Source organism: Deinococcus fonticola, assembly GCF_004634215.1.
GTDB lineage: Bacteria > Deinococcota > Deinococci > Deinococcales > Deinococcaceae > Deinococcus > Deinococcus fonticola.
This window is the reverse complement of record NZ_SMMH01000001.1, coordinates 53,187-165,274: the sequence shown is the minus strand read 5'-3', so window position 1 is coordinate 165,274 and position 112,088 is coordinate 53,187. Positions and strand designations below refer to the sequence as shown.

The window sequence follows — 112,088 nt, the reverse complement described above, 5'->3', positions numbered from 1 at the left end:
ACCGGGTTCAGGTCCGGCGAGGTGCCGGTCACCAGGATGCGCTTCATGTCCGGGCGCGAGTAGGTCGAACCGCTGGTGGCGACCAGGGTACCTATATACGTGCCGCGGTCTTCGTTGGCTCCCCCCGTCACCGAGAGGTCGGTGCCGGCCACGTACACGTCGTAGGTGCCGGGCTTGATCTCGGCGAAGCGCGCGACGCCCTGGGCATTGGTCTCGGTGAAATACCAGGGGGTCGAGTCGGTGTTGTCGCCGGGGCGCATGCCTTTGCCGCGCAGCATCACGTCCGCGAAGATGCCGGGGCTGGTGCCCTTCAGGTCGACGTAGCCCACCTCCACCGCTACGTTGGCGCCCTTCTCGGGCAGCGCCGCGCAGTTCAGGTTGGCGGCGATCTTGCCGGCGTCCAGTCGGCCCCAGCCCGTGTCACGGTCAAAGCCGTTCGGGTTGGTGCCGATGCTGCCGTCCGCATTCATTTCCATCACGCGGCGCACCTGGTAAGGCGTGGCCTCGGGGCACTTCTGGATCACCAGGGCCGCCACGCCCGCCGTGTACGGGCCGGAGAACGACGTACCGGAAATCAGTTCAAAGCCGCCGCCCGCCCAGGTGGGGTTGGCCAGAATCACGTCCTGACCGGGTGCCCCGGTGGAGATGTGGCGCCCCGCCGTGCTGAAGGTCACGCGGCGGTTGCTGCCGTCCAGGGCAGCCGAAGCGATCACGCCCGGCATGCCGGCCGGAAACTGGAACTGATCCTGGTAGGTGTTGCCGGCCGAGGCGACCACCACGATGCCCTGATCCATGGCGTAATCGAAGGCGTCCTTGGTGGCGCCCACGCCCAGGCCGCCGCCCCAGGAGTTGTTGATGACCCGCGCACCGTTGGCCGCTGCCCAGATGGCCGCGCGGGCAATGGCGAAGTCCGAGTAGAACTCGTTGGTGGCCTCGCGCGCGGGGTTGATCATGATGGGGTACCACTTCGCTTCGGGCGCGACCCCCACGATGCCCTTGCCGTTCTTCACGGCCACGATGCTGGAGGCCACGAAGGTGCCGTGTGAAGCGTAGTCGCTGGCGACCAGTTTCTTCCAGGCTTCGCCGCTGGTGTAGGTCTTGTTGGCGTAGGCGTCGTACGCCTTGCCGGCCCAGTTGGCGGCCAGATCCGGGTGGGTCACGTCGCCGGGGTCGTCCATGACCGCCACGATGACGCCCTTGCCGGTCAGGCCCTTGTCCCAGGCGGCCTTGGCGTTCAGGTGCCGGGGGTCGAGGGCGTACTGCGGCAGCTCGTCGAAGATCTGGTCGGACGGCACACCCTGCGCGGCCAGCGGGGCGCCGCCGTGGGTCACCACGTCGGTTTTCGCCACGGCGGAGTTGACGATGGCGTACCGCAGGCCCGAGACGCCGCGCGCCTTGGCGGAGACCTTCAGGGCGTCGCCACTGACGCGCACCAGGGCGGTCTGAATTTCCGGCAGGCGGTCGAGCACCGTACCGTTCATGGCTTTGGCCGCCGCTTGCAGCGAGGCTTCGTCGGTGTAGCCGACCAGCACCTCGTTCTGTACGTAGCGCAGTGAGCCGGCGCTGGTCAGGCCGGTGGGCGAGGCCGAGACGGGCTGGCTGGCGGTGGGGGCGCTGGGTTGACCGCAGCCCGCGAGGAGGGCCGTGAGGGTCAGGCCCGCAAGAAAGGGAAGGGAGTGTTTACGCATCATGGTTCGTCCTCTGGGGGCGGGACTCATTTGTCCCCGGTCACGAAGTCGAAGTTCTGGTTGACGCCGCGGGTCGTGGCGATGGGCAGCACGGGTGTGGACGTGGACGGCCAGGTGTACACCGAGTAGGCCGAGACGCGGTGATCCTCGTTGGGGGCGTACTTGTAGGCGATGGCCGAGTACAGTGCCCACTGGTAGGGACGCAGCGGCTGAAGGCTGAACTCGGCGGTGTCCGAATCCAGCAGCAGCGAGAAGGGCAGGCTGACCTCGTGCTTGGTGGTGTCCACCGGGAAGAAGTTACGCGGCTTTTCCAGGAACACGCTGGCGGTGTCGGTCAGGATCAGGTTGTCCTCGGTCGGCGGCGTCAGGCGGCTGCCGGACTGGATGTAGACCACGGACTGACCGGCGGGAATGCCGTTGCCACTGGCGCCGGTGCCTTCCTCGACCCGGAACAGGGCGTTGGGGGAAGAGCCGGGCAGGTTGTAGCCGGTGAGGTTGTAGAGGTCGCGCAGCCTGATGTTGTAGCCCGCGCCGTCCGCACCGATGGCCAGCTGGTTTTGCCGGATCACGAAGGTGGGGCGCAGGGAAACCCCGGTCGCCTCGTCGCCGGGAGAGACCAGCGTGGGCTGGAACTGCCCGATGGGCGTGGTCTGGGTGGTGTTGCTGGCCACGGTATTCGCGGCGCGCGCCACCACGCGGTAGGTGTAGGTCTTCCCGACGCTCAGGTCGGCGCTGTTGTCGCGGTAGTTGAAGGGGCGCTGCAGGGCGTCGGCCGAGCAGTTCTTGTTGTTGCCGCCCGAAACCGTGCCGATCTTGCGGAAGGTCGTGCCGTCGGTGGCGCGTTCCACGTCGAAGGCGTAGGGCTTGGCGGCGTCGGTCAGGTCGGTGTAGCACCAGCGCACATCCACGTAGATGCCCGAACCGCTGGGGGCGGCCTGGTTTTCCGGCGTGGCGGCGTTACCAGCAGCGTCGTTAGCGGGGGCGACGTAGGGGGTCGTCCAGGAACCTTCCTGTTTCAGGGTGAAGGCGGTGGCGGCAGCTTTGGTAGGCGCCAGCACGGTGTTCTTGGTCAGCGTGGAAGTCGTTTTCAGGATGATGGGAATGCTGTAGGTGGAGTAGTTGTAGTTGAAGTCCACCGCCATGATGTTCAGGAAGACTTTTTCCCCGGCGGCGGTGCCGTACCCGGACAGGAAGTTGGGCTGGTTCTTGCCGGGCAGCGTGACGCCCCCGGTGTCGAACATGCCGTCCACCAGATCCTGCGCGGGGTTGTAGATCCAGTTGTTGGTGGTGGTCGAGGAAGTCACCGCCGCACTGCCGGGAATACGCCCGAGCTGCGCGTACACGATGCGAACAGGCGGCACGTGGTCGGAGTCCGCCGCGGTCTTGACCTTGAAGTCCAGGGTGTCGGTGAAGGTGGTGCCCGAGATGGAGCTGCCGTCGGCGCGCGTGATGACCAGTTTGGCGGGCGTAGTGGTCGCCGAGGTATCGAAGGCGGGGCGCTGCACGATTCTCAGGCTGGTGGTGTCGGCGGTGGCGTCCACGCCGTAGAGGTCACTGCCGGCCATTCCCGCCTTGCGGGCCTTGAAGTCGTAGGTGCCCGAGGCGATCTTGGTGACCGTGAACATGCCGTTGGCGTCGGTGGTAAAGGTGCCGGCCAGCTGGCCGTTGTGGTAAAGCGTCACGGTGCTGCCGGCCACCGCGGCCCCGATGTTCTGGTCGACCACGGTGCCCGTGATGGTGCCGTTGCCCACCGGGTAGCTGTTGGCCGGCGGTTGCGTGCCGGGGTTGCCGGTGCCGGGGTTGCCGGTGCCGGGGTTGCCGGTGCCGGGGTTGCCGGTGCCGGGGTTGCCGGTGCCGGGGTCGGGCGTGGTGGCAGGGTTACAGCCCACCAGCAGGCCACTGAGAACCAGGGCTGCCCCGAGGGCAACGCTCTTGCGCTTGCGTGTCTTCAGAATCATGACTTCACTCCACTCCTGTCGGTAGGCGCCCGGACTTCACACTGGAAGCCACAAGGCAGGAAACAGCGTCCACCTCACCTGACGTGAGGCCGAATTAAGGGAACCTGAGAAGATTCTTGAGTCGAATACTAGTCGCTGCGGCGGGGCGACGTCAAGAAAATTTGGCGTGCATATGGTCAATATTACATTTAGGGTGGAAGGTGCGGGGCAGCGACTCGTGCGCCCTCCCTCATCCGAATCTTCGGGGGTCATCATGAATAAATTTCTGCTCAGTTCTCTGCTGCTCACCAGCTTCAGCGTCAGTGCCGCCCAGACCGCCACGCCCCCCGCACCCGCGTCGATCCTGGCCCCGGTCAGCGACGAAGCCATTTACATCGCGTATCCCGGCGATAAGTACGCCGTGGCTTTCGATCATGTGCTGATAGAAGGCAGCGTGAAACCCGGCGCGACCCTCAGCATCAGCGGCATGCCCACCCTGGTCGGCGCGGACGGCCTGTTTATCGAGTGGGTGCCGCTCAAGGAAGGCGAGAACACCCTGACCCTCTCCTCCACCCTGAACGGGCAGACCAGCACGCGGGAACTGAGAATCACCAGCACGCCCCCGAAAACCCTGACGGGCGCGGCGCAGATCGTGGAGGACAGTGCGCTGCCGGCCGTCGACCGGGTCGCGTATCTGCAACCCACGAACCTGGAGATGCGCGGCGTTCCCGTGAGTTTCACCGGCACGGCGGGCGGTAAAGCGACCTTCAAGGTGGGGGATCTGGGGCCGTTCCCGATGGTCGAGGGCAAGGCGGGCCAGTACGCGGGGACATTCATGCTGCCGGCGCAGCTGGCCGCCACGCCCGTGACGTTCAGCCTGACCGCCCCGGACGGCACCACGACCAGCGCCGGCACCAAAGGCAAACTGAGCGTCACGAACACCGGGCCGAGGGTCGCGGAGGTGACCGCCGCCATTCCGGGGCGCGGCATTCAGGCGGGGACGTTCGTGTGGCGCAACGGCGCCGGGCGCAACTACGTGGTGTACCCGCGCCCCGGCGCCCAGACCGTGATCGTGGGCGAGGAAGGCAGCACGTACACTGTGCAGGCGAGCAGCACCCTGACCCTCAATGCACCGAAATCCACACTGACCCTGAAGCCGGAAGGTACGCCCCTGCCGCGCGCCATCTTCACCAACATCAACGTGAAACGCGGGGCAGACTTCAGCGCCGTGCAACTGCTGCTGCCGGCAAAAGTGCCCTTCACGGTGGAACAGCAGGTCGGTGAGCAGACCTCGAGCTTCGACCTGCGCCTGTACCACACTATTGCGGACGTGGATTACATCGTGTCGGACTTCCCGGACGGCACCGTGAGGGACGTGCGCTGGTGGCAGGACGCCGACGGCGTGGCCCGCGTGCATGTGGATCTGAAAGGCCAGCCCTGGGGCTACGACGCCACCTACGACGACCAGAACGTGCTGACCCTGCGCGTGAAAGACGCCCCGAAACTGGACGTCCGCAGCCCGCTACAGGGCCGCACCATCGTCATCGACCCCGGACACGGCGGCACCGAGAACGGCGGGGCCGGCCCCCTGCGCGTCCCCGAGAAAGGCATCGACTTGGCCGTGGGCCTACGCGTCGCGGCCCTCCTGAAAGAGAAAGGCGCGAACGTGATCCTGACCCGCGACAGCGACGCGACGGTGCCCATCTACAACCGCCCGCTGCTGGCCGAGGAGAAAAACGCCGACCTGCTGGTCAGCATTCATGCTAATGCCCTGCCGGACGGCGTCGACCCGAAAACCCGGCGCGGCGCGGGCGTGTACTACTACCACCCGCAGGCCCGCGAACTGGCCGACAGTGTCCTCGGCAGCTTCCTGAAAACCATGCCGGACGTGGGAAACGACGGCATCCATTACCAGAACCTGGCGCTGACCCGCCCCACCACGCAATTGAGCATCCTGATCGAGATGGCTTTCCTGACCGACAAGGCCAACCTGCGCCTGATGATGAGCCCCACCGGACAGGAACGCTTCGCGCAGACCATTGCGCTGGGCATCGAGAAGTTCTACCGGGACGCGGCACTGAAACGGAAGTAACGGGGAGCATGCGAAAGGGGAAGAGCGGAAACAACGTTCTCTCTTCCCCTTTTCCCTACCTCCTCTGCTAGGCCTCTGCGGCCCGCAGGATCATCACTTCCCGCGCCATCGTGCGCCCGGCGTTCACGCAGTCGGGAATGCCGACGCCGGTGAAACTGGCGCCGCCAATTTTCACGTTGGGGGGCAGGCTCTGGCGGATGCGGGCCAGTTGTTCCAGGTGACCGACCTGATAGGCGGGGTTTTTGCCGCGCCAATCACCGTACCAGTGGTCGAGGGGGGCTTCTTTCGCCCCCAGCAGGCGCCCGACTTCCTTGACCGCTTCACGGTAGGCGGCCATAGGTTCCAGCCCGACGAAAAAGCAGCGCACCAGAACGTGGCCTTCGGGGGCGCGGCCGTGCAACTTGGCGCTGTGAACGGTCATGGCCTTCAGCGGGATGCCCTCACTGGCGTCCACCAGCAGGCCGTGCATGTTCATGTCGAACTCGATGTCCTCCCGGCGATACGCCAGGGTCACCGCGACGGAACTGTTGGCCCTGAGTTCGCCGACCAGCTGCGCGGTTTCTGGGAACCCCTGCGACAGCATGGGCGCGGCGTACCACGCCGGCAGGGCCAGGATCACACCACTCCCGGCCACCTTCTCGCCGCCCGCCAGCGTGACGCCGTCCGGGTGAACGCGCAAAACCGGCGTGTTCAGCCGCACTTCACCCGTGAGTTTCGCCGCGATGGCTGCCGGGAGGGCCCCCATGCCCTCCCGGAACGACATGAAAATAGGCCCGCTGGCCCGTGGGGTCGCCCGACTCCCGGTGATCAGCGAGCCGTAGTCCTGCTCCATTTTCAGGAACTGCGGGAAGGCGGCCTGCATGCTCAGTTCGTAAGGATTCGCCACGTAGATGCCCGCCGCGATGGGCACGATGAAATTCAGGGCTTCCTCCCCGAATCGCCGGATCACGAACGACGCCAGGGACTCGTCCTCGGCGGTCGGAGGCTTAGGGGGAACATTTACCTCATTCAGAAACCGCTCGGTGCCCCCTGGCGACAGCACCCCGCTGGCCCGGAACGCCTCGTCGTCCAGCGGAACGAACATCTTCAGGTGGCCGGGAAAATCCAGCAGGCGCCCGCCGCGCAGGAAATACAACTTCTTCGTGTCCTCACGCGGGTGAATGGCCTCGGCTTCCAGCCCCACCTCGCGCGCCAGTTGCGCCGCGTAAGGCTTGCCGAGAATGAACGCGTCCGCCGCCTTCTCGATCAGGAACCCCTCGTCCGTGAGGGTGGTTTCCACCTTGCCCCCCAGCAGGCCACTCGCCTCGAAAAGCACGTAGGGCACGTTCTGCTGCTGCAATTCCCACGCGGCGGCCAGGCCGGTCATGCCGCCGCCCACGATAAGAACGGGGGCCGGGGCAGTGCTTTCATTCACAGGGCGGCCACCTTGCGCTCGATCACGCTGGCCAGCGTGCCGATAAACAGCGGATCCGTGTTGAGCGCGGGCGGGCGCACCAGCGTCATGCCGAGTTCCTGCGCGACTTCCTGCGCGGCGATGTCGATGTCGAACAGAATTTCCACGTGATCCGAGACGAAGCCGACGGGAACACTCACGACTTTTTTCACGCCTTTTGCGGCGAGGTCGTGCATGTGCTCGTCGAGTTGCGGCCCGAGCCACGGTTCCGGGCTGCGTCCGGCGGACTGGTAACTCCAGGACCACTGGTCGCCCCGCAGGCCCGCGTGAGTGGCGATCAGGTGGGCGCTTTCCAGCAGTTGTTTGGAGTACGGGTCGCCTTCCTTCTCGATGCGAACGGGCAGGCTGTGCGCCGAGAGGATCACGTGAACGTCGCCCCGTTCGGCTTCGGGGAAGCTCTGAATGCCTGCGCGCACGCGGTCGGCCAGGGCGGTGATGTAACCGGGTTCGGTGTGGTAATCGTCGATAAAAGCAAAGTCGATGTGACCGTGGTACATCTCCAGCGCGGCCTTGATCTTCTTCTGGTACTTCGCCACGCTGAGGGACGAGTAGTGCGGCGCGAGCACGATGGCGACCGCCTGCGTGATGCCGTCGTCGAGCATGTCGCGCACAGCGTCCTCGATCCACGGTGACCAGTGCCGCATGCCGATGTAGGCCCTCAGGGGTCGGCGGGTGCTTTCCAGTTGCCGCATGGTGGCGTCCACCTGAGCGCGCGTGAACTCCGGCAGCGGCGACTTGCCGCCGATCTGGCGGTAATTGTTGGTAATTTCGTCCAGCACGGCGGAAGACGTGACGCGTCCGGCGCGAATATCGGACAGGTAACCGGGCATGTCGTCCAGCGACTCGGGGCCGCCGTAAGCCATGAAAAGAATGCCGATGGGCGCGGTCTGGTCAGCTTGTGTCGTCATGGTTTCTCCTGAGAACGCCGGGCAAGCGGCGACAAAATCGTTTCGGGCGGGGCGCGTGGTGCCTTATGGTGCAGGAAAGTGGTGCAGAAAAGGGCGTCACGCGGCTTCTGGAGGTTCACTATGCAATTTCACCTGAAAACTTTTGCCCTGGCCGCCTTCCTGCTGGGTTCATCCGCGCAGGCGAGGCCCACGGTGCTGGACTACTGGATGAAAGTGAGGGCTCAGTTTCCAGGCGTGACCTTTGTGAATGCGGACCTGGCGAACGATTACCTTGAATTTGGTGGCGCGTGGGAGGGCGGCGGGCAGATGGCCGTGTGGCGTTACCAGGGCCGTGACCTGATTGGCCTGATGACCACCGGCTGCGGCCCGGTGTGCGTCACGACGGTGTTCAAATTCCTTGATCCTCAGCAGGGGTTCAGGGACGTGACCCGGCAGGTCATGCCGAAACTGGATGAGGCCGCCCTCCTGAAAGCAAACCGCGTCAAGGTCAAGGATATCGGTGGGGAGCCGGGCTTCTACACCTTTGAACTGCCGCAGCATGGAACGACCATCCATATCGTGAGTGGGTACGACCGGGAGGCGGTGCTGGCCAAGCTGGTGTTCGACCAGAAAACGGGACGCTTCCGTTTCCAGGTGGTGAAACCGTAAGCGCCCTGGCACTGAAGGCTCTAAATGTTCCGGACAGCGCCTTTGGCGGCACTGGTGGTCATGCTCGCGTAAGCGCGTAACGCCGCGGTGATTTTGCGGGGACGGGCTTCGGCGGGTTTCCAGCCCAGCTCCTCGCGTCGGGCGCGGCGGGCGGCCAGTTCCGCGTCGTCCACCGCGAGGTGAATGGTGCGGTTCGGAATGTCGATTTCAATGGTGTCCCCGGTTTCGACCAGGCCAATCGTGCCGCCTTCCGCCGCTTCAGGCGAAACGTGACCGATGGACAGGCCGCTGCTTCCCCCGCTGAAACGCCCGTCGGTGACCAGCGCGCAGGCTTTTCCCAGCCCCCTGGATTTCAGGTAACTGGTGGGGTATAGCATTTCCTGCATGCCGGGGCCACCGCGTGGGCCTTCGTAGCGGATCAGCACGACCTCGCCTTCGACCACGTCACCGCCGAGAATGCCGTCCACAGCGGCGTCCTGCGACTCGAAGACGCGGGCGGTGCCGGTGAATTTCAGGATGCTCTCGTCCACGCCGGCGGTCTTGACGATGCAGCCGTCCTCCGCGAGATTACCGTAAAGCACGGCCAGCCCGCCATCCTGCGAGAAGGCGTGCCCGGCCGCGCGAATCACGCCGCTTTCGCGATCCGTGTCCAGTTCGCGGTAACGGCGCGACTGCGAGAAGGCGAACACCGTGGGAATCCCGCCCGGCGCGGCGCGGTAGAACTCGTGGGTTGCCTCGTTCTGCGTGCGGGTCACGTCCCAGGTGTTCAGGGCGTCCTGCAGGGTGCCCGAGTGGACGGTGGTCACGCTGGTGTTCAGCAGCCCGGCGTTCTCCAGTTGTCCCAGGATCGCCATGATGCCCCCAGCGCGGTGAACGTCTTCCATGTGAACGTCGGCCTTGGCAGGCGCGACCTTGCACAGCACCGGAACGCGGCGCGACAGGCGGTCGATGTCCTGCATGGTGAAGTCCACGCCCGCCTCGTGGGCGGCGGCCAGCAGGTGCAGCACGGTATTCGTGGAACCGCCCATGGCGATGTCCAGGGTCATGGCGTTCTCGAACGCTTCAAACGTGGCGATGTTGCGCGGCAGAACGCCCTCGTCGTCGCCCTCGTAATAGCGTTTGGCCAGGTCGACGATCAGGTGCCCAGCGCGTTTGAACAGGTTCTGACGGTCACTGTGCGTCGCCAGCACCGAACCGTTTCCCGGTAGCGACAGGCCCAGCGCCTCGGTGAGGCAGTTCATCGAGTTCGCCGTGAACATGCCCGAGCAGGAACCGCAGGTGGGACAGGCGCTGCGCTCGACCAGGTCGAGGTCTTCCTGACTCACGCTGTCGTCGGCGGCCATGACCATCGCGTCCACCAGGTCAAGGGCTTTCTCGCCCTCCCCGAGGCGCACCTTGCCGGCTTCCATGGGGCCACCGGACACGAACACGACGGGAATATTCAGGCGCAGCGCGGCCATCAGCATGCCGGGGGTGATCTTGTCGCAATTGCTGATGCACACCATCGCGTCGGCGCAGTGGGCGTTCACCATGTACTCCACGCTGTCAGCAATGATTTCGCGGCTGGGCAGCGAGTACAGCATGCCGTCGTGACCCATGGCGATACCGTCGTCCACGGCAATGGTGTTGAACTCCTTGGCCACGCCGCCCGCCGCCTCGATTTCACGGGCGACCAGCTGGCCCAGGTCTTTCAGATGCACGTGACCCGGCACGAACTGCGTGAAGGAATTGACCACCGCGATGATCGGCTTCTGAAAATCCCCTTCCTGCATCCCCGTCGCCCGCCACAGTGCGCGGGCGCCCGCCATGTTGCGGCCTTCGGTGGTGGTTCTGGAACGGTAAGTAGGCATGGTTGATTTTCCGTCCTTTTGAAGCTCGTGGCGGAGTGGTGTCTAAAAGTGGGCTTCAGACTGCGCCGGGATGCCCGGTGTTCTCCTCTCCCCTCTCCGGACGCGTAGCGGAGCAGAGAAGGCAGCTGTCAGCCCAGCCTCACTTCACTGACTGGTTTTCTCGTGTACGTAGTCTGTGACGCGCCGCACGGCGTCCATGGGCGTTTCCGGCAGCAGCCCGTGGCCGACGTTGAAGATGTGGCCGGGGCGTCCATTCGCTTCGGCCAGCACGCGGTCGGTCTGGTGCTTCAGTTCGCGCCAGGGGGCCTGCATCAGCAGCGGGTCGATGTTTCCCTGAATGCTCTGGCCGGGTTGCAGGAGTTTCCAGGCGTCATCCAGCGGCAGGCGCCAGTCGGCGCCGACCACACGGGTGCCCATGCTGGCCATGTCGGGCATCAGGTGGGTGGCACCGGTGCCAAAGTAGATGACGGGAACGCCCAGGGCCTTCACGCGCTCGATCAGGCGGGCGGTGGCGGGCTTCACGAAGGTGCGGTAGTCGTAGACCGACAGGGCGCCGACCCAAGAGTCGAAGATCTGCACGGCACTCGCGCCGGCCTTCACCTGTTCGGTGAGGTAATCGGCCAGCAGCGCCTCGAATTTGCCCATCAGGCGTTCCCAGGCGGCCGGCTCGGCGTACATGAAGCGCTTGGTCTTCTCGTAGTTGCGGCTGCCTTTGCCCTCGATGGCGTAACTGGCGAGCGTGAACGGCGCCCCCACAAAGCCGATCAACGGCAGGCCGCGCGAATTGAGTTCGGGCACGATCAGTTTGATGCTTTCTGCGGTGTAAGGCATGCTTTCTGCGGTCGCGGGAACGCCCAGCATGTCCACGTCCTTCGGGCTGGAAATGGGGTTGTGGATCACCGGGCCGACGCCGCCCACGAAGTCCAGGTCGAGGCCCATGGTGGGCAGCGGCGTCAGGATGTCGTTGAACAGAATGGCGGCGTCCAGCGGAAAGGCCTTGATGGGTTGCAAGGTGATTTCGGCGGCCAGATCCGGCGTGCGGATGCAGTCCAGCATGCTTTTGCCAGCGCGGAGGGCGCGGTATTCGGGCATGTAGCGCCCGGCCTGCCGCATGAACCATACCGGCGTGTGCGGGGCCTGTTCACCGCGCGCCGTTTTCAGGAAGGCGGAATCGAGGACTTTCGGGTCGGTGGCGGGCTTGCTGACGGCTGGCCGGCCAGGAACGCGCCCGATGGACGGGTCTTGCGCGGCGGGATGGGCGGTGTCGGGCCTGGTGGCCGTGGGCTGGGGTTCCGGCACCTGTTCGCTTTGAGGTCGAGTCACGCCCGGCAGCTTAGCGCCGCGCCCAGACCTGAAAAGTCCCGTACCGTCCGGTCAGTCAGGAACAGAAGGTTCGTCGAGGTGTTCAGAACCCCGTCAACGAAAACAGGGACAGTGAGCCATGCGCCGTCTGCTCGCCTGCCTGTTGCCCTTCCTGCTGTCACCTGCCGCTTCGGCCCAGGTCAAAGTGCGGCTGGGAGCCGATCCGAGCGTTTACCGCCCATTCACGCTGGACGCGCTGGCGGGGCAACCTGTGCGCCTGCCCGTGGTAGTGGCGAACTATACGAGAATCCCCCTGACAGTCGGCAACGTCCTGCTGGATGGGAGCATTCCCTGCCCCATGTTCAAGGTGTTCGACAAGGCGGGCGGCGCACCGCAGGTGTTCAATCCAGCCCTGGCAAATTGCATTGTCGGCAAGTCCGTTACCCTCGCACCCGGACAGAAGAAAACATTTCAGGTGGATGTTCCGTTCCGTCTCACTCCGGGCGAGTACACCGCCATCGTGACCGTGCCCACTTTCCCGAACCCCACGCCGGCCAGCACCACCCTTCGCATTGGGCCGGGGCCCCTAATTCCGCAGTTGCGAATTCCGAAGGATTTGCAAGCGGGACAACCCATTCCCGTCAGCGTGGCTTTCACGAATATATGGCGCAGTAAGACCAGCATTGACCTTCGGCTGTGCATTACGGGGCTAATTATCCGCAACCAGCACGGGAAAGTCGTCTTCGACAACCGCCGGGAACGTCTGGCCTGCCCCGACATTCTGAATGAAACGACCTTTCAGCCGGGCCAAACCATCACCAAGCCGCTTTTTTACACCGGACAGCAGCCCTTAAAACTTCCCGCCGGACAGTACACTGCAATTTTGTGGGGCCACTGGAATACGTCAAAGACCTTTGCGGTGAAACCATGAAATGGCTTGCAGCGCTGATTATCTCCTGTCTCCTGCCTGCGGCTTCCGCTGAGGGTTTGAAATTCGCGGTGTACCCGCCTAAAGATGCCATCCTCGGTGAGCCGATCACTTTCACGGTGCTGCTGGAGAACACCGGGAAGAAGGCAGAGAAATTCAACATTTACACCTGTCCAGTCACGTCAATAACGAGTCAGTGGACGCGGAAAGTGGTGGGGGAAATTAAGGCTTGCATTGAACCGTTGACGGACATCACGATTCCGCCGGGTGGACGGCACATTCAGAAGGTCAACTACTCCAAGCTTCTGGCTTTCGGGCCTTATAAAGCGGTCATTTCATTGAATGACACGTTAAATGGACACAAGACTACTCTGACGACATTTTTTACGGTTCATCAGGCTCCGCAAGTGGTTCAGCAGGTCGTCATGCCGCCTGTGGTGCTGGCCGAGAAGCCAGTCACGGTTCAAGTGAGGACGCGTAACATTTCCAGCAAGGTTTTCTCGCAGGATTTACGCCTGTGCGGCACGAAATTTCTGATTCGTGACCGGCGAGGCAAAACGATGTTTGAAACGCCTTCTACACAACCTTGCACGGGAGATCTGAGACCAACCACCTTGAAACCGGGTGAAAGCCACCTGGAAAGCTGGCCTTTGCGGATCAAGTTGAAGCCGGGAGTTTACGAGATACAACACTGGGGGTTGTTTGGCACGCCCATGACAAAATTCGAGATCCGCTAGACCGCTTCAGTCATCTGCCCTTAGCCGCTTTGCCCGTTTGCCCTTTAGACTGCCGTAATGGATTTGAAGGTGCAGTTGAAAGCAGCAGTGGAAGCGGCGGCGCAGCAGATGGGCATTCCGGTGGAGGCGGCCATTCAGGAAACGCCGTCCACCAAGCCCGGCGATTACGGCACGCCCGCCGCGTTCCAGATGGCGAAGGCTGGCGGAGGGAACCCGGCGCAGATCGCGGCGAAACTGGCGGAGACGGTGGTGCTGCCGGCGGGAATCAAGCGCGTGGAAGCGGCGGGGCCGTTCCTGAATTTCTTTCTGGACGTGCCGGCGTTCGTGCGTGGCGTGGTGGAGCAGCCGTTCCAGATGCCGGAGCGCCACGGCAAGGTGATCATCGAGCACACCAGCGTGAACCCCAACAAAGAGCTGCACGTGGGGCACCTGCGCAACGTGATTCTGGGTGATAGCATGGCGCGGATTTTCCGGGCAGCCGGTCACACCGTGGAAGTGCAGAATTACATCGACGACACCGGGCGTCAGGCGGCCGAGTCGCTGTTCGCGGTGGAACATTACAACCGCGAGTGGGACGGCGTGCAGAAGTACGACCACTGGCTGGGCGAGGGGTACGTGCAGCTCAACGCCGACCCGGCGAAGGAAACGCTGGAACCCGGCATCCGCGAGCTCATGCACAAGCTGGAAGCCGGGGTGCTGCGCCCTTTCGTGGAGCAGACCGTGAAGGCGCAGCTGGAGACGTGCTTCAAGATGGGCGCGCGCTACGACCTGCTGAACTGGGAGTCGGACGTGGTGGGCAGCGGCTTTCTGAAGCAGGCCATGGACATTCTGGAAGCCAGCCCGTACACGACCCACCCGCAGGAAGGCAAGTACCAGGGCGCGTTCGTGATGAACGTGTCCGAGTTCATGCCAGGCCTGGAGGAACCCAACGTGGTGTTGGTGCGTTCGGACGGCACGGCCACCTATACGGCCAAGGACATCGGCTACCAGTTCTGGAAGTTCGGGCTGTTCGAGGGCATGAAGTTTAAGCCCTTTATGACTGACCCCGACGGGAACGAGATCTGGACGAGCGCCCCCGACGGCCAGCCCGACGCGGCCAGGCGCTTCGGCCACGCAGTGGAGGTCATCAACGTGATCGATTCACGCCAGGAGCACCCGCAGACGGTGGTCAGGTCGTCGCTGGGCGTGGCGGGCGAGACTGGCAAGAAAGAACACAGCGTTCACCTCTCCTACGCGTTCGTGACGCTGGAAGGCAAGACCATCAGCGGGCGCAAAGGGCACGCGCTGGCCGCCGACACTGCGCTGGAGGAGGCCGGCAAACGGGGGTTCGCAGAGTTGACGAGCAAGAACCCGGAACTGGCCGGGCGCGGGGACGCGCAGGAGATCGCGCGGCGCATCGGCGTGGGGGCTCTGCGTTTCGCCATGCTGCGGAACGAACCCACGCGGGCCTTCGACTTCAACCTCGATCAGGTCATCTCGCTGAACGGCGACACCGCGCCTTACGTGCAGTACGCGGCGGTGCGGGCGGCGAACATTCTGCGCCGGGCCCAGGAAGCCGGGTACGCCACCGACGGCACAGGCGCCGACTGGGACGCCCTGCCGGACGTGGATCTGGTGCTGGCCAAGCAGGTGGCGAAACTGCCGGAAGTGGTGGCGCAGAGCGTGCGTATTCACTCGCCGCACGTGGTGGCCCAGTACGCGCTCGACCTGGCGACCAGTTTCAACGCCTGGTACAACGCCAAAGACAGGAAGGGGAAACCGGCCACCAACGTCCTGCAATCCGACGAGGGGCTGCGTGAGGCCCGCCTGGCCCTGGTGGCCCGCCTGCGTCAGGCCTTCGAGGAGACGCTTGACCTGATCGGCATCGAGATTCCTGCCGCGATGTAAAAGACAGGGCTGTGGGCTCTGGGGCAACCCCTCAAAGTCCATGGCCCGGTTCAGGCGTGGGCCGGGCTCGGCGGCGCACCTTCACCGTGTGGCGCGTCCCAGTCGAGCTGGACGCCCTGACTTGTGGCCCAGGTGTGCAGGTTGAACTGGGCCGCACTGAGGGCACTCAGGGTGCGGTGCGCGACTTCCAGGGCCAGGTGCAGTTCAGCATGGGTGATGAACCCGGCGGCGTGCCCGGCGATCAGTTCGTCGGTGTCCACGATGACGGCGCTGTGCCCCTCGCGCAGCACCACGTCCAGGTACAGGTCCCGCACCGTCCAGAGGTCGTCCTGAACGCTGATCAGGGCCACGTCCAGGTAGTAATCGTGTTCGCGCTGGTGGTGGAAGTCGTAGTGGCACACCACCAGGTTGTGGGCCGGCAGCAGGTGCGCCTGCCAGTGGCGGATGCGCGGGTGACGCTGGAAGGGGCGCGAGACGAACAGGCCGTGCGGTTCCGGGCGGTAGGTGTGAACGGAACGCACACCGGTGTTGGTGTGGTGCGTCCTGTTTCTGGTGTCGTGGCGTTCGGTTTTAACGGGGTGAGGGGTGACTGGGGGGGCCTTCGGGGGGAACGCGACAGTCATGCTCAAGCTTACGGGTTCCGAACCGCCCTGGCTACGTTTTGAGTGCTTTGCTGCGCTTACTCAGGGGTAGGCAGGGCCGCCTCAAGGTCTCGCGGCAGGGCCTCGGCCACGCGCATAAGCGTGCGCTGGGCAGCGGCACTCACCATCTTCTCGAAGGCCGCGCTGCCCCAGCCGGGCACGTCAGGCAGGGTCACATGCGCCGTGAAATGAAAGCGGAAGGTCATGTCCGCCGTCGGGATAACACTGGCCCGCCCATCGACGGCCACCCAGTTCCGATCCGGCAGGGTCAGGGCTTGCAGGCTGGCCCCGTCCGGCTCCTGCTGCAACTGCGAGGCGAAGGGCAGGTAAATGTCCCCCAGGCCGGGCGTTTTTACGGTCAGGTGGCCGCCCACTTGCCCGTCCCGGTTGGTCAAGTCGGAGAGAAAGCGCACGCGGGCCAGGGACACCTCGGGCGAACGCACGAAGCGCAGGGCCTCATCAAAGCCGCGCGGGTGCTTCAGGGTAAACGTCTGAGCAGATTCCAGAATCACTGACTTCGCCTCAATCCACCCACTCGATCACGACCTGCCCGGCCTCCACGGCCTCCTGCAACTCGGCGTCGTTGGCACTGCGGAGTTTCGGCAGGAACGAGAAGCGCGGCGTGGCGGACGCGAACCCCAGCCGTACCACGACCTGCTCACTCACCTCGTCCTTGCCGATACGCCACACCAGCTGCCCGCCCAGGGCTTCGAGCTGGCGGGTCAGGTCAGGCGCAGACGAAAGGGAAGGGTCGGTCATGCCAGCCATACTAGAGCATCCGACAGAAGAACGGAGTGCTTTTCGACCGAGCAGCGCGAGTGAATTGAGTGACTAGAACGGAGAATGAAGTCAGGCGCGATCCATCCCCTTCCTCAGTCTCAGGCGTCAGGTAGAAGTGGGCTTACGCTCAGCTCCGGAGTACCCGAATTAAGAGCTTTGTCAAGGCCAGTTCATAAAGTAGGAAGCTGGCAGTTAACCGGGTCACAGCCGACTGTGCCTAACCTGCCGCCTTTTCTCCTTTCACTTCCTTCACTTTCAACATCATCAGGAGCAAAAGCATGAAACGATTTGCACTCCTCAGCTTCAGTTCCGTTCTGTTCTTCACGCACGTTTCTACCTCAGAGGCCAGGACTATGGCCCAGGTTCAACAGGCCGGGTTCCTGCGCGTCGGCATGCCCGGCGACCTGTACCCTTTCAATCTGGAAGCCGTCGGTCACTGATCCGGTTTCGAGCCGGAGTTCATCGCGGCGCTGGCCAAAAACATGGTGCTGGGTCTGCGGCTGGTCAAAATGCCATGCCCTCCGATGAGCTGTTCGCGGCGCTCAACGACGACAAGATCGACATTGCCATGAACAACTATGCCATGACCAGCACACGCGAGAAGAACATCGACTTTACCAGCGCCTACGCCTGCTCCGGTGTCTCCATCGTTTCCAGGGTGCCGAATTTCAACAAGAACGCGGACCTGGCTGGCAAAACCATCGGGGCCTCGAAGGGGTCGATCATGTTGACCTATATCGAGAAACTGCGCTTCGAGAAAACCGTGAAGGTGTACGACACGAACATGGCCCTGATTCAGGCGGTCGCCGCCGGGCAGGTCGATGCCACCTACGCCTGGACATCGATGCAGAGCGGGCTGAAAAAGGTGCTGCCCATTCCGCTGTACTGGAGCCCGGAACTCTGGAGCTCCCCGGCCGGTATGGCGGTCGCAGGGGGCAACAATTCCCTGAAACAGTCGCTGAATATTTACCTGGCGCGTTACCTGCGCACCAACGACGCTGTGCAGCTCATGAAAAAGTATTACGGCAAGGACGTGCGCTGCGGCAATTGAGCAGGTCGGCAATAAGAAAGAACCCCCTCCACGGCTGGAGGGGGTTCTTTTGGAAAAGAGAAGTGAGGTGATCGGGTTCTAGCTTTTATGCTACGCCTTGCAGCACCCCGCTTTCTCTTCAGAAGCGGATTACTTCTGTTCGACTTCCACCATCTCGCTGGCTTCGATGATGTCGCCTTCCATCACGTCGTTCCAGTCGAGGTTGATGCCGCACTCGTAGCCCTGCTGGACTTCGCGCACGTCGTCCTTGAAGCGTTTCAGGCCGACCACGGTGCCCTCGTACACGACTTCCTTGCCACGCCGCACGATGGCCTTGGCGTTGCGTTTGAAGCTGCCGTCGGTGATGTACGACCCGGCGATGTTGCCGGTTTTGGGGTGACGGATGACCATGCGGACTTCGGCGCGACCCAGGTACTGCTCCTCGAAAACGGGTTCGATGTTGCCCTTGATCAGGCGGTCGACCTCGTCGATGAGTTCGTAGATGATGCGGTAGGACTTGACCTCGACGCCCTTGGTCTCGGCGATTTTGGTCACCGCGCCGCTGGGGGTGACGCTGAAGCACAGGATTTCCGCCTCGGCGGTGCTGGCGAGCAGCACGTCGCCTTCGGTGGGCGCACCGATACCGGCGAACATGACGTTCAGTTTCACGTCGTCGGTTTCCTTGCGGGCCAGGATGCCCTGAATGGCTTCCACGCTGCCCTGCGTGTCGGCGCGCAGAATCAGGTTGACGGTGCGCACCTGACCGAGCGGCCCCAGGATGTCCTCCAGGCTGCGCTGGGCTTTGCGGCGCTGGCGGGCGTCTTCCTCGTCACGGCGGTCGGAGGCCCGCTGGGCGATCACTTCACGGGCGGCGTGCTCGTTCTTGGCGCTTTGCACCTTGTCGCCGCTGGTGGGCACGTCACTGAAGCCCAGGATCTGCACGGGCGTGCTGGGCCCGGCTTCCTTGATGCGGGCGCCGCCACTGTCGGTCATGGCCTTGATCTTGCCGTAGTTCTCGCCCACGACCAGGAAATCCCCGACGTGCAGCGTACCTTCCTGCACCATGACGGTGGCGAGGACGCCCGCCTGCTTGTCGACCTTGCCTTCGATCACCACGCCGCTGAACTGGCCTTTGGGGTCGGCCCGCAGGTCTTCGAGTTCGGCGGTCAGGCTGATGTACTCCAGCAGGTCTTCCACGCCTTCACCACTGCGCGCACTGACCGGCACCACGATCAGGTCACCGCCGTACTCTTCGGGCACCAGATTCAGTTGCGTGAGGTCAGTCTTGACCTTCTCCGGGTCGGCCTGCGCCAGGTCGATCTTGTTGATGGCGATGATCATGGGCACTTTGGCGGCCTGCGCGTGCGCGATGGCCTCGCGGGTCTGGGGCATCAGGCTGTCGTCGGCGGCGATCACGATGATCGCGATGTCCGCGACGTTCGCCCCGCGCGCGCGGATGGTGGTAAAGGCCTCGTGGCCGGGCGTGTCGATGAACACGATCCTGCCCTTGCTGGTCTTGGCCTCGAAGGCCCCGACGTGCTGGGTAATCCCGCCGGCTTCCTTCGCGGCGACCTTCGTCTTGCGGATGTAGTCGAGCAGGCTGGTTTTCCCGTGGTCGACGTGGCCCATGATGGTCACGACCGGCGCGCGGTGCGGAATTTCCTGCGCCGCAGCGGCACTTACTTCCTGCACTGCCACCTCACTGGGGCGCGGCTGCGCTTCAGTGGCACGGCCCTCGACCGGGAGCTGACCGGGAGCGGGCTCCAAAGTGCCGGACAGCACTGTGCCGGACTGTACTGCGGCCTGCACTTCGACGGGAGCCTGTTCGGGCTCAGTGCGGGCAGACTGATCGGGCTCGCTGCCCCCACCCGTGACGGCCGCGCCTTCTTCCTCGACGATCTGCTTGATGAGTTCGACGGTGTCTTCCTCGATGGTGCTGCTGACACTCTTGTAGCTGACGCCCAGCCCGTCGAGGATTTCCAGCATCTTGTGATTGTCGACGCCAAGTTCCTTGGCGAGCGTGTAAATTCGGACTTTCGACATGCGTCCCTCCGTGGTTCGCCCGCACTGAGCGGGCATTAATTCAAGTTCTCATGGGTTCATCCAGTGACGCCCGTGGGGGCGGTTCCTGATTCGAGTTCCTGATTGAGTTGATGAAAAGCCGCGACCGACAGGGCCATTTTTTCCGCCTGAGCGCCGAAGGTGCGCCGGAGTTTCTTTTCCTGCCCGCAGGCGGGATTGTCCGCGCACAGGTAGGTGCCCCGTCCTGCCCGCGCCGGTTTTCCCCTGCGCGAGTCCATCTGCCAGAGGCCCTGGGTGTCCTTCGTGAAACGCAGGAATTCCCCTTGTGGGCGCTTCTTGCGGCAGGCCACGCAGGTGCGTTCCGGAACGTGTTTCTGGCAAACTTCACTCACGACGAATCCTTCATGACGAAACCCTGACCCCGGCGTGACCGGGCTTACTCTTCCTGTTGAACGTCGTCGGGGCTGGCGGTCGCCACGCTCTTGCTGTCGGCGAACAGGGCGTCGAAGGCGGATTTCGCCGCGCCTTGCGGTTCGCCTCCGCTCTGTTCATCCTGCATGGCCTGCTGCATGGCGGCGTCCAGGTCGCTGACGGCGGCGGTTTCCCGCAGGTCGATCTTGAACCCGGTCAGTTTCGCGGCCAGGCGCACGTTCTGCCCGCCTTTGCCGATGGCGAGGCTGAGCTGATCCGGCGTGACCGTCACGCCGGCCTCGCGGCTTTCGCTGTCGGCTTCGATCAGGCCGACTTTTGCCGGGGAGAGGGCGTTGCGAATGAATTCACGGGTGTTGGCGTCCCACAGGATCACGTCCACGCGCTCGCGCCCGAGTTCACCGGTTACCGCCTGAATGCGGTTGCCACGGTGCCCGATGCACGCGCCGATGGGGTCGACGTTGCTGTTGTGGCTGAACACCGCCACCTTGCTGCGCTGCCCGGCCTCGCGGGCGATGGCCTTGATTTCCACGATGCCGTTCGCCACTTCGGGAATTTCCTGGCGCAGCAGGTAATCCAGCAGCCGCTCGTCGGCACGAGAAGCCAGGATAGTGGGGCCTTTGGGCGTCTTGCGGACTTCCTTCAGGTAGATCTTGACGCGGTTGCCGGGGGTCAGCTTCTCGCCGGGAATCTGCTCGCGCGGCGGCAGAATCGCCTCACCCGCGCCCAGTTCCACGAACCAGTTACCTTTGTTGTCGCTGCGCACGATCTGCGCCGTGAGGACCTGACCTTCACGGTCTTTGTACTCGTTGAACACCACGTTACGCTCGGTTTCGCGCATTTTCTGCGTCAGGGTCTGCTTGGCGGCCTGCAACGCAATGCGGCTAAATTTCTCGCGGTCGACCGGGAATTCCATCTCCATGCCCAGTTCCACGCCGGAATCGAGTTCCAGCGCGTCGGCCAGCGAGATCTGAAGGTTCTCGTCCTCCACCTTCTCCACGACTTCACGCACGACCAGCACTTCCAGTTCACCCGACTGCGGGTCGAGGTGAACTTCGATGCGTTTGTCCGGCTCCACGTTGCGGGTGTAGGCCTGCGCGAGGGACTGCTCGAACGCCTCGATCAGCTGCATCTCGTTGATGTTGCGGGCCTGCGCGACTTCACGCAGGGCATCCGCGAAATTAATTTCCGGTTGGCTCATCTCACTCTTCCTTTGTTGACACGGTGTATTGGCATTGCGCGGCGCGCCGCCTGTCGAGGTTGTGGGCTTTTTTCCACCAGCCACTCGCTGCGGGCAATAGACCTATCTGTGCCGATCTGGAAATTCGGCCAGGTTGGCCTGCATTTCGCTGGCTTTCACCGTAACGTCTTCTCCGCCGACGCTGAAGGTCACGTCGTCGCCGCTGACCGCTTTGATGGGGGCGGTGAAGTTGTGCGCCCCACTTTTCACCCTGGCTTTCAGGCCCAGCATGCGCTCGAAGTGGCGGGCGCGGGTGAGGGGGCGTTTGGAACCGGGGGACTCGAATTCCAGGCGGTACTCGCCGGGGATGGGGTCGGCCTCGTCGAACAGCGCGTCGGCGGCGCGGCTGGCTTTCGTGAGGTCGTCCATGGTGACGGGCTGCTCGTCCAGGCGGTCGATGCGAATCAGGACGATGTGCTCGCCGCCCTGTTTCTGCTGCTGGACTTCCAGCACCTCGAACCCCAGGGGCTGCACGGCTTCCTGGGCGAGGGTGATGAGTTTCTGGTTGTTCTCTGTGTTGTTCTGGGCTGGGTTGTTATTCATATTGTAGTGGCCTGCCTGAGTGGGCGCGGGCCGTTTCACCACCTCCTCCACGAAAAAAGGTGGAGGACTACCCCACCCTTCGTTCGAGGAACGGCCTCCAGTATAGCGCGGCCGGCGCAAGCGGCCCGGCGGCGCGTCACATTGCCGGCAAGGACACGCCTCAGGAGTTCTGTACATAAAGCTCGTGCCCGCGATAACGATAAACAGCCTTCACCCCGGCCTTCAGACACCCTTTAGAATCAGGCACATTCCTAATGCACTTCTGAAGGACGTTCATGCTGAAAAAAGCCGTGTTCGCCGCCTTGTCCCTCTCGCTCGTCGCCGGTCTGGCCCAGGCCGCGACCCTGGTTTACGGTGCGGGGGGTGAACCCGTGTCGCTGGATTCCGGCACCATTACGGACGGAAATTCCAGCATGCCGCAGCTGCTGGTCTACGACCCGCTGGTGAAGTTCAAAAAGGGCACGTCGCAGCTGGCGCCGGGCCTGGCCCTGCAATGGAAACCGAACAAAGACGCCACCGAGTGGACGTTCTTCCTGCGTCCTGGCGTGAAGTTCACCGATGGCACGCCTTTCAACGCCGACGCCGTGGTGTTCAACGTGAACCGCTGGTGGGACAGAGACGCCCCCGGCGGCGCGAAGGAGACCGGCAAGAGTTTCACGTCCTGGCAGTTTATTTTCGGGGGCTTTAAGGGCGAGAGCAACAGCCTGCTGAAAAGCGTACGGGCAGACGGGGCGAACAAGGTGGTGTTTACCCTGACGCGCCCCTTCGCGCCGCTGCCGGAAACGCTGGCCACATCGTTCTTCGGCATTGCCAGCCCGGCGGCGGTCAAGAAAGCTGGGGCGAAGTACGGCACGCCCGCCGCGCTGCCGGTGGGAACGGGGCCGTTCGTGATGCAAAGCTGGCAGACCGGCGACCGCATCGTCCTGACGCCCAACAAGGCGCACTGGGGCAAAAAGGCCAGTTACGACCAGCTGGTGCTGCGCTTCATCAAAGACCCGGCGGCCCGCCTGAACGAGTTGAAGGCCGGAACCATCGACTTCACGACCGACCTGAACCCGGAACAACTGAATGCCGTCAAGAGCGACAAGAACCTGACGCCCGTGCTGGTGCCGTCGTTCAACGTGGGTTTCCTGAGCCTGAACATGAACAACACGTACCTGAAAAACGACAAGGTGCGCCGGGCCATCAGCATGGCGGTGAACAAAAAAGCCATCGTGGAGGCGTTCTGGAATGGCCTGGGCGTCACGGACGCCAGCTTCCTGCCGCCGGCCCTGGGCTGGGCCAACAGCAAGAACGTTCCGGACGATTACAGGTTCGATCCGGCCGCTGCGAAGAAACTGCTGGCGGAAGCGGGCTACCCGAACGGATTTTCGATTGACCTGTGGTACATGCCGGTCAGCCGCCCATATTTTCCCACGCCCAAACCCATCGCCGAGGCGATGGCCGCCGACCTCTCGGCCATCGGGGTCAAGGTCAACCTCAAGACCGAGGACTGGGCCAAGTACCTCGACGACCGCAACAAGGCCCCTGGCTTCGACATGTACATGATCGGCTGGACCGGCCCTTACGCCAGCCCGTACAACTTCTATTACACGTATTACGGCGATGAGTCCTCGCTGGACAGCAACTACCGCAGCCCCAAGATCTTCGAGCTGTTGCGGCAGGCGTCGGCGTCCAGCAGCCAGGCGGCGCAGGCCAGGGCCTACTCGCAGATTCACCAGATCACGTATGACGCGAACGTTCGCCTTCCCATCGTGCATAGCCGCCCGCTGGGCGCTACGCGCACCTACGTGAAAGGCTGGATGCCCGGCCCCAGCACCCTGCTGCCGTTCGAGGACATCACCATCGACGGGAAGAAGTAAAGGAAAGGACTGCCCCCACCAGTCGCCTGCCACCAGGAATGTGGCGGGCGGCTCGTTTCTAGAGCACCCGCCGGGACTTCCTCCGGACACCGAACTACACTGAAGCACCAAACCACAGGAGGTCGACCTATGACGCAGACACCCGAGACGCGGATACCCGGGACGCAGGTGCCCGCCGAACTTTCGCAGCAGGTCATTCAGTGGCGGCGTCACCTGCACCGCCATCCCGAACTGTCTTTTCAGGAGCACCACACCGCGCAGTTTGTCGAGGAGGAGCTGCGTCGACTTCCCCACCTGAGCGTCTCGCGGCCCACGCCCACCAGCGTGCTGGCGGTGCTCAGGGGCCAGGCCGGGCCGGGCAAGACGGTGCTGCTGCGGGCCGACATGGACGCGCTGCCCATCCAGGAGGAAACCGGGCTGGAGTTCACCTCGCAGAACCAGGGCGTCATGCACGCCTGCGGTCACGACGGGCACACCGCCATGCTGCTGGGGGCCGCCAGGATGCTCTCGGCGCACCCGGAAACGCTCAGCGGTGAAGTGCGTTTTATCTTTCAGCACGCCGAGGAATTGCCGCCCGGCGGAGCGCAGCAACTGGTGGATGCCGGCCTGATGGACGGGGTGGATACCGTGATGGGCATTCACCTGATGAGTCCGGTGCCGACCGGTGTGGTGGTGGTGAAAGGCGGGCCGCTGATGGCCGCCGCCGACCGCTTCAGCCTGAAAATTCAGGGGAAAGGCGGTCACGGGGCCATGCCGAACCAGACCATCGACCCGGTGGTGATTGCCGCGCAGATTATCCTGGCGTTCCAGACCATCGTGTCGCGCACCCTCGACCCGATGGATACGGCCGTGGTGACGGTGGCGACACTGGAAGGCGGGCAGGCCATGAACGTTATTCCGGACACCGTAACGCTGGGCGGCACCGTCCGCACCTTCAATCCGGAGGTTCGCACCCTCATTCCAGAGCGGATGGAAGCCATTGCGAAAGGCATCACGCAGGCGCACGGGGCCACCTACCAGTTCGATTACATCCAGGGCTACCGCGCCACCACGAACGACCCAGAGGTGGCGGCAAAACTTCAGGAGATGGTGCGCCAGGTGCTGCCTGAGGCCCAGTTGCTCACGAACCCCAACCCCCTGATGGGCAGCGAGGACTTCAGCGCGTACATGACCAAGGCCCCCGGCACCTTCGTGCTGATCGGCGCGGGTGGCCCGGACGCTGCCCCGCACCACCACCCGAAGTTCGACCTGGACGAACAGGCGCTGGAGCAGGGCGTGAAACTGTACATCGGCGCCGCCCACACCCTGACGCGCTGAACAGCCGAAAAGTTCACCGCGCCCGATCCGCCGCGCTTCCCCGGCGTACCCTGAGGCGTGAGCCTGCAGTCTGTCTTGCGTGAACCGGTGAATGCCCTGACCCACTGGGCCGGCGTGCTGGCGGCCCTGCTGCTGCTATTGCCCATGCTGTGGTGGGCTGACCGGGCGGGGCTGGCGCGCTGGCCGTTCACGGTGTTTCTGGTCAGCATGGCCGCCCTGTACGCGGCCTCGGCGGCCTACCACTCCTTCCGGGGCAGCGAACGCGGGCTGCTGTGGCTGCGGAAACTGGATCATGCCGGCATCTTCCTGCTGATCGCCGGGAGCTACACGCCCGTGGCCTACTCCGGGCTGCACGGGTTCTGGCGCGGCGGCGTGCTGTACGGCATCTGGGGTATTGCGTTGGCCGGCATTGCCCTGAAGCTCCTCACGATGAATCTGCCGCGCTGGATCAGCACCCTGCTTTACCTGGGCATGGGCTGGCTGGCACTGGCGCTGCTGCCGCAGCTGATCCGGAACCTGCCCGCCCAGGCCATCTTCTGGCTGGCGGCAGGCGGGCTGCTGTATACGGCCGGGGCCATCGTTTACGCCACCAAACGCTGGAACCCGCGCCCCGGCGTGTTCGGTTTCCACGAGATCTGGCACCTGTTCGTGCTGGGCGGCACCGGCGCCCACGTGGTGATGATGTTCAACCTGCGGTAAGAGGATCGTGGTCAGTCGGAAGCGGGCAAAGCCCTTTTGCTTACGTTGATTTTTCCATCCCCTCCCGAACCCCTGCCCTAATTCAGGTTCAGGTCTGCGGGTTCAAGGCCCTGATACATCCGGTTGATTTCGCGCAGGAGCTGCCGGGCCACCACCGCCACGCTGTCGGTGTCCAGGTCGGTGACGCGAAACACGCCGCTGGTGCCGAATTCCCCGTGAAATTCCTCGCCGTGCAGGCGGACGCGCACCAGCACCTCGCACAGGCCCAGGCGAAACCAGGCGGCGTGAAACTCACCCAGCGGCACCGGCACCAGCCTCCGCAAGGGGTCAGGCACGATGTCCATGGACACGTTGTTCAGCGGCTGACCGCGCCCACCCGCCGTGCGCAGGGCATGGTACAGGCCGTTGAGCAGCCGCTCGCACAGTTCCTGCTCGGTGCGGCGCTGCTCGGCGGTGCGGTGCAGGGTGAGTTGCAGGTCGTCGAAATCACTCATTCGGCATCCAGCAGTCTAGAGCATCTGCCAAAGAACCGAGCGCTTTTGTCCGAGCAGCGCGAGTGAATTGAGATGAGCAGGACGAAGAACGGAGTTAGGCGAAGTGCCTTTCCGACTTCAGAGACCTGCTCTAGAGGTTCCAGTGCCAGGCCCTCACGTCCAGGCCCCCAGCATCCTGCGCCGACACGACCGTGATGACCTGCACCTGCCCGGCGCGGCGCAACCAGTACGCCGTGTGGCCCGGCGCGCGGGTGAGGAGTTGCCCGGAAGTGTGCCGGAGTGTGGTTTCCGGGCTGGTGGATACCTGGCCGTACAGGTGATCGGCCAGACTACCAAATTCCGGGTCGGTCAGACCGGGCAGCAGGGCTTGCAGGTGGCGGCGCAGGCGCGAGGGGTTGGGCAACGGTGCGGTGACGGTGTGTTCCGGAAGTGAGCGCAGCGCGCGGGCAGCGTTTCCCACCTGCACACCTGGCGGGCGGGGCAGGTCGCCGTGCAGCAGGGACAGGGTGGCCCACAGGGTGGTGGCCGCCAGGATGGACGGGTCGTTCAGCAGCTCGGGCTGGGTGGTCACGGCGCTGAGAATCTGCCGGGCCGCGTGCTGACGCCACTCGTGGTGCAGGCCCACGTAGGCCGACAGCACCCCCCAGCCGTGCAGCATGGCGTGCTGGGCCTGCACGGTCAGCACCGTGGCGCTCACCCCGGCCCAGGTGCCCTGCTGTTCGGCGGGCAGGCTGCGGCGCAGCGGCTCGTAGCCGTCCCTGGCGTGCGTGTCGGCGGCCCACTGGTGGCAGCGGGCGGCGTCCATCGCCAGGTGGGCGGTGGCGAGGTGCCGGACAACGTGGGGCGTACTGTCGGCGGCAATGACAGGCGGGTGGCCGAGCGCCATCAGGGGCCAGGCGGGGTGTTCGCGCTCGGTCAGCACCGTCCAGGGGTGGGGCTTGCGGCGCGGCAAGTCTGGCCGGGTGCCGGTGAGGCGGTGAAGGTGCTCGCCCACGTCGTCGTGCAGGCGGGCCAGTTGCGTCGCCAGTGAACCGGCCGCTGGGCACAGTTGAGCCTCGGCGCCGGCGTCCAGCAGCGTGCCGCGCCCCAGGGGAAGGGCCAGGGCGGCAGGCAGCAGCAGAGGGGGAACGGGATCAGGATGGGCGGGTTCCCTCATCAGCGTCCGTAACTCCGGCGCAGGCGTTTCAGGCCCGCCCGCCAGGTCAGGCGCTGCGGACGCAGTTCATGCAGGGTGACCGCCCTTAAACCCCTGGCGTGCAGGCCGCTCAGGACGAGCCTCAGGAGTTCAGGGGTCACCTGGGGGCCGTCGTGCAACAGCACGACACTGCCGGGCCGCATCTGCGCCAGCGTCTGCGCCGCGAGAATCTCGGCGGACTGATTCAACCAGTCGCGGCCCTCCACGTCCCACAGGGCAATCTGCCGGCGGTGGAGGCGGGCCAGCAGCCGTGTGAAGGGGCTGTGCCCGCCGTAAGGAGGCCGGTACAGCAGCGGCCCTGTGACCAAGAACCCCGGCTCCTGAGCACGGAGTTCCTGGATACGGGGATGCCAGCGAACCTGCGCCCATTCGCGCCACGGTTGCAGCAGCAGCGCGTGGGTGTGCCAGCGCCCGTGCGCTTCCACCTGATGGCCGGCCTGCACGGTGGCCTGCAACTCTGCGGGAAAGGCCCGGCAGGCGGGCTGCGTCACGAAAAACGTGGCCTGCACCCCAAATTCCCTCAGGACGTCCAGCAACTCGTGGGTGCGCTCCGACGGGCCATCGTCGAACGTGACGGCCACGTTCGGCTCGCTGCCTGGGCCGCCCCCCAGGGCGCCCCAGCCCATGGCGCGGCCCAGCACCTCGCCGAGCACCGCGCTCAGCACGGTGACCCCCAGCAGGCCCGCCGTGACGGCCCTCCAGCGCCCGGCACTCACGGCGACCCGCCAGTCGCGCTGCCGCTGCCCGGAAGTCCTGCTAGGCTGTGCGGATGCCGGAATTCACCGTGATCATCCCGGCGTGGAACGAAGCGAAGTACCTGCCCGCCACCCTCCGCGCACTTGAACGTCAGACGTACGCCCCCCATGAGGTCATCGTCGTGGATAACCTCAGCCGGGACGACACGCCCGGCATTGCGCAGGCCTGGGGGGCCACCCTGCTGACCTGCGAGAAACGTGGTGTGGCGCACGCCCGCCAGATGGGCCTGGAGCACGCCCGCACGCCCTGGGTCGCCACCACCGACGCGGATTCCCACCCCATTCCGGAGTGGCTGGGGTACTACAACGCCGCCACGCCGGGCCGCGCGGCCCTGTACGGCCCCATGCGTTTTTTTGGCCTGCGCGAACCGTATCCGCTGCTGACCCACGTGTCGTACAGCGCCTTTTTGCACGTGGCGCGCCTGATGGGCAAACCCAACCTGGCCGGGGCCAACATGGCCTACTCGCGCAAGGCCGCGCTGCTGGTGGGCGGCTACGCCAGGGTCGAAGCCTACGAGGACGTCATTCTGGGTCAGGCCCTGGGCGAGGTGGGCGAGGTGGCCTACGTGCCCGGGGCGCTGGTGGAAACGAGCGCCAGACGCCTGGACAAGGGCGTCCTTCAGTTCGCCTGGCGGCACGTCCGCAACGTCACCGGTCATACGCGGGGTTACTTCGACGAGTTACGGGAATGAACTTTCCCTTCTCGCCCCCCGAATCTGCCTGAGCGGTGTGGCGGCTCAGGGCGCTGTCGTACACGCGCAGCACCTGCTCGGCCACACCACCGGGCGTGGTGCGGCCCCCGAACTCGCGGGCGTTGCGCGACAACTCGGCCCAGCGCTGCGGGGTTTGCAGAATGGCCTGGGCATGCTGCACCAGCCCGCTGACGTCCCCCGGCGCCACCAGGTAACCGCTGTAACCGCTCTCCACGCTGCTCAGCGTGCCGCGCGCCCCCACCGCCACCACCGGGACGCCCATCAGTTGCGCTTCCTGAAGCACCAGGCCCTGCGTTTCGGAATCGGACGCGAACAGGAACAGTTCGGCCAGGCGGTAATACGCCCCGATTTCGGTCCAGGGGCGCACGCCCAGGAAGGTCACGCGCTCCAGAATGCCCAGTTTCGCGGCGTGGTGTTCCAGGTGCAGGCGCTCCGGCCCCTCGCCCAGCACCACCAGGTGCGCGTCCGGCAGCCTGGCCAGAGCGTCGAGCACCAGATCGAAGCGTTTCTCGCGCGCCAGGCGGCCCACGGTCAGCAGGCGGCGCTTGCCTTCCGGCCAGGGGCTGACGATGGGCGGCGCGGCGTTCAGCGCCACGGGGTCGATGCTGGTGGGAATGACGACGGGGTGCGGCACGCCCCAGGCCCGCAGATCGGGGATCATCTCGGCGCTGGGGGTGATCACAGCGTCGGCTTTGCCGTACACCTGCCCCACGAAACGCGGCACCAGCTTCACGGTGCGGTCGATGGCGCCGAGGCCCGGCACGTAGTGGGTATAGGCGCTGAGGTGCGTGTGGTAGGTGGCGACGTGCGGGATGTCCCATTTGCGCGTCAGGCGCACACCGGCCAGGCCCAGCGTCAGGGGCGTGTGGGTGTGAATCAGGTCGTACTTCTGCTCGAAGTGCCGGCGGGTCGGCCAGGCCAGGCGGTAGGTGGGCAAAAAGGTGTAGCGAATGCTGGAAACGCGCCGCACGTCCGGGCGGTGATCCAGGTAATCCGGAAAGTCCGGCGCCACGACTTCCACATGGTGCCCGCGCTCGGCCAGCTGTTCGCTGAGCAGACACACGCTGGTCACGATGCCGTTCTGATCGGGCAGGAACGTGTCGGTGAAGAGCCCGATGCGCAGGGGCTTCATGCGTTCACGCTCGCCCGAAGGAAAATGAAGGAAATCTGAAGCATGCCTGCCTCAGAGCATACGCCGAAAACACATGAGAGGTGCCTGAAAATGGGTGACTGGCGCCCCAGCGCGTACAATGCCTGCCAGCATGTCTCGACGCACCCTGTGGCCTCTCCTGCTGCGCGCCGGCGCCTTCGGCAGCCTGCATGGCGGTCATCCCGGCGACCCCGCCGTGGGCCTGACCGTTCCTATCGAGTCCGCCGCAGATTTCGCGGCCACGCTGGAGATGTTGAACGCGCAGGGAGTCAGGGCCACGCTGCTCGTCTCCTTGAAGGCCAGCCACGAATGCGCCGACGACCTGTGGCGGGCCCTGCAGGCAGGACACGAGGTGGCGGGGTGGAATGGGCCGATCCAGCCCACACGCCTGGAAGCCCTGAGCGGCCAGCCCGTGCGTTACTGGGGGCTGGCGGCCCCCAGCCAGACGGGCGGGGCGCTGCGAAAGCTGCGGCAGGCCGGGATCGCTCCTTTGCCGGCCCCCGCCCGTGAAGCGGCCCCCGGCGTTCTTCTGCGCGTCCCTCTGGCCGACCTGCGGGCCGTGCTGCCTGACCTGAAAGCCAGGGGCTACCGGGCCGTCCCCGCCGGTGAACTCCGCGACCTGCGGCCGGCCGAGCCGCGTGACCTGCTGCACCACCTTTATCAGCGCGCGGTGGAAGACCGGTACGCGCAGCGTGAGGGCATCATCGACCTTTCTGGCCGGTTCGACGCGGTGATGCGCGTGGCGGCCCTCGACCACGCCCCGCCCCCCCTGCCGCTGCCGCCGGGCACGCCCACGGCGGAACTGCACCTGAACTCCACGCGGCTGGTCGGCCTGGCCTCGCGCAACCTGACCGCCACCTACAAGGCCTACCAGCGCAGCCTGCGCGACGTGGCCCAGGCGCTTCAGACCCACCCGGAGTTACAAGGCGCACAGGCCGTGTTCGCCGTGACCCTGTTTCACGGCCCGCTGGCCAAAGCCGGGTTCACCATCCTTGACTTGCCCCCCCTGCGCGCCCGCTGGTACGGCCTGGGGTTCCGCGTTCTGCGCGCCGCCTACGGCACCACCCGTACCCCCAGCGAAGGCACCCCCAAAATGGGCTGGATGACCCGTGAAGCCTTTCTGGAACGGTACGGAGAGAAAAACGTACAGCGCCGGGAGTGAAGGGCAAAAGGGGTGGCTGGTCACCGAAGGCTGGAAAAACAGCACAAAGCAATGGTCGTTCACGCGCCACAGTCTCCCCACGGCACATGCCCCACGCTGCCTTTCTGCTAGCATCCCCCACGTGAATCTTGCGGTGGTGCTGGTGTCTCCGAAAACGCCTGGAAACGTGGGGGCGGCGGCCCGCGCGATGCTGAACATGGGGGCCAGTGATCTGCGGGTCGTCGCGCCGCGCTGCGACATTCTGGATTCGCAGGCGGTGGCGATGGCGGTGCACGCGGCAGACTTGCTGCGCTCGGCGCGGATATACAGCACGCTGCGGGAAGCCCTGGCTGACCGCGACCTGAGTGTGGGCACCACGGCGCGGCTGCGGGCCGACCTGCCGGCCCCGCGTCACCCGGCCCAGGTGCGGCCGCTGGTGCGGGCGGCGCAGGCCCCGGCGCTGGTGTTCGGGCCGGAGGAAACGGGCCTGCTCAACAGTGATCTGGAGCAGTGCCAGGTGTCGATCCGCATTCCCACCGGGGAATACGCCAGCCTGAATCTGGCGCAGGCCGTGCTGCTGGTGTGCTACGAGTTCATGCAGGCGCAGGACGAAGTCCCGGAATGGACGCGCAAGACCGCCAGCCGCGAGGAAATGGAGGCGATGTACGGTCACCTGCACGAGACCATGCACCTGATCGGTTACACCGACGCGGTGCGGGCGCGGCACACCCTGCGGCTGTGGCGGGCCATGCTCGACCGCGCCCTGATGAGCAGCGCCGAAAGCCGCCTGTTCCGGGGCCTGCTGCGGCAGGTTCAGTGGAAGGTGCAGGACGCCGCCACGAGGGGAATGGTGACGACCAGACAGGGAAAAGAAGTGGAGAGTGAGGAGCAGACGGCGGAAAGCTAAGAGCAGAGGGCAAGAAACAGTTTCCTCCCCCACGACCCACAGCCCACCACCGCTTTATCCTGTTTTCATGCCCGATTCGGCGGTGACGCCCACGACCCAGAAGAAAGCGCCGCCCCGGCCCGCGCCGCCGCCGCGTGACGTGCGGCTCTCGAACCGCATTCGCCTGATCCGGAACGTGCTACCGGTCATCATCGTGCTGGTGGTGATCGCGGTGGAATTCGGCATCAGTCAGTTGCCGTCTCGCCAGGCGGAATTGACAGCGCACCTGCTGTTTTACGGGCTGCTAGGGCCGCTGGTGACGTTTTTCAGCGCGGAGTGGATTGCCGAGGGGACGCGCGCGCGCGAACTGGCCGAACTGGAGTTGCGGGAGTTGTACGCGCAGCTCAGCGTGTCTCACTCGCGCCTGGCAGGCATGCAGGAGCTGATGCGCGACCTGGCCGAAGCGCCGGACCTGGGGGCGGTGGCGGAGGTGGCGGCGCGGGGAGCGGTGTCCGTAACGGGGGCGACCCACGCGACCCTGACGGTGGCGGGGGGCCTGAGTGCCTCGGCCCGCGGCGAGACGCTGCTGGCCGCGCCCAGCGCCGACCTTCATGCCCTGTGCGTCGACCTGACCGGCGGCGGGAAACTCACGCTGCACTTCGAGGTGCCGCCCAGCCTGGAAACGGTGGAGTTGACGCAGGCGCTGGCCGCCGAGATCGGCAACGGGCTGGAAGCGGCGCACAACCGCACGCTGGACCTCATGACGCTGTATTCGGTGGATCAGAGCATCCGCGCCGAGCGCAACATGCGCCGGTTGCTGTCGCGCGTGACCCGCAACATGGCGGCCCGATTGGGCGTGGATTCCCGGGCGGCGTACCTGTCCGACCAGGACGGCGTGCTGCGGCTGGAGTACGCGCAGGATCAGCGGGGCGAGGCGACGGGCGGCAGTCCGGCCCCGGCGTTCGCGCACCGGGTGGCGCAGGCAGGCACGCCGCTGTTTGCCGACCGAACCGAGGCCGAGGAGGTCTTCCCGGCGGCCCGCAGCGCCCTGGGCATTCCCATGCGCGACGAGAACAGCCTGATCGGCGTGCTGGTGCTGGGCGACGCCAACCCGGACGCCTTCCAGGAAACGCGCGTGCCGCTGATGGCCCTGATGGCCGGGCAGGCCAGCCTGGCGGTTCGCAACGCCCGCGCCTACCTGTATTCCGAGGAACTGGCCATCAGTGACGAACGCGCCCGCATCGCCCGCGAGATTCACGACGGCGTGGCGCAGTCCCTGGCGTTCGCGGCGCTGAAGCTGGACATCGTGGGACGGCAACTGCGCCGCAACCCGGACAGGGCCGAGGAGGAAGTGAAAGCCGCCTCCACCCTGCTGCGCGAGCAGATCCGCGAGGTGCGGCGTTCTATCTTTGCACTGCGGCCCATCGACCTGGAGCGGTACGGCCTGCTGGAAACGGTGCGGCGCTACGTGGCGGATTTCGGCGAGCAGAACAACATGAAAACCACGCTGGAAACCACCGGCGAAATTCACCTGTCGCCCGGAGACGAGGCAGTGGTGTTCCGGATCGTTCAGGAGAGCCTGAACAACGTGGCGAAGCACTCGCGCGCGCGCGAAGTGACGGTGTGCATTCACGGCGGGGAGCGCGTGAAGCTGCGGGTGGAGGACGACGGCCAGGGCTTCAACCCGGAGCTGGTGACGGGGCGGGTCAGCACCGCCGGGGGCCTGGGCCTGCTGCAAATGCGCGAGCGCGTCGAGGCGCGCGGCGGCACCTACCGCGTTCACTCCATGCCGGGGCAGGGCACGGTGGTCGAGGCCGAACTGCCGCAGACATAGCGCAAAAACGAGATCCTATGATCGATCAGAGGAGCTTTCCTCAACGCCCTGGCGCCGCGATCAGAGCGACTGAATTTCCTGCACCTCCAGGCCAGTGCGAACCTCAATAAAAAAACAACGCTAACGAATGGGCCTTCTTAGGTCTGTTCAATACGTATTCAGGCGTAGCGCAGTGGCAAGCCCTATTCATCTTCCAAAGCGGCTTGTCTTTACCCGCCTCGGGCTTCGACTTCGGCGGATTTGTGGCTCCACTCGTCCATCTTGGCGCTCAGTCGTTCTTCCAGTTCGTGAGCGGCGTGGCCCAGGGCGGCAAAGTCGGCATCCGGGGCGGCCTCGTGAAGGTTGTGCTGGGCCTGGCTCAACTCGTCTTCCAGACGAGCGATGTCGGCTTCAATGGCTTCCACCTCGCGTTTCAGATGCCACAGGCCCTTGCTTTTCGGGGCGGCGGGCTTCGGGGCACCGAGGGGCGCGGCGGGCGCGTTCTGGGCTTCCTCGGCAGCCCTGAAAAGGGCGTGCTTGGCCTGGTAGTCCTCCCAGCCGGGGTACTCGTAGAAGCGGCCGTCCTCGATCAGCCAGATGCGGTCGGCGAGGCCCTCGATGAACGCGCGGTCGTGGCTGACCATCATCAGGGTGCCGGTGAAGTGCTCCAGGGCCTCTTCCAGGCTTTCGACCATCTCCATATCCAGGTGGTTGGTCGGTTCGTCAAGGATCAGCAGGTTGCGGTCTTCCTGCGCCAGTTTCAGCAGGGCCAGCCGGGCGCGCTCGCCGCCGGACAGGATACGGGCGGGCTTGTCGTGCTGGTCGTAGGGGAACATGAAGGTGCCCAGCAGGTCGTGGGCCTGGGCGTCTTTCTGCACGTACTCGCGGGCCACGTCATACAGCGTCTGGCTGGGTTCCACGCCGCGCAGGGCCTGGTCGTAGTAGCCGGTGCTGACGCGGGCGCCGGTCAGGACGCGGCCACGGGGGTCGTCGCTGGGGTCGAGGCCCAGCAGGGCGCGCAGCAGCGTGGTTTTCCCGGCCCCGTTGCGCCCGATGATGGCGACCCGTTCGCCCCGGCGCAGTTGCACGTTCACGTCGGCAAACAGCGTGCGCTGCCCGATCCGGCGGGTGATGTGGCGGGCGTCCAGCACCACTTCGCCGCTTTCGGGGGCGTGAAAATGAATGCGGGTGGTGCGTTCCTCGGGCGGCGGGGCACTCTCGGCGCGGTTCTGCATCCTGTCCACGCGGGCCTGCATGGCCTTGGCGCGGCGGGCCAGTTTGCTCATGCCCAGGCCCCAGATTTTCATGCGGTCGGCACTGGCCTGCAAGGAGGCGATCTGCTTGCTCTCGGTGGCGAAACGGGCGGCCTGCTGTTCGAGTTCGGCGTCCAGCGTCTCGCGGAACTTCGTGTAATTGCCAGCGTACACGCGCAGGGTGCCGTCGCGCATGTAGGCGGTTTCGTTGGTCACGTTGTCCAGAAAGGCCCGGTCGTGCGAGATCACCAGCACCGCGCCGGGGTAGCCCTTCAGGAAACTTTCCAGCCACTCGACCATCACGATGTCCAGGTGGTTGGTCGGCTCGTCGAGCAGCAGCACGTCGGGGTTCTCGACCAGCAGCGCGGCCAGCCCCAACCGGGTGCGCTCTCCGCCGCTCAGCGAATTCACGGGCGTGCTCTCGCGGCCCCGGAACCCGAAGGCCAGCGCCACCTGTTCGCGGCGGCTGCGGCGCTCGAAGCCGCCGCGCCGGGCGAAATGCTCCAGCAGCTCCTCATGCTTCAGGATGCTCTCGTCGGTGCCGCTGCTCATGGCCTGGGCGGCTTCGTTCAGTTCGGCTTCCAGCCGGTCGAGGTCGTGAAATGCAGCATCAAGAATCGCATCGACGGTGGCGTCAGCCGCAAACACCGGGTCTTGCTGGAGGTTACGCACGCGCACGCCGGGGCCGCGGCGCACCTGGCCGCCGTCGGGGTTCAGCTCGCCGGTGAACAGTTTCATGAGGGTACTTTTGCCGGCGCCGTTGCGGCCCACCACGCCCACCCGGTCGCCGGGTTGCACGGCGAAGGTCACTCCGCGCAGCACCGAGACCGGGCCGTAATCCTTGATGGCGTCCTGAACAGCGACAAGCACGCCCCGCAGTGTACCAGACCAGGCCGAGTCATCTTGCGGCCTCCAGCAGTGGCTATCAGCAGACGCCTTCCCTGGCAGGGTGCCTGCACGGATAAAGTCGGCGGGACAGCGGGGAAAAGACACCCGGGAGCGTGAGGTTGACCCCTGACTGCAGCTTGACATCTGCTCTAAACTGAGCCAAGCGAAAGGTCGTCCGTCTCCTCGCAGCGTCCGGCTGACCACTGCGGCGAGGACCTTGTTCTCAGCCGTGTTCCGCGCCACAGTGACGGTGCCGGCGGGCCGCGCCGGAAAAGGTACGCGTGCGCTTCCCAGTTGACCGGCCCCCTTTGTGCCTACCCCGTGTGCGCCTGCCCCTGATTGCCGGGATCAGTGTGCTGCTGCCCCTGCTGATTCCAGTAAATGGCCGCCTGGAGAACGCCGTGAACCGCGCCCTGCCCAGCCGGCTGGATCACCGCCTGGTGCTGGTCGGCATCGACGAGGCCAGCCTGCGCGACTACGGCCGACCCGAGGTCTGGCCACCTGAACTGTACGCCGCCGCACTGGGTACCCTGGCGAATGCGGGGATCAGGGCTGTGGCCCTGGACAGCCTGCCGGGCCTCCCCACCAGCGCAACCCTGGGCCGCCTGACCCACCACCGGCCCCCCCTGGTGCTGGCGACCGCGCATGGAGCCCCCCCAAGCCCCTTCATGCCGCAGAGTGGCGACAACAGCGGAATCAGCGTCCTGAACGCCCCCAGTTTTAGTGCCGTGCGCGAGGTGCAGACCGCCTACCCGGCGCCCGACACCACGCTGACGCCCAGTTTCGCGCGTCAGGTGGCGGCTTTGCTGGCCTCGCCCCTTCCGCTGAACACGTCACGCCACCTGATCCGGTATGCCATTCCCGCGAACCTGGCAGCCCACACCCTGTCGTTCCGGGACGTGGTGAACGGTCACGTCCGCTTCGGGGCCTTGCAGGGCCGGGTGGCGGTGATCGGCCTGACGGCCAGGGGCCTGGGCCAGCTGACCCTGCCGGACGTGGATGGCCGCCTCGTGTCGGCAACTGCCTTGCAGGTGCGGGCCATCTCCAGCCTGCTGATTCCGCCGCTGCGCCGCCTGCCGCCGCCGCTGACCATGCTGGCCTGCCTGCTGGCGGCGGCGCTGGCGCTGACCTGGCGGGGCTGGTGGGGGTTCGTGGTGGCCTGGGCGGCGCTGCTGCTGACACCGGCGCTGTGGCACTGGAACATCGTGTTTCCGGGCGTAACGGGTGTCTTTCGCGGCGCTGAGCGGCACCGCCCTGCTGGCCTTCGAGCAGTGGTGGGCGGCGCGGCTGTCTGGCACACGCGACCCGCTCACGGGGTTCGGCAACCACCTGGCCTTCACGCGGGCCATCGAGCAGCGCTGGCGGGGCCACCCTGAACGGCCCGTGGGGCTCCTGCTGATCGACCTCGACAACCTGCGGCAGGTGCGGGAACTGCACGGTCGCCTGCGGGGCGAGGCAGCCCTGAAAGCTCTGGCGGCCCGCCTGCAAGAAAAGCGCCGGCGCGGCGACCTGACTTTCCGCTGGGACAACGGGGAATTTGCCGTGCTGCTGGGCGGTGTCACCCCGCAGGGCGTGTCGGCGGCCACCCAGCACTACGGGCAGAGCCTGCGGGGCGTCACGCTGGACGGCCTGCCCCTGGAAGCCAACGTGGGCGCGGCCATCACCGCCCCCCGCATGGCCGCGCCCGCCGACCTGATCGACGCGGCCAGCCGCAGCCGCTACCGCGCCAAGTTCCAGCGGGAAAGGCAGGTGCAGGCCCCCCTCACTGAACCGTAAACCGCCCGCCGCCCCAGCTGGTCTCGTGGGCGGCGGGCGATCAAACCTGCCCGAACCGCTGTACCGAACCTCTGCTCAGAACAGCCCGACCACCTCGCCGTTCTCGTCCAGGTCGATCTTCTCGGCGCTGGGGTGCTCGCCCAGGCCGGGCATGGTGCGCATGTCGCCGCTGATGGCGTAGATGTACCCGGCCCCGGCGGCCAGCCTCAATTCGCGGATGGGCAGGGTCCATCCGGTGGGGGCGCCGCGCAGTTTGGGGTCGCTGCTGATGCTCAGGTGCGTCTTAGCTATCACGATGGGCAGGTGGCCGTAGCCCAGCTTCTCGAACAGTTTCAGTTGCTTGCGGGCACTGGCGCTGAGGCTCACGCCGTCCGCGCCATACACGTTTCGGGCGACCTTCTCGAACTTCGTTTCGATGGAGTCTTCCAGTTCGTAGGTGTACCGGAAATCCGTCTCGTCGTCGCAGGCGTCGATGACCGCCCGGGCCAGGTCGCGGGCGCCCTCGCCGCCGTGGGCCACGTGCGTGCTGACGGCCACGCGGGCGCCCGCTGCTGCGGCCAGTTCCCGGATCGCCGCGTGCTCGCTGGGGTGGTCGGTCGGGAAGGCGTTGATCGCCACGACGGGTTGCACGCCGAAGGAACGCACGATCTCGATGTGTTTGCGCAGGTTGTCGCCGCCGGCCCGCACGTCGCCGGGGTTCTCGGCCAGCAGTTCGGCGGGCAGCGGCTTGCCGGGCACGATCCGGAAGCGCCCGGAGTGGGCTTTGAGGGCACGAACCGTGACCACCAGCACGGCGGCGTCGGGGCGCAGACCGGAGGTGCGGCACTTCATGTTGAAAAAGCGCTCGGCGCCCATGTCGCTGCCGAAGCCCGCCTCGGTCAGCAGGTACTCGGCGGTGCGGGCCCCCAGCAGGTCGGACACCACGCTGCTGTTCCCGGTGGCGATGTTCCCGAACGGCCCGGCATGAATCAGTACCGGCGTGTGCTCGGTGGTCTGAAGCAGGTTGGGTTTGATGGCGTCTTTCATGATCACGGCCATCGCCCCGGCAGCCTTCAGGTCCTCGGCGGTCACGGCCTGGCCGTCGTAGGTGTACCCCACCACGATATTCCCCAGGCGGCGGCGCATGTCCCCCAGCGACGTGGACAGCATCAGGATCACCATGATCTCGCTGGCGGCGGTGATGTCGAAGCCGGTCTGGCGCGGCACGCCGTCCTCGGGTGCGCCCAGGCCCACCACGATGTTGCGCAGGGCGCGGTCATTCATGTCGATCACGCGCCGCCAGGCGATGTTGCGCGGGTCGAGGTTCAGCGCGTTGCCCTGGTGCAGGTGATTGTCGATCATGGCCGCCAGCAGGTTGTGGGCCGCCGTGACCGCGTGGAAATCCCCGGTCAGGTGCAGGTTCAGCGTTTCCATCGGCAGCACCTGGCTGTAGCCGCCGCCCGCCGCGCCGCCCTTGATGCCGAAAACCGGCCCCATGCTGGGTTGACGCAGGCCCAGCATGCTTTTCTTGCCCAGCTTCTCCAGGCCCAGCGCCAGGCCCACCGCCGTGGTGGTTTTCCCCTCGCCCAGCGGCGTGGGCGTGATGGCGGTAATCACGATGTATTTCGCCTGAGGCTGACCCTGCAATTCCTCGATGGCCCTGAGCGACACCTTGGCCACGTTGCGCCCGTAGTACTCCAGATGCTGCTCGGCAATCCCGGCCCTGGCGGCAATCTCGCTGATGGGTTTCAGCGGCGTGCTCTGCGCAATTTCCAGGTCACTGGGCATCTTCGCACCGGACTGAATTGTGGTCATGCCCCCATCATGACGGGCAAGCCAGAAAGTCGTCCAGACAAATAGGACGTCCACCACTCCGCTTTCTGGCGGATTTTTTGCCGTCATTGCTGGTTTAATGTCAGCCCATGCTGCTTGTTCACCCGGCCCTGACCCCTGACATTCAGGCGCTGCTGGCCCGCGCCATGTTCCCGGACCCGCAACGCACCGCCCACACCTTTCAGCAGTACCACCAACGAACCGACTGGCAGGTGTTCGCCTGGCAAATCCGTGGAAAGATCGTCTGCGCCGCCGGCCTTCAGGTAGACGGCCACAGCGCCGAAATTCTGCACATCGGCACGGATCCGCTGCACAGCGGCCAGGGGTATGGGCGAGCCCTCCTGCAAGCCGTCATCCGTGAACTGAATCTCATGCAGGTGAGGGCCGACACGGACGACAGCTCTATCGGGTTTTACCGGAAGCTGGGCTTTACTGACACGGAAATCCCAAATCCCTGGAACATCCGGCGTTACCGCTGCACCCTGAAGGTCAGTCCGGGCGGAGTGTCCAGTTGCACCGGTACACCCTTGCGGTTGGGACTTACCCTTCCAGCTCCGCGAAGACGGCGCGGCTGATGACCAGTTGCTGAATTTCGGAGGTGCCCTCGTAGATCTCGGTGATCTTGGCATCGCGGTACAGTTTCTCGACGGGGTACTCGGCGCTGTAGCCGTTGCCGCCAAAAATTTGCACGGCGTCACGGGTGATCTCCACGGCGGCTTCGGAGCCGAGCAGTTTGGTGATGCTGGCTTCCTTGGAAAAAGGCTGGCCCTGATCCTTGAGCCAGGCGGCTTTCAGGCCCACCAGGCGAGTACTCTCGATGCGGGCGGCCATGCGGGCGATCTTGAAGGACACGCCCTCGAACTCGCGGATTTTCCGACCGAACTGCTCGCGTTCGCTGGCGTAGCGCGCGGCGTGCTCCAGGGCGGCGCGGGCGATGCCGAGGCCCAGCATGCCGATGCCGATGCGCCCCGAGTCGAGGCTGGACAGCGCGATGATCAGGCCCTGGCCTTCCTGACCCACCAGGTTCTCGTGGGGTACGCGCACGTTCTCGAAGGTGACGGTGGTGGTATGCGCGGCGTGCTGGCCCATCTTGTGTTCGGGTTTGCCGGCGCTGAGGCCGGGCGTGCCCTTCTCGACGATAAAGCAGCTGATACCCCTGGCTCCCTCGCCACCGGTGCGCGCCATCACCAGGAAGGTATCGGCGTGGTTGCCGCTGGTGATCCAGGCCTTGCTGCCGTTCAGCACCCAGTGGTCGCCGTCGCGCTCGGCTTTCAGGCGCAGGCTCGCGGCGTCACTGCCGGCGTGCGGTTCGGTCAGGCAAAACGCCCCGATGTGCTGCCCGCTGGCCAGTGGCCTGAGGTATTTTTCGCGTTGCTGGTCGGTGCCGTACTTCAGGATCATCTGCTCGGGCAGGCCGTTTTGCACGCTGACAATCACGGCGACGCTGGAGTCGGCGGCGGCGATTTCCTCCAGGCACAGCGCGTAGGTCACGCTGTCCAGGCCCGCGCCGCCCCACTCCTCGGGCACGGTCGCGCCCATCAGGCCCATCTCGGCCAGGCCGCGCAGCTGCTCGTGCGGATACTTCGCCTCGCGGTCGTATTCGGCGCTGCGGCTGGCGATCTCGGCGCGGCAGAAGTCGCGCACATGCTGCAAAATCATGCGCTGCTCGTCCAGCAGCGCGAAACTCATGCCCGTGTCAGGAAGAACGCGGTCGGTGGTGGTCATGCCCCGCAATCTACCAGAGTCCCTCAGGTCTTTTCGCCCACAGCGCGGCTCAATTCTTCCTCGATGCCGCGTCCGCGCCACCCCGTTTCGACCGTCTGATCTTCGCCACCGGCCCAGCGCAGATGAGCGCCGATGACGCTGCCTCCGGCGATTGCCAGGGCCGCCGCCAGCAGGTCATCTACAGGCGCCCCAGGGCACAGTCGGAGTGCCGCGCTCCGCAGGGCCGGGGCCAGCGGTAAGGGGGGGCGGGTGACGCGGACGCGGGCAGGCAACACCATGGAACTGACTTTAGCGGTTAAACCAACTTGCGGTGGGGCGAAGACAGGGGGCGAGTGCCGTGGGAACAACACAGCCTGGACTCCAGGCGGCGCTTTGCCTCGGCCCTCACGCGGCCGCCAGAAATACGCCTAGAATGCGCAGCTGGAAATGATGCTGCGATTCAATGCCAAGTCCAGAGGGCGGTCAATGCGGGAATGAGGGTCATTCAGGCGCTCCTGATGCTGCTGCTGGTGGGGCTGGGGCTGGCGTTCGCGGCGCTGTCGCTAGGGACGTTCGCGGCCCTGACGGACAACGCGCCGCTGTGGCTGCGCTCGCTGGGGTCGCTGGAGAATGTGCTGGGCGTGAAACTCGGCCTTCTCGGCCTGCCGCCCTTCCTGCGGGCCACCGTGCTGGCGTTCGTGAGCAGCGTACTGATGGGTCTGGCGGCGTACTACAAACCGAGGTAAGCCGGCCCCGCAGGGTAAAGCCCAGGTCAAGTGCTGGCCTGAAAAGACACATTTTTGCCCGTGCTACGATGACGCTGCTGCGGAGGATGACTGTGCAAGTGCGTGCCAGACGAACACCAAGAGGAGAAACTTGATGGCGGAGGACATTGGGATCGACCTGGGAACCGCCACGTTTCTGATCTATACCAAGAACAGGGGCCTGATTCTGAAAGAGCCGAGCGTGATCGCCATGAACCGCGACTCGCGGCAGGTGAGGGCGGTGGGCGACGACGCTTACCGCATGATCGGCCGCACCCCCGAGGGCATCGTGGCGGTGCGGCCAGTTCGCGACGGCGTGATTTCCGACAAGGTGCTGACCGAGAAGATGATCGGCATGTTCCTTCAGAAAGCCAACATCGGCGGTGGGGGCTTTCTGGGCCTGCGCGGCGGCGTGAAGATGATGATCGGGGTGCCCAGCAACATCAGCGATGTCGAGAAGCGCGCGGTTATCAACGCCGCCATGCAGAACAACGCCCGCCGCGCCTACCTGATCGAGGAACCGCTGGCGGCGGCGCTGGGCGCGGGCCTGAAGATCACGGATCCGATCGGCAGCATGATCGTGGATATTGGTGGGGGCAGCACCGACATTGCCGTGATCAGCATGGGCGGCATCGTCGTGAGCGAGTCCATGCGCGTTGCCGGGGACGAGTTCGACGAGAGCATCATGCGTTACCTGCGCAGGCGGCACAACGTGCTGATCGGCGAGCGCACCGCCGAGGAAATCAAGATTCATGTGGGCGCTGCCATGATTCATGACGAATCCGAGAGCGTGGCCGCCGAAGTACGCGGGCGCGACCTGACCGACGGCCTGCCGAAAACCATCGCGGTGGATACCATCGACGTGATCGAGGCGCTGTCCGATCCGCTCACCAAGATCGTGGAGGCCACCCGCCGCGTGCTGGAAATGACCCCACCGGAACTGGTGAGCGACATTATGGACCGGGGCATCATCATGACCGGGGGCGGCAGCCTGCTGAAAAACTTCGATGAGCTGCTGCGCCAGACCACCGGCATTCCCGTGGCCGTGGCCGAGAACGCCGTGGAAGCCGTCGCCATCGGCACCGGCATGGCACTGGACATGGTGGGCGAACTGGGGGACAGCCTGGTGTCCAGCGACATGTATATCCGCCGCTGAGAGCTGCCGGAAAAAGCGGTCACCGGGCTAGCACTGAGTTCTGGTGACTGAAAAACCCACCATCCACCCGTCTTGCTCGTAAGCCACACCCTTTTCTCCACACCCCCAGTCGAGGTCAACCATGGAACCCATCCTGATTCAGGACGTACTGAAAATGCTGCCGCACCGTTACCCCTTCATTCTGGTCGACCGGGTGCTCAGTGCGGCGAACGGTGAAGTGCACGCCATCAAGAACGTGACCATCAACGAGCCTTTTTTTGTGGGTCACTTCCCAGCAGAACCCGTGATGCCCGGGGTGCTGATCACCGAGGCGCTGGCGCAGGCCAGCATGTTCTGCATGCGTGAGGAAATGCAGCCCGGCCATATCGGTTACCTGGCAGGCATTGAAGGCGCACGTTTCAAACGCAAGGTCATTCCCGGCGACCAGTTGCACCTGCACGCCAAACTGGAATTCCTGCGCCGGGGCCTCGGAAAAACCGTGTGCCGCGCCGAGGTGGACGGCGTGGTCGCCGCCGAAGCCACGATTCTGTTCGCGGTGGCGAAGGGGTGAATTGGCTTGTCGCCCGTGGCTTGGGGCTTGTGGAGATCGGTACTTCCACAGGCAGTAAGTCACGGGCCACAAGCCGCTCCACAGGCGTCTCATGACCCGCCTTTCGCGCTACGTCACCGCCGAGTTGCTGCCGCCGCTGCTGGCGGGAACCCTGCTTTTCACGGCGATCCTCAGTTTCGGGTACTTCTTTATTTCCAGCCAGTGGCTGGCGGGGGTGCCGCTGGGATTGATCGGGCGCTGGATCGCGTTTCAGGTACCGGACACGCTGGTAAAGGTGTTCCCGATGGCGGTGGTGCTGATGACGGTGGTGGCGTTTGGCCGCATGAGCACCGAGCGTGAGCTGGTGGCGGTGCAGTCGGGCGGCGTGAGCCTGGGGCGCGTGGCACGTCCGGCGCTGCTCCTGGGGGGGCTGCTGACGGCGCTGTCGGCGTTCCTGAGCCTGTGGATCGCCCCAAAAGCCAACGTGGAGACGCGCGGCCTGTACTGGGACGTGCTGACCGGGGCGGGATTGTCGACCCTGAGCGGAAAAACTGTCGATCTGGGGAACAATCTGACGCTGTACCTGCAGGGCTACGACGCCAAAACGGGGCAGATGCGGGGCGTGCGTGTGGAGAAGTGGCAGGCCGATGCCCCCAGGCGCGGCACCGTGATTTTTGCCGACGCCGGCACCTTCAGGGACAACCGCCTGAGCCTGACGGGTTACCGCGCCTACACCGTGAACTACGACGCGGCGGGGCAACTCTCGACCATTCCCGAGACCGATGTGGCCGCTTTTCGTGAAGCGGTGCAGAGTACTTTTCCCAACGTGATCGTGCCAGCGAACACCACCGACGCGCTGAATCTCGACACCGGCCTCTCACGCAAGGAAACGCTCGCCCAGTATGCCGACGCCATCGGCGCGGACGCCGAGGGCTGGCCGCAACTGATCACGAAACTGACGGCGCCGGGTGTCAAAGAAGCAGACCGTCAGGCGGCGCGGCTGAACCTGAACCGCAAGTTGGCGCTGCCGTTCGCCAACCTGGTGCTGGTGCTGGCGGCCCTGCCGTTCGCGCTGCGGTTCGGGCGCACGCTGGGCGTCAGCCTGGGCATCGCGCTGATCATCGCGGTGGCGTACTACCTGCTGTTCAGCGTGGGCCTGACCGTCGCCAGTGCCCTGCCCGCCCTGCCGGAAGTGGGCGTGTGGCTGGCGAATATCGTGTTCGGCGTGGCAGGCCTGTGGCTGCTGAGGCGAGCGTGAAGGGCGAGGCGGTGCGCGGTGCGCGGTGCGCGGTCAGTGGGAAGTGGGGAGTGGGCATCGTGCATCGTGGGTCGTGGGAGGAACGGGGGCCGGGGGCCGGTATTCCCGCCTCTGGCCTCCTGCTTGCCCTTGCGGGGGGCAGAGTGAAACCGCTGCGCACCATGTTCTTCTCGGCGGCGATCGGGTCGGGGCACCATCAGGCGCAGCGGGCGGTGGCGCTGGCCCTCAAGGCAAAGGGTGTGCCCATCGAGGATCAGCAACTGGAGGCGCTGGATTACATGAACGCCCTGGAGCGCGGCATGGGGGTGGATCTGTACACCTTCGAGTTGAAGTACGCGCCGTGGCTGTACCGGGCCTTTTACAACTCCACGGATCGGGGGCAGGTGTGGAATCACGCGGTGGAGTTCATGTTCCGGCAGGGGCAGCGGCGCTTCGAGCCGGAACTGCTGACGTTCAGGCCGGACGTGGTGGTCAGTAGCTTCTGGGCCCCGACCGCCGTGGCCGGGCGCATCCGCGAGGTGAACAAGCTGAAGTTCCTGAACGCGCTGGTGGTCACGGATTACCGCGTTCACCTGCACTGGGCGCGGCGCGAGGCCGACCTGCTGCTGGTCGCCGCCGAGGAAACGCGCGAGCAGATGCTGAAGCGCGGCATTCCAGCAGAGCGGGTAGTGGTCACGGGCATTCCCATCTCCCCTGTTTTCCGCGAATTACAGCAGGCAGATCAGGCGGCGTTGCGGGACAAGCATGGATTGAAACCGGAAGTGCCCCTGATTCTGCTTTCGGCGGGTGGCACGGGCGTCTACCGTTCATTGCGAGTGGTACTGCGCGAACTGGGAAACCTGGGGCAGCGCGTGCAGGTGGTCGTACCGGGGTCGCAGGCGGGCGCAGGTATAGAGCAACTGGGCGGCGCGACGCTGCACCACCTGGACTTCACGCCGGACTTCCCGGAGTTGCTGGCGGCGTCCGACCTCGTGGTCGGGAAGGCGGGGGGCCTCACGGTGGCGGAGGCCACGGCCCTGGGGGTGCCGATGGTCGTCTTTGACCCCATTCCGGGCCAGGAGGAACACAACGCGGACTTCCTGGCGCGGCACGGCGCGGGCCTTTACGTGCGTAACCTGCGCGACCTGCGCCGGGCCGTCCGGCGTGCCCTGAATGCCGACGACCACGCCGAGTTGAGCCGGGCTGCCCTGGCGCTGGGCCGGGTGGACGCCGCCGAGCGGGTGGCGTCCGCCATCCTGAAGAAACTGGAGAGCAGGGCGTGAAGCGGCGCGGGTGGGCGGGTCTGCTCGGGCTGGGAATTTACGGCGTTTACATCGTGGGGCCGTATCTGGCGGTGCAGGTGGGCCACTGGGGCCTGATCCGCGAGGGCCGTATGCGGCGGCGCGAGGTGGCGCTGACCTTTGACGACGGCCCCGATCCGCTCGTCACGTCCGCCATTCTGGACGCCCTGCAGGAAGCGCGGGCCAGCGCCACCTTCTTCGTCGTACCGGAGCGGGCCGAGGCGCACCGCGAACTGATCGGGCGCATGCTGGCCGAGGGCCACCAGGTGGAAGCGCACGCGGAAGTTCACCGCCACGCCTGGACGCGCACCCCCTGGGGGGCTTACCTTGACCCCATCCGTGCCAAAAAGCGCGTGCAGGCCGTCACCGGGCAATCCGTGACGCTGCACCGCCCGGCGCACGGGGCTTACACGCTGGCGACCCTGCTGGGGCAACGCCGCGCCGGGGTGACGGGGGCGCACTGGAGCATTGAGGCGCACGACTGGCACCGCCGTTACCCGGCTGAGGCTGTCAGGGGGCGCCTCAACCGCTTGCTCCAGCCCGGCGCGGTGATTGTCCTGCACGACGCCGGGCCTGGAGCTGCAAGAACTGTCGAGTTGCTGCCGGATTTCCTGAGCGACCTGAAAAAGCGCGGCTACGTGACCCGCACCCTCGCCGCGCTGGACGGCGCGCAGCCGCAGGACTGGGCCGCCCTGAAAAGACGCGCCTTCATGGCCTTCGACCGGCTGTTCGACCGGCTGGGCGGCAACCGGCCCCTGGGCGGACGGGTGGACAACCTCTTCAGGATCGGGGAGGTGGCGTTTCCGCTGCGCGGCATTCGCCTGAACGACGGCTCGGCGGTGCCCTTCGGCGCGAAAGCCATCGAATTCCACGTGAACAACCCCCTGCTGGTCGACCTGGGGCCGCGCCGGGGCCTGCTGCGCGGCATTCACGATTTCGGGGTGCTGGCGCACGAGTTGCAGGTGCGCCCCGAGTGGCGGGACGTGCAGTACGTGTTCTGCCTGTCGGCGCTGTCTCCTCTGATGGCGCTGGGCGGATACGAGACGCACGACCTGCCCGCCGCCGATGCCAGGCGGCTGCGCGGCTGGGCCAACGTGCTGCGCCGCGCTTACGGCAGCCAGCGTGGTGCCCAGAGGCCGCGGCTGAGCATCCTGGCCCGCGAAGCGTTCATCCGGCGCTTCGAGCGTCCGCTGGACTGAAGGCCTCATTTCTCCTTCCCGCTTCCCCCGGAGTGAATCGTCGACAAAAGGGTTCAATCGGAGTTGGTATTACGATGTTCCGGTGAATTACGACGATCTGGCCGACCTGTACGACCATCAGTACGACGTGTACCGCGATGACCTGCACTTCTACGCGGGTGTGGCCGAGCGCGTGGGCGGCCGCATTCTGGAGGTCGGGGCCGGCACCGGGCGGGTCACGGCCTTCCTGGCGCGGCGGGGGCTGAACGTCACGGGGCTGGAACCCAGCGCCCGCATGATCGAGAAGGGACAGGCCCGCGCGGCGCGGGACGGACTGAAGCTGAATTTCGTGCAGGGAGACGTGCGCAGCTACCGGCACGGGGGGCACTTCGACCTGATCCTCGCACCGTTCAATGCCCTGATGCACCTTTACTCGCTGAACGATCAACTGGACGCCCTGCAGAACATCCGGGCGCACCTGGAGCCGGGCGGGCCATTCGTGTTCGACCTGTACGTGCCGCATTTCGGAAAGATGAACACCCTGCGCCACGAAGGCGAGACCTTCCACGCCCCGGACGGCGGGCGCACGGACGTGTTCGTGGTGCAGCGCCACGACAAGGTCAAGCAACTGATCACCACCGAGTACTTCGTGGACACGGTGGATACGGCGGGGGCGTTGAGCCGCCGGCATTTCACGCTGACGCAGCGGTACTTCAACCGCTTCGAGGTGGAGTGGCTCTTGCGCTGCGCCGGCTTCGAGTCGCCGCGCGTCACCGGCAGTTTTCAGGGCGGGCCACTGGAGACTACGAGTGAGGTGATGGTCTTTCAGACGCGGGCGAAGTAATCAGAACTCCGGCTCCTCCGTGATGAAATCAATTGGAGGGGTCGAGTGGACTTGCAAAGCTGGAAAGCAGAGGGAACAGGAACAGCCAGCGTCCCGGACGGAGCATGAGTCCTCTGATGTTCTTCTGGAAGCAAACGGGCTGCTCATGACCAATTGCGAAACGTCCTGTTCGTTTCATGATCTGTCTGGAAAAGAATTGAGGGACTTCCGGCACATTCGGGATGCTTCTTCTTCCGGTTGCAGCGTCTAGCCTCTTTCCTGCCCACCCTTCACATTACGCTGCCGCTTTCACGCAGCAGGACGGTCGTTTCCAGCGCCGCGTAAAACCACTGCTCCTGCCGGTGAATGACCTGCGGCGGGCACGAGCGCTGGCAGGCCATACAGCCGGTGCAAGCGCTAAGGTTCAGGTGTAACTGCACGCCTCCGTCGGGCTGCAGGTCGCGGGTAATGGCCTCGGTGGGGCACACGTTGGCGCACACCGGGCAGTCGATGCACCCTTCTCCGATCAGCGGAGCCGGCCAGTGAATGGGGGTGTCCGGCGCGGGCGTGGGGCGCAGCGTCCTGGCCCGCCAGCGCCACTCGGCAGGCAGGCGCTCGGCCGGCACCGACCAGTCCACGAAGGGCAGGGGGCGCTCGGGAAGCTGCCGGATCACCTGCTTTTGCCCGGCCCGCAGCAGGGCCGCGAAGGCCCCCCGGCGCGACACGCCCACGCTGCGGCCCCGGTCGATGTCGGTGCTGCGCCGGAGGGTGACCTGCGCGGGGCGTCCGGTGGCGGCCCGCAGCTGCTGCGTTTGCTGGATAACCTCCTGCAAGCGCTCCGGCACGTCACCTGCGCCGACCGGACACGCCGCGCAGTCCCCGTGCAGCAGCGTGATGGGCAGGTTCCAGGCCCCCGCCGCACTCACGACACCCGGGGTGACGCGGCCCAGGCACGGCAGGCTGGGGGCCGGCGCTCCGCTCTGCGAGCAGCACAGCACCGCCTCTCCCCCGTCTTTCTGGGCCTGGAGGGCTTCCAGTGGCCCGGTCAGGTCGTATTCCAGCGCCCCGGTGGGGCAGCTCTGCACGCACAGCCCACACCCGGTGCATTTTTGCGGGTCGATGGTGATGCCCACGCCGAGGTGCTCGCCCAGCCGAATGGCCTCGTGCGGGCAGGCGACCTGGCAGGCGTCGCAGCCGCCCACCGCCTGGCGCACCAGCAGACAGCGCGGCGCGGTGAAGCGCGGGACGAGGTTCCCCAGTTCACTGACCTGTTCCAGCACGTCACGCCACATCGCCGCGCAGTCTAGGGCATTCGACAAAAGAACAAAGTGCGTTCTGGCCGAGCGGACTGGCACAGCTCGCAGAGAGCGAGTGAATGGAAACGAGCAGGACGAAGAATGGAGTGATGCGGACTGGGGTTCTCCGCAGAACGGAATTCGGAAAACTGCTCCAGCGGGCGGGTGCTCAGGCGTTCAGGAGCTGCACCGCATTCGGATGCACCTTCACGCTCAGCGCGGTGACCTTCCCGGCGTCCTCGCCGTCCACGTGCAGGGCGATGGGTTCGCTCCAGCGCACGCTCACCTGCCGTCCCTGCGCCGCGTGAACGCCCGGCTGGCCAATATGCCTGGCCGCCAGCACCTGCGCCATCAGCTTCAGCAGTTCCAGGCGGCCGATCGGGCCGCTGGCCACCACGTTCAGCAGCCCGTCACGAACGTCCGAATGGGGACTGATACGAAAACCCCCGCCGTAACGCGTGCCGTTCATCACCGCGCACAGCGCACTGGGGCCGGCGTACCAGGGTTGGCCGTCCAACTCCACGCTCACGCTGGACAGGTGCAGGTGCCGCACGGTGGCAAAGGCCCCCCAGGCGTAGCGGGCCAGGCCGGGCCAGCGGGCCGGGGTGTCCTTCATGGCCTGGTTCACCTGCGCGTCGAACCCCATGCCCAGGCCGTTGAGCAGGTAACGCCGCTGCTCCGCGCCGCCTCCGGCCAGCCACTGCACTTCGAGCACGTCCACGGCGCGCGGGGCGTAGGCCAGCCGGTTCAGCGCCTCGCCGAAATCCCCGGCCCGCAGGCCCAGCATCCCCGCGAAATCGTTTCCACTGCCCAGCGGAATGATCGCCAGGGGCCGCCCGGTGCCCACCAGCGCGGGCAAAATGGCGGACACGGTACCTTCTCCTCCCACCGTCATGATGGGCGCGTGGGGCGGCAGGGCCAGCACCCGCGCGCGCGCTTCCTCGGGCGTCGCGGTGGCCAGCAGCGTGAAGGGCAAGCCGCGCCTGCGCAGTTCCGCTTGCAGTTGCGGCCATTTGCGCGCCGCCAGCCCGCGCCCCGCCTGGGCGTTCAGCACCACCGTGAATTCAGGAGAGGTCGCGTGGGTCAAGGTGACGCCCAGCATAAGCCATGCAAGCGCGGCTCGTGACAGGCGCCGGCGCGAGGCCCAGGGGGTCAAGCAGCAATGTGGCTGGCCTCTACACGTTCGAATTTTTAGACATGGCCCGCAACTGGCACGGGCGGCTTTAAAGCGTCCAATCGGCGGGGCGCGCGCCCTGGCCGAAGTACCAGGCGATGGCCTGGGCGATGCGGCCAGAAGCATTCCCGTCGCCGTAAGGGTTGTGGGCTTCGCGCATGGCCTTGAGGGTACTCTCGCTGCCCAGCAGGTCGGTCAGCACCTGTTCCAGTCCGGCGGGGTCGTTGCCAGCCAGTTTCAGCACGCCGGCTTCCACCCCCTCGGGGCGTTCGGTGACGTTGCGCAGCACGGCCACGGGGACGTTCAGGGCCGCGCCTTCTTCCTGTAAGCCCCCGGAGTCGGTGGCCAGCAGCACCGAGGCGGCCATCAGCGGGGCCATCTCGCTGTAGTCGAGAGGATCAATCAGTTCGAAGTTGGGTACTTCGCCCAGCACGGGTTTCACGGCTTCCTGCACAGCGGGGGAAAGATGAACGGGGTAAATGAAGTGATGGTCGGGAAATTTCGCGGCGACCCGCCCGAGCGCCTGGGCCATCTCGCGCATCATGGGCTGGTTCTCGCGGCGGTGCATGGTCACGGTCACGAGCTTGCGCCCAGCCTCCAGTTGCTGCTGCCACGCGGGGCGCAGCGGCACCCGCCCGGCGACCTCGCGCACGGCGTCCACGGCGGTCTGCCCGGTCACGACGATGTGCTCGGCGCTTTTGCCTTCGCGCAGCAGGTTGGCCTTGCTGCCGGTCGTGGGCGCGAAATCCAGGCTGGACAGCACCCCGGTCAGGCGGCGGTTGGCTTCTTCCGGGAAGGGTTCGCGGAGGCTGCCCGAGCGCAGGCCCGCTTCCACGTGCCCGACCGGGATGCCCTCGTAAAAGGCCGACAGGGCCACGCAGAAGGACGTGCTGGTGTCCCCGTGTACCAGCACCATGTCGGCGCGCATTTCGCGCAGCAGTTTGCCGGAAGTCGGGACGATGCGGGCGGTCAGGTCGGCCAGCGTCTGCCGCTCGGTCATGACGTTCAGGTCCTGATCGGGTGTGAGGCCAAAGACGTTCAGGGCGCCATCGAGCATCTGGCGCTGCTGCCCGGTCGAGAGAATCAGCGGCCTGAGGCCGGGGTGACGCTCAAGGGCGCGGTAGACGGGGGCCATTTTGGTGGCTTCGGGTCGGGTGCCGAAAGCCAGGACAATCGTGCGTTCAGTCATGGTGGGTTCCTTGAAGGGTCTGGGAGGTCAGGAGTTCAGCGTTCACTTCGGGTTCGCGGCTGTTTCGCGGCTGTTTGTTTCACGGCTGTGCGCGCGCACGCGGCGGTGCGCCACGAACCACAGGCAGGCGACCACCACCAGCACGGTGCAGAGGATGGTCGCCAGCTGCACGCCCTGAAGCAGCATTCCCAGCGCGCCGCAGGCCAGCGCGACCAGCCACAGGATCACGGCGGTGCGCCGCGCCGAGGCGGTGCGGGCCAGCACGCGGTGGTGAATATGCGTCTTGTCGGGGTGGCCCAGCGGGTTGCGAATGCCGCGTGCCAGTCGCCCGATGACCACCTGGGTGGTGTCCAGCACCGGCAGCGCCAGCACGATCAGCGGAACGATCAGGCTGGCCCCGGCGCTGACTTTCAGGGTGCCCAGCAGGCTCACGGCGGCCAGCGTGAACCCGATCAGGTACGCGCCCGCGTCGCCCATGATGATGCGGCTGGGGTTGAAGTTGTAACGCAGATAGCCCATGCACGCGCCCGCCAGGCCCGCCAGGACGACCACGGCGGCGGCCCGGTCCGTGAACTGGGCCGCCGTGGCCAGCAGCACCATGCTGACCACGAACCCCACGCCGCCGACCACGCCGTCCACGCCGTCCATCAGGTTCACGGCGTTGGTGAGGCCCACGATCCACAGGATGGTCAGGAGGGTGCTCAGGGGATTGGCGAGCACGTCCGGCACCACCGGCAGGAAGGGAATGGCGTTGAAGTCGATTTTCAGGCCGTTGACGATCAGCAGAATCGACACCAGCAATTGCACCAGCAGGCGCGTCAGGGGTGAGAGGTTGAACTGGTCGTCAATGAACCCGGTCAAGACCATGATGGCCGCGCCCAGCATGATGGCGAGCACCTGAATATTGACCAGCTCCACGTGAATAGGCCGGATCGCCCAGGCCACCATGATGCTGACCACGAACCCCACGAAGATGCCCAGCCCCCCGGCGTTGGGGAGGGGTTCCTTATTGAGTCGGCGGGCGTTCGGCATATCGGCCCAGCCCGCCTGCACGGCGAATTCGCGCAGGCGCGGCATGAAGAACCAGGTGAAGGCCAGAGCAACCAGGAACGTGATGATGACGCTGAGGAAACCTGACCCGAAAGGATCGGCTATGCCAATGTGCTGCGCGAACGCCTTGAGAACATCCATAAACTGACCAAATTCTAAAGGCCCGGCGTGAGGAGGAACGTCACCCCAAAGAGGGACGCCTTTGAGGTGCGGAGTCCGCCCCGGCTGGACGGCTCGCACAGACGCCAGGAAAGTGGAACACTCAGGACATGACGAGTTCCACTGCCCCCAGTTCTCCCCTGCCTGACTTGACCCTTCCCACCCACATGCAGGCGCTTTCCAAGCTGAAGTCCGAAGTCGGCATCTGGCCGGTCGAGGCGCCGCTGCCCAGCGTGGGCCCGAACGACCTGCTGATTAAAATTCGCAAGTCCAGCATCTGTGGCACCGATGTTCACATCTACAAGTGGGACGAGTGGGCGCAGAAAACCATTCCCGTGCCCATGATCGTCGGTCACGAGTACGTGGGCGTGGTCGTCGGCATGGGTTCCGAGGTGGGCGGCTTCCAGGTGGGCGACCGGGTCAGCGGCGAGGGCCACGTCACCTGCGGGCACTGCCGCAACTGCCGCGCCGGACGCCGCCACCTGTGCCGCAACACGCAGGGCATCGGCGTGAACCGCCAGGGCAGCTTCGCCGAGTACCTGGTGCTGCCGGCCTTCAATGCCTTCAAACTCCCGGACGACATTCCCGACGATATCGCCGCCATTTTCGACCCCTTCGGCAACGCCGTGCACACCGCCCTGAGTTTCGACCTGGTGGGCGAGGACGTGCTGATCACCGGGGCCGGCCCAATCGGGGTGATGGCCGCCGCCGTCGCCAGGCATGTCGGGGCGCGCAACGTGGTGATTACCGACGTGAACGAGTACCGCCTCGACCTGGCCCGCAGGGTGGGCGTGACCCGTGCCGTCAACGTCGCCCAGGAAGACCTGTGGACAGTGGCGAAAGACGAACTGGACATGCACGAGGGCTTCGACGTGGGCCTGGAAATGAGCGGCTCGGGGCCCGCCTTCGCGCAGATGGTACGGGTGATGAACAACGGCGGCAAAATTGCCCTGCTGGGCATTCCCAGCGGCGACGTGAGCATCGACTGGAACGACGTGATTTTCAAGATGCTGACCATCAAGGGTATCTACGGCCGCGAGATGTTCGAAACCTGGTACAAGATGGCTGCCCTGATCCAGTCCGGCCTCGACCTGACTCCCATCATCACGCACCACTATCCCATTCAGGATTACCAGAAAGGCTTCGACGCCATGCTCAGCGGCCAGAGCGGCAAGGTCATCCTGAACTGGGGGGAGTAGGAACAAAAAGCGCCCCAGACGGAAAGTGAGCCCCCTGGTGTTTTTCCAGGGCAGCACGCAACAAACGGGATGCTTGTAACAAGTCAGTCATACGCAGCTTTTCAAGCCGTTCCAGTCGGCGGGATGAGAAGTAGAGAAACGGGCGCTGAACACCCTTTTTGTCAAAGGTGGCGCAACAGAGGGTCATCCGACCAGTTCGTCCGGATGACCCTCTGTTCACAATTGCTGTGTGCAGTTCAGTCTTCTCTCAATAAGGAGGAAGGCCCTCAGCGGCACCTTCCTTCCAGAACCTCAGATCTCCACGTGCGCCGGGGCCACCTGCTCGCCCTTCTGGCGTTTGGGCATGCTGAGGTTGGGCATCATCAGCGTGGCGAGCAGCGCCAGGAAGGCCACGCCGATGCAGTACAGGTAGATGTGGGCCACCGTGTCCGCGAAGGCGACTTTGGCGGCGCGGGTACTGGCCAGCGAGATCTTCTCGCCGTCGTCGATGCCTTTCAGGGCCTGATCGAGCGCCTGTTGCTCGGTGCTGGCGGCGGCCTGCGCTGCGCCGGCATCCAGACCCTGCTTGATGCCCGCCAGAATCTGGGCGCGGCCCTGTGGGCTGGCCAGGGCCGGCGCCGGAATGCTGCTCAGGCTCGCGCGCAGTTGGGCGGGCAGTTGCGGGTTGGCGGCCACGGCCTTGACGCGGTTGATGTCACCGCTGTTCACGGCGCTTTCAATAGCGGCATAGGTCTGCGCGAATCCGCTCTTGACGGCGGCCGATACGCCCCCTGCCGGAATGCCCGTGAACTGTTTTTGCACGTCGGCGGGCAGCGACTGCACGAACTTGTCGCTGGCAACCGCGTTCACGGCGGCCCTGTCCCCGGTCTGGATGGCTCTGGTCATGTTCTGACGCAGCGCGGTAAAGCGGGTTCTGATCTGCTCGCTGCTCTCAGGCGTGGCGTTGCGGTCGACGGTACCGCCGCCAGTGCCTTCGCCGCTGACTATCTTGTCCCCGATGCTTTTCAGGGTGGTGGCCACGGTGCCGGTGTTGGCGCTGGCCTGCTCGGTAAAGGCTTTCCCCAGGTTGGCGGTCAGGCCGCTGGTGAGCACCGCGCCGAACACAGCCACGCCGATGGTGCTGCCCATCTGCTGGAAGAACTGCCCGCTGCTGGTGGCCACGCCGATTTCCCAGGGCTTGACCGAGAGCTGCAGGGCGGTGGTGTAGAGCGGCATGGCCGGGCCGATGCCCAGGCCCAGCAGGATCATGCGCACAATCACGCTGCTGTAGCTGGTGTCGGCGTTCAGGGTCGAGAGCCACCAGAAGCCCAGCATCATGGCCATGAGGCCAATCAGCATCAGGGGCTTGTACCTGCCCATGCGGCTGGCGATCTGCCCGCTGCCGATGGCCCCCGCGATCAGGCCGAAGGTCAGCGGAATGGTGGCGGTGCCGGCTTTGGTGGCGCTGACGCCCTGTACCTGCACCAGGTACAGGCTCAGGAACAGCACCGCGCCCATGAACGCCGCGCCGAACATGAAGCGGGCCAGGCTGCCCCAGGCGAAGGTCGGGTTCTGGAACAGCTTGAGGGGAATGATGGGACTGGGGTGGCGGCTCTCCACGAACAGGAAGGCCAGCAGGGCCGCGGCACTCAGGGCGAACATTCCCAGGATGGTGGGACTGCCCCAGGCGTAGTTGCCGTCCGCGCCCCAGGTCAGCGCCAGCAGCAGCGGCACCGCGAACACCAGGATCAGGAAGGCCCCCACCCAGTCGATGCTGGCTTTCAGGCCGCTGGCAAGACGCGGCATCTTGAACCACAGGAACAGCAGGGCCACGATGCCCAGCGGCAGGTTCACGTAGAACACCCAGCGCCACGAGACGTGGTCGGTCAGCCAGCCGCCGGCCAGCGGGCCGATGACGCTGCTGAGGCCGAACACCGCGCCGAAGAGGCCCTGGTACTTGGGCCGATCAGCCGGCTCGAACAGGTCGGCGATGATAGCGAAGGCCACCGAGCCCAGCGCCGCACCGCCCGCGCCCTGCAGCCCCCGGAACACCACGAGCTGCATCATCGGGCCACCGAAAAGGTTGCCCAGGAAGGCTTCGCCGGACATGCCGCACAGCGCCGACCCGATCAGGAACACCACGATGCCGAACATCAGAATGGGTTTGCGACCGTACAGGTCGGAGAGTTTGCCGTAGATGGGCACCAGCGCGGTGTTCGCCAGCAGGTAGGCGGTGGTGACCCAGGAGTACAGGTTCAGGCCCTTCAACTCGGCAATGATGCGCGGCATGGCGGTGCCCACGATGGTCTGGTCGAGGGCCGAGAGGAACAGGCCCAGCAGCACCCCGAACAGGATGATCATCTTGGTGCGGTGATCCAGCGTCTTGGAGTAGTCGATATGCCCTTCTGGGGGCGCGTGGGTGGGGGTGGTCATGGGGTTTCCTCGGGGTTTTTCAGGGAGGGCTCGGGAAGGCAAGGGGCATCGGCGAGGTCAAGGGCGCTGAGCAGCAGCTCCATGTTCTGGGTGGTGGCGCGAATCAGCTCGGGTGGCAGGGTGGCGAAGGTTTCCACGTAGGCCCGCACGAAACCGCTGTCCATGCCGCTCAGGGCACCCAGGCCCGCCTGCGTGAGTTGCACGACCTTCTCGCGGCGATTTTCGGGGTTTTCCTCACGCTGCGCCAGGCCGCGCTGCACCAGGCGCTCGACCAGGTGGCTGGCGGCGGGCAGGCTCAGGCGCGTGCGCTCCGAAAGCTGCGTGACGGTCACGCTGCCCCGCGCCCGCAGCACGTGCAGGGCGGTCATCTGCGAGAACGACAGGTCGAGTTCGATGAGTTCCGCCTGCATGCCGCGCATCACCTTGCTGCTGATGTGCTTGTGCAGGCACTTGAGGGCGTGGCCCAGTTGCAGCGCCGCCTCGCGGTTCTCGGCGGGGATATCGGAGAGCCCGCCTAAATCGTGGGACATCGCTTCTCACCTCCAAATACTTTCATTATTGAAACTATCTTATTCACAAGACAGTATGGTGCTTCCAAACGTTTCAGGAGTCAATACGTCAAAGGGCCTGCTCGAACGGGCCTGTCGCCGGACTACTCTGAAGGTAACCGTGAGGCAATGTAGTCGATGCCGACCTGTTCGGTGTTGCAGGTCAACTCTGCCGGCAAAGCAGCGTGCGACCGCCGCCTCGGGTCGTCGGCGCGACCCCACCCTGGCGCCCTTTGCCGTTCCGCACAGAAGCTGAGGCGCAGTGGATATCAGGAACAGAACATCCTTGAACCGAATTCAGCCTTCTCCCACTGCCCTGTATACTCACTTTTACTGTGAGTGGTTCTATTCAGATTACAGAGGCGGCCCTGGCCTCCTTGATCGGCCTGACGGCCCACGAGATTCCCGGCGTGGTGGGCATGGCCCCCGCGAACCTGAAGGAAGGCCTTTCGCGCGTGCTGGGCCGCGCCAACGCGTCCGACGGCGTGCTGATCGGCAAGGAAGGCGGGAAGTTCACGGCGGACGTGTTCATCGTGGCGGCTTACGGCGTCAGCATTCCCACGGTGGCCCGCAACATTGCCGAGCGCGTGGAGCACGTCTGCAAGACGCAGGCGGCCATCGACCTGAGTGCGGTGCGGGTGCATGCCGTGGGGGTGCAGCGTGTCTGACGTGCAGAAAAGTGATCCGAAGAAGACCATTTCGGCGGCGGAGCTGGCGCAGGCGCTGCGGTATGCGACGGACTGGCTGGGCGTGTACCGCGAGCAGGTGAACGCCCTGAACGTCTACCCGGTGCCGGACGGTGACACCGGCACGAATATGCACCTGACCATGCAGTCGGTACGGCGCGAGCTGGACACCGCCGACCAGAACAGCATGGCGGCAGTGGCGAAGGCCATCAGTTACGGGGCGCTGCTGGGCGCACGCGGGAACAGTGGCGTGATCCTGTCACAGCTTCTGAAAGGCTTCTCCGAGGCCATCCGCGACAGCAAGGAACTGGACGCCAAAACACTCGGGAAGGCGTTCCAGGCCGCGCAGAAAAGCGGTTATGGAGCCGTGATGAAACCTGTTGAAGGCACCATCCTGACCGTAGCACGCGGCATCGCCGAGGGCGCGCAGAAAGGTGACACGCCCGATCAGGTGCTGGAAAACGCTGCCATCAAGGGGCAGGAGTTGCTGGACAGGACGCCCGACATGCTCCCCGCGCTGAAGCAGGCGGGCGTGATCGACAGCGGCGGTCAGGGTTACCTGTACCTCGTTCAGGGCATGCTGGGCAGCCTGCGCGGCGACAAGCTCCCGCCCGCCCCGGAAGTCACGGAGTACGCGCAGCAGCAGTTCGAGAACGAGGAATTCGGTTTCTGCACCGAGTTCCTGATGTCGGACGCCACCAAGCCCGTCGAGGAAATCCGCGAACTGGTCAGCCCCTTTGGGGACAGCCTGCTGGTCGTGGGCGCGGAGGGGTACGTGAAGGGCCACATCCACACCAACGAACCTGACCAACTGCTGGCCACGGTGGGCCGTTACGGCAAGATGATCAAGACCAAGGTCGAGGACATGGCCGAGCAGCACACCGAGATTCTGGGCATGGCCGGGGCCGCCGCCCGCGCCGAGGAGGAAATTCCCCCGTCCGGCCTGGTCGCGGTGGCCAACGGGTACGGTCTGGTGAAACTGTTCCGCAGCCTGGGCGCACGCATCGTTTCCGGGGGGCAGACTGCCAACCCCAGCGTGCAGGACATCGTGGACGCCGTGAAAAGCGTCAGCGCCGAGAAGGTCATCATTCTGCCCAACAACAAGAACGTGCAGATGGCCGCCGAGAAAGCCATGGAACTGATGGAAGGCCGCGCCGTAGTCATTCCCACGAAAACGATGGGCCAGGGCATCGGCGCAGCCCTCAACTTCCAGCCGGACACGCCCGCCGACGAACTGGTGGAGGGCATGACGGGCGGCGCGATGAACGTCACCACCTTCGAGATCACGCGGGCCAGCCGCACCACCAACATCACCACCAAACTCGGGGACACGCTGGACATTGCCGAGGGCGACGTGATCGGCCTGATGGACGACGAACTCGTCCACGCGGGCGGAACCCCCGAGGACGCCGTGCTGAGCATGCTGAACCGCCACTTCAGCGGCCAGGAGATCGTGACCGTATTCGGCGGCCCGCAGAAAACCGAGGAAGACCTGGAGCAACTTGCCGAGCAGATCAAAAAGGACTTCGCCATGCTGGAAGTCGAGCCGCACGCGGGCGGGCCGGATCTGTATGATTACCTGGTGACACTGGAGTAATAGCGGGATCACGGTACAACCAGCCAGCTGGGGCAGAAATGCCTCAGCTTTTCTGTCACGGCAGCGCAGGTTTCTGCGCCCTTTGGCCTAGTGCGCTGCTCCGCCATACGGCGAATGTGCCCCCACCGCCTGGCCCGTAAGCTATGGCAGGTGAAAGCGCGGGCCGCAAGGCCAGGGCAATCACCACCGGGCCGAAGAATCTGGCTTCTCACCTTTCCAGTGAAACAGAACCTGCCAGGTTCACCCCTTGCCCGGTGCCTCACGGTTCCATGGTCTAGCGGTCAAGACGCTTGACTGTCTCTCAAGTGGCGCGGGTTCAAGTCCCGCTGGAACCGCCATCAGCAAAGCTCAGGGCCGAAGTGGTCACGGTTACTTCGCCAACCTCAATGGGCGGAAGCAGCGCAAGTTGCTCCGGGTTCGATTCCCGGCATGAAGTGGCCCGCCCGTGACCCGAACCCTTGCCCAGAGCTTTTCATGCAGGTTTCTTCTAGTCAGCAAGATGCTCAGCAACCGCTGAGAGACCCCGGCGCAATTCCGGTGAACCTGCTCCACCTTTAACGCTCCGGTATCCCAACCGGTAGAGGAACACGGTTCAGAACCGTGCCAGTGTGAGTTCAAATCTCACTCGGAGCACCAGGCCCCCTGGGGCAAACATGGTGGGCGTTTTCGACCCCTTGCCAACCCTTGCCCGCCTGCCGGGTGGGCCGAAGCGTAAGGGTTATCCGGCGAAATTTGGTTCGATTCCAGACGCTCACCCCAACAGGTCGTGCCTGACGACCCAAACCACAGGCAAATATGGATGGGCGGCGAAGCTGGAGAGTCGCACCCGGCTGTAAACCGGACGCCTAGAGCTGAGTCAGTTCGAATCTGACCTCATCCACCAGTCCTGAACGCGGGTAGTTTAACGGCAAAATATCTGAGGCGAAAGCCTTTTCCCTGAGTGCCCCCTTGCCCAAATGGGCCGATTATTCAGGGTGACCTGTCACGCAGAAGATGCGGGTTGGGTTCCCGCCCCGCGATCAGGACACAGACTTTCAATTGGGGACAGTGGCGGAACTGGTCAACGCATTTGTCTGGCTTTCGGGCCTTTCCTTTCTCTATACCTTGCCCACTGCGTTCATCACCTCGCTGGGCCGACCGAGGAAGGTTATCTGGAACAAACGTCGCAAGACTCTGCGGGTTCGAATCCCGCCTGTCCCCACCCCAACGCTCATTCACACGTCTGGAACGGTAGCTCAGTTGGTAGAGCACTAAAAAGACCTTCCGCTGCACCTTGCCCTGCTGGGGCCGAATGCGAAAGGTGACCGATTGCTCATCGAGAGGTCGCGGGTTCGAGTCCCGCCCGTTCCACCATCTTTTTCTCATCCCAAACCAGGATTCAAGGAGGCGCGAGTCATGACGCAGACAACTGACCATCTGTTTTTCTACCGCGCCTGCCACCCGTTCTCCAATTTTCACCCTTCCCCATTTGTCGTGGGCGGCCAACTGTTTCAGACCGCCGAACAGTACATCATGTGGCGCAAAGCGGGCGAGTTTAACGACCTGGAGAGCACCGAGGCCATTTTGCAGGCCAAAACGCCCGCCGAGTGCAAGGAACTCGGCCGCCGCGTGAAGGGCTTCGACAAAACTCACTGGGCGCAGGTTCGGGAGCAATTGGCCTTCGAGGCCATGTGGCACAAGTTCCGGGGAAACCAGAAGCTCCGGGATTTCCTGCTGAACACTGGAGATTTGATTCTGGTCGAAGCGTCGCCCAGTGACCGCATCTGGGGCATCGGCTTCAGCGAGCAGGATGCCAGGGAACACCCAGATCAATGGGGACTGAACAGCCTCGGCAAAGCGCTGATGCAGACACGCGAGCAACTGAGAAGCAACTAAAAAGTATGGAGAGCGTGGTGTAAAGGTCTGCACGCTGCCCTGTGGAGGCAAAGGTTCGGGTTCGGTTCCCGACGCTCTCCCCAATGATTCAGTAGCTCAGTCTGGATAGAGCACCTGCCTACGAAACAGGGGGTCGCAGGTTCGAGTCCTGCCTGAATCACCACGGAAAACGGGAGTATTCAGAAGTTCTTTGGCTTCTTTGCCACCTTGCCCCAGCGTGCGCCGACAAAAGAAGCTTATTTGGTTGAATATCTGCCCAACGCAGAAGGGAGTGGGTTCAAATCCCACCTGAATACCACCTGTTTTCCACTTTTACGCTCCGGTAGCTCAGACGGCAGAGCGGCTGGCTGAAGCCCAGCAGGTCACAGGTTCAAGTCCTGTCCGAAGCCCCAGACGCACCGAGTGATTCACACCAGGCGTCATTCATCGCCCACGCAAAGGAGGGCCGAACATGAAGAACCTACTGAACGCCATCAACCCGCGCCACCTGATCAACGGGGGCCGCAAGCAGACCGAACGCCTCGACGTGCGCCAGGTCGTGAACAACGCGGGCGGCTACGTCTACCAGATCAGCGACGAGGCCCGCCTGACGCGCTTTCTGGTGCTCGGCACCGACGGCGGTACCTTCTACGCCACTCAACAGAAGCACACCGTGCAGGCCACCGAATTCCTGCGTGAACTGGTGCAGCGTGACGCCGCCCTGGCCCTGCGCGTGACGCTGGACGTGGTGCGCGGCAACCGTGCGCCGAAGGCCGACCCCGCCTTGCTGGTGCTGGCCCTGGTCGCCAAGACCGCGCCGGACGCCGCCGACCGCAAGGCCGCCTGGGACGCGCTGCCCGAAGCCGCCCGTACCGGGACGATGCTGCTGCACTTCCTGGCTTTTGCCGACGCGCTGGGGGGCTGGGGCCGCCTGACCCGCCGGGGTGTGGCGAAGGTGTACGAAACGGCGGACGTGGACAAGCTGGCGCTGTGGGCCGTGAAGTACAAGGCCCGCGACGGCTGGGCGCAGGCCGACGCGCTGCGCAAGGCCCACCCCAAGACCGATGACGCGGCCCGCAACGCCGTGCTGAAGTTCATGGTCGACGGTGTGCTGCCCGAAACGCTGAGTACGGATGCCCAGGCTCCAGCCCTGCGCGTGATTGACGGCCACCTGAAAGCCATGCAGGCCAAGAATGATGCCGAAGCCGCCGCGCTGATGCGCGAGTACCGCCTGCCGCTGGAAGCCGTACCCACGCACGTTCGCGGGGCAGAGGTGTACCGCGCGGCGCTCGACACCAACGGCCTGACCTGGCTGCTGCGGAACCTCGGCAACCTGGGCCGGGTGGGCGTGCTGACGCTGAACGACCCGGAAGTCCGCCGGATGGTGATTGACCGCATTACCGACCCCGCCGCGCTGAAGCGTGGCCGCATCCACCCGCTGGACGCCCTGAAGGCCCGGCTGGTGTACGCGCAGGGTCGCGGCGTGAAGGGCAAAGGCGAGTGGACGCCCGTGCCGCAGGTCGTGGACGCACTGGAAGAAGCCTTCTACCTGGCTTTCGGAAACGTACAGCCTGCGAACACCCGGCACCTGCTGGCGCTGGACGTGTCGGGCAGCATGACCTGGGGCGAGGTGGCGGGCGTGCCCGGACTGACGCCCAACATGGCCGCCGCCGCCATGAGCCTGGTGGCGCTGCGCACCGAACCCGAAGCCTTCACCGTGGGCTTTGCCGACCGCTTCCGCGCCCTGGGCGTCACGCCCCGCGACACACTGGAAAGCGCCATGCGCAAGGCGCAGGCCAGCAGCTTCGGCGCGACCGACTGCGCCCAGCCGATGCTGTGGGCGGCTCAGGAAAAGCTGAACGTGGACACCTTCGTGGTCTACACCGACAACGAAACCTGGGCCGGGAATGTCCACCCGAAAGTCGCGCTGGATCAGTACGCGCAGAAAATGGGCACGGCGCCGAAGCTGATCGTGGTCGGCCTGACCGCCACCGAATTCAGCATTGCCGACCCTGGGCGCACCGACATGCTGGACGTGGTGGGGTTCGACACCGCCGCGCCAGGGGTGATGGCCGAATTCGCCAAGGGCACACTCTGACAAAGAAGAGGGCAGCTGGTTAAAAATTCCAGCTGCCCTTTCTGATGTGGGGCTGTCCTCAATCCTGCGCGAAGCGTTTCAGCACGTCGCGGGAAATGACCATGCGCTGCACTTCGTCGGTGCCTTCGCCGATGCGCGTGAGGCGGTTGTCGCGCCACATGCGCTCCACGGGGTATTCCTTGATGTACCCGTAGCCACCGAGCATCTGAATGGCCTCGTCGCAGGCCTCGACGCCGACCACCGTGGCGTACAGTTTCGCGCGGGCGACAGGCACGGTGAAGTTCTCGCCGGCGTCTTTCAGGGCGGCGGCCTTCTGGATAAGCAGGCGGGCCGCTTCAAGTTTCGTGTCGATGTCGGCCAGGCGGAAGGAGATGTTCTGGTTGTACGCGATGGGTTTACCGAACTGCTTGCGCTCCAGGGTATACCTGGCGGCGTACTCGTAGGCGCCGCGCCCCAGGCCCAGGCCCATGGCGGCAATGCCGACCCGGCCGCCGTCCAGCACCTTCATGACGTCCTTGAAGGCGTTGCCGCGTTCACCCAGCAGGGCGTCAGCGGGCAGGTGAATGTCCTCGAAGATGAGCTGGGCGGTGTCGCTGCTGCGCAGACCCAGTTTGTCTTCTTTACGGCCAATGCTGAAGCCTTTCACATCGTCTTTGTTGAACACGAAGGCGCTGATGCCGTCATTCTTGTTCTTGCCCTCGCGGGCCGGATCGGTGCGCGCCAGGACGACGTACGTTCCGGCAACACTGCCCTGAGTAATGAAGTTCTTACTGCCGTTCAGAATCCAGCTGCCGTCGGGCTGCTCCTTGGCGTTGCTGTGCATGCCGCCGCTGTCGCTGCCGCTGCCGGGTTCGGTCAGGCCCCAGGCGCCCAGTTTCTTGGCGCTGGCAAGGTCAGGCAGGTACTTTCGCTTCTGCTCTTCGGTGCCGCCAATCAGGATGTGGCCCTGGCACAGGCTGTTGTGGGACGCCACAGTGAGGCACAGCGAGCCGTCCACAGCGGCCACCTCCTCGATGATCATGGCGAAGGTTTTGGTGTCCAGGCCGCTTCCGCCGTACTCCTCGGGAGTCTGGGCGCCCATGATGCCCATTTCGCCCAGTTCCCGCACGATGTCGAACGGAAATTCGCTGGTCTGGTCGCGCTCTGCCGCGCCGGGTTCGACTCTGTCTTTCAGGAACGCCTTGAGGCTGGAGATGATGGTGCGCTGGTCATCGGTGGGGTGGAAGTGATGGTGTGCCATTTTTCTTATCCTCGCTTTGAAGGGAGTTTAGAGTATTTGCCAGAAGAACGGAGGGCCTTTTTTGGGCGGCCTGACGCAATTCGCACAACGGCTCTAGTGGTTTTGAAGGTGCTGCCTGACGATATCGAGCGCGTCGGGGTTTTCCAGGCTGCTGGTGTCTCCTTTGACCTGTCCGGTTTCCAGCAGGTCACGCAGGAGCCGCCGCATGATTTTGCCACTGCGGGTGCGCGGCAAAGTCGGCACGACGTACACGGCGGCGGGCGCGGCGTACTTGCCCACCCCCTCCACGATGGCCTGCGCCAGTTCGCGCCGCAACTCCGGCGTGTCCGGCTGTCCGGCGCGCGGGACGACGAACGCCACGGGAACGGCCCCGCGCAGTTCGTCGGTCATGGCGACCACAGCGGCCTCACTCACGGCGGGGTGGGTAATCAGGGCAGCCTCCAGCTCCATGGTGCCGATGCGGTGGCCGGAGACGTTCATCACGTCGTCCACGCGGCCCGTCACCCACAGTTGCCCGTCGGCGTCGAGCACGGCCGCGTCGGCAGCAGAGTAGCGGCCCGGAAATTCGGACAGGTAGGTGTCCAGGTAACGCTGGTGGTCGCCCCAGATGGTGCGGGCCAGGCACGGGAACGGTTCGGTGAGGGTCAGGTACCCCAGTTCACCGGACTGCGCGGGCTGTCCGCTGTCGTTCACGACTTCGGCGCGGTAGCCGGGCAGCGGTTCGCCGCACGAGCCGGGTTTGGTGGGGGTCAGGCCCACCATGGCCGAAGCCCAGGCCGTTCCCGTTTCGGTCTGCCCGTAGGTGTTGTTCACGAACGAGTCGAAGGTTTCGGTGGCCCAGTGCCACGTCTCCGGGTCGAGCGGCTCGCCCACCAGCGCCACCAGGTCGACGTGGCCCAGGTTCACGCCGGCCAGGGCTTCCGGCCCGGCCCTGCGCATCATGCGCAGGGCGGTGGGGGCGGTGAACACCTTGTTCACGTGGTACTTCCCGATGATCTGGTAAGGGCGGCTGGGCGTGGGCGCGTCGATGCTGCCCTCGTAGATGACCAGGGTCGCGCCGTTCGCCAGGCCCCCCACCAGCGCAAAAATCGGGAAGGTCAGCCAGCCCACGTCCGCCGTGCACCAGTACACGTCCTGGGGTTGCAGGTTCAGCGACCACTTCACGTTCGCGTAAGTCCCCACCAAAAAACCCAGCCCGGAATGCACCAGCCCCTTGGGTTTAGAGGTCGTGCCGGACGTGTAAATAATGAAGCCGGGGTCGTTCGCTTCCAGCATCACGGGGTCGGCCAGCCGGGTGGTCTGCTCCATCAGGTCGGCCATGTGCACTTCGTCGGCGTGATAGGTCACGTGCAGGCCGGGGTAATGGTCGCCCAGTTGCTTGGCCACGATGACTTTCTCGATGCTGCCGATCCCCTGGCGCGCTTCGTCCAGCGTTTCCTTGAGGGGCACGATCTTCCCGCGCCGCAGCGAGCCGTCCGCGACCACGACCACTTTCGGCTGGGCGTCCAGCAGGCGATCCCGAACGGCCGAGGCCGAGAATCCCGCGAAAATAACCGAGTAGATCGCGCCGATGCGGTAACACGCCTGGATGGCGATGAAGGCGGCAGGCGTGTTGGGCAGCAGCACGGCCACCCGGTCACCCTTCTGAACGCCCAGATCCTGCAAGGCGGCGGCAAAACGGGCCGTTTCGGTGGTGAGCTGCTCGTACGTCCACGTTTCGGTCAGGCCGTCCTCGCGCTCGTAGTACAGCGCCACTTTCAACGGGTCTTTGCGGGCGTGGCGATCCAGGCAGTTCACGCTGACGTTGCCCAGCGCCCCGGGGAAGTACTTGAAATCGCCCAGGCCGCCTTCCAGCACGCTGTCCCACTGGCGGCCCCACTCCAGTTCCTTCGCCATGGCTTCCCAGTACTCGGTGCTCGGCATGGCCCGCATGGCCCCGGCCTGCTCGGTGGTCAGGTGGTGGTTCTGCGCCAATACCGGGGTCGGTGGAATAAGAGGCTGTTTAATCAGTTCCAGATCCATAAGCGCCTCGCAGGGGTGAGAGGATGAATACAGCTTTAAAGCGTTGTCAGAGCGCCGCTGTCCCGGCGTCTTTCAAACCTGGAACACGCCGACTTTCAGTTCTTCCTGCCTCGGGTTCTGGGCACAGGCGTCCAGAGCGCGAATAATCCGGTCGCGGGTGTCGTTCGGCTCGATGATGTCGTCCACCCACAGGCGTGAGGCGGCGTAGCGCGGGTCAAGTTCGGTGTCGTACTTGGCCTTCACTTCGTCGTAGAGTTTCTGGAGTTCCTCGTCGTCGGGCGGGTGTCCGGCGCGTTTCAGGGCAGCCACCTGAATGTCCAGCAGGGTCTTGGCAGCGGCGTTGCCGCTCATCACGGCGTACTTGGCGCTGGGCCAGGCATAGATGAAACGCGGCGCGTAGGCCTTGCCGTTCATGGCATAGTTCCCGGCCCCGAAACTGCCGCCGGTGATGATGGTGATCTTGGGCACCACGCAGTTGCTCACGGCGTTCACCAGTTTTGCGCCGCGCCGGATGATGCCTTCCTGTTCACTGTCGCGGCCCACCATGAAGCCGGTCACGTCACTCAGGAACACCAGCGGCACGCCCGCCTGGTTGGCATCGAGGATAAAGCGGGCGGCCTTGTCGGCGCTGTCGCCGTAAATGACGCCGCCGACCTCGATGCGGGTGCGCAGGCCGGGTTCACCGCCGCTCTTGAGTTTCTTTTTGATGACGGTGCGCTGGTTGGCCACGAAGGCCACCGGGTAGCCCCCGATGCGTGAAAAGCCGCACACCAGCGTTTCGCCGTACTCGGGCTTGAACTCGTGGAACTCTCCCCCATCGGTGATGGATTTGATGAGGTCGCGCACGTCGTAGGTCTTGCTGCCGTCAAAACTGACCAGTGACGTCAGGTCACGCTGCGGCGCCGGCACGGTGTCCTTGCGGCGCCTGGCGAACGGGGCCAGTTCCCCCTGCGCGTACAGGTCGGCCAGGGCACGAACGCGCGCAAGAGCGTGCTGGTCGTCCGGTTCCTTGTAGTCCACGGTTCCGGCAATGGCGCTGTGCATACTGGCGCCACCCAGCTCCTCGGATTCGACGACTTGCCCGATGGCGGCCTTCACAAGTGCCGGCCCGGCGAGGTACAGCCCGGAGCCTTCGGTCATGATCAGGGTGTCGCACATGACCGGCAGGTACGCGCCGCCCGCCACGCAATTGCCCATGATCGCGGCAATCTGCGGAATACCGAGGGCGCTCATGCGGGCGTTCAGGTAGAACACCCGACCGAAGTCGTCCTGGTCGGGGAAAATCTCATCCTGCATGGGCAGGTACACCCCTGCGCTGTCCACGAGGTAGATCACCGGCAGGTGGTTTTCCAGTGCAATCGTCTGCGCCCGGATCACTTTCTTGGCCGTGATCGGGAAAAACGCCCCGGCTTTCACGGTGGCGTCATTGGCGATGATCATCCAGGGGCGGCCCTGAACCATGCCGATGCCGGTGACGGTGCCGCCGGACGGGCAACCGCCGACCTCCTCATACATGCCGTACCCGGCGAAGGTCATCAACTCGTCGAAGGGCGCGCCGTCGTCGCACAGCTGCCCCACGCGTTCACGGGCGGTCAGGCGGTTTTTCTCGTGCTGGCGCTGCTGGGCTTTGGCACCGCCACCCGCGCGAACTTTCTGCTGGTCGGCGGCGAGGCGCGCCAGTTCTGTGGCCCAGGTGGACACGGAGGCAGGGTGCGCCGGGGCGCTGGGGGAATGGTCTGGCATGTTTCTCTATCTTAACAAACGTCCGTTAGGTCATGACTTTCACTTGCGACGTGACAGCTCAAGGCTGCGCCACCGGTATTTCCCTGCTGGCTGCCTCACCGACCAACTGCAAGGCCCGGCCCACCGCCAGGCCCAGCGGCACAGGCACGGCATTGCCGATCTGGCGGTACTGCTGTGTGACGTTCCCGGCGAACACCCAGTCGTCCGGGAAGCCCTGCAGGCGCGCGGCCTCACGCACACTGATGGGCCGGTGCAGCGTGGGGTGGCACAGGTCCGTGGCTTTCTGCGCCGGGCTGGTGGTCACGGTGGGCGCGGGTCGGTTCCAGGCCAGGCGGCGGTAAAACCCGACCTTGCCACCACCGGACTGGTAGGCACCGCCCATCGCCGCCGGAATCAGTTCGGGCGGCAGGCTGCGCCAGTTGCCTCCCTCCGGCACCAGGCGCAGGTATTGCAGGCGAGTTTCGCTGTAAGGCTGAAACTGCGGCTGCGGGTCGTGCAAATCCGTGAAGGCGTCCCGCACGGTGCGCCAGCGCGGCCGCCCTTCACCATCCGGTGAGTGGGTCGGGGCGGGCAAGTGCAGCGGTTCGTGATCGCGGCTGCCCAGGATGATCACCCGTTCCCGCGTCTGGGGCGTGCCGTAATCGGCGGCGTTCAAGAGCCCGTAGGTAAAGCTGTAGCCGATGCGTCCGAACTCCGAGAGGATTACCGCGAAGGCCGAGCCGCGCTCCTCCTCGGGCGTGTTGGGCCGCCCACCCCGCTCGGCAATGGGGCGATGACGCAGGGTCGCGGACAGCAGGCCCCGCACGTTTTCCATAATGAAAAAACGCGGCTGCACGCCCTCCACCATTCGCAGGAAATCGCGGAACAGGCTGCCCCTGGGGTCGTTGAGGGCATCCCGCCGCCCCGCCGTGCTGAAGGGCTGACAGGGCGGCCCACCGCTGACCAGCGTGACCTCGCCGCGTCTCAGCCCAGTGGCGGCCAGCAGGTCGGCGGCGGAAAGCTGCGTGATGTCCGTACCGATGAACAGGTCATGCCCACGTCGCCGCGCATTCACAGCAATCGTCTCCCGCGCCGCCCGGTCAAGCTCGACGGCCGCCACCGTGTGAAACCCAGCCCCTTCCAGCCCCAGGTCCAGGCCCATGGCGCCGGAGAAAAGGGAAATGTGCGACTCATCCGGCATCACGGCATTGTGCCACAGCCCGCCGCATGAAGCGGGCTCCAGCGGCATGAACCCGTCTTCTTAACCCCGCCGCGCAGCATTGGGGCAGGAGGCCCACCCATGTCAGAACTGACCAGCCAGGAACGCGATAACCTGAAAGACTGTGATTTCGCCTACATCGACAAGCGCGGCGAGCGGCACCTGCCCATTCACGACGCCCAGCATGTGCGCGGCGCCGTGGCCCGCTTCAACCAGACCCAGTTCGGCAGCAGGAAAAGCTGGACGCCGCCCGCCGCATCAAGTCGGCGGCGCTGAAACAGGGCGTGGCACTCGACAAAGACGATGAGGTCATGAAGCTGACTGAAGAGGGATAGGGAAAGCCCCTACGCACAACCAGCACACAGCAGGGACTTTTGGTTCAAGCCTCAAAATTTGGTGTCCTGCACCTTTCCAGAGTCGGCAACTACCGGGCCAGCATTTGACCAGAGTCGCGTCCCAGCCCTTCGGCGTCGGGCCAGGCTGGCAGATGTTCGACAACTCAAGCAGCTGGTGCATGCACAGCTGAGTTATTGCACTCAGGTGTAGCAAGAGCTGTGTCTCTGTCCGCTGGAGCGCAGGGAATCAAGGTTTAGACTTCTTCCGCCGACACCAAACTCCATACCGTGCAGGAATTTCTGTCCTCCTCACAGAGTCCGGCTTAGTTCATTCCCATTCAATGGTGGCGGGCGGTTTGCCGGTGATGTCGTACACCACGCGGTTGATCTCGTGCACCTGGTTGACGATGCGGTTACTCATGGTGGCCAGGAAATCGTAGGGCAGGCGTGCCCACTCGGCAGTCATGAAGTCGTCGGTGGTCACGGCACGCAGCGCAGCGGTGTAACTGTAGGTGCGTTCGTCGCCCATAACGCCCACACTGCGGATAGGCGTCAGTACGGCCAGCGCCTGAGAGCAGCCATCGTACAGCCCGAATTCACGCAGGCCGGAAATGAAGATGTCGTCCACGCGGCGCAGGATGTCCAGCTTCTCCTCGCTCACCTCGCCCAGACAACGGATGGCCAGGCCGGGGCCGGGGAAGGGGTGACGCATGCGGATGTGCTCGGGCAGGCCCAGCAGGCGGGCGATTTCGCGCACCTCGTCCTTGAAGAGGGTGCGGAAGGGCTCGACCAGCTTGAACTTCAGGTCTTCGGGCAAACCGCCGACATTGTGGTGGCTCTTGATGTTGGCCGCGCCAGATTTGTCGGAGTGGGGGCCGCCGGCCGACTCGATCACGTCCGGGTACAGCGTGCCCTGCGCCAGGAAATCGAAGGAACCGAGTTGCGCGGTTTCACGCTCGAAGGCGCGGATGAATTCGCGACCGATGATCTTGCGCTTCTGCTCGGGGTCGTCCACGCCTTTCAGTTCGCCCAGGAACTGTTCGCGGGCATCGACCGTGATCAGGTTCACACCCAGCGGCCGCAGCGCGGCTTCGACCTGTTCGCGTTCCCCCAGGCGCAACAGGCCATGATCGATGAACACGGCGGTCAGGCGGTCGCCCACGGCTTTCGCCAGCAGCAGCGCGAGGGTTGAGCTGTCCACACCCCCCGAGATAGCCAGCAGGACTTTGCCGTTTCCGACCTGCTTCTGCACATCTGCCACCAGTTCGTCGACGATGTGTTCGGCGTTCCAGTCGCGCTCGACACCGCAGATATCGAGGAAGTTGGCGAGCAGTTGCCCCCCCTTGGGTGTGTGAACGACCTCCGGGTGAAACTGCACGCCGTAGCGCTTCGTCTGGCTGTTCTGAATCCCGGTCACAGGCGTGTCCTCGGTTTTCGCGCAGACTTCGTACCCCCCAGGCAGTTGCGTCACCGAGTCGCTGTGGCTCATCCAGGCGACGAACTCGCCCTGAATGCCCTGAAAAAGGTCGCCGGAATACTCGGTCAGGTCGGCCTTGCCGTACTCGCGTTTGCCGGCACGTTGCACGTCCCCACCGGCCTGCTGCGCCAGGTACTGCATGCCGTAGCACACGCCCAGAACAGGAATGTCCAGCTCAAGGACGCCGGGCGCAGGTTTCGGGGCATGCTCGTCGTACACGCTGCTGGGACCGCCCGACAGGACGATGCCCTGGGGGTTTTCCTGCTGGATGCGTTCCAGGCTGGCACTGCCGGGCAGAATGACGCTGTAGGCGCCCAGTTCCCGGAATCGCCGGGTAATTAGGCGCGTGAATTGACTACCGAAATCAAGGATGACGACGCTCACGGCCTGATTGTGTCACGGGAGTGGGGGACTGGGCGAGTTGCCCGCCCGCGACTGTCCAGCCTGGGACATGAAAGCCCCAGGTGCTATGGCCCCAGGCGGATGGTGACCGGCTGGCTGGTGGGCACCGTCACGTCCACGTTGGCCGGTGAGAAACCCTCGCTGGTCACGCCGAGTTTGTACTGGCCCGGCCCGGGCAGGTTCAGGGTGCCCGGCACTTTCCCGATCACCTCACCGGGCGCCCAGCGTCCACGACTGGTGGTGTTCAGGATGCTGATGCTGGCCCGGCCGCCGCCACTGACCCGGAAATTCACCGTACAGCACTGTCCGGCTGCTGCCGGAGCGGCGCGGGCGGCGGCCGGGCGCCGGCTCAGGCCCCAGACCAGCAGGCCCAGCAGCAGCACCAGACCGAGCAGGGCGGGAAGTAGCCAGGCAGGTCGGGCAGTCACGTCACGTCCGCCCTCGCCCGTCACCCGCTGCCAGGAAGCGGTTTTCTCGTCCCAGCGCATCTTCACACCCTTCAGTTGGCGGGGGGGCAGCGCCAGTTCCTCCTGGGCCGGGGCGGATTCTGCATGACTAGGGGCGGCATGACTGGGGCCTGGGGGGCTGGAGGCGGGGGAAACCATGCCGCGCGTCTGCGCCAGCTGGGCCGCCAGGGCAGCTTCCTGCACACGCGCCTCGTGTTCACGGCGGCGGCGTTCCTGCGGGGTCTCAGCGACCTGCGGGGCCTGGTCTTCTGCTGGCAGCGCCTCAGTGCGGGCCAGTTCCTCCAGATTTGGCGCTTCCAGACCTGACCCCGGCTCGCCCCCTGCGGCCAGTTGCGCGGCCACCTCATCGCGCCGCATCTCCTGCAGGTGGCGCAGACGCTGGCCGTCGGTTTTCAGGCGTTGCAGGGCCTGGCTGGCTGCGGCCTTGACCTGGCGGCCCTGGCGCACCACACCATGCTCCTCAGGAGGCGGGGGCGTGAGGTCCGGGGTGGAGTTGACTTCCGGGGTAGGACTCTGGTGCAGGGGGCGTTCGACCTGCGTCCACTCCAGACTGGCCGTGCTGGCGGGGGTTGCCTCGTCGGCGGGCACCACTGTAGGGACGCCGGCCACAGTATTGCCAGCAACAGCATCGCCCGCAGCAGGGACATGGGCACTGGTGTCGATATAGTCCGGCAGGTGCCACTGATCCATGTCCAGGGTAAAGGGCAGGGGCGGGGCAGGCACGCCGGGATCGGTGCTGCTGCGGCGAGGTTCGTGGACGCTGGTCAGCACCGCTTCGGTCACAAAGGAAGGCGTCTGCGGCAGGGGCGCACTGGGGTTCAGCAGGCTCAACGGATTGAGGTTGGGCAGGATGCCGGCAGGCGTGGCCGGCGCGAGGTCGCGAGACTGGAATTTCACGCCGCGCGGCTCGCTCCCGGGCGCCGCCGGGCCGGGCGAGTGGCTTGGGGCCTCCTCGGCCAAGAGCGCCAGAACCTGGCGGGCGTCCAGGCCGTCCGGTGACGTTTGCAGCGAGGCCAGCACAGGGGGCAGCGCTCCCAGGTCGCTCAGGCCCAGGTCGCTGAGGGTGGTGGCCAGGTCGTGCAGGTCGCGGGCCACCGTGAATTCGCCCCCCAGCGCGTGGCGGCCCCCGCCAGCCAGGCGCACCGGCCCGTCGACACTCCAGAGTTGCGCTGCGTCGATGCCGCCGTGCGCCAGCCCTTGCTTGTGCAACACCGCCAGCGCCAGCAGCGCCCCACGTGCCGCCTGCAGGGGTTCGCGGGCTGGCACAGCGTTGGGGGGCAGTTCGGTGACCAGGTAAGCCTCGCCAGCCTGCACCACGATGTCCGTGAAGGGCAGCAGTGCCGGGTGCGCGGGCAATGTCGGCAGGCCGCTCAGGGCCGGCAGGTGGTGCAGCAGCACGGGGATACCGGTCAGTCTGTCCGTGGCACGGTACGTCTTGCCGCGCGCGCCCAGGGAAGCGGCGGTGCGGGTGGAAATCTCACGGACTACCACGTAAGGGCCAATGGACAGCATGCAGGCCAAAGTATACCGATTTCACCCATGCCATGAGGTAAACATGAGGCCAGGCGCGGCGCGGGAGAACGCCTTCAGCGGCAGGCCAGAGGCGGTGATAGGTGCCGACGTGGCCCGGCGGCCGGTATGCTCCAGACATGGCGCGAACCGTCAACCCCATTCAGGACAGGCTGCGGCGGGCGGCGCTGGAAAAAGCCGCTTACCTGGCCCTGTACGAGCGCGGCTTCGCGGGTGTGACGCTGGGGGACATCGCCGCGCACGCGGGCGTGAGCCGGGGCACGCTGGTGTATCACTTCGGCAGCCGGGCCGGCCTGCTGAGCGCCGTGATGCGCCGCTTCACGCGCACCGTCGCGGTGGCGACGCGCCGCGCCCTGCGGCAGGCCGGCACGCCCGAGGAGAAGTTACGGGCGTTCGTGGAAAACCAGTTTTACAGCCTGGAGAGTACCCGGCGCTTTTACACGGTCACGCTCGATTTCCTGGGGGCCGCCACCCGTGATCCGGAACTGCTGGCCCTGCAACGCGAATTCCTGAACGAGACCCGCCGACTCGATCTGGAGTTGACGCAGCTTTTCGTGCCCTCCGGCGCGCCAGGCGTGGCCGAGCAGCAGGCGCGGCAATTGCGGGCGCTGGTCGAGGGCCTGAGCATGCAGTTCCTGGCCGAGCAGCAGCCCTCGCTGGCCGACTACCGCGAGGTGTGTCTGCGCGGCCTGCGGGCCATCCTGTCCAGCCACCAGGCCCCGGGGCTCACCAGTTCCGGTGGGCCGGGACGACCGGCCGAAGAACTGAAGCCGGAAGCGGGCAGGCGAACGTCTACTACACTGAAAGGCACATGAGCCTGTCCGCCGACCGCCCCGTTGCCGCGCCCATCAGTCCCGCTGTCCTCTCGGCCTTCTGGTTCGGCACAGCCTTTCACTGGCTGGTGCTGCTGCTGATCCTGATGCCGGGGGATGTCGTGAAGTTTGTTGGCGAGGGGCAGAAGGGCACCTACCTGGGTCTGCTGACCGCCATCGGGGCGGTGATGGCGCTGGTGTTGCCGCCGCTGGTGGGGGCGCACAGTGACCGCACCGGAAAGCGCATTCCTTACATTCGCCTGGGCCTGGGCGTGAACCTGGCGGGGTTGCTGGTCATGGCACTGGCCGCCGCGTCCCTGAGCGGCGTGGCCGGCTTCTGGGTGTACGTGCTGGGCTTTTTGCTGGTGCAGTTCGGCAACAATTACGCCACTGCGCCCTACTCGGCCCTGATTCCGCAACTGGTGCCGCCCGAACAGCGCGGGCGTTACAGCGGCGTCATGGCGATGCTCCAGGCGGGTGGGCAACTGCTGGGTGCGGTGGCGGCGCTGGTGATCGGCCTGCTGCACCTGCCGGGCATAGCGACCTACCTGCTGGTGGGGCTGGTGCTGCTGCTGCCGGCGCTGGTGACCATGCGCGGCGTGCCGGCGCAGGCCGACCGCCTGGTTCCCTCCCAGAGCGCGCCGCAGCTGTCGGTGGCGCAGTTGTTTGCGCACCAGCCTTTCCTGTGGGTCTTCCTGACCCGCGTGCTGTTCGCGCTGGGGCAGTACAGCGTGCAGCCTTTCTTGCAGTACTACAACAAGGACGTCATGCGGCAGGGCGACCCCGCCAACGCCACCAGCATCATGCTGGCGTGCATCATAGTGGGCAGCATCGCCTCGGCGCTGATCGGCGGACGCATCAGTGACCGCACGGGCCGTAAACCGGTGATTTACGTGGCGGGCGGCCTGATGGCGGCGGTGGCGCTGCTGCTGCTGTTCGCGCCTAACTTCACGGCAGCGCTGCTGCTGGCACTGCTGTTCGGGCTGGGCTTCGGGGCGTTTACCAGCGTGGACTGGGCGCTGGGCAGCGACGCCATGCCCAGCGAAAGCAGCTACGCCCGCGACATGGGCATCTGGCACGTGGCGTTCGTGGCCCCGCAGTTCGTGGGGGCGCCGCAGGGCCGGCTTCTGGACTGGGGCAACGCGCAGAGCCCCAACATGGGGTATACGCTGGTTTTCGGGATTGCCGCCGTCTTCTTCGTGCTGGGCGTCATTCTGGTGCGCAACGTTCCGGAGAAGGTTCACCGCCCGTCTTGAGGGCAGGTTCACGCAAGCTGACGGAAGGCTTCAGACGGTGAGCCTGCATCCCAACGCCGCCGGGAGCAGCCGGCATGGTGCAGTCATGAGCGAAACCACCCGGGAAGAAGCGATCAAGATCATGGCCGGCATCGTCAAGGACGTGAAGTTTGCCATGCTGACCACCACGACCGCCGAAGGGCACCTGCACGCGCGGCCCATGACGACCCAGGAAAAGGAGTACGACGGCGACCTGTGGTTCATCGGCGCCAAGGATACCGAGGCCGTCGCGGATATGCGGGCCCGCCCCCAGGTCAACGTCAGTTTCTCCAACCCCGACAAGGGCACCTACCTGAGCGTGAACGGTACGGCGGAACTGCTGGAAGACAGGGCCAAACTGGACGAGTTGTGGAGCGACTTCTACAAGGCGTACTTCCCGCAAGGCAAGGAAGATCCGAACATTCAACTTATTAAAATCAACGCCAGCGGCGCGGAGTTCTGGGAAAGCGACGGTAAGGTGCGCTCGCTCTTTCAGATGGCCAAAGGCCTGATCAAGGGTGAACAGCCCGACATGGGCAAGAACGATACCGTCAAGCTGTAAACCCTAAAGTGTCAGCCATGCGCTGTATGCAAAAGGCCTCACGGCGTATGGCCTGTAATTGTCAGGTTGGTAGAAAAAGGCGCTCTCCTTTCAAGGCCGGAGCGCCGAACCGTTCTTCAGTTCAGTCCATGGCCGCCAGGGCCGGTTCGGGTTGCATCACATTCGCCCCCAGACCGCGCAGCCGCTCCGCGAGGCGTTCGTAGCCCCGGTTGAGGTACTGCACGCCGTCGATGACCGTTTCGCCGCCGGTGGTCAGGCCCGCGATGAACAGGGCTGCGCCGGCCCGCAGATCGGCGGCCTTGACGGGCGCAGAATGAAGCCTGGTACCCTGGATCACCTGCGTGTACCCACTCACGGTGATGTTGGCCCCCATGCGGTGCAGTTCGGCCACGTGGGTCAGGCGATCCGGGTATACCGGATCCTGCACCACGCTGGTGCCGGGCACGGTGGCCAGCAGGGCGCTCATCTGGGGTTGCAGATCGGTGGGAAACCCGGGGTAACTCTGGGTGGTCACGTTCACGGCCTTCAGGTCACGGTCACGGGCGTCCGCCGTGATACTGCTGCCGTCTTCCTCGATAGTGACGCCCATTTCACGGAGTTTAGCGCTGACGGCGGTCAGGTGATCGGGGCGCACGTTCCTCAGGGTCAGGCGGCTTCCCGTGGCGGCGGCCAGCATCATGAAAGTGCCTGCCTCGATGCGGTCCGGAATGACGGTGTACTCGCCGCCGTGCAGGGCCGGCACCCCATGAATGACCAGGGTATTCGTGCCGGCTCCCTCGATTCGCGCGCCGAGAGTATTCAGAAACTCGATCAGGTCGACGACATCGGTGTCGATGCTGGCATTTTCCAGCGTGACCGTGCCTTCGCCCAGGACACTGGCCAGAATGGCGTTGTGGGTGCCCCCCACCGTCAGCAGTTCAAAAATGAATTTGCCGTGCAGACTGCCCTGACGCCTGGCGTGGAAGTTGCCGTTCTCCTCGCTGACCTCGGCCCCCAGGGCGCGGAAGGCCTTGACGTGCTGATCGACCGGGCGCGGCCCCCAGGCGCAGCCGCCGGGCATGCTGACGGTGGCCTCACCGGCGCGGGCCAGCAGGGCGCCCAGCACGATGAAACTGGCCCGCATCTTGTTGACCAGGGCGTAAGGCGCCTCGGTGTTCACAATGCGCGGCGTGACCAGGGTCAGGCTGTTAGGGCCAGTCCAGGTGTGCTGGGTGCCGACGTGGTGCATGACTTCCAGGATGGTGTACACGTCCGACAGGCGCGGAATGCCGTGCAGGGTGATGGGCTCCGGACTGAGCATGCTGGCCACGATGATCGGTAATGCAGCGTTCTTGCTGTGCTGAATGGCGATCTCGCCGCTGAGTTCGCGGCCTCCCTGGACGTGCAGTGGGGTCAGTTGCATGGGTTCAGTCCTTCCTTGTCATGCGCCGGGGCGCGGGTGGGTGTATGCGGGGTAAAATCGTGCCGCTGGCAGCTCTGACACAGAGAAACACGATCTTCAGCCTGGTCGCATGTTACACATCTTACACATCCCTTGTCCACCTGGGGTCTGAAGGTTCTTCACCCACTCCCTATCAACAGCTGACTGTGCTGGCGCGTGTGCAGCAGACGCGTGGTACTCTACACACTCACGGCATGACCATGTTGAGCGCCCCTATGATGCGTGCTAGGCTGAGCGGCAGTTCATCCCAGCATGGTCAGGCTTTTTTGTGCGGGTGGGCGGTTCAGGAGTCACATGCCAAAAAAGGAACGCAAACGCCTACAGGTGGTGATCAGCGAGGAGCAAGACGCCTTACTGACCCGTACCGCCTATGAACTGTCCAGCCCCGAACGCCTGATCAGCAAAAGCGAAGTGGTGCGCCTGGCCATCGAGAAGATCGCCAAGGAACTGGGCGAAGGGGCGCACCTGGAAGACTACCGCGCTATCCTGGACACCGAAGCCATCAGCGACGAAGCTTAAATAGACCGCTGCCTGCGTCTCCGTGAAGGGCTACCCGATGTTTGGGTAGTCCTTCTATAGCAGGATGCAGACTGAAAGAATCAGGCCTGCGCCTGACTTGTGGCCGGAATTCGGAGAACAGCGCCAAAAAGCAAAGAAAACCGCGCGGAGGCGCGGCGTTCACAGCAGAAGTGGAGGCCAGCTTTCAAGGCCTGGAGGCCATCAGGTTGTCGGGCAGGACGCGCCTGGCCCCCAGATAGCGGGGCGCCCAGTATTTGTCGCTCAGCATGCGGTCGACCGTGACCTGCCCCCGGTAGCTGTTGGCATTGATGAAACTGTCGTTGCCAAGGTAAATCCCGACGTGGGTCACGCGGCCACCACCGGCAGTGTCGAAGAACACCAGGTCGCCGGCCTGGAGGCTGCCGACGTTCACGGGGGTGCCGACGCGGGCCTGGTCGGCACTGACGCGCGGCAACTTGATGCCCATGGGCGTGAATACCTGCAACACGAAGGCGCTGCAATCGATGCCCTTGCGGGTGTTGCCGCCGTACACGTAGGGCGTGCCCATCAGCGACATCGCGGCGTCCCGCCAGGAATTCCCACCCTGTAAGGGGGTCGGGAGGCTGGGGGCCTCGCTATCCGGCACGCTGGCGGTCACGGCAACGGGAAGTTGCGGCCCAGCGGCAGCCACGGTGGTCGGGGTGGGGGCCACGCGGGTGACGACGCTGCCGCCGGGCGTGGGGATACGCAGGCTCTGGCCGACGCTGATGGTGCCGTCCTGCGGCAACTCGTTGGCGGCCTTCAGGGCGTCCAGGCTGAGGCCATACTTGCGGGCCAGGCTGTAAAGCGTGTCGCCGGGCTGCACCACATGTGGGGGCACACCGCTGCGCACGATCACGGTCTGACCGAGCTTCAAGTCCGGGCTGCTCAGGCCGTTCAGGATCAGGAAGGCTTCCACCGTGATGCCGGCGCGGCGGGCCAGCGAGTAGGCAGTGTCGCCCTGCTGCACGGTCACGGTATCGGCACTGGCGGCGCCAGCCTGGCTCTGGGCGAAGGCCTGGCCGCACAGCAGCGCGGCGGCGGTCAGCAGGGGGAGGGTCAGACGGGCAAAGGTATGGGTCATCAGGCCTACACTCAGGGGGTTGGGCGGGCGATGCTTATGAAGCCTTCAGCAGGTCTTCAGATTCTCTTGACCTGCGTAACGTAACACGTTTCGCAATCTCTTTGCTAGCCCTCATGAAGGAAACTTCACAGTATGACAGGAGCAGCTGCGCCCGAGATCAGCCAAAAGGCGCAGGGACGATAAATAACCGCCTATCAAAAGGTTCAGAATGCTGATCGCCTGATGCATTTAGCCTGGTGTGACAGGCTTTGAAGACGGCTTAATATTGAGCGTGAAGTAAGAGCCTGCCATAAACGGTGACTGCCACCAGTCCTGTGACCCCTTACCGGCGGCGTGACAGTTGGTGAGCGCCAATCTATGCGCCTATGCTGTCGCGGTGACCGCCAGCCTCAGGAACTGGGCCGCCAGCACTTTTGCGGCCCTTCAACACCCCAATTTCCGGCGCTACTGGATTTCTCAACTGCTCTCGCTGGTGGGGTCGTGGATGCAGACGACCGCGCAGCAGTACCTGGTGCTTGAACTGACAGGCGGCAGCAGCGCGGCGCTGGGCTGGGTCACGGTGGCGCAATTCATGCCCAGCCTGCTGTTCTCTCTGTTCGCCGGGGCGGTCATTGACCGCGTGCCGCGCCGCCGGGTGCTGCTGATCACGCAGGTGGTGCTGATGTTCACGGCCCTGGCGCTGGGGATCACCACGCACCTGGGGATCGTCACCCTGCCGATGGTGCTGGGCATCGCTTTTGTGGCGGGCATGGCCAACGCTTTTGACATGCCGGCCCGCCAGAGCATGGTGGTGGATTTCGTGCCGCGCGACTCGGTGCCGAACGCAGTGGCCCTCAACAGCCTGTCTTTCAACGTGAGCCGCACAGTCGGGCAGGCCCTGTTCGGCGTGGTGGCGGCGCTGGGTGTGCGCCTGCTGGCGGGCGGCAACGAGGACAACCTCTCGCGCCTGGCCTTTCCATACTACCTGAACGTGCTGTCGTTCTTCTACGTGATCTACGTGATCGCCACGCTGCCCTTCCCGGAACGCGAAATGGCCCGCAGCGACAGCATGCTGGAAAACGTGAAGGAGGGCCTGCGTTACGTGCGCCGCACCCCCGCCGTGCGCAACGTGATGCTGCTGGTCGGTGCCCTGAGCCTCACCACTGTCAACTTCAACGTGATCATTCCTTACTTTGCCCGCGTGGTGTACGGTCAGCGCGAGGGCGGTTTCGGGCTGCTGTCCGCCGCTTTCGGCATCGGGGCAATGGCCGGGGCGCTGTGGCAGGCCAGCAAACCCAACCCGCTACGCAACCTACGCGTCGGCTCGCTAATTCTGGCGGCCAGCGCGGCCCTGCTGGCCTTTACGCCCAGCCCGCTGCTGGCGTTGCCGGTGCTGGCGGTCTGCGGGTTCGGGATGCTGTCCCTGCTGGTCAGCGCCAACAGCACCGTGCAGCTCAGCATCCCCGACGAGCTGCGCGGGCGCGTCATGAGCCTGTACACCTTCGTGCTGGCCGGCATGGGGCCGCCCGGAGCCCTGATCGCCAGTAAGCTGATCAGCCGCGAGTGGGTGCTGGGGCCGCGCTGGGGCCTGGTCACGCTGGCGGGCCTGGGCCTGGCTGCCACCCTGCTGCTGTGGCGTCACCTGCCGCGCTCCTTTCCGAACGTGAAACGGCCATAGCGCGCGAAAGTTTCAGAGGCCGGGAAAAACATGAGGGGGTGAAGCCCAGGTGGCGCCCGCTCAGTGCCGGCGAAGTGACTGCCTGTTCATCAGGCTGTTCATCAGAAATCAGCAGCCAGCCGCTCTTTTTGCTAGCCTCTGGACATGACTCAACATCAGGCGAAGGGGCTGCCCCGCCGGGCAGACGCTGCGAAGGATCAGACGTGGGACATCGAGGCCATCTACGCCGGCACGGCGGCGTGGGAGGAGGCCAGCCAGGGCCTGCCGGGCAAGATTGCCGGCCTGGCCGAGCACGCCGGGAAACTGGGCACGCCTGAAGGGCTGCTGGCCTACCTGAACGCCGCCGACGCGGTGGAAGTGGAACTGGCGAAAGTGATGAATTACGCCTCCATGGGCGCCAGCGTGGACGGCAAGGACGCGGAAGCCGCCGCCCGACGTGACCGCTCGGTGGGCCTGGCCTCGCAGTACAGCAGCACGACTGCTTTTGCCCGGCCGGAACTGCTGGCGCTGGACGAGCAGAAGCTGCGCGGCTGGCTGGACACCCCGGAATTCAGGGATCAGCAGGTGCGCCTGTCGCGCATTCTGCGCAATAAACCGCACGTGCGTTCCGCCGAAGTCGAGGCGCTGCTGGGCGCGGTGCAGGCCCCTTTCGCGTCCGAGCGTGGAATTCACCCGGCGCTGGCGAACATGGACCTGGATTTCGGGAAGGCCGGGGGGCAGAAGGTCACGCAGGGGAACGTGGACGCCCTGACCTCCAGCGAAGACCGCGAGGTGCGCCGTGAAGCGTGGGAGAACTACGCCGACGCGCACCTGGCCGCCAAGCACAGTCAGGCTGCCATGTACGCCACGAACGTGCGGCAGAACGTCTTTCTGGCCCGCGCCCGCCACTACCCGGACGCCATCAGCGCCAGCCTCGCGCCCGACAACATCCCCACCGCCGTGGTGACCACGCTGCTGGACACCTACCGCCGCAACACGCCCATCTGGCACCGTTACTGGAACGTGCGCAGGGCCTGGCTGAAACTGCCCGAGCTGCGCGAGTACGACGTGAAAGCCGCGCTGGTGCCGCGCCGCCACGTGAGCTACGGGCAGGCGGTGGACTGGATCGCCGGTGGCATGGCTCCGCTGGGCCAGGACTACGTGAATGAGATGGTCAAAGGCCTGACCACTGAGCGCTGGGTGGATTACGTCGAAAACGAGGGCAAACGCCAGGGCGCCTACAGCACGAGCGGCGGCATGGTCAAACCCTTCATTTTCATGACCTGGAACGACACCATGTTCAGCTACAGCACCCTGGCGCACGAGATCGGCCACTCCATGCACTCGTGGCTGTCCAGTTTCCAGAAGCCCTTCAGCATCCCGCGCTACACCCTCTTTCATGCCGAGGTCGCCAGCAACTTCAACCAGGCCATGAGCCGCAAGCATCTGCTAAGGCAAGCCCGCGAGGCCGGCGACACCGAATTCGAGGTGCAGATCATCGAGGAGGCGCTGAGCAACTTCCACCGTTACTTCTTCATCATGCCCACCCTGGCCGCCTTCGAGCTGGAATGCTACAGGCGCATCGAGGCCGGCAGCAGCCTCAGCGCCCCGGACATGATCAACCTGATGGCCGACCTGCTGAAAGAGGGCTACGGCGACGGCGTGAGCATGGATCACGACCGCAGCGGCAGCCTGTGGATGCAGTTTTCCACGCACCTGTATGCCAACTTCTACGCCTACCAGTACGCGACCGGCATTAGCGCCGCGCACCAGCTGCTGGAAATGTTCGACCGTGACCCGCAGGCCGCCCAGGAAAATTATCTGCGCTTCCTGAAATCCGGCGGTGAACTCGACCCCATCGAAGCCCTGAAGGAAGCGGGCGTGGACATGCTGACCCCGGAGCCCGTGGAGGCGACCTTCCGCACGCTGGAAGGGTACGTGGACAGGCTGGAAGAACTGCTGCAACAACGCGAACAGAACCAGCCGAAGAATTGATCCTTATCCGTCTGTTTCGTTAAACACACCGCAACCCGCTTCGCTCGGATTGACTCACTTCGTCAGCGATTCAATCCGAGTCCGTGTTATCTCTCAGCCGCCACGCCAGTCCTTGCCAGCGGGTTTGACGGCTGAAAAGTGAGCGCCCGCGCAAAAAACTCGCGTTCTTCACTGCGGTTCAGGTCACGACCGATCACGACCAGCTGGCAGGTGTTGTCGCGGGGTTGGCCGGTGGGCTCAATGGTCATGACATCCCGGACGGCCTGCACCAGCAGCCGCTCGGGGTGGGCGTCCAGACTCAGGTGGCCTTTGACACGCAGCACGTGTCCAGGGCGCGTGACAATGCGTTCGGTCAGCGCCTGCCAGCCCCACAGCGACAGGCACTGATCGGCTTCCAGCGTGAACGATTTCAGGCCGGGCGTGTGATTGGTCTGCACGGGCGGGGGGATCCAGTGCTCGTCGAAACCATGCAGATTCATGATCTCGTGGGCATTCACCGAGGCGTGCTGGGTGGAAAGAATCCTGGCCAGAGGTTGCAGCCCGGCCGCCACACGCATGGCGGTGTCCAGCCCCTGCGGGGTCACCTGGTCACTCTTATTCAGCACGATAGCCGTCGCGTAGGCCAGTTGTAGCGCCACTTCCGGATTCTCGGTCAGGGCGCTCACCAGTGTACGGGCGTCCGCCACCGTCACCAGGCCGTCCAGCGCGAACACGCGCCTCACGTCCGGGTCGAGGAGCGTGTGCAGGACGGGGACTGGATCGGCCACGCCACTCAACTCGATCAGGACGTGCTCGGGAGGGCCTCACTCCTGTTGCGCCCGGTAGGCCAGCGCGACCAGGGCGCGAATCAGGTCGTCCCGGCCCGAGCAGCACAGGCACCCGGCGGTCAATTCCTGCACGTCGTCCGTGAGTGACTCGATGAGGCCGCCGTCCACACCCAACTTGCCGAATTCGTTGACGATCACGCCGACGCGCTTCGGGGTCTGGCGCAGCAGGTGGTTGACCAGCGTCGTTTTGCCGGCCCCCAGAAAACCGCCGATGACGGTGATAGGGATGCGTTGACCTGATACAGGGCTTCCCCCAGCGCCTTCATTGGTGCGTGTGCGTTCCGTCATGGTTGACCTCCGGCCATTCTGTGAGTCCATTTTTTTTGCAGGCGGTTCAGAGAGTGTCTGAATCGCCTGCTCTACGTTCCAGTACCACCCGGTTGGCCTTATGGCTTCTGGGCCGTGCAATCGAAGTCAGTCTTGGAGCAGGTCTCCGAATTCCGTCATACGTGTAATGACTTCTATATGACTCCATTCTTCGTTCTGCTCGTCTGAATTCACTCGCGCCGCTCGGACAAAAAGCACTCCATTCTTTTGTCCAATGTTCTAAACGAGTTCAATGCCGGAAAATCCGCCCTTGGCCAGGGTACGCAGGGCGTTCGCGCTGAACCACACGCGCTTGACCTGGCCGTTTTCACGGATAAATTTCTTCTGGAGATTGGCTTTCTGAGTGCGTCTGGTGATGCCGGTGGTCTTGCGGCCCACACCCCCGTCGGCACGGGCTTTCCCCCGGCGAATGACCGAGTTGACGACTTTGTTCTTCTTGCCTGTCAGGTAACATTCTCTACTCATTGCTCTCTACCTTCCTTTGGAACCGGGGTCAGTGAATCTCGGCGATTTCCTTTGCCAGGGCGCTGTTCAGCATGGCTTCCAGTTGCTGAACATCCAGTTGCTGGCCGATAAACACGATTTCGCTGAAGGCCTGGCTGGGGTCGTTCCACATGCCCGCCTGTTCCAGGGCCAGTTGCCGCCCGGTGTGATTCCACAGGGTGGCGACGCCGTCCCCGAAATTGACCCACCCTTTGCTGCGAATAATGTTGCGTGGCAGGCCCTTGACGAGCACCTCGTGGAAACGGTCGGCATCGAAGGGAAGGTCGCTGCGGTAAATGTACGTCCCCAGACCGAACTCCTCGCTTTCGGGCGTGTGCTCCTGCTCCAGTTCCTCCATCCAGGCGTCCATCTGCATGCTGGCTTCCACATCGAAGAGGCCGACGTTCAAGACTTCCTCGGCCGGCACCTGCCCTTTCGCGGCCTCGATGATGCGGGCGCGGGGATTGGTGATGCCCAGCAGTTCCCTGAGTTGCCGGATGTCCTCGGGCTTCGCCAGATCAGTCTTGTTCAGCACCACGATGTCCGCGAATTCCAGTTGCTCGGCCAGCAGTTCACCGAACCCGCGATCCTGGTCGTCGCCGGGGATGGCGTCCTGGCGGTTCCACAGATCGAAGAACTGGTGGCTGTCGACCACGGTGATCATGCCGTCCACGTGAACACGGCCCACCAGGTTCGGAATTTCAGGGTCGAGTTCCAGTTCCTCGGGGGTCAGGCAGAAGCTCTGGGCGATGGGCAGGGGCTCACCGATACCGGTGCTTTCGATCAGGATGTAATCGAGTTTCCGTTCGCTCAGAAGTCTGTCCACGGCTTGCAGCAGGTCACCGCGCAGGGTGCAGCAGATGCAGCCGTTGCTGAGTTCGATAGTTTCCTCGTCGGTCTTGACGACCAGACTGGCGTCGAGGTTGACCGCACCGAATTCGTTGACGATGACGGCGATTTTGCGGCCCTCGCTTTGCCGCAGCAGGTGGTTGAGAAGGGTGGTTTTGCCCGCGCCGAGAAAGCCGCACAGCACTGTGATGGGAATGGAGGCCCAGTCTTGAAAGTCTGACATTACTGATAATGATAATTCATTCTCAATTTATTGACAAGTTCGGAGTCTCGGCTGCCGCCGTCATCCCTGCCAGCCAGGGGCAGAAGCCCAGAGGGAACGGTAAGGTGCAGAAGTACAGTCAACATTTTCTGCCCACAGTAAACTGCGTGTCGTGACCCGTCAGGCCCGCAGTTCGAAACCCAAGTCCAAACCGCCGAAAGTGACCGCCAGCCCGCGCCTCTCGCAACTGGAGGTGCGTAACCTGGCGACCATTCCCGAATTGACGCTGCACCTGGGAGAAGGCTTTTGCGCGTTCACCGGCGAGACCGGCGCGGGCAAAAGCATCATCGTGGACGCACTGGGCCTGCTGCTGGGCGGGCGGGCCAACAGTGACCTGATCCGCACCGGCGCCGATGACCTGCTGGTGACGGGCTTCTGGGGCGAGGAGTCCGCGAGCCGCCGCGTGAGTGCCGCCGGGCGCGGCAATGCCCGGCTGGACGGCGAGGTCGTCAGCGTGCGCGAGTTGCAGGAGTGGGCGCAGGGGCGGCTCACCATTCACTGGCAGCACTCGGCGGTCAGCCTGCTGAGCCCGGCGAACCAGCGGGCGCTGCTGGACCGGCGCGTGGCGCAGGAAGCGCAGGCCTACGCAGCCGCCTTTACAGCGTGGCGGGAAGCCGATACACGCCTGGAAACCCTGCGAGCAAACGAGCGTGAACGGGCGCGGCAACTCGACCTGCTGCGCTTCCAGAGTCAGGAAATCGCGGAGGTGGCCCCGCAGCCCGGCGAGGAAGAACCCCTGAACGCCGAACTGACGCGCCTGGCGAACCTGCACACCATCGCCTCGGCGGCGGCGGGCGGGCTGGACTTGCTGAGCGACGGCGACATGAACGCCTCAGCGCTGCTCGCGGAGGCCATTCGCGCCCTGAACAGCGGCGCGAAGTACGACGAGAACACCGGGCAGTTGCAGAACGAACTGCGCGAGGCGCTGGAAGCCGTGCAGGCGGTGGTGTCCGAGTTGCGCGACACGGCCGAGCAGAGCGCCCCGGATCCCGAGCAACTGGCGACGGTGGAAGCCCGCCTGGCCGCACTGAACAAGTTGCGGCACAAGTACGGCCCGACGCTGGAGGACGTGCTGGAGTTCCACGCAAAAGTCGAGGAGGAACTCTCCAGCCTGGAAAAAGACGAGCAGGACGCCGGCACCCTGCAGGACGAGGTGGAGGCCCTGCACGCCGAACTGCTGAAGGTGGGGGCCAGGCTCGACCAGGCCCGTGAGCGCGAAGCCGGCCCGCTGGCCGGGCAGCTGCTGGCGGTCATCCGGGAACTGGGGATGCCGCACGCCCGCATGGAGTTTCGCCTCTCCTCCACTCCCTCACCCACCGCACACGGCCTGAGCGACGTGACCCTGCTGTTCAACGCCAACCCCGGCGAGGCCCTGGCCGGCCTGGCGGACGTGGCCTCGGGCGGCGAGCTGTCCCGCGTGATGCTGGCCATCAGCACCGTGCTTGGCGCGGACACCCCCTGCGTGGTGTTCGACGAGGTGGACGCCGGCATCGGCGGCACGGCGGCGCAGGCGGTGGCGGCGCAACTGGCGCGCCTGGCCGAGGAAAGGCAGGTGCTGGTGGTGACCCACCTGGCGCAGATCGCGGCCCGTGCCCATCATCATTTCAAGGTGGAAAAAGGGGTCGAGAACGGCCGCACCGTCAGCCGCGTACGCCTGCTGGGCGAAGCCGAGCGCCTGGACGAAATTGCCCGCATGCTCAGCGGCAACACCAGCGAGGCCGCCCTGACCCACGCCCGCGAATTGCTGGCGACGAGATAAAACCACGGGCTCTGGGCCAGAGAAGCGCCCGGCTCCCGTCTTGCCTTTTCTGAAGGTGAATTAAGCTGTGGGTTAAGTGTGCGGTCAGTCCTGCAGCATAAGCTGACGGTCATGACGACAACGGTAAAGTCCCGCCTCAGTCTGGCGGTCATGGCCCTGGGCACGGCCCTGCTGGCGGGGTGCACGGCGACCGGCCCCAGCAACCTGCGCGTTCACGAGGTGGCGCTGTCGGGCGGGGCCAACCAGCGCATCGCCTGGGTGTACGGCACGCTGAGCGGCCCGAGCAGCTCCCTGAAACTGAACGGCAATACGCTGGAAGTGCGCCCACAGGTGCAGGACGACCTGAGCACACCCGGCAGCCTGAGTGTGAACGGCAAGGCCACCTATCAGGTGAACACCGCGTCCTCGGCACAGAAGCTCTCGGTGACGCGGGACGCGTCCGGACGCTTCAACGTAACCGCCATGAACAGCGCCTCGCTGCTGGCGGTGTATTACACCGACGGCACGAACTGGTGGAAACTGAACGGTCTGTCCGGGCCGGTGGGTGCGGTGCCCACCAGCGGACTGCGCGGCGCGGGGCAACTCACGGACGATGAAGGGGACGCCCTGGCCCGCGCCCTGGACGGTCAGGGCAGCCTGGCGGTGGCGGTCTTGAACGAAAACCCGACGCCGCTCAGCGTCGAGCCGAAACCCACCGAACACCGCATGACTTCGCTTTATGTGCTGCCCGGCATTCGAACCACCACAGGCGGCACGACAGGAACGGTGACCATGAACCCAGACTCCTCGAACACAGGCTCCTCGAACACAGGCTCCTCGAACACAGGCTCCTCGAACACAGGCAACTCCAGACCCTCCGGCCCGGCGGCGGGCTTCACCGAAGTGGCGCGCGGCGCAAACGCCAGGGTCGACGACCCCACGGTACGGATCGCCACGACCACCGCCGAACTGGGCGAAATTTACCGCCTGGCTTACGGCAACCAGAGCAGCCCGCCCACCCCCACCCCCCTGAACAACGAAACCGCCGTGGCGGTGTTTATCGGTCAGCGCACCACGGGTGGCTACGGCGTCAGGGTGGAACGCGTGGTCGCCAGCGGCGGCACCCTGAACGTCACGGTGGCCATTCAGGCCCCGCAGGCTGGCATGATCACCACGCAGGCACTGACCAGTCCGTGGGTGCTGGTGAAGGTGCCGGGCCTCTTCACGCAGGTGAATGTGGTCGATACGGCGGGCCAACCGCTGCCCTGAACTTCCCTGAAAGCCGCCCGCTAATCCACCAAAATTCAGCGGGCGGCTTTCAGAAAATTCTTCAGCACGCCTTGCAGGCCCTCCAGCAAGCTGCGGCTGCGCAGCAGGCTGACAAGTTCCCGCGTGGCGCGGTGCTCATCGCCTTGCAGCGCATCCGTGAGGCTCTCCAGCACTTTGGGATGAAGTTTGCCGCGCTGGAACAGCAGTTGCTCCAGGCAATCGCGCACGGGCAGGCGCGACAGCAGTTCACCATCGAAATTGACGATTTCAATGACGGCGTTCCCTTCCCGGTCGGATTCCAGCAGTGTGTGTAGCGGCGTGTCCTGCCGGCGACTGATCTGTTCGATGGTGGGCAGCAGCGCGTTCACGAGGTTCACGGCCAGGCTGCGGCCCAGCAGGATCACGCGCTCCTGATCTTCCAGGGTGACCGGCAACAGTTGCATCAGGCGGCGCGACAGGCGGTCGCCTTCTTCGAGGAGCAATTCAGAGGTCACGCACGACCCGCGAGCCGATCAGTTTCATGACGGCCTGCTCGGCTTCCTCACGCGAAGGAAAGGTCAAGACAGGAATCAGTTGGCCCTGGAAATACGCCGCCAGCTCGAACATTCCCGTGCTCTCGTGCAATTCCTCCAGCAAGCCTTCACCGTGTGCTGAACCCACCGCCCGGAGTTGCGGGCGAACCATCAGACCATCCACGCGGTCAACATTGATCCAGACACTCTCGCCCTCGACTTGCAGGAACTGATTCATCAGGCTTCAGTGTAGCGTAACCCCAATGCAGGCCAGCAACGACAAAGGGAGGCGCGGCGGCCTCCCCTGTTTCTTGTCCTCTGTTCTCTCAGCGTCCGCCGTAGTTGGGCGCTTCCTTGGTGATGGTGACGCTGTGGGGGTGGCTTTCGATGAGGCTGGCGCCCGTGATGCGAACGAACTGCGCGGTGTCACGCAGCGTTTGCAGGTCGGGGGCGCCGCAGTACCCCATGCTGGATTTCAGGCCGCCCACGAACTGGTACACCACCTCGCCCGCTGTGCCTTTGTACGCCACGATGCCTTCGATGCCTTCCGGCACGAACTTGCGGCTGCCGGACTGAAAGTAACGGTCAGCGCTGCCCTGATCCATGGCGCCGAGGCTGCCCATGCCCCGGTACGACTTGTAGCGCCTGCCGTCGCGCAGAATCGTTTCACCGGGAGACTCGTCCGTCCCGGCCAGCATGCTGCCCATCATCACGACGTTAGCCCCGGCGGCCAGGGCTTTCGGCACGTCGCCGGTCTGCTTGATGCCACCGTCGGCGACGACGGGAATGCCCGCTTCCATCGCGGCGGCACTCGCCTCGAAAATCGCGGTGATCTGCGGCACGCCCACCCCGGTGACCACGCGGGTGGTGCAGATGCTGCCCGGCCCGATGCCCACCTTCACGGCGTCTGCGCCCGCCAGAATCAGGTCTCTGGCGCCTACCCGCGTGGCGATGTTCCCGGCGATCACGTCGATGTCGAAGTTGTCCTTCACTTTTTGCAGGGCGTTCAGAATGCCCTGGCTGTGCCCGTGGGCAGAATCGAGCACCAGCACGTCCGCCCCGGCATTGACCAGCGCCCCGGCCCGGTCGAGCAGATCGGCGCTGACGCCAATCGCCGCCGCCACGCGCAGGCGGCCCAGGTCGTCCTTGGCGGCGTTCGGGTACTTCACGCGCTTGTTGAGGTCCTTGATGGTGATCAGGCCGCGCAGCATCCCCTGCCCGTCGGTGACGAGGAGCTTCTCGATGCGGTTGCGTTTGAACATCTCGTGCGCCTGCTCCAGCGTGGTGCCGACCGGAACGGTGACCAGGTTCTCGTGCGTCATGACGTCGCGGATGGGCGTGCTCAGGTCGTCCACGAACCGCATGTCCCTGTTGGTGATGATGCCCAGCAGTTTCCCCGCGGGGTCGGTCACGGGAACGCCGCTGATCTTGTACTCGCCCATCAGCCGGTCGGCGTCCCCAACCGTCGCGTGCGGCGGCAGGGTGATCGGGTCGACGATCATGCCGCTCTCGCTGCGCTTCACCTTGCGAACCATCTCGGCCTGCGCGTCGATGGGCATGTTCTTGTGAATCACGCCGATGCCGCCCTCGCGGGCCATCGCCACGGCCATCGCGGTCTCGGTCACGGTGTCCATCGCGGCGGAAACAAATGGAATATTCAGGCGAATGCGGCGCGTGAGCTGCGCCGAGACGTTCACCTCGTGCGGCAGCACCAGACTGTGCCGCGGCTGGAGCAGCACATCATCGAAGGTAATGCCTTCCTGGCCAAACTTGTACTGGTAACGGTCTTCCTGACTCGACACGGACGCGGGGGCAACGGGCGCACTCATGCACCGCAGTGTACGGGGTCGGCCCGCCTGAGAATGTCATTCGTCCAGCCGATAGAAACGACAGAGGCGACAAGACTCCTCTGATTCTTCCAGTAAATCCCGGTGATAGCAGGAAATCTACCATCGTCCCGTCCCCGGCACAGACCCACAATCACCCGATCAGATTCCTGAAGTCAGCGTGACAGCCATCACATCGCCAGGAGCTCTACCCGTCCAGCCGTTGCACGTGGCTGCCCGCAATGCTTTTCGTGACCAGCAGGCGACTCGGCAACCTTTCCGACAGGCTTTCGACGTGAGTGACGATGCCCACCATGCGGCCCTGCGTGCGGAGACTTTCGAGGGCGCCGGCCACAGCCTCCAGGGCCTGCGGGTCGAGCGTGCCGAACCCCTCGTCGAGGAACAGGGCCCCCAGAATCTTGTTTCCGGCCAGGTAATCGGACAGGGCAATGGCGAGTGAGAGGGAGGCCAGGAAGGTTTCGCCGCCGGACAGGGTTTTCACGCCGCGCACTTCCCCGGCGTTCCAGAGGTCTTGCACCACGTAATCCTGATCCTGCAAGGCCAGGCGGTAGCGGCCGTCGCTGATCTCGTGCAGCAGAATGCCGGCGCGGGTCAGCAGTTGCGCTTCGACTTCAGCGAGCAGGAACTGCTGGAACTCGTTGGCTTTGAGGGTGTTCGTCAGGGTCTGCCAGGTGTCGTAGGTGCGTGAGACAGCGGCGGCTTTCGCTTCGATTTCGCCTTTGCGTTTCAGGCGTTCCTGGGCCTGCCGGAACTGCTCGGCGAGGCGTCCGGCGCGCTCGCGGGCGGCGTTCAGGGCGGCGTCGGTGGCGGTCAGGTCGCGTGCCACCTGATCGAGCTGCGCCGGATCGAAGGGGGCCACACCCAGTTGCCGGTCCAGTTCCGCCAGGGCCTCACGCAGTTGCGCGCGCTGGGCGGTGTGCGTGCGGGCGGCTTCTTCCAGCGCCGTGATGTCCTGCTCGGGCAGGGCGGCGGCGCGGGCCTGGGCGGCGTCCATCTGGAGCGCGGCCAGCGAAGCCGTCAGTTTCTCCTGGGTGTGCTGCCAGTCGGCCTCGCGCCGCGCGGCGCTGCCCTGGGCGGCGCTCAGGGTGGCGTTCGCAGCGGCGGCCTCGCCCCCGGCCCGCGTCAGGTTGTTCTGCGCGTCCCCAATGGCCTTGCGGATGCCCTGAATCTGGCCCTGAAGGTGGCGGCGTTGCCCGGCCGGGTCACTGCCAGCGCGGCGCACCTGCGCGGCCAGCCCAGCCATCAGGCGCAGCGCCTCGGTCTGCGGGTCGCCCTGAATGCGGGACTCGGCCATTTTCATGCCCTGCTCGTCCTGCACCAGTTGCGCTTCGGTATCGTTCAGGGCCGCAGCGCGTTCCTCAGTCGTCTTGCGCAGGTGGTTCAATTCCACCTGTATTTCCTTATACCTGAGTTTCCGACCATCCAGTTCAGCTTTCGCGGTTGCTTCTGCCCTTTCCAAGTCCTCCAGTTTCACACCGCCACCCGAAGGGACTTCATGGACAATTTGCAGGCACAGCGGGCAGGGTTCACCTTCATGCAAGTGAGCGCGGTGAACCATCACCCCAGCAAGTCGCATCGCTTCTTTTAATTCCGCTTCCGCTGCCAGATGAGCAGCCCTGGCCGTTTTCCCCTCGTTCTGCACGCGTTCCTGTTCAAGTTCCAGTTGCTGCAACGAAACCAACTCGGTTTTCTGCGTTTCCTTGAGGGAATCCAGGCCCAGGCGACGAGCAGTCAATTGAAGCCGTTCCTGCTTCAGTTTCGCCAGTTTGTCGGCGGCTTCCTTTGCGGTGTAGAAGGCGTCTTCGTCCCACGGCAGGGGGTTGGGGTGTGTGGTCTGCGGCGTACCCCCGGCGCGTTTCAGGCGGCTGGCATCGGCCTCGGCGCCCTTCAGGGCGTCGGCCTGCGCTTCCAGCTCCGGGATGCGGTCTTCCTGGGCCTGTGCGGCCTTCAGGGCCTGCTCGGCCTGCGCCAGTTTGCGCCCCGCCGCTTCGGCCTGGGCCTGCGCCCGCGTGAGTTCCCGGGCCTCGCGCTCGTGGGCGATGCGGGCGCGTTCTGCGGCGTCCAGCAGGGGCAGCACGCCCGCTACTTTGCGCGCCCGCTCGGCCCGGAGGGCGCCCGCCTGAATGTCGGCGGCGCGCGCTTCCAGCACGTTCAGGCGCCGCCGGGTGTCCTCTTTTTGCCGCCAGACTTTCTCGATGTCCCGCAGGCGCGTCAGGTTCGTCTGCAACTGCTCGCGCGTGTCAGTCAGGCGCCCGGCTTCCGCGTCCGTTCGCTCGCGTTCGGTGCGAATGGCCGCCAGGGCCTCGGCGGTCACATCGGCATACTCGCTGTGCAGCACGCTGTTCAGGCTCTGCGACTCGTGCTTGAGTTCTTTGGCCCGGTCAGACGCCACGCGCTGCATGTTCGCCACATGATCCAGCCCCGTGAGTTCCCCCAGCAGTTGCTGCCGGTCTTTCCCGCTGCCATGCAGAAGTTTCGAGAATTCGCCCTGCGGCAACATCACGCTGCGGCGGAAGGTGTTGAAGTCCAGTCCCACCGTCCTGCGAATGCGCTCGGAAATGCCTTTTGCGCCGCCATCGGAGAGGTTCGTCCAGCGCCCGTCGTCGTCCAGGCGCTCGAAGCGCACCTCGTTCTCCGCCTGCTTGCGCCCCTTCGTGCGCGACGCCCGGAACGTTTGTCCGCCCACTTCGAAGGTCAACGAGACACTCAGGCCCCGCTCCCCCTGCGAGATCAGCGCGTCCAGACCCGACGCCCCCAGCCGCGCCGTCTGCCCGAACAGGGCGAAGGTCATGGCATCCAGCAAACTGCTCTTGCCGCTCCCCGTCGGCCCCACCAGCGCGAACAGTTCAAGGTCATTAAAATCCAGTTCCGTTAACTGACGGAAAGCCGTGAAACCCTGAAGATCGAGTCTCAGCGGACGCATGAGAACCCCCGGCTGAAGGCTGAAGGCCGAAGCCTAAAGGCCCGTAAGCCTTCTGCCTTTTGCTTCCTGCCTTCTGCACTTCGCCCCCTCACGCCACTTCCTCTTCCCGCGCCTGCTCGTCGGCTTCCTTGAAGGCGGCGCGGAGGTCGTCGGGGAGTTCGCCGCGGCGTTCGCGGTGGTAGCGTTCGTAGAGTTCCATCAGGCTCAGGCCCTCGCGCTTCAGTTCGGGGGTGGCCAGGTCTTCCTGCTGAGCGTCGAGTTCGACGGCGAGGGTGCCGGGTGCGGCGCGGAGGACACGGTCTTTCAGGCCGGGCAGGGCGGTGCCGGCGGGGGCGCGAACGACGACTTTCAGGAGGCCCGTGAAGCCTTTCTCGCGTTCCAGGCGCTGCTCGATGGCGTCCAGGTCAGCGCGCACGGTCTTCAGTTCGCGCCCGCTGGCCAGGGGAATGGGCGTGAAGACCGGCCGCCCACCGGCCTGCACCTCGATCAGGTTCACCTGTTTCTTCTCGCCAGCTTCCCCGAAATCCAGCTGAATGATGCTGCCGGGGTAGGCGGCCACGGGGGCTTCGCTGACCTGCTGGGGCTTATGGATGTGGCCCAGCGCGACGTACTGCGCCCCGGCGGGCAATTGAAGGCCGGAGAGGGTGTAGTGGTTCGTCAGGTCGAATTGAATGGTGCGTTCGGAGCCGCTGGGAATGGCACCGTCGATGGTGGTGTGGGCCATGACCATGTTCACGCTGCCGGGCCGGAAGCCTTCGCCCAGGCGGCGCAGGAAAAACCCCATGCCTTCACGGTACTTCTGCCGCCACGCGCCGGTGTCCCCGCCCAGCAGGTCGGCGGCCTTGATCAGCCGGCGTTCGGACAGGTACGGCAGGGCGCCCACCGTGAGCGTTTCGCCGCTGCGCGTGGACACATGCCGCACCATTTCCACCGGGTTGGGCGTGGGCTGCGCCACCACCTGAATGCCCACCCACCCCAGCAGGCCCGCCACGCTGTCCAGCCGGGCCGCGCTGTCGTGGTTGCCGGCAATCGCCACACCGGGAATACCCGCGTCACGCAGGCGCAGGAAGAAATCGAACACCGAGGCTTCGGCGTCCGCCGAAGGGTTCCCCGTGTCGAACAGGTCGCCGGAGATCAGCACCACGTCCGCCCGTTCGGACTTTGCCAGCGCCGCAATTTCACTCAGGGCTTCATGAATTTCCGGGGTACGGTCGAACCCCCGCAACAAACGTCCCGCATGAAAATCAGCGGTGTGAAGTACGCGCATAACAAAAAAAATAGCACGGCCAGCCGCCGCCCATCCCTATGAACAGGGTGCGCCTGCACGGCCATTTACAACCAGAAGGTTCCCTGCCCGGCGAAATCGAAATACCGTTATGCCGAAAGTTAGGGAGTAGACAACGCAGAGCGAAAGTCCCCGGGGGCTCAAAAAAAAGACCCACACCCTTTTGGAGTGTGGGAAGAAATTCAGGTCGCAAATTCGGGTAGTGGATTTTATTCCTTGTGAGGCGGGCCATGCCCGGCCTACGGTTCCTGTACGTGTTGTGCGCCTGGGTTTCTTGTGTAGAAAGGGTAGTCTGCCGGGTCTGACAGAAGCGTGACAGGACGGACTTTGTGATTGCTTGATGAAATTGTTTTGAAGGTCAGGAGGGTTTGAGCGTTCCTGTTCTCCAGACACCCGATCCACAGACACCCACCCCACAGATACATTTTCCCGAGACCTCAGGAATCCTGAGCAGTTAAGTTGACATTCGTCATTTTTCGCCGGGCCGCGCAGGACTACGATGGGCGCAAGATGTCACAGAACCTCATTTCTCTTTCCTCGCCGCTGCTGGCTGGTGCCGCTGGGCTGGCGGGTTGCCGGGCAGACTTTCCTGTGTTCCGTCACCATCCGGGGCTGGTTTTTCTGGATTCGGCGGCGTCCACGCAAAAGCCCCAGCAGGTCATCGACGCCATCGCTGAGTTTTACGCGGGCGGGTACGCGAACATTCACCGGGGCGCCTACCGCCTTTCGGCCCAGGCGACGGATCAGTTCGAGGCCGTGCGCGAGCGGGCCGCGCAGTTCTTCAAGGCTCCGGCCGCCGAAAGCATTATTTTTACCCGCAATGCCACCGAAGCGGTCAATCTGGTGGCGTACTCATGGGGCCTGCGGAACCTGAACGCCGGGGACGTGGTGCTGGTCAGCGAGATGGAGCATCACGCGAACCTCGTGCCGTGGCACCTGGTCACGGGCTTGCGCGGGGCGCGGGTGGAAGCCGTGCGCATGACCCCGGAGGGCCGCCTGGATCTGGAAGATTACGCGCAGAAACTGCAACTGCCCAACCTGAAACTGGTGGCGTTGCAGCACGTCAGTAACGCGCTGGGAACCATTCACCCGGCGAAGCAGCTGGTGGACATGGCACACCGGCACGGGAAACCGATTCTGCTGGATGGTGCCCAGGCCGCGCCGCACATGCCGCTGAATCTGAGCGAGTTGGGCGCCGATTTCTACGTGCTGAGTGCACACAAGATGCTGGGGCCCAGTGGCGTGGGCCTGCTGATCGCCCAGCCGCAGCACCTGCGGGACATGCCGCCGTTCCTGGGCGGGGGCGACATGATCCGCGAGGTTTACACGGACCGCAGCACGTACGCCGACCTGCCGAACCGTTTTGAGGCCGGTACGCCTGCCATCGCCGAGGTGGTGGGCTTCGGCGCGGCCCTGGCGTATCTGGAGGGTCTGGGTATGGAGAACGTCCACGCTTACGAGTCGGAACTGTTTCAGTATGCGCAGGGGCAACTGAACCTGATCGAGGGCGTCGACCTGTACGGCCCGGAGAGTGACGGTGAACACAGTGAGCGGGCAGGGGTGCTCAGTTTCAACGTGCGGGGCGCACACGCGCACGACGTGGCCGGTTTCCTCGACGAGGCCAACATCTGCGTGCGGGCCGGGCATCACTGCGCCCAGCCACTGATGCGGGCGCTGGACGTCGTGAGTACCGCCCGCGCCAGTTTCTACGTGTACAACACCCGGGAGGACGTGGACGCCCTGGCCCGCGAACTCCGCGACATCGCCACCTTCTTTGGAGAGAACCTATGAGCGCCCTGAAAGACCTTTACAAGCAGGTGGTCATGGAGCACTACCGCAAACCCCGCCACTTCGGTGACCTGCCGGACGCCACGCACGCCGAGGGAGGGCACAACCCCAGTTGCGGGGACAGCCTGCAGCTCATGTTGAAAATGAACGGCGAGACCATTGAGGGCGCCAAATTCACTGCGAAAGGTTGCGCGATCTCGGTGGCGAGCGCCAGCCTGATGACCTCGATGATTCGCGGGAAAACCGTCCCGGAGGCGCTGGAACTGGCCGAGAAATTCAGTGCCATGATGAAAACGGGTGAGGCCGCGCCGGAACTGGGCGAGAGCGCGGCGCTGCAGGGCGTTCATACGCTGCACACGCGGGTGAAGTGCGCCACGCTGGGCTGGCAGACCCTGAAGGTTTTGCTGGAACGCGCGCAGAGGGAACAGGCAGAGGCAAATGTCTGAACCCACCGGGTAAAATAGGACAAAGGAGTCCTGATTATGCCCGCCAAAGCTGCCGACCTGACCGTCAACGACTCGCACCGCATTGCCCCACATCCGCAAACGCAACGCCCGAAACGCCGGCGTCTGCCGGTGGAATGGCTGCCACAACAGCACGGGGCATGGGCCATGCTGTTTCTGCCGTTTATCGTGGGCGTGGTGCTGCGTGCGCAGGAAGGCCACTTCAACGTGTTCGCCCTTCCGCTGCTGCTGCTGTGGCTGGTGGGGTACTTCGCGTTCTACGACCTGTCGATGTGGCTGAAAGCCAGGAATAAAACGCGTTATGTTCGCCCCCTGCAGGTGTACGGCGGCCTGAGTGCCGTGCTGGGCGCCGTGGTGCTGTGGCTGGAACCCGCGCTGATCCAGTGGGGAATCGTCTACGCGCCCCTGCTGGGCGCCGGGTTGTGGCAGGCCTGGAAGAAAGACGAAACTGCCCTGCTGGGCCGCGTCACGACTGTCATCGCTGCCTGCCTGATCTGCGCCGTGACCTTCTCAGACGGGCTTTTCCAGTTCGTTCAAGGCCTGCCGACCGACCCGGCCTTTCAGCGGGCCGCCAGCGCCACCGCCCTCCTGACGCTGTACTTCATCGGCACCATCTTCTACGTAAAAACCATGATCCGCGAACGCGGCGAAAAGGGCTTTCTGGCGTACTCGATCGGTTACCACGCCGCCATCACACTGCTGAGCGTGTGGGCAGCGCTGACCCAGGGACTCTCGTGGCTGGTTCCGGCCTTCCTGTTCTGCACCACCCTGCGCGCCTGCGCCCTGCCCATGATCGGCCCCATGCGCCAGAAAACCATCACGCCCAAACAGGTGGGCATCACGGAATTCTTCTTCGTGCTGACGCTGCTGTTCCTACTTGTTCGGTAATCCAGTGGAAAAAAGTCGGTGGAAAAAGAGGCTGGGGGAAGCGTTTTCTCAGACTTGATGACCCTGGCCGCCACCTAGAGCAGTTCTCCGAATTCCGTCAGGCGGAGAACAACACTCCACCTGACTCCATTCTTCGTCCTGCTCATTTAAATTCACTCGCTCTGCTCGGACAAAATCACTTCGTTCTTTTGTCAAATGCTCTACTCCACTGCGGGCCTTTCACGTGGAGTAGGTTCACCTGCACTCTGTGGGCATGACCTCCGATCAAGCCGTGAAGCCGACGACGCTCTGGAATAAGAATTTCCTGCTGTGGTGGCTGGGCGGGGCGCAAAGTGCTTTCGGCACGGCGCTGGCGGGCATTGCCACGAGTTTTCTGGTGCTGCACCAGACCGGCAGTGCAAGTGCCATGGGAATTAACCTTGCGCTGGCGATGTTGCCAGCGATTCTGCAACCGTTCATGGGGGCACTCGTCGACCGCTGGCCGCTGAAACCCCCGCTGGTGCTGGGCAACCTCCTGCGCGGGTTCCTGCAACTGGGCATAGGGTTCCTGGCGCTGCGCGGCTCCATTCCCGTCGAGGTCATTTACGTGGCGTCGTTTCTGACAGGGCTGGTGGGCGCGTTCTACGGCCCGGCCACGGCGGGGATGACGGCGCGGCTTGTCCCCGCCGACCAGCTGGAGCGGGCCACCGGCCTGATGCAAGGCGCCACGCAGACCATGACCATGCTGGGGTTCGTCGGGGGCGGGTTCCTCGTGGCGACGATCGGCCGGGCGCCGTCGCTGTTGCTGGACGGCGCGTCGTTCCTGCTGTTCGCTGGCCTGCTGCTGTTCGTCACCCTTCCCGAGCGCACTCCGCGCAAGGAGGGTGAGACGTTCTGGCAGTCGTTCACGGCAGGGATTCGCTACGTCCGGGGCAGCGCCATCATGATGGGCCTGCCGCTGCTGGCGCTGCTGCTGAATGCGTCTTTCGCGCCGCTCGACATGCTGATGCCCAAAAGGATGCTGGCCCTCGGCGCCGGAGAGCAGGGGTACGGCCTGTTTTTCGGTCTGCTGCTGGCGGGCGGGGTGGTCGGCAGTCTCGTGATCGCCACCCTGGGCCGGAAAATCAATCCGGCGTTGTCCTCGGTGTGGGGCATGGGCCTCATGGGCCTGACCACCCTGGGCCTGGCCTTCGCGCACAGCGCCCCGCAAATGTACGTGCTGGCCGTCGCCACCGGACTGGCAAACGCCTTCGTGAACATGGGCATCGGCGTCATTTTTCAGAAACGTATTGCCCCCGAGTACTTCGGGCGGGTCGGCAGCCTGCTCGGCATGGTCGGGACGATCGGCATGCCCGCCACGCTGCTGCTGCTGGCCCCCATTGCCGACCGGATCGCCATTTCCACCATTTTTGCCGTGTCAGGCGTGCTGGCCATGCTGGGGGCCGTCGTCTGGGCCGCCATCCTGAAACGTGAACCCGTCACCGCCCCGCTTCCGGCCGAACCGGCCGCCGCGTAAGGAGCCCACATGAACAGTCAGATTTTCTGCCTCGGGATTTACCACCTCAACCGCGCTTTCCTCGAAAAACACGCTGTGGCCTATAACCGCGTGAACCTGCGCGTCATCGGCTGCCTGTCCTTGAGTTCGGATGTCACACCTGAACTCGTGCAGCAAAGCGTCGGCCAAATTTCACTGACCGGCACCATGACCGGGCCAACCGACGCGGTGACTGCCCTGCGCGCGAAAATCCAGTAATTAGCCTCCCGTTTGTGCGCCCTGCGGAATAACACCGGAGGGTTCACTCCACGTCCGGGACGCTTATTGCTTCTGTTCGCGCCACTCGACCCTTTCCAGCAATTTGATAAATCATCAACCGGATCTCTTATGACTACCGCTTCACTTGACCCGGCGCGAGCAGCAGGCCCAGCAGGTAATCCTCTCCTCTTTCCTCCCGTTTCAGTGCCTGACTGCCCAGCCACTCCGCGAGGGTAGTCAGGCGCTCCTGCAATTCCTGCACGGTCTGCGGGGTCAAGCGGTAACCCAAGAAGGCGCTGTGCAGCACCGCTTCATCCTGCCCGTCCGTGTCGGCAAGCGTCATGAACATCTGGCCCCGTTCATTCTGGCGAATGAGCAGATCAGCGGTTTGCAGGCGGCTTATGGCCTCGTAATGCAAGTCCAGCAAGGGCCGATGCGATTCCCGAATGAGTTCCCCCACCGTCGCGGCGTCCGTCAGGGCAAACGGCACGCGGTATTCCCTGGCCACCGGGCCATAAAGCTTCACGGGTCGGCCGCCGCGAGTGCGTTCCCCGCGAACTTCAATAAGTTCCGCCTGATGAAGTCGGGTCAGCCTGTGGTGCACCTGCTGCACGGTCTGCGCCTTGTCCTTGGCCACTTCACCGGCACTGGCGTCACTTTTGAGCAGTCGGCCCAACAGGCCCACGTAAATCATGTCCTGCAACAGCCTGGCCTGCTCGGGCGTCTGGGCGATGAACACGTCCTTCATGGGCTTTTCTCTGGGGAGAACATCAGCCCGTCACCGCCGAGCACCATGGCCCGCGAACCGGACGCGTTGGCGCGCTCCTTGCAGCCTTCTTGCAGCGCTGCCACACCTTTTTTAAATGCAGACACGCCGGTTCCGTAGGGCTGAGGGTCATGGTGTCCGGGAGGAAGGGCACACGCTTAAGATGCCGTAAATTCCCCTGACTTGCGCGTCACTCTGCGGTCAGTCGCGGCCCTTAGACTTGGCGGTGATGCTGCGTTTTCTTCCTTTGACTTTGCTGCTGGCTTCGGCGCAGGCGGCCCCGGTAAAAATTGAGTTCTGGCACGCCATGGAGGGGGTGCAGGGCAAGGTGGCGGAGTACGCCCGGCAATTCAACGCCTCGCAGAACCGGTACGAGGTGGTGCCGGTCAGCAAAGGCAATTACCGTGAATTGCAACCTGCCCTGCAAAAGGCCATTCAGGCGGGAAACGCCCCCGCGCTGGCCCAGCTGGAATTCACGCAGATTGCCCCGATGGTCGCGGCGGGGCAACTCGCCGACCTGTCTCAGGAGGACAATGCCCTGAGTGCCGAGTTGCTCAAGGACTTCTATGCACCGGCGTGGAAGGCAGGCGAGGTGAACGGGAAGCGTTTCGCCCTGCCGTGGAACCTGAGCGTTCCGGTGCTGATGTACAACGCCGGGGCACTGCGCCGCGCCGGGGTGAACCCGCCCGCCACCTGGACGGATATGGAGGCGGCCAGCAAGCGCCTCGCCACTGGCGGGAAACGTCCGCTGGTGGCGGCAGCCGACGCCTGGACTTTCGAGGCCAACGTCCTGTCTCGCGGCGGCAGTCTCGTGAAGGGCAATGAACCCAACCTGAACAGCCCCGAGGCCGTGGAAGCCCTGACCCAACTGGCCCGCATGAGCGCGGCGGGGCAGGCGCAACCGCGCACGCTGGGCGAGGCGACCCGGGCGGCGTTCGATTTTGCGCGGGGGCAGAATCTGTTCGTCATGGCCAGTGTGGCGAACTGGACGGACGCCCGCAAAGTGCCGTTTTTCCAGCTGGGTATCGCTCCTTTTCCCTGCGAGAAGGCCGGGGCCTGCACGGTGCCGCTGGGCGGCGGAGCGCTGGTCGTGCCGAGGAACGCTTCAGCGCCGCAACAGGCGGGTGCCGTGGCCTTCTGGGCGTATCTGATGGAACCCGCCCGGCTGGCAGACTGGGTGAAAACCACCGCTTACGCCCCCCCGCGCCGCAGCGTCACGCCCCTGCTGAACGACTGGTACCGGCAAAATCCGCAAATCAAGGTGGCACACGCGCAGATGGAACGCGCCGCGCCGCGCCCCAACCTCGCCAGTTACGGCGCGTGGGTCAGCGCCGTCGAGGACGCCATCTGGAAGGCCGTCACGGGCAAAGCCAGCGCTCAGGCGGCCCTGAACGAGGCGCAAAATAAGGCAAAGAAGTAAACTGAGCGGGTGCTCCCCACGGTTCTGTTCCTCGCCCTCACGCTGTTGACCACCGCCATTCTCCTGCTGTTCCTGTGGCGGGCAGGCAACGCCCGGGCTTTGACCGTGTGGCTCCTGGCGGCCTTACTGCCACTGCTGGCTGCGCTGACCGCCAGCCTGTGGGGACAGGACCGCGCTCAACGCGCCCTGCAAGGTTACGCGCCCGCCCCCGTCGTCGTGGACATCATCACCGGGAAACGCCGCTACCGGGCTTCCCTGACCGCCCTGGACGCCGCCTGCCTGGAACGGAACCTGCGTCTCGAGTGGGAAGGCCGCCTGAGCACCCCACCGTGGTTCATTCCCATCGACCGGCATTCCAGCGTGATCGGCACTTTGCCGCCCAGTGACGTGGTGCAGGCCCTCAGCGTGACCGGACAACTGCGCTGCGCCGCCTTTGTCAGCCACGCGAAAGACGAGTGAAAAGGGTATTAGGTTAAAAGCCACTGGAAGACCCGACTATTGGGAGAAAAACGCGTCCCAGACGTGATCTGGCTACTACTTCTCCGAACAGACCACGCAACAACCGGATCGCCCAGGACTACAGTTGCTCGCTTGAGGGAAGTCGTTCCGGCAGTTGTTCGGCAATGGCCTGCGCCAGTTCCACCAGGTCGTCCTGTAAACCGGGGCGATCCAGTTCCTCGTATTTGAGGGGCATGCCGTCAATGAACGCCTGGAGGCGGCGTTCGACTTTCATCTTGCGGCCCACGGCGTTCAGCACTTCGGAGAGCCGCACCACTTCGATCTGGTGCCCCTTGTATTCACTCCTGAAGATAACTTCCCGCTGCTTCATGCCTTCAGGGTAGCAAGTCCCGGCACGCCGGCAAAGGCACCTGCCCAGGCCGTTCAGGGCCAGCCTCCCACAACAGGTTTTACATTCAAGGGCAAAAGAAAACCCCCGTTCTAGACGGGGAATTTTTTTGTGGTGCCGGTGGGGGGACTCGAACCCCCACGCTTTCGCGTCCGATTTTGAGTCGGGTGCTAACTATTTGCCCCTGCTCGGGCGTACAGCACGGCAAATACTAGCATCATGACTCATGAATGTCATCCTATTCGCCAATGCGAGCGAGCCCGACCGGGCGGCCGGGCCCGCAGCTCAGGCTGGGCTATTCCTCGCGCTTCCAGGTCTTGCCTTTGATGATGAGGTTCACAGCTGATTGCGTGAGCCCATAGCGCTTCGCCAGCTTCGTCTGTATGCCGTACTCGCCTTTGGCTGCCTCTGCCCGGATGGCGTCCACATCATCCCAGGTGAGCTTCGCGCGGCCGTTCAGGTCTCCCCTGCGGATGACCGGGTCGATCTTCGCCGCGCGCCCCTTCTCGTGCATGTCCCGCACGTTGTCGGCGTTGGTGCCCAGGAACAGATGCTCGATGGCCACACAGGCGGGATTGTCGCACCGGTGGCAAACCATCAGGTCTGCTGGCGGCATCTCGCCGGTACCCAGCATCCAGGCCACGCGGTGCGTCAGGTACTTGTAGCGCTCGCCCTGGTCATGCTTCCCGGTGATGCCGATCATGCCGTAGCCCTTGTTGGCGAGGCTCCCCTGCCACTCCAGGCAGCCAGTGGCAGCGTCCCGGCGGGTCATGAGGCTGAACTTCTTCCTGAGGCGGTCTACATAGGTGACGTCTTCCAGCTTCTCGATTCGCGCCATGGTGAGCGCTCCCGAGGTTCCGGCCCGGATTCACGGCTGAGGTGGCCGCGTGGCTTGACTGTCAGTCCCTGGTGTGTCCTCCCCTTTGATCCTGAATCATCATACCAAAAAGGCAGTCGTGATTCAACAGATTCTTGCCGTCCCAGACAGTGATATCACCATCTGCGGACGGCAAGTTTCAGTGGGCTATGCCAGCTCTCGCCAGTTCTCGCCCGACCTGACTTTGCGAATGACCTTCGGGTCTACGCCGTACCGCCGCGCGAGCTCGGCATGGGTCCCTGCTGACGCCCGGATGGCGCGCGCCTGTTCCCGTGTGAGCTTTGACCTGCCATTGAGCTCGCCGCTGCGCTTCTCCGCCCCGCCGCGCCCCCTGGCCTCGCGCTCCGCAGCGTTCTCGGCATGCGTGCCGACCGACAGGTGCTGCGGGTTCACGCAGCGTGGGCGGTCGCAGCCGTGTTTGAGCACCATCCCATCCGGCGGCGCGTCATACCCAGCGAGCAGCCAGGCGATGCGGTGAGCGCCATACCCGCTCGTCAGGCCATTCTTCCCGGTGATCGTGACCCGACCGTAGCCGCCGGTTCCGACGGCCCTGACCCAGTCGATGCAGCCTGCGGCCTCAGTGCTGGACATGGACGCCTCGGCGAACCGCTCGCGCACCTCGTCGATGTTCTGAATGCCGCTCGCGCGAATGATCCTGCCGCGCTCGTCGAAGTCCGCCTCATCGAAGGCTGGCTCGCCGCGCCGCACGGGCGTGCTCCCCCAGCGGATCCCCTTCCGCACCAGCGTGACCGCGCCCACCGTCACGCCGAAGCGCCTGGCGAAGGCCGCATCACTGCCGTAGGTGTGTGGCGTGGCCCTGATCTCTTCCACCTGCGCTGCCGTCAGCTTGGCCCTGTGGTTCGCCTCCCCCGACCTACGCGGGTGGTTGCCCCTCCCCAGCGCCTCCCGCGCGCGGGCCGCGTCCTGCTCGGTTCCCACGTACAAGTGAGCCGGGTTGCAGCAGCTGGCACTGTTGCAGCTTCTGAGCACAACCGCTGGTTTGAGCGGCACCGCGCCCACTGCGAACATCAGCGCGAGCCGATGCGCGCTGTAGCCGTGCTGATCTCCATGAGCGTTGGTCACGTACATCTGCCCATGGCCGTTCGGGCTGGTATGACCCAGCCAGGGCCAGCAGGCGTCCGGGCCGCCGCTGCGATCCACCTTCGCGTCAAGCAGGCGGCGGGTCTTCTCCGGGTCGGCGAGCTCTTCGGGGCGGCTCGCGCGGGGAGTGGTAGGGCGCCGCTTCACAGCCAGCCTCCGAACAAGGTGGGGATCTCCGCCATCTGGCCCAGCGGCTCGCCGCGCATCCTGGGCACGATCACCTGACGCGCGATAGCTTCCGCGACCCGAGGTGGCACCGCATTCCCAATCAGTCTCCTCTGGTCGACGATCCCGTATCCGGACGGGACCGGGACTCCCTGTAGTTCGGCAGACTGCTGAACGGTGTAGAGCGACTTCGTCACCGTTCCGTCGGCGAGTGTCTGTTGGCCGCTGTTCGCGGTTGGCCTTCTTCCGGTTGCCGCCACGGGCTCCGTCGGCACGATTGGCTCAACCTCTTGCCCGTCCCGTGAGATGATGATGATGGTCCGCTTCCCGGCGGTCACCACCCCGTGCTCGGTGCAGCTGATGATCTGCACGCTGCACCGCAGTCCCAGCTTGCGGCACTCGTCGCGCAATTCCTGAAGCTCTGCACGCCCGTCTTGCGTCCGAGCCAAGCCAGCGACGTTCTCGATCACTGCAACGCGCGCGTACTGCACCTGCCGGGCGAAGTGCCTCAGGCTGTAGTAGTGCGGGTGATTCTTCCCGCGGCGCACCTGGTTGGCCACCGACCACGGCTGGCAGTTGTGAACGATGATGTTCTCTACGACATACGACTCGTCTTCCTCGACACTGATGTTGTAGACCGTTCCAACGCCGGCTGGCATATTCTCGCGCACATGCTTCCAGCCGTAGTCGCCATCAACGAACGCTGAGCGGTTGTGGTGCGGTATGGAGACCACGTAGAAGTCACGCTGGTTGACCTGCCTACCCTCGATGACCTTCTTGCGTGGAACGCGACACACCCTGACAGCTGCCACGACACCGAAGACTTTCTGAGCCAACAGCGCCACGCCGAGTGCCAGCGGTCGGCTCACGGTGGTGGCCTTGAGCTCCTTGTAGCGCTCCTCATAGTGGCCGTCACCGGACAGATACCCATCCAGCAGCGCCTTTGCAAGATGTTTCGGTAGCTCAAGCGCGAAGCCGGGGATGCACTTGCCGTGAGCGTACCTGCCAAATGGCTTCAGGAAGTGATAGAGATCGTTGCTGAAGATATGGAACTTCGTGACCGTACGCTCACGGTGAGCTCTCGGCGTGAATCCCGCCTCAATGATCCGTCTCTCAAGCTCGGCCGCTTTTGACGCACCAGCACAGACGACAACTGACCCTCCGTCGTACCCTTTGGTGTCCGTGCGCCAGCCATCTGCTAGGTAGCGTCCAACAAGCCACCAGTGGGCCTCGCTGTACTCACTTGCCTTATCCTCCGCGGGCAGCACCTGACCTACCAGGTCGCGCCCAGGGACAACATCCTCAGCGTCTCGCCACTCAGGAAGCCCGAAGGTGCGGTCATAGCTGCGCCTATCATTGTTCCAAGCGCGGCCCTGCTGCCTAACGTAGAACGGGTGCTCGTCGGTAGTCAGCAGACCCTCGGGGGCCCCTCCAGCCTTGATGTACCTAAGCTGTGCGCCCTCACGACGCATGGTGTGCTGAACGGGACGCCAGCGCCCCTCGTGCGTCAGCACCATATCGCCAACCTTGATGTCTTCGATCGGTCGATACCCGCCATCGGTCAGAACCAGGGTTCCAGCGACGAAACACGGCAACGACGCCCACACCGCTACACCGCGCAGCTCTTCGGGCTCGATCTCTTTGACGTCCCGGACTTCACACGGGACTTCCGGGTGCCACTCCTTGTGCGCCTGGACCGCAACGGGCCACAGGTCATACGCTTTGACCACGTCCAGGCCAGCGTTCAGCAGCCCGTGAGTTGCTCCCCCGAGACCACAGCAGAGCTCGACGACCTTCCCGACACTTTCTTTCTTCGTACCTTCGGGCATTGCTGCACCCCGAAGGTTTCGGACAATCTAGCCGCGGCAACGGCCGTCTTGACTCTTCAGTCCTAGCTGTGTTCGCCGCTCAGATCCATGTACAAAGCATACTCTAAAAGTGCATGGGTGTCAACAGGTTTTTGCCGTCCCAGACAGTGATATCACCGATTCAGCAGCAACATCAGGTTCTGCCAAAACAGCCGCAGTGGCTCATCCCCGGCATCGGCCTGCTCGACAAGCCCGTTGTGGTACGCAACCAGCACCCCGTAGCTGCGGCCGCGATGAAGGTCTTGCATCACGTGGACCGAGAACCTGGGCCCCCAGAACTCCGGAAGCCCCGTCGACTCGCGCACGACCAGCGTCCCAGGCGGCAACTCCAGCTCAACCCCAGGGAACATGGGGCCGCAGCTCCTCATCGCCCCAGCCGCGATCTGAAGAAGCAACCGCCCTCGATGCGGGTCAGGCGAGGACATGATCACGCGCATCACCTGATCAGTGCGCATGCTTCCGTCCCAGCCGCCAGAAAACCTCAGCCAGCGGATCGGGCTCCCGGCCCCGCGCCCACGCCAGCCTGGTCATGCCTGCCTGCCGACCTGTGAGCTCTTCCCCTTGTCTCAGCCACCCGCCGACGCTGCCTGGCCAGAGGTGCTCCACGGCTTGCAAAGACTGCAACGCCCGCATCCAGGGCCACACGTCCAGCCCGTCCGGAGGCAGCCAAACCGCCCCATACCCCTGCGGCCTCACCCAGTGCACCGCCACGGGCCCGATCACGTGCAGCCACACCGGCACCCCGAAAGCAACCACCTGCAACAGCCCGTCCGGGTCAACGCCGCGCTCTGCGTACCATTCCGCCGCGATCACCGCCCCTCGTGCCACCTCGCCACTCATGCGCTCTCGCAACAGCCGCGCCGTCAGCTCTGCGGGCGTGCTGACCTTCAGCGCGTCTACAAAAACCCTCTGAGACACCACGCTCACCCCACCACCCCCACCACGCGCCAGCGGCCGCTTGTCTCAGTCGCGCTCTTCAGCATCTCGCGCGCAATCTCAAGCAAGTGATGACGCTCCTCTTCATCCATCTCGCTGCGGATTGCATGGATACTGCTCAGCAACTCGCCGCTCCGCTCGGCTCCCAACGCCGTGACAATGGTCTGTTCAAAGGTGCATTCCTGCAATGCAAGCTCGGTCGAGCCGCTTTGCGTAAAGCACAATTGGTCAGCTAGGCGCTTGCGAATCATGCGCTCTTGACGTCTGTTCATAGTGAAAAACCCCCAAAAGAAACGCAGAATACAAAGTGCTGTATTCCGCGCGTGCTGGTCTATGAATTGAGGTGCGTTCCTACATATTGATGATATGGGCTGTTCGGGAAAAGTCAGGCTTTGTGAGAGTCCCCGTACTCATAGGGGCTGAGGTCGCCAACCTCCCAGCTGAACGCAACACCGAGCTCCAGCTCCTCGTCTTCGAGCTCCTCAAGCACGGCTCGCAGGTCGGCTTCAGTTGCGCCGCTCAGCGTGACGCCGCGCGACCCGTGTAGCCGTTCCTGCATCACGCTAGGGTCTCCCCATGTGAGCAAAGCGTCCAACAGCTCGTCTCTGTCCATGCTGTATTCCTCACCGTGGCTCACTTCGGCCACCCCTCGTCAACAATCTGAATTGTCGCCGGTCTCTCCTGCACTTTCGGCGGTAGCGTGCAGCTCTCGCGCGCCGCGTGCCACGCCCCGTCATTGCCCTGGTACGCCAGTCCCCGCAGCTCAAGATGCCCGAGCGCCCGCATGATCCCGCCGCCATGGTGCTGCGACAGGCTCAGGCCGATGCGCCTACCCGCGAGCTTCAGCAACCTCTGCGGGGTCGCCGATTGGCAGTGGTACAGCGCAAGCATGGTCATGAACTCCAACTCGCCAGGGCTGAGCGGCTGCTGGTCTCGCCAGTCTACGGTCGAGTGCGCGGGGTGGCTGAGCTCGAACTGGGTGGGCTCCGGGAAGCGCATGCGGCCCTCGATCAACCTGATCGTCTCGTCCCTGTCGCGCATGGTCAGTCGGCCCTGCGCGGCGTAGGCGCACATGCGCTGTCCCCGGTGCTGATAGTAGTCATATGCGCCGTGCCACTGCGCCACTGCCGCCACGATGTTTTCGGGACGGCAGTTCAGGGGGTCGTGATCCAGGTGGCAAGCCTGAACCCTGTAGTGGGTGATGCCACGCGCCACCTGAATGTCTCCCGTGGGCACGTCTCCTAGCGCTTCCCGCAGCTCGCGCTCCTCCGGGGTCTCGGTGCCGGTCTGGAGGTACATGTCCCGCTCAGTCAATCCGGTGATCTCGCAGCGATTCCCACGCGAGGCAATCAGGTCAGCACTGATCGCGTCCCATCCGGCGGGCCGTAGCGGCTCCAGGCAGCCCTGGTTCGCGGCGCCCCTCTTCCTGCGGTGCGTGATCTGGCCGTTGCTCTCCGGGAGCGCCGGGCGAGGGCGCGGGCTGACGCGGCGAGGCCTAGCGCTCATCAAGCCACCTCTCCAGGTCCAGCAGCCCGCAGGTGATGGCGGTGACAATCAGGAACCGGATCGTGTCCGGCCCCAGCGTCAGCGCATCGCCGCTCTTCATGTCCCTCCAAAGCGTCCCGAATTCCGGAATCGCCCGCAGGAACAGCACCACCGAGGCGATGATGCCGAAGAACCACCCCCAGCTGATGATTGACCTCATGCTGTCGCTCCAGACCATCGCGCCCTCCTTCCTCACATCGTCGTTGTCTGCCCGCATCAGAACAACCTCACTTTCCTGCGCAGGGGCCGCGCGTTGCTTGTGATCGCCCATTGCAGGATCTCACGCGTGTCTTCAGCGCCCAGGTGCTGCAGCATGTCGCCCAGGTCGCCGTCTACGCCCGTCTCGCACACCCACACATCCACCCCGGCCGTCCGGAGCTTCCCGACGATCCCGCGCGCCCCCGCTGCCGCTGCAGGCTTCTGCAGGTGCTGCCCGAGATCGGCATCCGGCACGTCTTTGAGGTCGCCCAGCACGCAACGCTCGAGGCAGGTGTCGGCATCAGTCATCACCAGCACCCGGCGGCCGACCAGCTGCTCGGCGTGGACTTTGGTGAATACGTTCACGCCTGGGACGGCAATGACGGGCAAGTCAGGCAGCGCATCTTTCGCAACCAGCGCGTCGAGCTCGCCTTCGACCATCAGCACCGTGTCCGACTCCCGCAGGCGCTGCCACCCGAAGGGCTGCGGAGCGAGCCCAGCCACGGCAAGGTACTTGATGTACTTCCGGCCTTCGACGGGCCCCTCCAGCGTCCGGCCCTTGAGGCTCACCACTGCGCTACTCAGGTCGGTGTCTGGGATGGTCACCCGCCCGCGCCACCCCCGGCTGAGCTCGCCTTCAGCATTCAGCGGCAGCAGCGAATCAGGCACGCTACTGTCGATGACTCCGAAGCCGTGCCGCTCGATGGAGTCCCCGTCGAATCCGCGCTCCAGCAGGTACTCCAGGGCCGCGCGGGCCTGAGCGGTCTCCTGGGCCCACAGCGCCGCCTTCGCTGCGTCGGCCAGGGGCTGCAGGGGGCGCTGCTCGAGTTTCCGAGCCTCAGGCCTCGGCGCAGCTGCCCGCTGCCGGATCTGGGCATCGTCCTCGTCCCCGGCAAGCCACCTCGCCGCGCGGATGAAGTCCGTCTTCCGATCCCAGCCGTGCACGTCACACACAGCTGCGAATACGTCCCCGGCGCGGTAGTCGCAGGCCGGGCAGTACAGCCGTGCGTCATCGTACACATGCATGCTGTAGTGCCGGTCGGCGTGCCTGCCGCTGATACACTGCGCTTTTTTGCCGTCCTGGTGCACCCCAAGGCGTTGCAGTAGCGCGCTCATGGGCCACGCCAGCCGCAGGGCGTCGATGTCGAGGCGGGGACGGGAGGGATTGGCCTCCCCGCCGACCAGGCCATCGACACTCTTCAGGGGAGGCAGCGCGATGGTGCCGCCCGTCCCCACCCGCGCCTTGTTGCGCTCTTCCAGCTTGCGAGCCTGCTCTTCAGCCGCCTCCTGCTGGGCTCTCCAGGCACTGCGGCGATTGCCGAGGTACTGCTGCAGCGCCCAGCGATTGCCGGTCCCGCCGTTCCCGCCAGAGGCGCGGGTCAGCAACTCGTCGAGGTGGTAGCACCCCTTCCAGTCGAGCTGGGCCAGCCATCCGGCGTCCTCGGGCTGCAGGCGCGGCAGCAGGCGGCCCTGGTACGCCAGCGCGCTGGTGTCGACCGTGGCCGCCGCAGTCATTGCAGGGCCCCTGCGAGCAGCCTGGGATCGACATCAACCCAGCTGGCGAGATCCTCGCGCCAGCCGACCTTGACGATGC

101 protein-coding genes, 8 tRNA genes and 1 pseudogene (2 of these 110 cut by a window edge) are annotated in these 112,088 nt (G+C 64.9%); 52 read left to right on the top strand and 58 right to left on the bottom strand.

Features of this window, described 5'->3' with window-relative positions:
• Window positions 1-1,691: the 5' portion of a S8 family serine peptidase gene (locus E5Z01_RS00860; protein WP_240738111.1), read on the bottom strand. It extends 409 nt beyond the left edge of the window; 1,691 of the gene's 2,100 nt are visible here — the first part of the coding sequence; it begins with the start codon at window positions 1,689-1,691; the stop codon falls past the left edge of the window.
• A 23-nt stretch (window positions 1,692-1,714) separates the two neighbouring features.
• The gene (locus E5Z01_RS00855) at window positions 1,715-3,646 is read right to left on the bottom strand and encodes a carboxypeptidase-like regulatory domain-containing protein (protein ID WP_135227639.1); all 1,932 of its coding nucleotides are present in this window, start codon (window positions 3,644-3,646) and stop codon (window positions 1,715-1,717) included.
• A 253-nt stretch (window positions 3,647-3,899) separates the two neighbouring features.
• On the opposite strand from E5Z01_RS00855, the gene E5Z01_RS00850 reads away from it, so the two are divergent.
• Window positions 3,900-5,717, top strand: a complete 1,818-nt coding sequence (locus E5Z01_RS00850; protein WP_135227638.1) for an N-acetylmuramoyl-L-alanine amidase family protein — start codon at window positions 3,900-3,902, stop codon at window positions 5,715-5,717.
• 67 nt (window positions 5,718-5,784) lie between these two features.
• Here E5Z01_RS00850 and hemG read toward each other — a convergent pair whose 3' ends face one another.
• Window positions 5,785-7,131 (bottom strand): protoporphyrinogen oxidase, encoded by a 1,347-nt coding sequence (gene hemG, locus E5Z01_RS00845; protein ID WP_240738110.1) that lies wholly within the window; start codon window positions 7,129-7,131, stop codon window positions 5,785-5,787.
• The gene (gene hemH, locus E5Z01_RS00840) at window positions 7,128-8,078 is read right to left on the bottom strand and encodes a ferrochelatase (protein ID WP_135227637.1); all 951 of its coding nucleotides are present in this window, start codon (window positions 8,076-8,078) and stop codon (window positions 7,128-7,130) included. The genes hemG and hemH overlap by 4 nt, the downstream gene beginning before the upstream one ends.
• Before the next feature lie 120 nt (window positions 8,079-8,198).
• Here hemH and E5Z01_RS00835 point away from each other — a divergent pair, with 120 nt between their 5' ends.
• On the top strand, window positions 8,199-8,726 hold the full coding sequence (locus tag E5Z01_RS00835) for a hypothetical protein (protein ID WP_135227636.1): 528 nt from the start codon (window positions 8,199-8,201) through the stop codon (window positions 8,724-8,726).
• Window positions 8,727-8,746: 20 nt separating this feature from the next.
• On the opposite strand, the gene ilvD is transcribed toward E5Z01_RS00835, so the two are convergent.
• A complete protein-coding gene (ilvD, locus tag E5Z01_RS00830) occupies window positions 8,747-10,576 on the bottom strand; it encodes a dihydroxy-acid dehydratase (RefSeq protein ID WP_135227635.1) in 1,830 nt (609 codons plus the stop codon).
• A gap of 144 nt (window positions 10,577-10,720) precedes the next feature.
• Window positions 10,721-11,899 (bottom strand): uroporphyrinogen decarboxylase, encoded by a 1,179-nt coding sequence (hemE, locus tag E5Z01_RS00825; RefSeq protein ID WP_135227634.1) that lies wholly within the window; start codon window positions 11,897-11,899, stop codon window positions 10,721-10,723.
• Window positions 11,900-12,017: 118 nt separating this feature from the next.
• Here hemE and E5Z01_RS00820 point away from each other — a divergent pair, with 118 nt between their 5' ends.
• From E5Z01_RS00820 to E5Z01_RS00810, 3 genes are read left to right on the top strand one after another with little or no spacing between them, the layout of a single operon-like run.
• Window positions 12,018-12,809 carry a COG1361 family protein gene (locus tag E5Z01_RS00820; protein ID WP_135227633.1) on the top strand — a complete coding sequence of 264 codons (792 nt, stop codon included), beginning with the start codon at window positions 12,018-12,020 and terminating at the stop codon, window positions 12,807-12,809.
• A complete protein-coding gene (locus E5Z01_RS00815; RefSeq protein WP_167757700.1) occupies window positions 12,806-13,543 on the top strand; it encodes a hypothetical protein in 738 nt (245 codons plus the stop codon). The genes E5Z01_RS00820 and E5Z01_RS00815 overlap by 4 nt, the downstream gene beginning before the upstream one ends.
• Before the next feature lie 57 nt (window positions 13,544-13,600).
• Complete coding sequence (locus E5Z01_RS00810; RefSeq protein ID WP_135227631.1) at window positions 13,601-15,430, top strand: arginine--tRNA ligase; 1,830 nt, start codon at window positions 13,601-13,603, stop codon at window positions 15,428-15,430.
• A gap of 50 nt (window positions 15,431-15,480) precedes the next feature.
• Here E5Z01_RS00810 and E5Z01_RS00805 read toward each other — a convergent pair whose 3' ends face one another.
• From E5Z01_RS00805 to E5Z01_RS00795, 3 genes are read right to left on the bottom strand one after another with little or no spacing between them, the layout of a single operon-like run.
• Window positions 15,481-16,053 carry a DUF402 domain-containing protein gene (locus E5Z01_RS00805; RefSeq protein ID WP_135227630.1) on the bottom strand — a complete coding sequence of 191 codons (573 nt, stop codon included), beginning with the start codon at window positions 16,051-16,053 and terminating at the stop codon, window positions 15,481-15,483.
• A 56-nt stretch (window positions 16,054-16,109) separates the two neighbouring features.
• Entirely contained in the window at window positions 16,110-16,583 is a 474-nt protein-coding gene (locus E5Z01_RS00800; RefSeq protein WP_135227629.1) for a DUF3809 domain-containing protein, read from the bottom strand.
• Window positions 16,584-16,593: 10 nt separating this feature from the next.
• Entirely contained in the window at window positions 16,594-16,830 is a 237-nt protein-coding gene (locus E5Z01_RS00795; protein ID WP_135227628.1) for a DUF3248 domain-containing protein, read from the bottom strand.
• A 299-nt stretch (window positions 16,831-17,129) separates the two neighbouring features.
• On the opposite strand from E5Z01_RS00795, the gene E5Z01_RS19350 reads away from it, so the two are divergent.
• A complete protein-coding gene (locus E5Z01_RS19350; RefSeq protein ID WP_158591571.1) occupies window positions 17,130-17,291 on the top strand; it encodes a hypothetical protein in 162 nt (53 codons plus the stop codon).
• Window positions 17,292-17,365: 74 nt separating this feature from the next.
• A complete protein-coding gene (locus E5Z01_RS00790) occupies window positions 17,366-17,902 on the top strand; it encodes a substrate-binding periplasmic protein (RefSeq protein ID WP_135227627.1) in 537 nt (178 codons plus the stop codon).
• Window positions 17,903-18,031: 129 nt separating this feature from the next.
• Here the strand turns inward: E5Z01_RS00790 and infB are convergent, their stop codons facing one another.
• The 4 genes from infB to rimP all read right to left on the bottom strand — a co-directional run bounded on the left by infB (window position 18,032) and on the right by rimP (window position 22,115).
• Window positions 18,032-19,924: a translation initiation factor IF-2 gene (gene infB / locus E5Z01_RS00785; RefSeq protein WP_135227626.1), complete on the bottom strand. Its 1,893-nt coding sequence runs from the start codon at window positions 19,922-19,924 to the stop codon at window positions 18,032-18,034.
• 56 nt (window positions 19,925-19,980) lie between these two features.
• Window positions 19,981-20,295, bottom strand: a complete 315-nt coding sequence (locus tag E5Z01_RS00780; RefSeq protein WP_119761716.1) for a YlxR family protein — start codon at window positions 20,293-20,295, stop codon at window positions 19,981-19,983.
• A 44-nt stretch (window positions 20,296-20,339) separates the two neighbouring features.
• Complete coding sequence (nusA, locus tag E5Z01_RS00775; RefSeq protein ID WP_135227625.1) at window positions 20,340-21,533, bottom strand: transcription termination factor NusA; 1,194 nt, start codon at window positions 21,531-21,533, stop codon at window positions 20,340-20,342.
• Between the two features lie 102 nt (window positions 21,534-21,635).
• Window positions 21,636-22,115, bottom strand: a complete 480-nt coding sequence (rimP, locus tag E5Z01_RS00770) for a ribosome maturation factor RimP (protein ID WP_135227624.1) — start codon at window positions 22,113-22,115, stop codon at window positions 21,636-21,638.
• Window positions 22,116-22,390: 275 nt separating this feature from the next.
• Between rimP and E5Z01_RS00765 the strand changes: the two genes are divergently transcribed.
• The 3 genes from E5Z01_RS00765 (at window position 22,391) to trhA (ending at window position 25,993) form a co-directional block, all read left to right on the top strand.
• Window positions 22,391-23,977 (top strand): ABC transporter substrate-binding protein, encoded by a 1,587-nt coding sequence (locus E5Z01_RS00765; RefSeq protein ID WP_135227623.1) that lies wholly within the window; start codon window positions 22,391-22,393, stop codon window positions 23,975-23,977.
• 129 nt (window positions 23,978-24,106) lie between these two features.
• Window positions 24,107-25,294 (top strand): M20 family metallopeptidase, encoded by a 1,188-nt coding sequence (locus E5Z01_RS00760; RefSeq protein ID WP_135227622.1) that lies wholly within the window; start codon window positions 24,107-24,109, stop codon window positions 25,292-25,294.
• Between the two features lie 57 nt (window positions 25,295-25,351).
• The gene (trhA, locus tag E5Z01_RS00755; RefSeq protein WP_420810821.1) at window positions 25,352-25,993 is read left to right on the top strand and encodes a PAQR family membrane homeostasis protein TrhA; all 642 of its coding nucleotides are present in this window, start codon (window positions 25,352-25,354) and stop codon (window positions 25,991-25,993) included.
• A gap of 77 nt (window positions 25,994-26,070) precedes the next feature.
• Here trhA and E5Z01_RS00750 read toward each other — a convergent pair whose 3' ends face one another.
• From E5Z01_RS00750 to E5Z01_RS00740, 3 genes are all read right to left on the bottom strand, one after another.
• The gene (locus E5Z01_RS00750) at window positions 26,071-26,487 is read right to left on the bottom strand and encodes a hypothetical protein (RefSeq protein ID WP_135227621.1); all 417 of its coding nucleotides are present in this window, start codon (window positions 26,485-26,487) and stop codon (window positions 26,071-26,073) included.
• Between the two features lie 130 nt (window positions 26,488-26,617).
• Window positions 26,618-27,643, bottom strand: a complete 1,026-nt coding sequence (locus E5Z01_RS00745) for a hypothetical protein (protein ID WP_135227620.1) — start codon at window positions 27,641-27,643, stop codon at window positions 26,618-26,620.
• Window positions 27,643-28,398: a polysaccharide deacetylase family protein gene (locus tag E5Z01_RS00740; RefSeq protein WP_240738109.1), complete on the bottom strand. Its 756-nt coding sequence runs from the start codon at window positions 28,396-28,398 to the stop codon at window positions 27,643-27,645. The genes E5Z01_RS00745 and E5Z01_RS00740 overlap by 1 nt, the downstream gene beginning before the upstream one ends.
• 53 nt (window positions 28,399-28,451) lie before the next feature.
• On the opposite strand from E5Z01_RS00740, the gene E5Z01_RS00735 reads away from it, so the two are divergent.
• Window positions 28,452-29,129 carry a glycosyltransferase family 2 protein gene (locus E5Z01_RS00735; RefSeq protein ID WP_135227619.1) on the top strand — a complete coding sequence of 226 codons (678 nt, stop codon included), beginning with the start codon at window positions 28,452-28,454 and terminating at the stop codon, window positions 29,127-29,129.
• Here E5Z01_RS00735 and E5Z01_RS00730 read toward each other — a convergent pair.
• Window positions 29,086-30,282 carry a glycosyltransferase family 4 protein gene (locus E5Z01_RS00730; protein ID WP_135227618.1) on the bottom strand — a complete coding sequence of 399 codons (1,197 nt, stop codon included), beginning with the start codon at window positions 30,280-30,282 and terminating at the stop codon, window positions 29,086-29,088. The two genes, E5Z01_RS00735 and E5Z01_RS00730, sit on opposite strands and share 44 nt — an antisense overlap.
• A gap of 130 nt (window positions 30,283-30,412) precedes the next feature.
• On the opposite strand from E5Z01_RS00730, the gene E5Z01_RS00725 reads away from it, so the two are divergent.
• The 3 genes from E5Z01_RS00725 to E5Z01_RS00715 all read left to right on the top strand — a co-directional run bounded on the left by E5Z01_RS00725 (window position 30,413) and on the right by E5Z01_RS00715 (window position 34,161).
• Window positions 30,413-31,462, top strand: coding sequence for a YkoP family protein (locus tag E5Z01_RS00725; protein ID WP_240738108.1), 1,050 nt, complete (start codon window positions 30,413-30,415; stop codon window positions 31,460-31,462).
• Window positions 31,463-31,583: 121 nt separating this feature from the next.
• Window positions 31,584-32,348 (top strand): RNA methyltransferase, encoded by a 765-nt coding sequence (locus E5Z01_RS00720; RefSeq protein ID WP_167757699.1) that lies wholly within the window; start codon window positions 31,584-31,586, stop codon window positions 32,346-32,348.
• Window positions 32,349-32,415: 67 nt separating this feature from the next.
• On the top strand, window positions 32,416-34,161 hold the full coding sequence (locus tag E5Z01_RS00715) for a GAF domain-containing sensor histidine kinase (RefSeq protein ID WP_135227616.1): 1,746 nt from the start codon (window positions 32,416-32,418) through the stop codon (window positions 34,159-34,161).
• 209 nt (window positions 34,162-34,370) lie between these two features.
• Here E5Z01_RS00715 and abc-f read toward each other — a convergent pair whose 3' ends face one another.
• Window positions 34,371-36,263 carry a ribosomal protection-like ABC-F family protein gene (abc-f, locus tag E5Z01_RS00710; RefSeq protein ID WP_135227615.1) on the bottom strand — a complete coding sequence of 631 codons (1,893 nt, stop codon included), beginning with the start codon at window positions 36,261-36,263 and terminating at the stop codon, window positions 34,371-34,373.
• 341 nt (window positions 36,264-36,604) lie between these two features.
• Here abc-f and E5Z01_RS00705 point away from each other — a divergent pair, with 341 nt between their 5' ends.
• Window positions 36,605-37,657 carry a CHASE2 domain-containing protein gene (locus E5Z01_RS00705; protein ID WP_240738107.1) on the top strand — a complete coding sequence of 351 codons (1,053 nt, stop codon included), beginning with the start codon at window positions 36,605-36,607 and terminating at the stop codon, window positions 37,655-37,657.
• Window positions 37,539-38,057, top strand: a complete 519-nt coding sequence (locus E5Z01_RS19870) for a diguanylate cyclase domain-containing protein (protein ID WP_240738120.1) — start codon at window positions 37,539-37,541, stop codon at window positions 38,055-38,057. The genes E5Z01_RS00705 and E5Z01_RS19870 overlap by 119 nt, the downstream gene beginning before the upstream one ends.
• 75 nt (window positions 38,058-38,132) lie before the next feature.
• Here the strand turns inward: E5Z01_RS19870 and E5Z01_RS00700 are convergent, their stop codons facing one another.
• Window positions 38,133-39,851, bottom strand: a complete 1,719-nt coding sequence (locus E5Z01_RS00700; protein WP_205750459.1) for a formate--tetrahydrofolate ligase — start codon at window positions 39,849-39,851, stop codon at window positions 38,133-38,135.
• 107 nt (window positions 39,852-39,958) lie between these two features.
• On the opposite strand from E5Z01_RS00700, the gene E5Z01_RS00695 reads away from it, so the two are divergent.
• The gene (locus E5Z01_RS00695; RefSeq protein WP_135227614.1) at window positions 39,959-40,444 is read left to right on the top strand and encodes a GNAT family N-acetyltransferase; all 486 of its coding nucleotides are present in this window, start codon (window positions 39,959-39,961) and stop codon (window positions 40,442-40,444) included.
• On the opposite strand, the gene E5Z01_RS00690 is transcribed toward E5Z01_RS00695, so the two are convergent.
• Window positions 40,410-41,594, bottom strand: coding sequence for an acyl-CoA dehydrogenase (locus E5Z01_RS00690; protein ID WP_135227613.1), 1,185 nt, complete (start codon window positions 41,592-41,594; stop codon window positions 40,410-40,412). The two genes, E5Z01_RS00695 and E5Z01_RS00690, sit on opposite strands and share 35 nt — an antisense overlap.
• A gap of 23 nt (window positions 41,595-41,617) precedes the next feature.
• Window positions 41,618-41,872 (bottom strand): hypothetical protein, encoded by a 255-nt coding sequence (locus E5Z01_RS00685; protein WP_135227612.1) that lies wholly within the window; start codon window positions 41,870-41,872, stop codon window positions 41,618-41,620.
• 195 nt (window positions 41,873-42,067) lie between these two features.
• On the opposite strand from E5Z01_RS00685, the gene E5Z01_RS00680 reads away from it, so the two are divergent.
• The 7 genes from E5Z01_RS00680 to E5Z01_RS00650 all read left to right on the top strand — a co-directional run bounded on the left by E5Z01_RS00680 (window position 42,068) and on the right by E5Z01_RS00650 (window position 48,582).
• Window positions 42,068-42,319, top strand: a complete 252-nt coding sequence (locus E5Z01_RS00680; RefSeq protein WP_135227611.1) for a hypothetical protein — start codon at window positions 42,068-42,070, stop codon at window positions 42,317-42,319.
• Window positions 42,320-42,452: 133 nt separating this feature from the next.
• Window positions 42,453-43,493 (top strand): rod shape-determining protein, encoded by a 1,041-nt coding sequence (gene mreB / locus E5Z01_RS00675; protein ID WP_119761679.1) that lies wholly within the window; start codon window positions 42,453-42,455, stop codon window positions 43,491-43,493.
• A 121-nt stretch (window positions 43,494-43,614) separates the two neighbouring features.
• Window positions 43,615-44,043, top strand: coding sequence for a 3-hydroxyacyl-ACP dehydratase FabZ (fabZ, locus tag E5Z01_RS00670; protein WP_135227610.1), 429 nt, complete (start codon window positions 43,615-43,617; stop codon window positions 44,041-44,043).
• A 91-nt stretch (window positions 44,044-44,134) separates the two neighbouring features.
• A complete protein-coding gene (locus E5Z01_RS00665) occupies window positions 44,135-45,280 on the top strand; it encodes an LptF/LptG family permease (protein WP_135227609.1) in 1,146 nt (381 codons plus the stop codon).
• 161 nt (window positions 45,281-45,441) lie between these two features.
• Window positions 45,442-46,542, top strand: a complete 1,101-nt coding sequence (locus E5Z01_RS00660; protein WP_135227723.1) for an MGDG synthase family glycosyltransferase — start codon at window positions 45,442-45,444, stop codon at window positions 46,540-46,542.
• Window positions 46,539-47,759: a polysaccharide deacetylase family protein gene (locus E5Z01_RS00655; RefSeq protein ID WP_135227608.1), complete on the top strand. Its 1,221-nt coding sequence runs from the start codon at window positions 46,539-46,541 to the stop codon at window positions 47,757-47,759. Before E5Z01_RS00660 ends, E5Z01_RS00655 begins: the two co-directional genes overlap by 4 nt.
• Window positions 47,760-47,841: 82 nt before the next feature.
• A complete protein-coding gene (locus tag E5Z01_RS00650; protein WP_135227607.1) occupies window positions 47,842-48,582 on the top strand; it encodes a class I SAM-dependent methyltransferase in 741 nt (246 codons plus the stop codon).
• A gap of 269 nt (window positions 48,583-48,851) precedes the next feature.
• Here E5Z01_RS00650 and E5Z01_RS00645 read toward each other — a convergent pair whose 3' ends face one another.
• The 4 genes from E5Z01_RS00645 to E5Z01_RS00630 form a co-directional block, all read right to left on the bottom strand.
• Window positions 48,852-49,853, bottom strand: a complete 1,002-nt coding sequence (locus tag E5Z01_RS00645; RefSeq protein ID WP_135227606.1) for a 4Fe-4S dicluster domain-containing protein — start codon at window positions 49,851-49,853, stop codon at window positions 48,852-48,854.
• Window positions 49,854-50,025: 172 nt separating this feature from the next.
• Entirely contained in the window at window positions 50,026-50,943 is a 918-nt protein-coding gene (locus tag E5Z01_RS00640) for a diacylglycerol/lipid kinase family protein (RefSeq protein ID WP_240738105.1), read from the bottom strand.
• A gap of 136 nt (window positions 50,944-51,079) precedes the next feature.
• Window positions 51,080-52,219, bottom strand: coding sequence for a non-hydrolyzing UDP-N-acetylglucosamine 2-epimerase (gene wecB, locus E5Z01_RS00635; RefSeq protein WP_135227604.1), 1,140 nt, complete (start codon window positions 52,217-52,219; stop codon window positions 51,080-51,082).
• 42 nt (window positions 52,220-52,261) lie between these two features.
• Window positions 52,262-53,410, bottom strand: a complete 1,149-nt coding sequence (locus tag E5Z01_RS00630; protein WP_135227603.1) for an MraY family glycosyltransferase — start codon at window positions 53,408-53,410, stop codon at window positions 52,262-52,264.
• 185 nt (window positions 53,411-53,595) lie between these two features.
• Between E5Z01_RS00630 and tdh the strand changes: the two genes are divergently transcribed.
• On the top strand, window positions 53,596-54,627 hold the full coding sequence (gene tdh / locus E5Z01_RS00625) for an L-threonine 3-dehydrogenase (protein WP_135227722.1): 1,032 nt from the start codon (window positions 53,596-53,598) through the stop codon (window positions 54,625-54,627).
• A gap of 291 nt (window positions 54,628-54,918) precedes the next feature.
• Here the strand turns inward: tdh and E5Z01_RS00620 are convergent, their stop codons facing one another.
• Together E5Z01_RS00620 and E5Z01_RS00615 are read right to left on the bottom strand one after the other, a co-directional pair.
• On the bottom strand, window positions 54,919-57,039 hold the full coding sequence (locus tag E5Z01_RS00620) for an MDR family MFS transporter (protein ID WP_135227602.1): 2,121 nt from the start codon (window positions 57,037-57,039) through the stop codon (window positions 54,919-54,921).
• A complete protein-coding gene (locus E5Z01_RS00615; protein ID WP_135227601.1) occupies window positions 57,036-57,569 on the bottom strand; it encodes a MarR family winged helix-turn-helix transcriptional regulator in 534 nt (177 codons plus the stop codon). The genes E5Z01_RS00620 and E5Z01_RS00615 overlap by 4 nt, the downstream gene beginning before the upstream one ends.
• A 353-nt stretch (window positions 57,570-57,922) precedes the next feature.
• Between E5Z01_RS00615 and E5Z01_RS00610 the strand changes: the two genes are divergently transcribed.
• The 11 genes from E5Z01_RS00610 (at window position 57,923) to rsr (ending at window position 63,822) form a co-directional block, all read left to right on the top strand.
• Window positions 57,923-58,255 (top strand): Asp23/Gls24 family envelope stress response protein, encoded by a 333-nt coding sequence (locus E5Z01_RS00610; RefSeq protein WP_135227600.1) that lies wholly within the window; start codon window positions 57,923-57,925, stop codon window positions 58,253-58,255.
• Window positions 58,230-59,870: a DAK2 domain-containing protein gene (locus E5Z01_RS00605; protein WP_135227599.1), complete on the top strand. Its 1,641-nt coding sequence runs from the start codon at window positions 58,230-58,232 to the stop codon at window positions 59,868-59,870. The genes E5Z01_RS00610 and E5Z01_RS00605 overlap by 26 nt, the downstream gene beginning before the upstream one ends.
• A gap of 263 nt (window positions 59,871-60,133) precedes the next feature.
• Window positions 60,134-60,208, top strand: a tRNA-Asp gene (locus E5Z01_RS00600).
• A gap of 221 nt (window positions 60,209-60,429) precedes the next feature.
• Window positions 60,430-60,506 (top strand) — tRNA-Leu (locus E5Z01_RS00595).
• Between the two features lie 161 nt (window positions 60,507-60,667).
• A tRNA-Tyr gene (locus E5Z01_RS00590) sits at window positions 60,668-60,753 on the top strand.
• A 341-nt stretch (window positions 60,754-61,094) separates the two neighbouring features.
• Window positions 61,095-61,223, top strand: a tRNA-OTHER gene (locus E5Z01_RS19345).
• 42 nt (window positions 61,224-61,265) lie between these two features.
• Window positions 61,266-61,745 carry an NADAR domain-containing protein gene (locus E5Z01_RS00585; RefSeq protein WP_167757698.1) on the top strand — a complete coding sequence of 160 codons (480 nt, stop codon included), beginning with the start codon at window positions 61,266-61,268 and terminating at the stop codon, window positions 61,743-61,745.
• 8 nt (window positions 61,746-61,753) lie between these two features.
• A tRNA-His gene (locus tag E5Z01_RS00580) sits at window positions 61,754-61,828 on the top strand.
• 2 nt (window positions 61,829-61,830) lie between these two features.
• Window positions 61,831-61,908, top strand: a tRNA-Arg gene (locus tag E5Z01_RS00575).
• 153 nt (window positions 61,909-62,061) lie between these two features.
• A tRNA-Phe gene (locus E5Z01_RS00570) sits at window positions 62,062-62,137 on the top strand.
• A gap of 59 nt (window positions 62,138-62,196) precedes the next feature.
• On the top strand, window positions 62,197-63,822 hold the full coding sequence (gene rsr, locus E5Z01_RS00565) for an RNA-binding protein Rsr (protein WP_135227598.1): 1,626 nt from the start codon (window positions 62,197-62,199) through the stop codon (window positions 63,820-63,822).
• A gap of 58 nt (window positions 63,823-63,880) precedes the next feature.
• On the opposite strand, the gene E5Z01_RS00560 is transcribed toward rsr, so the two are convergent.
• The 4 genes from E5Z01_RS00560 to E5Z01_RS00545 form a co-directional block, all read right to left on the bottom strand.
• Entirely contained in the window at window positions 63,881-65,062 is a 1,182-nt protein-coding gene (locus E5Z01_RS00560; RefSeq protein ID WP_135227597.1) for an acyl-CoA dehydrogenase family protein, read from the bottom strand.
• A 93-nt stretch (window positions 65,063-65,155) separates the two neighbouring features.
• A complete protein-coding gene (locus E5Z01_RS00555) occupies window positions 65,156-67,084 on the bottom strand; it encodes an acetate--CoA ligase (RefSeq protein WP_135227596.1) in 1,929 nt (642 codons plus the stop codon).
• 72 nt (window positions 67,085-67,156) lie between these two features.
• Window positions 67,157-68,827: an acyl-CoA carboxylase subunit beta gene (locus E5Z01_RS00550; protein ID WP_135227595.1), complete on the bottom strand. Its 1,671-nt coding sequence runs from the start codon at window positions 68,825-68,827 to the stop codon at window positions 67,157-67,159.
• 58 nt (window positions 68,828-68,885) lie between these two features.
• Window positions 68,886-70,055, bottom strand: coding sequence for a DNA cytosine methyltransferase (locus E5Z01_RS00545; protein ID WP_205750458.1), 1,170 nt, complete (start codon window positions 70,053-70,055; stop codon window positions 68,886-68,888).
• A gap of 51 nt (window positions 70,056-70,106) precedes the next feature.
• On the opposite strand from E5Z01_RS00545, the gene E5Z01_RS00540 reads away from it, so the two are divergent.
• Window positions 70,107-70,301 (top strand): hypothetical protein, encoded by a 195-nt coding sequence (locus tag E5Z01_RS00540; RefSeq protein WP_167757697.1) that lies wholly within the window; start codon window positions 70,107-70,109, stop codon window positions 70,299-70,301.
• A 387-nt stretch (window positions 70,302-70,688) separates the two neighbouring features.
• Here E5Z01_RS00540 and guaA read toward each other — a convergent pair whose 3' ends face one another.
• Both guaA and E5Z01_RS00530 read right to left on the bottom strand, forming a co-directional pair.
• Window positions 70,689-72,221, bottom strand: coding sequence for a glutamine-hydrolyzing GMP synthase (gene guaA / locus E5Z01_RS00535; protein ID WP_135227594.1), 1,533 nt, complete (start codon window positions 72,219-72,221; stop codon window positions 70,689-70,691).
• A gap of 83 nt (window positions 72,222-72,304) precedes the next feature.
• Complete coding sequence (locus tag E5Z01_RS00530; RefSeq protein WP_135227593.1) at window positions 72,305-74,218, bottom strand: hypothetical protein; 1,914 nt, start codon at window positions 74,216-74,218, stop codon at window positions 72,305-72,307.
• A gap of 137 nt (window positions 74,219-74,355) precedes the next feature.
• On the opposite strand from E5Z01_RS00530, the gene E5Z01_RS00525 reads away from it, so the two are divergent.
• The 3 genes from E5Z01_RS00525 (at window position 74,356) to E5Z01_RS00515 (ending at window position 76,884) form a co-directional block, all read left to right on the top strand.
• Window positions 74,356-75,051 carry a TetR/AcrR family transcriptional regulator gene (locus tag E5Z01_RS00525; RefSeq protein ID WP_135227592.1) on the top strand — a complete coding sequence of 232 codons (696 nt, stop codon included), beginning with the start codon at window positions 74,356-74,358 and terminating at the stop codon, window positions 75,049-75,051.
• A complete protein-coding gene (locus E5Z01_RS00520) occupies window positions 75,048-76,304 on the top strand; it encodes an MFS transporter (RefSeq protein WP_135227591.1) in 1,257 nt (418 codons plus the stop codon). The genes E5Z01_RS00525 and E5Z01_RS00520 overlap by 4 nt, the downstream gene beginning before the upstream one ends.
• Before the next feature lie 85 nt (window positions 76,305-76,389).
• Window positions 76,390-76,884, top strand: a complete 495-nt coding sequence (locus tag E5Z01_RS00515; protein ID WP_119766670.1) for a pyridoxamine 5'-phosphate oxidase family protein — start codon at window positions 76,390-76,392, stop codon at window positions 76,882-76,884.
• 121 nt (window positions 76,885-77,005) lie between these two features.
• Here the strand turns inward: E5Z01_RS00515 and murA are convergent, their stop codons facing one another.
• The gene (gene murA / locus E5Z01_RS00510; RefSeq protein WP_135227590.1) at window positions 77,006-78,286 is read right to left on the bottom strand and encodes a UDP-N-acetylglucosamine 1-carboxyvinyltransferase; all 1,281 of its coding nucleotides are present in this window, start codon (window positions 78,284-78,286) and stop codon (window positions 77,006-77,008) included.
• A 333-nt stretch (window positions 78,287-78,619) separates the two neighbouring features.
• Between murA and E5Z01_RS00505 the strand changes: the two genes are divergently transcribed.
• Window positions 78,620-78,844: a transcriptional regulator gene (locus E5Z01_RS00505; protein ID WP_119766247.1), complete on the top strand. Its 225-nt coding sequence runs from the start codon at window positions 78,620-78,622 to the stop codon at window positions 78,842-78,844.
• Between the two features lie 184 nt (window positions 78,845-79,028).
• On the opposite strand, the gene E5Z01_RS00500 is transcribed toward E5Z01_RS00505, so the two are convergent.
• Entirely contained in the window at window positions 79,029-79,946 is a 918-nt protein-coding gene (locus E5Z01_RS00500) for a C40 family peptidase (RefSeq protein WP_135227589.1), read from the bottom strand.
• A gap of 376 nt (window positions 79,947-80,322) precedes the next feature.
• Between E5Z01_RS00500 and E5Z01_RS00495 the strand changes: the two genes are divergently transcribed.
• Window positions 80,323-81,603 carry an MFS transporter gene (locus E5Z01_RS00495; RefSeq protein WP_135227588.1) on the top strand — a complete coding sequence of 427 codons (1,281 nt, stop codon included), beginning with the start codon at window positions 80,323-80,325 and terminating at the stop codon, window positions 81,601-81,603.
• A gap of 144 nt (window positions 81,604-81,747) precedes the next feature.
• Window positions 81,748-83,577: an oligoendopeptidase F gene (pepF, locus tag E5Z01_RS00490; protein ID WP_135227587.1), complete on the top strand. Its 1,830-nt coding sequence runs from the start codon at window positions 81,748-81,750 to the stop codon at window positions 83,575-83,577.
• An 86-nt stretch (window positions 83,578-83,663) separates the two neighbouring features.
• On the opposite strand, the gene E5Z01_RS20290 is transcribed toward pepF, so the two are convergent.
• The 4 genes and pseudogenes from E5Z01_RS20290 to E5Z01_RS00470 all read right to left on the bottom strand — a co-directional run bounded on the left by E5Z01_RS20290 (window position 83,664) and on the right by E5Z01_RS00470 (window position 86,286).
• Window positions 83,664-84,056: a GTP-binding protein gene (locus E5Z01_RS20290; protein ID WP_338069121.1), complete on the bottom strand. Its 393-nt coding sequence runs from the start codon at window positions 84,054-84,056 to the stop codon at window positions 83,664-83,666.
• Window positions 84,057-84,110: 54 nt separating this feature from the next.
• Window positions 84,111-84,692 (bottom strand): annotated as a pseudogene (locus tag E5Z01_RS20285) (CobW family GTP-binding protein); the annotation flags it as partial.
• Between the two features lie 258 nt (window positions 84,693-84,950).
• Window positions 84,951-85,196 carry a 50S ribosomal protein L28 gene (gene rpmB, locus E5Z01_RS00475; RefSeq protein ID WP_135227586.1) on the bottom strand — a complete coding sequence of 82 codons (246 nt, stop codon included), beginning with the start codon at window positions 85,194-85,196 and terminating at the stop codon, window positions 84,951-84,953.
• 28 nt (window positions 85,197-85,224) lie between these two features.
• Window positions 85,225-86,286, bottom strand: a complete 1,062-nt coding sequence (locus tag E5Z01_RS00470) for a CobW family GTP-binding protein (RefSeq protein ID WP_135227585.1) — start codon at window positions 86,284-86,286, stop codon at window positions 85,225-85,227.
• A gap of 151 nt (window positions 86,287-86,437) precedes the next feature.
• Between E5Z01_RS00470 and E5Z01_RS00465 the strand changes: the two genes are divergently transcribed.
• The gene (locus E5Z01_RS00465; RefSeq protein ID WP_135227584.1) at window positions 86,438-88,084 is read left to right on the top strand and encodes a DNA repair protein RecN; all 1,647 of its coding nucleotides are present in this window, start codon (window positions 86,438-86,440) and stop codon (window positions 88,082-88,084) included.
• A gap of 111 nt (window positions 88,085-88,195) precedes the next feature.
• Window positions 88,196-89,332, top strand: coding sequence for a protease complex subunit PrcB family protein (locus E5Z01_RS00460; protein WP_135227583.1), 1,137 nt, complete (start codon window positions 88,196-88,198; stop codon window positions 89,330-89,332).
• A 35-nt stretch (window positions 89,333-89,367) separates the two neighbouring features.
• On the opposite strand, the gene E5Z01_RS00455 is transcribed toward E5Z01_RS00460, so the two are convergent.
• From E5Z01_RS00455 to E5Z01_RS00435, 5 genes are all read right to left on the bottom strand, one after another.
• Entirely contained in the window at window positions 89,368-89,826 is a 459-nt protein-coding gene (locus tag E5Z01_RS00455) for a hypothetical protein (protein ID WP_167757696.1), read from the bottom strand.
• On the bottom strand, window positions 89,816-90,082 hold the full coding sequence (locus E5Z01_RS00450) for a hypothetical protein (RefSeq protein WP_135227582.1): 267 nt from the start codon (window positions 90,080-90,082) through the stop codon (window positions 89,816-89,818). Before E5Z01_RS00450 ends, E5Z01_RS00455 begins: the two co-directional genes overlap by 11 nt.
• Window positions 90,083-90,170: 88 nt before the next feature.
• Window positions 90,171-91,673, bottom strand: a complete 1,503-nt coding sequence (gene guaB, locus E5Z01_RS00445) for an IMP dehydrogenase (protein WP_135227581.1) — start codon at window positions 91,671-91,673, stop codon at window positions 90,171-90,173.
• Window positions 91,674-91,878: 205 nt separating this feature from the next.
• On the bottom strand, window positions 91,879-94,614 hold the full coding sequence (locus E5Z01_RS00440) for an AAA family ATPase (RefSeq protein WP_135227580.1): 2,736 nt from the start codon (window positions 94,612-94,614) through the stop codon (window positions 91,879-91,881).
• Window positions 94,615-94,702: 88 nt separating this feature from the next.
• Window positions 94,703-95,881: an exonuclease SbcCD subunit D gene (locus E5Z01_RS00435; RefSeq protein WP_135227579.1), complete on the bottom strand. Its 1,179-nt coding sequence runs from the start codon at window positions 95,879-95,881 to the stop codon at window positions 94,703-94,705.
• Window positions 95,882-96,358: 477 nt separating this feature from the next.
• Here E5Z01_RS00435 and E5Z01_RS00430 point away from each other — a divergent pair, with 477 nt between their 5' ends.
• The 5 genes from E5Z01_RS00430 (at window position 96,359) to E5Z01_RS00405 (ending at window position 100,771) form a co-directional block, all read left to right on the top strand.
• On the top strand, window positions 96,359-97,690 hold the full coding sequence (locus E5Z01_RS00430) for an aminotransferase class V-fold PLP-dependent enzyme (RefSeq protein WP_205750457.1): 1,332 nt from the start codon (window positions 96,359-96,361) through the stop codon (window positions 97,688-97,690).
• The gene (gene sufU, locus E5Z01_RS00425) at window positions 97,687-98,133 is read left to right on the top strand and encodes a Fe-S cluster assembly sulfur transfer protein SufU (RefSeq protein ID WP_135227578.1); all 447 of its coding nucleotides are present in this window, start codon (window positions 97,687-97,689) and stop codon (window positions 98,131-98,133) included. Before E5Z01_RS00430 ends, sufU begins: the two co-directional genes overlap by 4 nt.
• Window positions 98,134-98,169: 36 nt before the next feature.
• Window positions 98,170-99,039 carry a YwiC-like family protein gene (locus E5Z01_RS00420; RefSeq protein WP_135227577.1) on the top strand — a complete coding sequence of 290 codons (870 nt, stop codon included), beginning with the start codon at window positions 98,170-98,172 and terminating at the stop codon, window positions 99,037-99,039.
• Window positions 99,040-99,292: 253 nt separating this feature from the next.
• Window positions 99,293-100,534: an MFS transporter gene (locus tag E5Z01_RS00410; protein WP_135227576.1), complete on the top strand. Its 1,242-nt coding sequence runs from the start codon at window positions 99,293-99,295 to the stop codon at window positions 100,532-100,534.
• A gap of 9 nt (window positions 100,535-100,543) precedes the next feature.
• On the top strand, window positions 100,544-100,771 hold the full coding sequence (locus tag E5Z01_RS00405; protein ID WP_135227575.1) for a hypothetical protein: 228 nt from the start codon (window positions 100,544-100,546) through the stop codon (window positions 100,769-100,771).
• A gap of 133 nt (window positions 100,772-100,904) precedes the next feature.
• Here E5Z01_RS00405 and E5Z01_RS00400 read toward each other — a convergent pair whose 3' ends face one another.
• On the bottom strand, window positions 100,905-101,519 hold the full coding sequence (locus E5Z01_RS00400; RefSeq protein ID WP_135227574.1) for a helix-turn-helix domain-containing protein: 615 nt from the start codon (window positions 101,517-101,519) through the stop codon (window positions 100,905-100,907).
• A gap of 247 nt (window positions 101,520-101,766) precedes the next feature.
• Between E5Z01_RS00400 and E5Z01_RS00395 the strand changes: the two genes are divergently transcribed.
• Both E5Z01_RS00395 and E5Z01_RS00390 read left to right on the top strand, forming a co-directional pair.
• Window positions 101,767-102,957: an ABC transporter substrate-binding protein gene (locus E5Z01_RS00395; protein ID WP_135227573.1), complete on the top strand. Its 1,191-nt coding sequence runs from the start codon at window positions 101,767-101,769 to the stop codon at window positions 102,955-102,957.
• Between the two features lie 9 nt (window positions 102,958-102,966).
• Entirely contained in the window at window positions 102,967-103,416 is a 450-nt protein-coding gene (locus E5Z01_RS00390) for a hypothetical protein (RefSeq protein WP_240738104.1), read from the top strand.
• A gap of 118 nt (window positions 103,417-103,534) precedes the next feature.
• Here the strand turns inward: E5Z01_RS00390 and E5Z01_RS00385 are convergent, their stop codons facing one another.
• The 13 genes from E5Z01_RS00385 to E5Z01_RS00325 all read right to left on the bottom strand — a co-directional run.
• On the bottom strand, window positions 103,535-103,786 hold the full coding sequence (locus tag E5Z01_RS00385) for a hypothetical protein (RefSeq protein WP_135227572.1): 252 nt from the start codon (window positions 103,784-103,786) through the stop codon (window positions 103,535-103,537).
• A gap of 130 nt (window positions 103,787-103,916) precedes the next feature.
• Window positions 103,917-103,998, bottom strand: a tRNA-Leu gene (locus E5Z01_RS00380).
• Between the two features lie 101 nt (window positions 103,999-104,099).
• Entirely contained in the window at window positions 104,100-104,642 is a 543-nt protein-coding gene (locus E5Z01_RS00375) for an HNH endonuclease signature motif containing protein (RefSeq protein WP_135227571.1), read from the bottom strand.
• 186 nt (window positions 104,643-104,828) lie between these two features.
• Window positions 104,829-105,929: an HNH endonuclease signature motif containing protein gene (locus tag E5Z01_RS00370; protein WP_135227570.1), complete on the bottom strand. Its 1,101-nt coding sequence runs from the start codon at window positions 105,927-105,929 to the stop codon at window positions 104,829-104,831.
• Window positions 105,926-107,776, bottom strand: coding sequence for a DNA cytosine methyltransferase (locus tag E5Z01_RS00365; protein WP_135227569.1), 1,851 nt, complete (start codon window positions 107,774-107,776; stop codon window positions 105,926-105,928). The genes E5Z01_RS00370 and E5Z01_RS00365 overlap by 4 nt, the downstream gene beginning before the upstream one ends.
• 152 nt (window positions 107,777-107,928) lie before the next feature.
• On the bottom strand, window positions 107,929-108,270 hold the full coding sequence (locus E5Z01_RS00360) for a hypothetical protein (RefSeq protein WP_135227568.1): 342 nt from the start codon (window positions 108,268-108,270) through the stop codon (window positions 107,929-107,931).
• Window positions 108,260-108,742: a hypothetical protein gene (locus E5Z01_RS00355; protein WP_135227567.1), complete on the bottom strand. Its 483-nt coding sequence runs from the start codon at window positions 108,740-108,742 to the stop codon at window positions 108,260-108,262. The genes E5Z01_RS00360 and E5Z01_RS00355 overlap by 11 nt, the downstream gene beginning before the upstream one ends.
• On the bottom strand, window positions 108,739-109,002 hold the full coding sequence (locus E5Z01_RS00350) for a hypothetical protein (protein WP_135227566.1): 264 nt from the start codon (window positions 109,000-109,002) through the stop codon (window positions 108,739-108,741). Before E5Z01_RS00350 ends, E5Z01_RS00355 begins: the two co-directional genes overlap by 4 nt.
• A gap of 134 nt (window positions 109,003-109,136) precedes the next feature.
• Window positions 109,137-109,364 carry a hypothetical protein gene (locus E5Z01_RS00345; protein WP_135227565.1) on the bottom strand — a complete coding sequence of 76 codons (228 nt, stop codon included), beginning with the start codon at window positions 109,362-109,364 and terminating at the stop codon, window positions 109,137-109,139.
• Between the two features lie 20 nt (window positions 109,365-109,384).
• Window positions 109,385-110,257 (bottom strand): hypothetical protein, encoded by an 873-nt coding sequence (locus E5Z01_RS00340; protein WP_135227564.1) that lies wholly within the window; start codon window positions 110,255-110,257, stop codon window positions 109,385-109,387.
• Entirely contained in the window at window positions 110,247-110,513 is a 267-nt protein-coding gene (locus E5Z01_RS00335; protein ID WP_167757695.1) for a hypothetical protein, read from the bottom strand. Before E5Z01_RS00335 ends, E5Z01_RS00340 begins: the two co-directional genes overlap by 11 nt.
• The gene (locus E5Z01_RS00330) at window positions 110,513-112,009 is read right to left on the bottom strand and encodes a hypothetical protein (RefSeq protein WP_135227562.1); all 1,497 of its coding nucleotides are present in this window, start codon (window positions 112,007-112,009) and stop codon (window positions 110,513-110,515) included. The genes E5Z01_RS00335 and E5Z01_RS00330 overlap by 1 nt, the downstream gene beginning before the upstream one ends.
• A protein-coding gene (locus E5Z01_RS00325) for a DnaB-like helicase C-terminal domain-containing protein (protein ID WP_135227561.1) crosses the window boundary here: on the bottom strand, window positions 112,006-112,088 show its end. The gene runs 1,270 nt beyond the window's last position; only the last 83 of its 1,353 coding nucleotides appear in the window; its start codon lies beyond the right edge, outside the window; it ends in the stop codon at window positions 112,006-112,008. The genes E5Z01_RS00330 and E5Z01_RS00325 overlap by 4 nt, the downstream gene beginning before the upstream one ends.

What these genes read in the sequence shown, in the direction of transcription:
- E5Z01_RS00555 (WP_135227596.1), bottom strand. Translation starts at nt 67,084, where the DNA reads ATGGATCTGGAACTGATTAAACAGCCTCTTATTCCACCGACCCCGGTA.
- E5Z01_RS00420 (WP_135227577.1), top strand. Translation starts at nt 98,170, where the DNA reads ATGCCCGCCAAAGCTGCCGACCTGACCGTCAACGACTCGCACCGCATT.
- E5Z01_RS00725 (WP_240738108.1), top strand. Translation starts at nt 30,413, where the DNA reads ATGTCTCGACGCACCCTGTGGCCTCTCCTGCTGCGCGCCGGCGCCTTC.
- E5Z01_RS00805 (WP_135227630.1), bottom strand. Translation starts at nt 16,053, where the DNA reads ATGACTGTCGCGTTCCCCCCGAAGGCCCCCCCAGTCACCCCTCACCCC.
- E5Z01_RS00350 (WP_135227566.1), bottom strand. Translation starts at nt 109,002, where the DNA reads ATGATTCGCAAGCGCCTAGCTGACCAATTGTGCTTTACGCAAAGCGGC.
- E5Z01_RS00470 (WP_135227585.1), bottom strand. Translation starts at nt 86,286, where the DNA reads ATGTCAGACTTTCAAGACTGGGCCTCCATTCCCATCACAGTGCTGTGC.
- E5Z01_RS00795 (WP_135227628.1), bottom strand. Translation starts at nt 16,830, where the DNA reads ATGACCGACCCTTCCCTTTCGTCTGCGCCTGACCTGACCCGCCAGCTC.
- E5Z01_RS00765 (WP_135227623.1), top strand. Translation starts at nt 22,391, where the DNA reads ATGCTGAAAAAAGCCGTGTTCGCCGCCTTGTCCCTCTCGCTCGTCGCC.
- rpmB (WP_135227586.1), bottom strand. Translation starts at nt 85,196, where the DNA reads ATGAGTAGAGAATGTTACCTGACAGGCAAGAAGAACAAAGTCGTCAAC.
- E5Z01_RS00405 (WP_135227575.1), top strand. Translation starts at nt 100,544, where the DNA reads ATGAACAGTCAGATTTTCTGCCTCGGGATTTACCACCTCAACCGCGCT.
- E5Z01_RS00335 (WP_167757695.1), bottom strand. Translation starts at nt 110,513, where the DNA reads ATGCGGGCAGACAACGACGATGTGAGGAAGGAGGGCGCGATGGTCTGG.
- ilvD (WP_135227635.1), bottom strand. Translation starts at nt 10,576, where the DNA reads ATGCCTACTTACCGTTCCAGAACCACCACCGAAGGCCGCAACATGGCG.
- E5Z01_RS00680 (WP_135227611.1), top strand. Translation starts at nt 42,068, where the DNA reads ATGAGGGTCATTCAGGCGCTCCTGATGCTGCTGCTGGTGGGGCTGGGG.
- E5Z01_RS00730 (WP_135227618.1), bottom strand. Translation starts at nt 30,282, where the DNA reads ATGAAGCCCCTGCGCATCGGGCTCTTCACCGACACGTTCCTGCCCGAT.
- E5Z01_RS00750 (WP_135227621.1), bottom strand. Translation starts at nt 26,487, where the DNA reads ATGAGTGATTTCGACGACCTGCAACTCACCCTGCACCGCACCGCCGAG.
- E5Z01_RS00410 (WP_135227576.1), top strand. Translation starts at nt 99,293, where the DNA reads ATGACCTCCGATCAAGCCGTGAAGCCGACGACGCTCTGGAATAAGAAT.
- E5Z01_RS00820 (WP_135227633.1), top strand. Translation starts at nt 12,018, where the DNA reads ATGCGCCGTCTGCTCGCCTGCCTGTTGCCCTTCCTGCTGTCACCTGCC.
- E5Z01_RS00660 (WP_135227723.1), top strand. Translation starts at nt 45,442, where the DNA reads ATGTTCTTCTCGGCGGCGATCGGGTCGGGGCACCATCAGGCGCAGCGG.
- E5Z01_RS00790 (WP_135227627.1), top strand. Translation starts at nt 17,366, where the DNA reads ATGCCCTCCGATGAGCTGTTCGCGGCGCTCAACGACGACAAGATCGAC.
- nusA (WP_135227625.1), bottom strand. Translation starts at nt 21,533, where the DNA reads ATGAGCCAACCGGAAATTAATTTCGCGGATGCCCTGCGTGAAGTCGCG.
- E5Z01_RS00735 (WP_135227619.1), top strand. Translation starts at nt 28,452, where the DNA reads ATGCCGGAATTCACCGTGATCATCCCGGCGTGGAACGAAGCGAAGTAC.
- E5Z01_RS00435 (WP_135227579.1), bottom strand. Translation starts at nt 95,881, where the DNA reads ATGCGCGTACTTCACACCGCTGATTTTCATGCGGGACGTTTGTTGCGG.
- E5Z01_RS00360 (WP_135227568.1), bottom strand. Translation starts at nt 108,270, where the DNA reads ATGCGCACTGATCAGGTGATGCGCGTGATCATGTCCTCGCCTGACCCG.
- E5Z01_RS00855 (WP_135227639.1), bottom strand. Translation starts at nt 3,646, where the DNA reads ATGATTCTGAAGACACGCAAGCGCAAGAGCGTTGCCCTCGGGGCAGCC.
- rsr (WP_135227598.1), top strand. Translation starts at nt 62,197, where the DNA reads ATGAAGAACCTACTGAACGCCATCAACCCGCGCCACCTGATCAACGGG.
- E5Z01_RS00745 (WP_135227620.1), bottom strand. Translation starts at nt 27,643, where the DNA reads ATGAGGGAACCCGCCCATCCTGATCCCGTTCCCCCTCTGCTGCTGCCT.
- E5Z01_RS00695 (WP_135227614.1), top strand. Translation starts at nt 39,959, where the DNA reads ATGCTGCTTGTTCACCCGGCCCTGACCCCTGACATTCAGGCGCTGCTG.
- E5Z01_RS00545 (WP_205750458.1), bottom strand. Translation starts at nt 70,055, where the DNA reads ATGCCGCTGGAGCCCGCTTCATGCGGCGGGCTGTGGCACAATGCCGTG.
- guaB (WP_135227581.1), bottom strand. Translation starts at nt 91,673, where the DNA reads ATGAGTGCGCCCGTTGCCCCCGCGTCCGTGTCGAGTCAGGAAGACCGT.
- E5Z01_RS00540 (WP_167757697.1), top strand. Translation starts at nt 70,107, where the DNA reads ATGTCAGAACTGACCAGCCAGGAACGCGATAACCTGAAAGACTGTGAT.
- pepF (WP_135227587.1), top strand. Translation starts at nt 81,748, where the DNA reads ATGACTCAACATCAGGCGAAGGGGCTGCCCCGCCGGGCAGACGCTGCG.
- infB (WP_135227626.1), bottom strand. Translation starts at nt 19,924, where the DNA reads ATGTCGAAAGTCCGAATTTACACGCTCGCCAAGGAACTTGGCGTCGAC.
- E5Z01_RS00440 (WP_135227580.1), bottom strand. Translation starts at nt 94,614, where the DNA reads ATGCGTCCGCTGAGACTCGATCTTCAGGGTTTCACGGCTTTCCGTCAG.
- E5Z01_RS00330 (WP_135227562.1), bottom strand. Translation starts at nt 112,009, where the DNA reads ATGACTGCGGCGGCCACGGTCGACACCAGCGCGCTGGCGTACCAGGGC.
- tdh (WP_135227722.1), top strand. Translation starts at nt 53,596, where the DNA reads ATGCAGGCGCTTTCCAAGCTGAAGTCCGAAGTCGGCATCTGGCCGGTC.
- E5Z01_RS00450 (WP_135227582.1), bottom strand. Translation starts at nt 90,082, where the DNA reads ATGAATCAGTTCCTGCAAGTCGAGGGCGAGAGTGTCTGGATCAATGTT.
- E5Z01_RS00365 (WP_135227569.1), bottom strand. Translation starts at nt 107,776, where the DNA reads ATGCCCGAAGGTACGAAGAAAGAAAGTGTCGGGAAGGTCGTCGAGCTC.
- E5Z01_RS00665 (WP_135227609.1), top strand. Translation starts at nt 44,135, where the DNA reads ATGACCCGCCTTTCGCGCTACGTCACCGCCGAGTTGCTGCCGCCGCTG.
- E5Z01_RS00685 (WP_135227612.1), bottom strand. Translation starts at nt 41,872, where the DNA reads ATGGTGTTGCCTGCCCGCGTCCGCGTCACCCGCCCCCCCTTACCGCTG.
- E5Z01_RS00850 (WP_135227638.1), top strand. Translation starts at nt 3,900, where the DNA reads ATGAATAAATTTCTGCTCAGTTCTCTGCTGCTCACCAGCTTCAGCGTC.
- E5Z01_RS00340 (WP_135227564.1), bottom strand. Translation starts at nt 110,257, where the DNA reads ATGAGCGCTAGGCCTCGCCGCGTCAGCCCGCGCCCTCGCCCGGCGCTC.
- E5Z01_RS00810 (WP_135227631.1), top strand. Translation starts at nt 13,601, where the DNA reads ATGGATTTGAAGGTGCAGTTGAAAGCAGCAGTGGAAGCGGCGGCGCAG.
- E5Z01_RS00620 (WP_135227602.1), bottom strand. Translation starts at nt 57,039, where the DNA reads ATGACCACCCCCACCCACGCGCCCCCAGAAGGGCATATCGACTACTCC.
- rimP (WP_135227624.1), bottom strand. Translation starts at nt 22,115, where the DNA reads ATGAATAACAACCCAGCCCAGAACAACACAGAGAACAACCAGAAACTC.
- E5Z01_RS00515 (WP_119766670.1), top strand. Translation starts at nt 76,390, where the DNA reads ATGAGCGAAACCACCCGGGAAGAAGCGATCAAGATCATGGCCGGCATC.
- E5Z01_RS00500 (WP_135227589.1), bottom strand. Translation starts at nt 79,946, where the DNA reads ATGACCCATACCTTTGCCCGTCTGACCCTCCCCCTGCTGACCGCCGCC.
- E5Z01_RS00700 (WP_205750459.1), bottom strand. Translation starts at nt 39,851, where the DNA reads ATGACCACAATTCAGTCCGGTGCGAAGATGCCCAGTGACCTGGAAATT.
- sufU (WP_135227578.1), top strand. Translation starts at nt 97,687, where the DNA reads ATGAGCGCCCTGAAAGACCTTTACAAGCAGGTGGTCATGGAGCACTAC.
- E5Z01_RS20290 (WP_338069121.1), bottom strand. Translation starts at nt 84,056, where the DNA reads ATGAATCTGCATGGTTTCGACGAGCACTGGATCCCCCCGCCCGTGCAG.
- E5Z01_RS00760 (WP_135227622.1), top strand. Translation starts at nt 24,107, where the DNA reads ATGACGCAGACACCCGAGACGCGGATACCCGGGACGCAGGTGCCCGCC.
- fabZ (WP_135227610.1), top strand. Translation starts at nt 43,615, where the DNA reads ATGGAACCCATCCTGATTCAGGACGTACTGAAAATGCTGCCGCACCGT.
- wecB (WP_135227604.1), bottom strand. Translation starts at nt 52,219, where the DNA reads ATGACTGAACGCACGATTGTCCTGGCTTTCGGCACCCGACCCGAAGCC.
- E5Z01_RS00520 (WP_135227591.1), top strand. Translation starts at nt 75,048, where the DNA reads ATGAGCCTGTCCGCCGACCGCCCCGTTGCCGCGCCCATCAGTCCCGCT.
- E5Z01_RS00395 (WP_135227573.1), top strand. Translation starts at nt 101,767, where the DNA reads ATGCTGCGTTTTCTTCCTTTGACTTTGCTGCTGGCTTCGGCGCAGGCG.
- E5Z01_RS00550 (WP_135227595.1), bottom strand. Translation starts at nt 68,827, where the DNA reads ATGCCAGACCATTCCCCCAGCGCCCCGGCGCACCCTGCCTCCGTGTCC.
- E5Z01_RS00530 (WP_135227593.1), bottom strand. Translation starts at nt 74,218, where the DNA reads ATGCTGTCCATTGGCCCTTACGTGGTAGTCCGTGAGATTTCCACCCGC.
- E5Z01_RS00585 (WP_167757698.1), top strand. Translation starts at nt 61,266, where the DNA reads ATGACGCAGACAACTGACCATCTGTTTTTCTACCGCGCCTGCCACCCG.
- E5Z01_RS00345 (WP_135227565.1), bottom strand. Translation starts at nt 109,364, where the DNA reads ATGGACAGAGACGAGCTGTTGGACGCTTTGCTCACATGGGGAGACCCT.
- E5Z01_RS00835 (WP_135227636.1), top strand. Translation starts at nt 8,199, where the DNA reads ATGCAATTTCACCTGAAAACTTTTGCCCTGGCCGCCTTCCTGCTGGGT.
- murA (WP_135227590.1), bottom strand. Translation starts at nt 78,286, where the DNA reads ATGCAACTGACCCCACTGCACGTCCAGGGAGGCCGCGAACTCAGCGGC.
- mreB (WP_119761679.1), top strand. Translation starts at nt 42,453, where the DNA reads ATGGCGGAGGACATTGGGATCGACCTGGGAACCGCCACGTTTCTGATC.
- E5Z01_RS00605 (WP_135227599.1), top strand. Translation starts at nt 58,230, where the DNA reads ATGCCGTGGGGGTGCAGCGTGTCTGACGTGCAGAAAAGTGATCCGAAG.
- E5Z01_RS00400 (WP_135227574.1), bottom strand. Translation starts at nt 101,519, where the DNA reads ATGAAGGACGTGTTCATCGCCCAGACGCCCGAGCAGGCCAGGCTGTTG.
- E5Z01_RS00690 (WP_135227613.1), bottom strand. Translation starts at nt 41,594, where the DNA reads ATGACCACCACCGACCGCGTTCTTCCTGACACGGGCATGAGTTTCGCG.
- E5Z01_RS00815 (WP_167757700.1), top strand. Translation starts at nt 12,806, where the DNA reads ATGAAATGGCTTGCAGCGCTGATTATCTCCTGTCTCCTGCCTGCGGCT.
- E5Z01_RS00375 (WP_135227571.1), bottom strand. Translation starts at nt 104,642, where the DNA reads ATGGCGCGAATCGAGAAGCTGGAAGACGTCACCTATGTAGACCGCCTC.
- E5Z01_RS00615 (WP_135227601.1), bottom strand. Translation starts at nt 57,569, where the DNA reads ATGTCCCACGATTTAGGCGGGCTCTCCGATATCCCCGCCGAGAACCGC.
- E5Z01_RS00385 (WP_135227572.1), bottom strand. Translation starts at nt 103,786, where the DNA reads ATGAAGCAGCGGGAAGTTATCTTCAGGAGTGAATACAAGGGGCACCAG.
- E5Z01_RS00505 (WP_119766247.1), top strand. Translation starts at nt 78,620, where the DNA reads ATGCCAAAAAAGGAACGCAAACGCCTACAGGTGGTGATCAGCGAGGAG.
- E5Z01_RS00645 (WP_135227606.1), bottom strand. Translation starts at nt 49,853, where the DNA reads ATGTGGCGTGACGTGCTGGAACAGGTCAGTGAACTGGGGAACCTCGTC.
- E5Z01_RS19350 (WP_158591571.1), top strand. Translation starts at nt 17,130, where the DNA reads ATGAAACGATTTGCACTCCTCAGCTTCAGTTCCGTTCTGTTCTTCACG.
- E5Z01_RS00460 (WP_135227583.1), top strand. Translation starts at nt 88,196, where the DNA reads ATGACGACAACGGTAAAGTCCCGCCTCAGTCTGGCGGTCATGGCCCTG.
- E5Z01_RS00560 (WP_135227597.1), bottom strand. Translation starts at nt 65,062, where the DNA reads ATGGCACACCATCACTTCCACCCCACCGATGACCAGCGCACCATCATC.
- E5Z01_RS00715 (WP_135227616.1), top strand. Translation starts at nt 32,416, where the DNA reads ATGCCCGATTCGGCGGTGACGCCCACGACCCAGAAGAAAGCGCCGCCC.
- hemH (WP_135227637.1), bottom strand. Translation starts at nt 8,078, where the DNA reads ATGACGACACAAGCTGACCAGACCGCGCCCATCGGCATTCTTTTCATG.
- E5Z01_RS00630 (WP_135227603.1), bottom strand. Translation starts at nt 53,410, where the DNA reads ATGGATGTTCTCAAGGCGTTCGCGCAGCACATTGGCATAGCCGATCCT.
- E5Z01_RS00525 (WP_135227592.1), top strand. Translation starts at nt 74,356, where the DNA reads ATGGCGCGAACCGTCAACCCCATTCAGGACAGGCTGCGGCGGGCGGCG.